112 protein-coding genes and 1 riboswitch (2 of these 113 only partly in view) are annotated in these 111122 nt (G+C 63.8%); of the genes, 50 read left to right on the forward strand and 62 right to left on the reverse strand.

Annotated features, from left to right (window positions below):
• Positions 1-153, reverse strand: partial view of a PLP-dependent aminotransferase family protein gene (locus ACN9MW_RS21700; RefSeq protein WP_426162601.1) — the start only. Its footprint begins 1281 nt before the window's first position; 153 of the gene's 1434 nt are visible here — the first part of the coding sequence; its start codon is at positions 151-153; its stop codon lies off the left edge, out of view.
• A gap of 115 nt (positions 154-268) precedes the next feature.
• On the opposite strand from ACN9MW_RS21700, the gene ACN9MW_RS21705 reads away from it, so the two are divergent.
• From ACN9MW_RS21705 to ACN9MW_RS21735, 7 genes are all read left to right on the forward strand, one after another.
• Positions 269-1246, forward strand: coding sequence for a threonine dehydratase (locus tag ACN9MW_RS21705; RefSeq protein ID WP_426162602.1), 978 nt, complete (start codon positions 269-271; stop codon positions 1244-1246).
• Positions 1247-1410: 164 nt separating this feature from the next.
• Complete coding sequence (locus ACN9MW_RS21710; RefSeq protein ID WP_426162603.1) at positions 1411-2268, forward strand: DMT family transporter; 858 nt, start codon at positions 1411-1413, stop codon at positions 2266-2268.
• Positions 2269-2336: 68 nt separating this feature from the next.
• Positions 2337-2795, forward strand: a complete 459-nt coding sequence (locus tag ACN9MW_RS21715) for a RidA family protein (RefSeq protein ID WP_426162604.1) — start codon at positions 2337-2339, stop codon at positions 2793-2795.
• A gap of 19 nt (positions 2796-2814) precedes the next feature.
• A complete protein-coding gene (locus ACN9MW_RS21720) occupies positions 2815-4008 on the forward strand; it encodes a PLP-dependent aminotransferase family protein (protein WP_426162605.1) in 1194 nt (397 codons plus the stop codon).
• A 15-nt stretch (positions 4009-4023) separates the two neighbouring features.
• Complete coding sequence (locus ACN9MW_RS21725; RefSeq protein WP_426162606.1) at positions 4024-5280, forward strand: esterase/lipase family protein; 1257 nt, start codon at positions 4024-4026, stop codon at positions 5278-5280.
• A 118-nt stretch (positions 5281-5398) separates the two neighbouring features.
• A complete protein-coding gene (locus tag ACN9MW_RS21730) occupies positions 5399-6691 on the forward strand; it encodes an esterase/lipase family protein (RefSeq protein ID WP_426162607.1) in 1293 nt (430 codons plus the stop codon).
• A gap of 2 nt (positions 6692-6693) precedes the next feature.
• Entirely contained in the window at positions 6694-7161 is a 468-nt protein-coding gene (locus tag ACN9MW_RS21735) for a hypothetical protein (protein ID WP_426162608.1), read from the forward strand.
• A 33-nt stretch (positions 7162-7194) separates the two neighbouring features.
• Here the strand turns inward: ACN9MW_RS21735 and ACN9MW_RS21740 are convergent, their stop codons facing one another.
• Positions 7195-7998: an SPFH domain-containing protein gene (locus tag ACN9MW_RS21740; RefSeq protein ID WP_426162609.1), complete on the reverse strand. Its 804-nt coding sequence runs from the start codon at positions 7996-7998 to the stop codon at positions 7195-7197.
• A gap of 270 nt (positions 7999-8268) precedes the next feature.
• Between ACN9MW_RS21740 and ACN9MW_RS21745 the strand changes: the two genes are divergently transcribed.
• Positions 8269-9630: a diguanylate cyclase domain-containing protein gene (locus ACN9MW_RS21745; protein WP_426162610.1), complete on the forward strand. Its 1362-nt coding sequence runs from the start codon at positions 8269-8271 to the stop codon at positions 9628-9630.
• Between the two features lie 93 nt (positions 9631-9723).
• Here ACN9MW_RS21745 and ACN9MW_RS21750 read toward each other — a convergent pair whose 3' ends face one another.
• Genes ACN9MW_RS21750 through ACN9MW_RS21760 form a run of 3 tightly spaced genes read right to left on the reverse strand, consistent with a single transcriptional unit; the run spans position 9724 to position 14653 of the window.
• Positions 9724-11286, reverse strand: coding sequence for an FGGY-family carbohydrate kinase (locus ACN9MW_RS21750; RefSeq protein WP_426162611.1), 1563 nt, complete (start codon positions 11284-11286; stop codon positions 9724-9726).
• The gene (locus ACN9MW_RS21755) at positions 11283-13049 is read right to left on the reverse strand and encodes a glycerol-3-phosphate dehydrogenase/oxidase (protein WP_426162612.1); all 1767 of its coding nucleotides are present in this window, start codon (positions 13047-13049) and stop codon (positions 11283-11285) included. Before ACN9MW_RS21755 ends, ACN9MW_RS21750 begins: the two co-directional genes overlap by 4 nt.
• Positions 13046-14653: an FAD-binding oxidoreductase gene (locus ACN9MW_RS21760; RefSeq protein WP_426162613.1), complete on the reverse strand. Its 1608-nt coding sequence runs from the start codon at positions 14651-14653 to the stop codon at positions 13046-13048. The genes ACN9MW_RS21755 and ACN9MW_RS21760 overlap by 4 nt, the downstream gene beginning before the upstream one ends.
• A 68-nt stretch (positions 14654-14721) precedes the next feature.
• Here ACN9MW_RS21760 and ACN9MW_RS21765 point away from each other — a divergent pair, with 68 nt between their 5' ends.
• Complete coding sequence (locus ACN9MW_RS21765; protein WP_426162614.1) at positions 14722-15759, forward strand: AraC family transcriptional regulator; 1038 nt, start codon at positions 14722-14724, stop codon at positions 15757-15759.
• Here the strand turns inward: ACN9MW_RS21765 and ACN9MW_RS21770 are convergent.
• The 3 genes from ACN9MW_RS21770 to ACN9MW_RS21780 are packed head-to-tail and all read right to left on the reverse strand — an operon-like array spanning position 15756 to position 18496.
• Positions 15756-16178 carry a hypothetical protein gene (locus ACN9MW_RS21770; protein WP_426162615.1) on the reverse strand — a complete coding sequence of 141 codons (423 nt, stop codon included), beginning with the start codon at positions 16176-16178 and terminating at the stop codon, positions 15756-15758. The genes ACN9MW_RS21765 and ACN9MW_RS21770 overlap by 4 nt on opposite strands.
• 26 nt (positions 16179-16204) lie before the next feature.
• On the reverse strand, positions 16205-17596 hold the full coding sequence (locus ACN9MW_RS21775; protein ID WP_426162616.1) for a cytochrome P450: 1392 nt from the start codon (positions 17594-17596) through the stop codon (positions 16205-16207).
• A gap of 12 nt (positions 17597-17608) precedes the next feature.
• A complete protein-coding gene (locus tag ACN9MW_RS21780) occupies positions 17609-18496 on the reverse strand; it encodes a LysR substrate-binding domain-containing protein (protein WP_426162617.1) in 888 nt (295 codons plus the stop codon).
• A gap of 96 nt (positions 18497-18592) precedes the next feature.
• Here ACN9MW_RS21780 and ACN9MW_RS21785 point away from each other — a divergent pair, with 96 nt between their 5' ends.
• On the forward strand, positions 18593-19303 hold the full coding sequence (locus ACN9MW_RS21785) for a hydrolase (RefSeq protein ID WP_426162619.1): 711 nt from the start codon (positions 18593-18595) through the stop codon (positions 19301-19303).
• 2 nt (positions 19304-19305) lie between these two features.
• Positions 19306-19629, forward strand: a complete 324-nt coding sequence (locus ACN9MW_RS21790; protein WP_426162621.1) for a c-type cytochrome — start codon at positions 19306-19308, stop codon at positions 19627-19629.
• Here the strand turns inward: ACN9MW_RS21790 and ACN9MW_RS21795 are convergent.
• Together ACN9MW_RS21795 and ACN9MW_RS21800 are read right to left on the reverse strand one after the other, a co-directional pair.
• Positions 19592-20497: a sulfurtransferase gene (locus ACN9MW_RS21795; protein WP_426162622.1), complete on the reverse strand. Its 906-nt coding sequence runs from the start codon at positions 20495-20497 to the stop codon at positions 19592-19594. The genes ACN9MW_RS21790 and ACN9MW_RS21795 overlap by 38 nt on opposite strands.
• A 22-nt stretch (positions 20498-20519) precedes the next feature.
• Positions 20520-23393, reverse strand: coding sequence for a M16 family metallopeptidase (locus ACN9MW_RS21800; RefSeq protein ID WP_426162623.1), 2874 nt, complete (start codon positions 23391-23393; stop codon positions 20520-20522).
• A gap of 48 nt (positions 23394-23441) precedes the next feature.
• On the opposite strand from ACN9MW_RS21800, the gene ACN9MW_RS21805 reads away from it, so the two are divergent.
• The 3 genes from ACN9MW_RS21805 to ACN9MW_RS21815 are packed head-to-tail and all read left to right on the forward strand — an operon-like array spanning position 23442 to position 25835.
• Positions 23442-24209, forward strand: a complete 768-nt coding sequence (locus ACN9MW_RS21805) for an ABC transporter permease (RefSeq protein ID WP_426162624.1) — start codon at positions 23442-23444, stop codon at positions 24207-24209.
• Between the two features lie 4 nt (positions 24210-24213).
• On the forward strand, positions 24214-25179 hold the full coding sequence (locus tag ACN9MW_RS21810; RefSeq protein WP_426162626.1) for an MlaD family protein: 966 nt from the start codon (positions 24214-24216) through the stop codon (positions 25177-25179).
• A gap of 2 nt (positions 25180-25181) precedes the next feature.
• On the forward strand, positions 25182-25835 hold the full coding sequence (locus ACN9MW_RS21815; protein ID WP_426162627.1) for a hypothetical protein: 654 nt from the start codon (positions 25182-25184) through the stop codon (positions 25833-25835).
• A 116-nt stretch (positions 25836-25951) separates the two neighbouring features.
• Here ACN9MW_RS21815 and ACN9MW_RS21820 read toward each other — a convergent pair whose 3' ends face one another.
• Positions 25952-27211, reverse strand: coding sequence for a DEAD/DEAH box helicase (locus ACN9MW_RS21820; protein ID WP_426162629.1), 1260 nt, complete (start codon positions 27209-27211; stop codon positions 25952-25954).
• 95 nt (positions 27212-27306) lie between these two features.
• On the opposite strand from ACN9MW_RS21820, the gene ACN9MW_RS21825 reads away from it, so the two are divergent.
• Positions 27307-28272 (forward strand): dipeptidase, encoded by a 966-nt coding sequence (locus tag ACN9MW_RS21825; RefSeq protein ID WP_426162630.1) that lies wholly within the window; start codon positions 27307-27309, stop codon positions 28270-28272.
• 10 nt (positions 28273-28282) lie between these two features.
• Here the strand turns inward: ACN9MW_RS21825 and ACN9MW_RS21830 are convergent, their stop codons facing one another.
• Both ACN9MW_RS21830 and ACN9MW_RS21835 read right to left on the reverse strand, forming a co-directional pair.
• Positions 28283-28672: a VOC family protein gene (locus tag ACN9MW_RS21830; RefSeq protein ID WP_057259270.1), complete on the reverse strand. Its 390-nt coding sequence runs from the start codon at positions 28670-28672 to the stop codon at positions 28283-28285.
• 47 nt (positions 28673-28719) lie between these two features.
• Entirely contained in the window at positions 28720-29589 is an 870-nt protein-coding gene (locus tag ACN9MW_RS21835) for a LysR family transcriptional regulator (protein ID WP_426162631.1), read from the reverse strand.
• A gap of 2 nt (positions 29590-29591) precedes the next feature.
• Here ACN9MW_RS21835 and ACN9MW_RS21840 point away from each other — a divergent pair, with 2 nt between their 5' ends.
• On the forward strand, positions 29592-30311 hold the full coding sequence (locus tag ACN9MW_RS21840) for an alpha/beta fold hydrolase (RefSeq protein WP_426162633.1): 720 nt from the start codon (positions 29592-29594) through the stop codon (positions 30309-30311).
• Here the strand turns inward: ACN9MW_RS21840 and ACN9MW_RS21845 are convergent.
• Positions 30240-30698, reverse strand: coding sequence for a hypothetical protein (locus ACN9MW_RS21845; protein ID WP_426162634.1), 459 nt, complete (start codon positions 30696-30698; stop codon positions 30240-30242). The genes ACN9MW_RS21840 and ACN9MW_RS21845 overlap by 72 nt on opposite strands.
• 62 nt (positions 30699-30760) lie before the next feature.
• Between ACN9MW_RS21845 and ACN9MW_RS21850 the strand changes: the two genes are divergently transcribed.
• Entirely contained in the window at positions 30761-31138 is a 378-nt protein-coding gene (locus ACN9MW_RS21850) for a MerR family transcriptional regulator (protein WP_426162635.1), read from the forward strand.
• 23 nt (positions 31139-31161) lie between these two features.
• Positions 31162-31908 (forward strand): Mut7-C RNAse domain-containing protein, encoded by a 747-nt coding sequence (locus ACN9MW_RS21855; RefSeq protein ID WP_426162636.1) that lies wholly within the window; start codon positions 31162-31164, stop codon positions 31906-31908.
• Here ACN9MW_RS21855 and ACN9MW_RS21860 read toward each other — a convergent pair.
• Positions 31898-33736 carry a DUF4153 domain-containing protein gene (locus ACN9MW_RS21860; RefSeq protein ID WP_426162638.1) on the reverse strand — a complete coding sequence of 613 codons (1839 nt, stop codon included), beginning with the start codon at positions 33734-33736 and terminating at the stop codon, positions 31898-31900. The genes ACN9MW_RS21855 and ACN9MW_RS21860 overlap by 11 nt on opposite strands.
• An 89-nt stretch (positions 33737-33825) precedes the next feature.
• On the opposite strand from ACN9MW_RS21860, the gene dapC reads away from it, so the two are divergent.
• The 10 genes from dapC to ACN9MW_RS21910 all read left to right on the forward strand — a co-directional run bounded on the left by dapC (position 33826) and on the right by ACN9MW_RS21910 (position 44233).
• A complete protein-coding gene (gene dapC / locus ACN9MW_RS21865; protein ID WP_426162640.1) occupies positions 33826-35043 on the forward strand; it encodes a succinyldiaminopimelate transaminase in 1218 nt (405 codons plus the stop codon).
• Positions 35040-35861, forward strand: coding sequence for a 2,3,4,5-tetrahydropyridine-2,6-dicarboxylate N-succinyltransferase (dapD, locus tag ACN9MW_RS21870; protein ID WP_426162641.1), 822 nt, complete (start codon positions 35040-35042; stop codon positions 35859-35861). Before dapC ends, dapD begins: the two co-directional genes overlap by 4 nt.
• A 24-nt stretch (positions 35862-35885) precedes the next feature.
• The gene (locus ACN9MW_RS21875) at positions 35886-37025 is read left to right on the forward strand and encodes a PilT/PilU family type 4a pilus ATPase (protein WP_426162642.1); all 1140 of its coding nucleotides are present in this window, start codon (positions 35886-35888) and stop codon (positions 37023-37025) included.
• A 196-nt stretch (positions 37026-37221) separates the two neighbouring features.
• Positions 37222-38754: a helicase HerA-like C-terminal domain-containing protein gene (locus tag ACN9MW_RS21880; protein ID WP_426162644.1), complete on the forward strand. Its 1533-nt coding sequence runs from the start codon at positions 37222-37224 to the stop codon at positions 38752-38754.
• 113 nt (positions 38755-38867) lie between these two features.
• The gene (locus ACN9MW_RS21885) at positions 38868-39152 is read left to right on the forward strand and encodes a hypothetical protein (protein ID WP_426162646.1); all 285 of its coding nucleotides are present in this window, start codon (positions 38868-38870) and stop codon (positions 39150-39152) included.
• A complete protein-coding gene (locus ACN9MW_RS21890) occupies positions 39149-39604 on the forward strand; it encodes an acyl-CoA thioesterase (protein ID WP_426162647.1) in 456 nt (151 codons plus the stop codon). Before ACN9MW_RS21885 ends, ACN9MW_RS21890 begins: the two co-directional genes overlap by 4 nt.
• A 143-nt stretch (positions 39605-39747) precedes the next feature.
• Positions 39748-40101 carry an ArsC family reductase gene (locus ACN9MW_RS21895; protein WP_426162648.1) on the forward strand — a complete coding sequence of 118 codons (354 nt, stop codon included), beginning with the start codon at positions 39748-39750 and terminating at the stop codon, positions 40099-40101.
• Positions 40098-41231, forward strand: coding sequence for a succinyl-diaminopimelate desuccinylase (gene dapE / locus ACN9MW_RS21900; RefSeq protein ID WP_426162649.1), 1134 nt, complete (start codon positions 40098-40100; stop codon positions 41229-41231). Before ACN9MW_RS21895 ends, dapE begins: the two co-directional genes overlap by 4 nt.
• 10 nt (positions 41232-41241) lie before the next feature.
• Positions 41242-42132, forward strand: a complete 891-nt coding sequence (prmB, locus tag ACN9MW_RS21905; protein WP_426162650.1) for a 50S ribosomal protein L3 N(5)-glutamine methyltransferase — start codon at positions 41242-41244, stop codon at positions 42130-42132.
• Positions 42133-42277: 145 nt separating this feature from the next.
• Positions 42278-44233 carry an ATP-binding cassette domain-containing protein gene (locus ACN9MW_RS21910; RefSeq protein ID WP_426162651.1) on the forward strand — a complete coding sequence of 652 codons (1956 nt, stop codon included), beginning with the start codon at positions 42278-42280 and terminating at the stop codon, positions 44231-44233.
• Here the strand turns inward: ACN9MW_RS21910 and ACN9MW_RS21915 are convergent.
• Entirely contained in the window at positions 44203-44673 is a 471-nt protein-coding gene (locus ACN9MW_RS21915; RefSeq protein WP_426162653.1) for a chemotaxis protein CheW, read from the reverse strand. The genes ACN9MW_RS21910 and ACN9MW_RS21915 overlap by 31 nt on opposite strands.
• A 127-nt stretch (positions 44674-44800) precedes the next feature.
• Here ACN9MW_RS21915 and ACN9MW_RS21920 point away from each other — a divergent pair, with 127 nt between their 5' ends.
• Positions 44801-45826, forward strand: coding sequence for an HDOD domain-containing protein (locus tag ACN9MW_RS21920; protein ID WP_426162655.1), 1026 nt, complete (start codon positions 44801-44803; stop codon positions 45824-45826).
• Here ACN9MW_RS21920 and ACN9MW_RS21925 read toward each other — a convergent pair.
• The 3 genes from ACN9MW_RS21925 to ACN9MW_RS21935 all read right to left on the reverse strand — a co-directional run bounded on the left by ACN9MW_RS21925 (position 45823) and on the right by ACN9MW_RS21935 (position 50115).
• On the reverse strand, positions 45823-47715 hold the full coding sequence (locus ACN9MW_RS21925; protein WP_426162656.1) for a flagellar assembly protein A: 1893 nt from the start codon (positions 47713-47715) through the stop codon (positions 45823-45825). The two genes, ACN9MW_RS21920 and ACN9MW_RS21925, sit on opposite strands and share 4 nt — an antisense overlap.
• Positions 47716-47733: 18 nt before the next feature.
• Positions 47734-49623, reverse strand: a complete 1890-nt coding sequence (locus ACN9MW_RS21930; RefSeq protein WP_426162657.1) for a flagellar assembly protein A — start codon at positions 49621-49623, stop codon at positions 47734-47736.
• Positions 49624-49761: 138 nt separating this feature from the next.
• On the reverse strand, positions 49762-50115 hold the full coding sequence (locus ACN9MW_RS21935) for a hypothetical protein (protein ID WP_426162658.1): 354 nt from the start codon (positions 50113-50115) through the stop codon (positions 49762-49764).
• Positions 50116-50299: 184 nt separating this feature from the next.
• Here ACN9MW_RS21935 and ompR point away from each other — a divergent pair, with 184 nt between their 5' ends.
• From ompR to ACN9MW_RS21965, 6 genes are all read left to right on the forward strand, one after another.
• A complete protein-coding gene (ompR, locus tag ACN9MW_RS21940; RefSeq protein WP_426162659.1) occupies positions 50300-51064 on the forward strand; it encodes a two-component system response regulator OmpR in 765 nt (254 codons plus the stop codon).
• Between the two features lie 13 nt (positions 51065-51077).
• Positions 51078-52424: an ATP-binding protein gene (locus tag ACN9MW_RS21945; protein ID WP_426162660.1), complete on the forward strand. Its 1347-nt coding sequence runs from the start codon at positions 51078-51080 to the stop codon at positions 52422-52424.
• Between the two features lie 189 nt (positions 52425-52613).
• Entirely contained in the window at positions 52614-53579 is a 966-nt protein-coding gene (locus ACN9MW_RS21950; protein ID WP_426162661.1) for a cysteine synthase A, read from the forward strand.
• An 89-nt stretch (positions 53580-53668) separates the two neighbouring features.
• Positions 53669-54148 (forward strand): VOC family protein, encoded by a 480-nt coding sequence (locus ACN9MW_RS21955; protein ID WP_426162662.1) that lies wholly within the window; start codon positions 53669-53671, stop codon positions 54146-54148.
• 26 nt (positions 54149-54174) lie between these two features.
• Positions 54175-54600 (forward strand): YciI family protein, encoded by a 426-nt coding sequence (locus ACN9MW_RS21960; protein ID WP_130311298.1) that lies wholly within the window; start codon positions 54175-54177, stop codon positions 54598-54600.
• A gap of 11 nt (positions 54601-54611) precedes the next feature.
• Positions 54612-55304: a YciI family protein gene (locus tag ACN9MW_RS21965; protein WP_426162664.1), complete on the forward strand. Its 693-nt coding sequence runs from the start codon at positions 54612-54614 to the stop codon at positions 55302-55304.
• Here ACN9MW_RS21965 and ACN9MW_RS21970 read toward each other — a convergent pair.
• Positions 55301-56293, reverse strand: a complete 993-nt coding sequence (locus tag ACN9MW_RS21970; RefSeq protein WP_426162665.1) for a LacI family DNA-binding transcriptional regulator — start codon at positions 56291-56293, stop codon at positions 55301-55303. The two genes, ACN9MW_RS21965 and ACN9MW_RS21970, sit on opposite strands and share 4 nt — an antisense overlap.
• Before the next feature lie 70 nt (positions 56294-56363).
• On the opposite strand from ACN9MW_RS21970, the gene ACN9MW_RS21975 reads away from it, so the two are divergent.
• The 3 genes from ACN9MW_RS21975 (at position 56364) to ACN9MW_RS21985 (ending at position 58469) form a co-directional block, all read left to right on the forward strand.
• Positions 56364-57623: an RNA polymerase sigma factor gene (locus tag ACN9MW_RS21975; RefSeq protein ID WP_426162666.1), complete on the forward strand. Its 1260-nt coding sequence runs from the start codon at positions 56364-56366 to the stop codon at positions 57621-57623.
• Positions 57624-57638: 15 nt separating this feature from the next.
• Positions 57639-57965, forward strand: coding sequence for an EthD family reductase (locus ACN9MW_RS21980; protein ID WP_426162667.1), 327 nt, complete (start codon positions 57639-57641; stop codon positions 57963-57965).
• Between the two features lie 105 nt (positions 57966-58070).
• Positions 58071-58469, forward strand: a complete 399-nt coding sequence (locus tag ACN9MW_RS21985; RefSeq protein WP_426162668.1) for a VOC family protein — start codon at positions 58071-58073, stop codon at positions 58467-58469.
• A gap of 6 nt (positions 58470-58475) precedes the next feature.
• Here ACN9MW_RS21985 and ACN9MW_RS21990 read toward each other — a convergent pair whose 3' ends face one another.
• From ACN9MW_RS21990 to ACN9MW_RS22000, 3 genes are all read right to left on the reverse strand, one after another.
• A complete protein-coding gene (locus tag ACN9MW_RS21990; RefSeq protein ID WP_426162670.1) occupies positions 58476-58889 on the reverse strand; it encodes a GFA family protein in 414 nt (137 codons plus the stop codon).
• A 10-nt stretch (positions 58890-58899) separates the two neighbouring features.
• Positions 58900-59358 (reverse strand): Imm26 family immunity protein, encoded by a 459-nt coding sequence (locus ACN9MW_RS21995; RefSeq protein ID WP_426162671.1) that lies wholly within the window; start codon positions 59356-59358, stop codon positions 58900-58902.
• A gap of 109 nt (positions 59359-59467) precedes the next feature.
• Positions 59468-59770 (reverse strand): ferritin, encoded by a 303-nt coding sequence (locus ACN9MW_RS22000; protein WP_426162672.1) that lies wholly within the window; start codon positions 59768-59770, stop codon positions 59468-59470.
• A 125-nt stretch (positions 59771-59895) separates the two neighbouring features.
• Between ACN9MW_RS22000 and ACN9MW_RS22005 the strand changes: the two genes are divergently transcribed.
• Complete coding sequence (locus ACN9MW_RS22005) at positions 59896-61059, forward strand: iron-containing alcohol dehydrogenase (protein ID WP_426162673.1); 1164 nt, start codon at positions 59896-59898, stop codon at positions 61057-61059.
• A 7-nt stretch (positions 61060-61066) separates the two neighbouring features.
• Positions 61067-61165, forward strand: a riboswitch (TPP riboswitch).
• Positions 61166-61238: 73 nt separating this feature from the next.
• Positions 61239-63329, forward strand: a complete 2091-nt coding sequence (locus ACN9MW_RS22010; RefSeq protein ID WP_426162674.1) for a TonB-dependent siderophore receptor — start codon at positions 61239-61241, stop codon at positions 63327-63329.
• Positions 63330-63391: 62 nt separating this feature from the next.
• Here ACN9MW_RS22010 and ACN9MW_RS22015 read toward each other — a convergent pair whose 3' ends face one another.
• From ACN9MW_RS22015 to pnuC, 4 genes are read right to left on the reverse strand one after another with little or no spacing between them, the layout of a single operon-like run.
• Positions 63392-63868, reverse strand: coding sequence for a hypothetical protein (locus ACN9MW_RS22015; RefSeq protein WP_426162675.1), 477 nt, complete (start codon positions 63866-63868; stop codon positions 63392-63394).
• A gap of 18 nt (positions 63869-63886) precedes the next feature.
• Positions 63887-64591, reverse strand: a complete 705-nt coding sequence (locus ACN9MW_RS22020) for a hypothetical protein (protein ID WP_426162676.1) — start codon at positions 64589-64591, stop codon at positions 63887-63889.
• Between the two features lie 3 nt (positions 64592-64594).
• Positions 64595-65110 (reverse strand): AAA family ATPase, encoded by a 516-nt coding sequence (locus ACN9MW_RS22025; RefSeq protein WP_426162677.1) that lies wholly within the window; start codon positions 65108-65110, stop codon positions 64595-64597.
• Positions 65107-65724 carry a nicotinamide riboside transporter PnuC gene (pnuC, locus tag ACN9MW_RS22030; RefSeq protein WP_426162678.1) on the reverse strand — a complete coding sequence of 206 codons (618 nt, stop codon included), beginning with the start codon at positions 65722-65724 and terminating at the stop codon, positions 65107-65109. The genes ACN9MW_RS22025 and pnuC overlap by 4 nt, the downstream gene beginning before the upstream one ends.
• Before the next feature lie 222 nt (positions 65725-65946).
• Between pnuC and ACN9MW_RS22035 the strand changes: the two genes are divergently transcribed.
• On the forward strand, positions 65947-66414 hold the full coding sequence (locus tag ACN9MW_RS22035) for a hypothetical protein (RefSeq protein ID WP_426162680.1): 468 nt from the start codon (positions 65947-65949) through the stop codon (positions 66412-66414).
• A gap of 60 nt (positions 66415-66474) precedes the next feature.
• Here ACN9MW_RS22035 and ACN9MW_RS22040 read toward each other — a convergent pair whose 3' ends face one another.
• The 10 genes from ACN9MW_RS22040 to ACN9MW_RS22085 form a co-directional block, all read right to left on the reverse strand.
• On the reverse strand, positions 66475-68556 hold the full coding sequence (locus ACN9MW_RS22040; protein WP_426172266.1) for a S46 family peptidase: 2082 nt from the start codon (positions 68554-68556) through the stop codon (positions 66475-66477).
• Between the two features lie 126 nt (positions 68557-68682).
• Positions 68683-70215, reverse strand: coding sequence for a PAS domain-containing protein (locus ACN9MW_RS22045; RefSeq protein ID WP_426162681.1), 1533 nt, complete (start codon positions 70213-70215; stop codon positions 68683-68685).
• Positions 70212-71126, reverse strand: coding sequence for a PAS domain-containing protein (locus ACN9MW_RS22050; RefSeq protein ID WP_426162682.1), 915 nt, complete (start codon positions 71124-71126; stop codon positions 70212-70214). Before ACN9MW_RS22050 ends, ACN9MW_RS22045 begins: the two co-directional genes overlap by 4 nt.
• Positions 71116-72120, reverse strand: coding sequence for a chemotaxis protein CheB (locus tag ACN9MW_RS22055; RefSeq protein ID WP_426162683.1), 1005 nt, complete (start codon positions 72118-72120; stop codon positions 71116-71118). The genes ACN9MW_RS22050 and ACN9MW_RS22055 overlap by 11 nt, the downstream gene beginning before the upstream one ends.
• Positions 72121-72182: 62 nt before the next feature.
• Positions 72183-73556, reverse strand: a complete 1374-nt coding sequence (locus ACN9MW_RS22060) for an efflux transporter outer membrane subunit (protein WP_426162684.1) — start codon at positions 73554-73556, stop codon at positions 72183-72185.
• Positions 73553-76792, reverse strand: a complete 3240-nt coding sequence (locus tag ACN9MW_RS22065; protein WP_426162686.1) for an efflux RND transporter permease subunit — start codon at positions 76790-76792, stop codon at positions 73553-73555. The genes ACN9MW_RS22060 and ACN9MW_RS22065 overlap by 4 nt, the downstream gene beginning before the upstream one ends.
• Complete coding sequence (locus ACN9MW_RS22070; RefSeq protein WP_426162688.1) at positions 76789-79839, reverse strand: efflux RND transporter permease subunit; 3051 nt, start codon at positions 79837-79839, stop codon at positions 76789-76791. The genes ACN9MW_RS22065 and ACN9MW_RS22070 overlap by 4 nt, the downstream gene beginning before the upstream one ends.
• Positions 79836-81311 (reverse strand): efflux RND transporter periplasmic adaptor subunit, encoded by a 1476-nt coding sequence (locus ACN9MW_RS22075; protein ID WP_426162690.1) that lies wholly within the window; start codon positions 81309-81311, stop codon positions 79836-79838. The genes ACN9MW_RS22070 and ACN9MW_RS22075 overlap by 4 nt, the downstream gene beginning before the upstream one ends.
• 180 nt (positions 81312-81491) lie before the next feature.
• Positions 81492-83369: a signal peptide peptidase SppA gene (sppA, locus tag ACN9MW_RS22080; RefSeq protein WP_426162692.1), complete on the reverse strand. Its 1878-nt coding sequence runs from the start codon at positions 83367-83369 to the stop codon at positions 81492-81494.
• Positions 83370-83395: 26 nt separating this feature from the next.
• The gene (locus ACN9MW_RS22085) at positions 83396-84865 is read right to left on the reverse strand and encodes a sodium:solute symporter (RefSeq protein WP_426162694.1); all 1470 of its coding nucleotides are present in this window, start codon (positions 84863-84865) and stop codon (positions 83396-83398) included.
• A gap of 89 nt (positions 84866-84954) precedes the next feature.
• On the opposite strand from ACN9MW_RS22085, the gene dgt reads away from it, so the two are divergent.
• From dgt to ACN9MW_RS22100, 3 genes are read left to right on the forward strand one after another with little or no spacing between them, the layout of a single operon-like run.
• Positions 84955-86178 carry a dGTP triphosphohydrolase gene (gene dgt, locus ACN9MW_RS22090; protein ID WP_426162696.1) on the forward strand — a complete coding sequence of 408 codons (1224 nt, stop codon included), beginning with the start codon at positions 84955-84957 and terminating at the stop codon, positions 86176-86178.
• A complete protein-coding gene (locus ACN9MW_RS22095) occupies positions 86175-87104 on the forward strand; it encodes an AraC family transcriptional regulator (RefSeq protein ID WP_426162698.1) in 930 nt (309 codons plus the stop codon). Before dgt ends, ACN9MW_RS22095 begins: the two co-directional genes overlap by 4 nt.
• Before the next feature lie 4 nt (positions 87105-87108).
• The gene (locus ACN9MW_RS22100) at positions 87109-87330 is read left to right on the forward strand and encodes a DUF3820 family protein (protein WP_426162700.1); all 222 of its coding nucleotides are present in this window, start codon (positions 87109-87111) and stop codon (positions 87328-87330) included.
• Here ACN9MW_RS22100 and ACN9MW_RS22105 read toward each other — a convergent pair.
• Complete coding sequence (locus tag ACN9MW_RS22105; protein WP_426162701.1) at positions 87327-87863, reverse strand: pilus assembly FimT family protein; 537 nt, start codon at positions 87861-87863, stop codon at positions 87327-87329. The two genes, ACN9MW_RS22100 and ACN9MW_RS22105, sit on opposite strands and share 4 nt — an antisense overlap.
• 99 nt (positions 87864-87962) lie before the next feature.
• Between ACN9MW_RS22105 and ACN9MW_RS22110 the strand changes: the two genes are divergently transcribed.
• Positions 87963-89210: a dipeptidase gene (locus ACN9MW_RS22110; protein WP_426162703.1), complete on the forward strand. Its 1248-nt coding sequence runs from the start codon at positions 87963-87965 to the stop codon at positions 89208-89210.
• Here ACN9MW_RS22110 and ACN9MW_RS22115 read toward each other — a convergent pair.
• The 3 genes from ACN9MW_RS22115 to ACN9MW_RS22125 are packed head-to-tail and all read right to left on the reverse strand — an operon-like array spanning position 89167 to position 90370.
• Positions 89167-89568 carry a PPC domain-containing DNA-binding protein gene (locus tag ACN9MW_RS22115; RefSeq protein WP_426172268.1) on the reverse strand — a complete coding sequence of 134 codons (402 nt, stop codon included), beginning with the start codon at positions 89566-89568 and terminating at the stop codon, positions 89167-89169. The genes ACN9MW_RS22110 and ACN9MW_RS22115 overlap by 44 nt on opposite strands.
• Entirely contained in the window at positions 89568-89948 is a 381-nt protein-coding gene (locus ACN9MW_RS22120) for a glutaredoxin domain-containing protein (protein ID WP_426162705.1), read from the reverse strand. Before ACN9MW_RS22120 ends, ACN9MW_RS22115 begins: the two co-directional genes overlap by 1 nt.
• Positions 89945-90370, reverse strand: a complete 426-nt coding sequence (locus tag ACN9MW_RS22125; RefSeq protein WP_426162707.1) for a DUF1810 domain-containing protein — start codon at positions 90368-90370, stop codon at positions 89945-89947. The genes ACN9MW_RS22120 and ACN9MW_RS22125 overlap by 4 nt, the downstream gene beginning before the upstream one ends.
• A 126-nt stretch (positions 90371-90496) precedes the next feature.
• Here ACN9MW_RS22125 and ACN9MW_RS22130 point away from each other — a divergent pair, with 126 nt between their 5' ends.
• Complete coding sequence (locus ACN9MW_RS22130; RefSeq protein WP_426162709.1) at positions 90497-90838, forward strand: KGG domain-containing protein; 342 nt, start codon at positions 90497-90499, stop codon at positions 90836-90838.
• Here the strand turns inward: ACN9MW_RS22130 and ACN9MW_RS22135 are convergent.
• The 4 genes from ACN9MW_RS22135 to ACN9MW_RS22150 all read right to left on the reverse strand — a co-directional run bounded on the left by ACN9MW_RS22135 (position 90835) and on the right by ACN9MW_RS22150 (position 93516).
• Positions 90835-91746 (reverse strand): DMT family transporter, encoded by a 912-nt coding sequence (locus ACN9MW_RS22135; RefSeq protein ID WP_426162711.1) that lies wholly within the window; start codon positions 91744-91746, stop codon positions 90835-90837. The genes ACN9MW_RS22130 and ACN9MW_RS22135 overlap by 4 nt on opposite strands.
• On the reverse strand, positions 91743-92282 hold the full coding sequence (locus ACN9MW_RS22140) for a glutathione binding-like protein (RefSeq protein ID WP_426162713.1): 540 nt from the start codon (positions 92280-92282) through the stop codon (positions 91743-91745). Before ACN9MW_RS22140 ends, ACN9MW_RS22135 begins: the two co-directional genes overlap by 4 nt.
• Before the next feature lie 76 nt (positions 92283-92358).
• Positions 92359-92532 carry an EAL domain-containing protein gene (locus ACN9MW_RS22145; protein WP_426162715.1) on the reverse strand — a complete coding sequence of 58 codons (174 nt, stop codon included), beginning with the start codon at positions 92530-92532 and terminating at the stop codon, positions 92359-92361.
• 51 nt (positions 92533-92583) lie between these two features.
• On the reverse strand, positions 92584-93516 hold the full coding sequence (locus ACN9MW_RS22150; RefSeq protein ID WP_426162718.1) for a LysR substrate-binding domain-containing protein: 933 nt from the start codon (positions 93514-93516) through the stop codon (positions 92584-92586).
• A gap of 105 nt (positions 93517-93621) precedes the next feature.
• Here ACN9MW_RS22150 and ACN9MW_RS22155 point away from each other — a divergent pair, with 105 nt between their 5' ends.
• From ACN9MW_RS22155 to ACN9MW_RS22170, 4 genes are all read left to right on the forward strand, one after another.
• A complete protein-coding gene (locus ACN9MW_RS22155; RefSeq protein WP_426162720.1) occupies positions 93622-94320 on the forward strand; it encodes a pirin family protein in 699 nt (232 codons plus the stop codon).
• 177 nt (positions 94321-94497) lie between these two features.
• Positions 94498-95151 (forward strand): GTP cyclohydrolase II, encoded by a 654-nt coding sequence (gene ribA / locus ACN9MW_RS22160; protein ID WP_426162722.1) that lies wholly within the window; start codon positions 94498-94500, stop codon positions 95149-95151.
• Positions 95152-95182: 31 nt separating this feature from the next.
• Positions 95183-96499 carry a S1 family peptidase gene (locus ACN9MW_RS22165; RefSeq protein ID WP_426162725.1) on the forward strand — a complete coding sequence of 439 codons (1317 nt, stop codon included), beginning with the start codon at positions 95183-95185 and terminating at the stop codon, positions 96497-96499.
• Positions 96496-97473: an FHA domain-containing protein gene (locus ACN9MW_RS22170; RefSeq protein ID WP_426162728.1), complete on the forward strand. Its 978-nt coding sequence runs from the start codon at positions 96496-96498 to the stop codon at positions 97471-97473. The genes ACN9MW_RS22165 and ACN9MW_RS22170 overlap by 4 nt, the downstream gene beginning before the upstream one ends.
• Here ACN9MW_RS22170 and ACN9MW_RS22175 read toward each other — a convergent pair whose 3' ends face one another.
• The 17 genes from ACN9MW_RS22175 to nuoH form a co-directional block, all read right to left on the reverse strand.
• Entirely contained in the window at positions 97474-97884 is a 411-nt protein-coding gene (locus ACN9MW_RS22175) for a VOC family protein (protein ID WP_426162730.1), read from the reverse strand.
• A 17-nt stretch (positions 97885-97901) separates the two neighbouring features.
• Entirely contained in the window at positions 97902-98762 is an 861-nt protein-coding gene (locus tag ACN9MW_RS22180; protein ID WP_426162732.1) for a hypothetical protein, read from the reverse strand.
• A gap of 10 nt (positions 98763-98772) precedes the next feature.
• Positions 98773-99075, reverse strand: coding sequence for a hypothetical protein (locus tag ACN9MW_RS22185; RefSeq protein ID WP_426162734.1), 303 nt, complete (start codon positions 99073-99075; stop codon positions 98773-98775).
• A 534-nt stretch (positions 99076-99609) separates the two neighbouring features.
• On the reverse strand, positions 99610-100311 hold the full coding sequence (locus ACN9MW_RS22190) for a hypothetical protein (RefSeq protein WP_426162736.1): 702 nt from the start codon (positions 100309-100311) through the stop codon (positions 99610-99612).
• 36 nt (positions 100312-100347) lie between these two features.
• Entirely contained in the window at positions 100348-101268 is a 921-nt protein-coding gene (locus ACN9MW_RS22195) for a cupin-like domain-containing protein (protein WP_426162738.1), read from the reverse strand.
• A gap of 4 nt (positions 101269-101272) precedes the next feature.
• Entirely contained in the window at positions 101273-101770 is a 498-nt protein-coding gene (ispF, locus tag ACN9MW_RS22200) for a 2-C-methyl-D-erythritol 2,4-cyclodiphosphate synthase (RefSeq protein WP_426162740.1), read from the reverse strand.
• Complete coding sequence (gene ispD, locus ACN9MW_RS22205) at positions 101767-102450, reverse strand: 2-C-methyl-D-erythritol 4-phosphate cytidylyltransferase (RefSeq protein WP_426162742.1); 684 nt, start codon at positions 102448-102450, stop codon at positions 101767-101769. The genes ispF and ispD overlap by 4 nt, the downstream gene beginning before the upstream one ends.
• Positions 102447-103154, reverse strand: coding sequence for a hypothetical protein (locus tag ACN9MW_RS22210; RefSeq protein WP_426162744.1), 708 nt, complete (start codon positions 103152-103154; stop codon positions 102447-102449). The genes ispD and ACN9MW_RS22210 overlap by 4 nt, the downstream gene beginning before the upstream one ends.
• Before the next feature lie 4 nt (positions 103155-103158).
• Positions 103159-103716, reverse strand: a complete 558-nt coding sequence (locus tag ACN9MW_RS22215) for an NUDIX domain-containing protein (RefSeq protein WP_426162746.1) — start codon at positions 103714-103716, stop codon at positions 103159-103161.
• 158 nt (positions 103717-103874) lie between these two features.
• Positions 103875-104177, reverse strand: coding sequence for a DUF2818 family protein (locus ACN9MW_RS22220; RefSeq protein WP_426162748.1), 303 nt, complete (start codon positions 104175-104177; stop codon positions 103875-103877).
• A gap of 3 nt (positions 104178-104180) precedes the next feature.
• Positions 104181-105665, reverse strand: a complete 1485-nt coding sequence (gene nuoN, locus ACN9MW_RS22225; protein WP_426162751.1) for an NADH-quinone oxidoreductase subunit NuoN — start codon at positions 105663-105665, stop codon at positions 104181-104183.
• 22 nt (positions 105666-105687) lie between these two features.
• Complete coding sequence (locus tag ACN9MW_RS22230) at positions 105688-107196, reverse strand: NADH-quinone oxidoreductase subunit M (protein WP_426162754.1); 1509 nt, start codon at positions 107194-107196, stop codon at positions 105688-105690.
• 24 nt (positions 107197-107220) lie between these two features.
• Entirely contained in the window at positions 107221-109269 is a 2049-nt protein-coding gene (gene nuoL, locus ACN9MW_RS22235; RefSeq protein WP_426162756.1) for an NADH-quinone oxidoreductase subunit L, read from the reverse strand.
• Positions 109270-109301: 32 nt separating this feature from the next.
• Entirely contained in the window at positions 109302-109610 is a 309-nt protein-coding gene (gene nuoK, locus ACN9MW_RS22240; RefSeq protein WP_028104269.1) for an NADH-quinone oxidoreductase subunit NuoK, read from the reverse strand.
• On the reverse strand, positions 109607-110239 hold the full coding sequence (locus tag ACN9MW_RS22245) for an NADH-quinone oxidoreductase subunit J (protein ID WP_426162758.1): 633 nt from the start codon (positions 110237-110239) through the stop codon (positions 109607-109609). The genes nuoK and ACN9MW_RS22245 overlap by 4 nt, the downstream gene beginning before the upstream one ends.
• A gap of 18 nt (positions 110240-110257) precedes the next feature.
• A complete protein-coding gene (gene nuoI / locus ACN9MW_RS22250) occupies positions 110258-110746 on the reverse strand; it encodes an NADH-quinone oxidoreductase subunit NuoI (protein ID WP_028104271.1) in 489 nt (162 codons plus the stop codon).
• Between the two features lie 15 nt (positions 110747-110761).
• Positions 110762-111122, reverse strand: the final stretch of a protein-coding gene (nuoH, locus tag ACN9MW_RS22255) for an NADH-quinone oxidoreductase subunit NuoH (RefSeq protein WP_426162760.1). The gene runs 722 nt beyond the window's last position; 361 of the gene's 1083 nt are visible here — the last part of the coding sequence; the start codon falls outside the window, past its right edge; it ends in the stop codon at positions 110762-110764.

The following is a 111122-nucleotide window of genomic DNA, read 5'->3' on the forward strand; positions in this document are numbered from 1 at the left end:
CGACACGCCGTGCGAGGTGGCGAACTGGCGGATGGACGGCATGCGCGCGCCGGCGCGCAGCACGCGGTCGTCGATGCGGGCGGCCACGCTGCGCACGATCTGGTCGCTGAGCGACTCGCCGCCCTCGCGGCTTAGCAGGATTGTATTGGTCATATCACCATCACAGTGCGTGAAATTATTCGAACAAGTGTATTGGTACTGTACTGGTTACTTATCCTACGATACACCCATCCCCCGCCAATATCCAGTGATTAAAGGAGCCTGCGCCATGAACCTGCTGCCAACCCGTGCTGAACTCGACGCCGCCGCCACCATCGTCTACGGCGCCATGCCTGCCACGCCGCAGTTTTCCTGGCCGCTGCTGAACGAGGCGCTGGGCACCGAAGCTTGGGTCAAGCATGAAAACCATACACCGACGGGCGCCTTCAAGGTGCGCGGCGGCCTGGTCTACCTGGATGGACTGCTGAAGCGCGAACCTGGCGTGGCAGGCATCGTGTCGGCCACACGCGGCAACCATGGGCAGTCGATTGCCTTTGCCGCGCGCCGCCATGGCGTGAAATCGACCATCGTGGTCCCGAACGGCAACAGCGCCGAAAAGAATGCTGCCATGCGCGGGCTGGGCGCGGACCTGATCGAGTACGGCGACGATTTCCAGGCCAGCCGGGAATATGCGCTGTCGCTGGCGCGCAAGCAGGGCTTGCATATGGTGCCGTCCTGCCATGCCGACCTGGTGGCGGGCGTGGCAAGCTACTGGATGGAGCTTTTCCATGCACAGCCCGGCCTGGACACCGTGTTCGTGCCGATCGGCCAGGGGTCCGGCTTTTGCGCGGCAGTTGCGGCGCGCGAGGCGCTCGGCCTGCGCACCCGCGTGATCGGCGTGGTGTCCAGCCATGCACCGGCTTATATGGAATCGTTCCGTAGCGGCCAGTTCTGCGAGGCGCCAACCACCACGGAACTGGCGGATGGCATGGCCTGCCGCACGCCCGATGCGGGTTCGCTGGAGATCGTGCGGCGCTATGCCGATGACGTGGTTGCCGTCAGCGATGAGGAAGTGGCGCGTGCGATCCGCCTGTATTACCGCGCCACGCACAACCTCGCCGAGGGCGCAGGGGCGGCGGCGCTGGCGGCGGCCTTGCGCCTCAAGCACGATCCGCGCGTGGCGGGGTGCAGGGTGGGTTTGCCGCTGACAGGAGCCAATGTGGATGCGGAGAAGATCATGCGGGTGCTGTCAGAGGTGCTGCCATGACGCCGTATTCACATGATGGGCCTTCGTGGGAAGTTGACTGCCAAACCGGTACCCCGGTGCCTGACCCGCAGAATCAGGCACCGGCAACGCGGCGGCTGCGGGCGGGTGTCAGACCCCGTGGGTCTGACACCGAATTTCCGGTTTCAGGCGCCGAAAGCCGCGGCATGCTGCTGGGCTTCATCGGCGTCGCCATCTTCAGCCTGACCTTGCCCTTCACCCGCCTGGCCGTGGCCGGCCTCGATCCGGTTTTCGTGGCCATGGGCCGCGCCGTGGCGGCCGCTGTACTGGCCCTGTGCTGGCTGCGCTGGAAGCGCGCCCCGCTGCCGGCACGCGCCCAGTTGCCAACCCTGCTGGCAGTGACCATCGGCTGCGTCATCGGCTTCCCGCTGCTGACCTCCATCGCCATGCGCACCCTGCCCGCCTCGCACGGCGCGGTACTGGTCGGCATCCTGCCGCTGGCAACCGCCCTGTTCGCGGCCTTGCGCGGCCACGAACGCCCTTCGGCCGGTTTCTGGTGCATGGCCGCCGCCGGCAGCGCCCTGGTGGTCGGCTTCGCGCTGCGCCAATCGGGCGCAGGCCTGCACGCCGCCGACCTGGCCGTCTTCGCGGCCGTGGCGCTGGCCGCCATGGGCTATGCCGAAGGCGGCCGCCTGTCGCAAACCATGGGGGGCGAACAAGTGATCGGCTGGGCGCTGGTGCTGTCCCTGCCGCTGGCCGCGCCGGCCACCGCGTGGCTGCTGTGGCGCGACTGGAACAGTATTGCTGCCGCACCAGCCAGCGTCTGGCTGGGCTTCAGCTACGTGTCCGTGTTCTCCATGTTCATCGGCTTCTTTTTCTGGTACCGCGGCATGGCGCTGGGCGGCGTGGCGCGGGTCGGCCAGGTGCAATTGGCCCAGCCCGGACTATCGTTGGTGGCCGCCGCCGTGGTCCTGAACGAAACTTTGCATATTGAGCATATTCTGTTCACTTTTGCCGTAATTGCCGTCGTCGGCGCAGGAAAACGCATGAAAGTGGCCCGTTGACCGTGACGAATTCGGCAACGTGCAGAGTACAATAGCACCTTCACGGAACCTTTTTTCTTGGAAATCACATGTCTGTCTACGAAAAACTGAAGTCGCTCGATATCACGCTGGCTGCGCCGGCCACCCCGGCGGCCGCCTACGTCATGTACGTACAAACCGGCAACCTGGTGTTCATCTCCGGCCACATCGCCAAGAAAGACGGCGCGCCATGGGTCGGCCAACTGGGCAAGAATATCGCGACCGAAGAAGGCAAACAGGCAGCGCGTTCCATCGCCATCGACCTGATCGGCACCCTGCAGGCCGCTTGCGGCGGCGACCTGACCCGCGTCAAGCGCATCGTCAAGGTCATGAGCCTGGTGAATTCCACCCCTGACTACACGGAACAGCACCTGGTCACCAACGGCTGCTCCGAGCTGCTGGGCGAAGTGTTCGGCGACGCCGGCAAGCATGCACGCTCCGCCTTTGGCGTGGCGCAGATCCCGCTTGGCGCCTGCGTTGAAATTGAACTGATCGCCGAAATCGCTTAACCCCCGCTAGAGATTGAATATGAAAATCGAGAACCAGAACCCATTGCAATGGAACTTCTCCGAGCGTGCCAAGGGCATGCAGGCATCCTTCATCCGTGAGATCCTGAAGGTCACCCAGCAGCCTGAAATCACCTCCTTCGCCGGCGGCCTGCCTTCGCCTGCCACCTTCCCGGTGGAGATCATGCAAGCGGCCTTCGACAAGGTGCTGTCGACCAACGGCAAAGTCGCCCTGCAATACGGCCCGACCGACGGCTACATGCCGCTGCGCCAATGGATCGCCGATTCGCTGTCCCAGAACGGCGCCAAGATCGCTCCGGAACAGGTGCTGATGGTGTCCGGTTCGCAGCAGGCGCTGGACCTGATCGGCAAGGTGCTGATCGACGAAGGCAGCAAGGTGCTGGTGGAGACCCCGTCCTACCTGGGCGCGCTGCAAGCGTTCTCGGTGTACCGTCCTGACTTCCATTCTGTCGCCACCGACGAACATGGCCTGGTGCCGTCGTCGCTGGACGCGATCGCCGACGGCGCGCGCCTGCTGTACGCGCTGCCTAACTTCCAGAACCCGACCGGCCGCTCGCTGTCCGTTGCGCGCCGCCAGGAGCTGGTGGAGACCTGCGCCCGCCTGAACCTGCCGCTGATCGAAGACGATCCATATGGCGCGCTGTCCTATACCGGCCAGCCTAGCCCGAAAATGGTCGCCATGAATCCGGAAGGCGTGATCTACATGGGTTCCTTCTCCAAGGTGCTGACCCCTGGCATCCGCCTGGGCTACGTCGTGGCTCCGCTGCCGATGGTTCGCCGCCTGGAGCTGGCCAAGCAGGCAGCCGACCTGCACACCGCGCAACTGACCCAGATGGTGGTGCACGAAGTGGTGAAGGATGGTTTCCTGGACAAGCACATCCCGACCATCCGCGAACTGTACGGCAACCAGTGCAAGGCCATGCTGGACGCCATGGACCAGCACTTCCCGAAAGAAGCCACCTGGACCAAGCCGGACGGCGGCATGTTCATCTGGGTCGAGCTGCCAAAGCACATCAACGCGATGGAACTGCTGGACGAAGCAATCAAGAACAAGATCGCCTTCGTGCCGGGCGCACCGTTCTACGCCAACGAGCCAGCCACCAACACCCTGCGCCTGTCCTTCGTGACCGTGCCGCCAGAGCGCATCCGCGCCGGCATTGAAGTGCTGGGCAAGTTGATCAAAGCCCGCATGTAAGCCCTGCTGCGCAGGATGAAGTTCATACCGGGGTTCATCCTCGCAGCATGGCTTGCCGTCGGCGGCGCACACGCCGCCGACGGCAAGCCTCCTGTGGTGCTGGTGCACGGCTTCTTCGGCTTCGACCACGCCACGCTTGGCGGATCGTTCCGCTACTGGGGCGGTTTCAACGATATCGCACAGCACATCAGGGCCGGCAGCGGGCGCGATGTATTCACCGCCGGCGTGGGGCCGGTCAGTTCGAACTGGGACCGCGCCGTCGAACTGTATTACCAGCTCAAGGGCGGTTGCGCCGACTACGGCGCCAGCCACACGGCGCAGCACGCAGCCGCCGGGCATATCCAGAAGCCAGCCGGCAAATGCTGGGCGGCCGATCCGTCCAATAATCCTGAAAAATATCCGCTCGCGCTGTATCCGCAGTGGGATGCCGCGCACCCGATCCACCTGGTCGGGCATAGCCAGGGCGGCCAGACCATCCGCACCCTGATCCAGCTGATGGACCAGGGCACTCTGGGCAACGGCGGCGCGCGCGGCTGGGTAATCAGCGCCACCTCCATCGCCACGCCGCACAACGGCACCACGCTGCGCGATATCGTGATCGACTGGCTGCCGGATGCTTCGACGCTGGCCGGCCTGGCCGTGCAGGCGACCGGCGCTGGCGGCTCCGGCGGCTCCGGCTTCAAGTACCGCCTGGAGCAGTTCAACATGAAGGCCAGCGCGGCCGAATCAATCGACGACTTCTTCGAGCGCACGCGCGGCCACCCGTTCTGGAACCTGAACAACCACGACTCCGCGCAATGGGACCTGGCCCCGGATGGCGCCAGCGAATTGAACAGCTGGGTCAAGACTTCGCCGGATGTCTACTATTTTTCCTTCAGCGCCCAGGCCACTGAATCGCTCAGCCTCTTTGGCAAGGAATTCCAGTACCCGCGCAGCGACATGATCTTCTTCCTGCAGGGCATGGCGGGCGAATGGGTCATGCCGTCGTTCGGCCATCCCGGCATGGGTTCTTTCAGGCAGGCGGCGCCCGGACGCGTGCCGACCGACCAGCGCTGGTTTGCCAACGACGGCGTGGTCAATACCATCAGCATGGCCGGCCCCGAGGGCAGCAAGATCCAGGCGCTGGACGGAACACCGGTCAAAGGCGTGTGGAACCATATCGGCACCATGCAAGGCATGGACCACTTCGATGTCATCGGCTGGGATGCCAAGCCTTCGGCCGCGTTGAAGATGTACGACCAGCTGATGGCCATCCTTTCCAAAGTCGAGTAAGCGGGCCTGCTGGCTCGCCGTGCATTGCGATTGGCTCCGCAGGCACGGTTATGCCGCAACCGTGCGCAATCGCCCCGTGGTGAAATGAATCACACAAAAAACCACGGGAGACAACCGCATGAAAGTGCTACCGAGCCTCACCCTGGCCGCCTGCCTGGCCGCCTCCTCCGCCCATGCAGCCAATAGCGACCCGGTCGTGCTGGTGCATGGCTTCCTCGGCTTCGGGCCGGAGACATTCGCCGCCACGGGCTTCAAGTACTGGGGCGGGTTCAACGACATCGCCGCGCATATCCGGGGCACGCAACGGCCGGTGTTCACTGCCGGCGTGGGGCCGGTCAGCTCGAACTGGGACCGCGCGGTCGAACTGTATTACCAGATCAAGGGCGGCTGCGCCGATTATGGCGCACGCCATGCCGCAGACCATGCCGCCGCCGGCCACATCCAGAAACCGGCCGGAAAATGCTGGGCCGCCGATCCGGCCAACAATCCAAACAACTACCCTGTCGCGCTGTACCCGCAATGGGATGCCCAGCACCCGCTGCATTTCGTGTCGCACAGCCAGGGCGGCCAGACCATCCGCACCCTGATCCAGTTGCTGGAAAACGGCGCGCCGAACGGCGCCGGCACGGAAGGCAGCGGCGCCCTGTACACAGGCGGCAAAGTGGGCTGGGTCAAGAGCGCGACGTCGATCTCCTCGCCGCACAACGGCACCACGCTGCGCGACGTGGTGGTTGAGTTCGTGCCGAAGGTTTCCGAACTGGCGGGCAGCATCGTCGAAGTGGCGGGCCTGGGCGGCTCCGGCGGCAGCGGCTACAAGTTCCGGCTAGAACAATACGGTCTGGCGCAGGGGCCGGCAGAATCGATCGGGGACTTCATCGACCGCACGCGCGGCGCCCCGTTCTGGCAGCTGTCCAATCACGATGCCGCGCAATGGGACCTGGCGCCCGACGGCGCAGCCCAATTGAATGGGTGGGTGAAGACTTCGCCCAACGTCTACTACTTCTCGATCGGCTCGCGCGCCACGGAGCAAGGCCACTGGTGCTGCAACAACACCGACCGCGTGATCGCGCCGTTCCAGAGCAGCGATTACCAGTACGCCCGCAACGACATGATCTTCTTCCTGAAGAACACTGCAGGCGAATGGGTGGTGCCTTCGATCCTGCAGCATGGCATGGGCTCCTACCGCTCGCCCGAGTGGTATCCGAACGATGGCGTGGTGAATACCGTCTCGATGCGCGGACCTTCCAGCCAGCCGCAGCGCAACTTCGACGGCGCACCGGTCAAGGGCAGCTGGAACTATATCGGCTACTACGACCAGTACGACCACTTCGACGTGATCGGGTGGGATTCGCCGACGTGGGCGGTGTACCCGATCTACGACAACCTGCTCAGCATCATTGGTGGCCTGTGAACGTGCGCGCTACGATAGGCATCGCATCGATCGCCCTGGCGGCTGTACTGTGGCGGGCTGGCGCGCCTGCGCCCTCGCCTGCTTCCCTGCCTACGCCGCCAGCGGCCACCGCCACTGGCAGTGCCGCTTCCGCCCCGCTTGCCCAGCCCGCGCCGGCGGCTCCGCGCAGTGCAGCCCCGACAGCCAGCACCACGACTGCCGTTGCAGGCGTCGAATCGGCCGTGCGTGAGGCGCGTCGAACCGGCAAGGGCGAACAGGAAGTCCATCGCCTGCGCAGCGAGCGGCTGCCAGCCGAACAAGTGGAAGCTCTGGCCCGCATGGAAGCAGCCGAAGCAAACTGGCGCCAGCGTCTGGAAGCCCTGCAGGCAGCATGCGCAGCCAACATCGGCTGCGACGACGCGCGCGCCAGCTTCACGCGCGAGGAACTGGCGCGAACGACCGCCTACGCCGCGCCCACCCTGCGACAGTAAACACAGTGCGCCCGCAAGCGCGGGCGCACTGTCTTATTTACTGGTGATATTGACCATGCCCTTGAAGTCGTATGGAATCACCACAGTCTGCACCTTGCCTGCCGCAATGCCTTCCGCGATCTTCATCTGGGCCTGTGCCTGCATGTAGGAGATGGCGCCGGCATTGGCGTTAAGCGCTGCAATACGCTCGGCTTCCTTCTTCGCGATCTGCACCTCGACCTCCTTGGTCTTCTCCTCGTTCTTGGCGCGCACCAGGTTGTCGGCGCTGGCCTTGACCGCATCGCTGGGAACCATGCCGCCCACGCGTACCTGCGAGATCGTGATGCCGTTCAGTTTTTCATCGTTCAGCGTCGCGATCATGGTGGCCTGGATCTCCTCCTCGATCTGCGAGCGGTTGTCGTTCATGTTCAGTGCTTCATACTTTCGCGCGACCTTGTACACTGCGTTGCGCGCAGTCTGGTAAATGTAGGCGTGCATCAGGTAGATGTCGCCGCTGGCATCCTGCGTGTGGAAGGAGCGGCTCTTGTTAACCCACAGGTCCGACACCGCCGACGGCGTGATGTTGTAGATCACGGCCAGGTCGAAATCCTTCATGGTCGAATTGTCCGCAGCCAGCGGCATCAGGTCGCGCACGTCGACGCTGACATCCTTGATCGGGAAGGTCAGGATGGAGCCGACGATCGTCTGGTTGAAGCTGCCCGCCACGCGCTCTTCGGCTTCCACGGTCTTGTCGAAGTTGACGCGCAAGCCCACCTCGCCGGTGTCGATCACCTTGCAGCCGGACAGGGCGGCTGCGGCAAGCAGGACAGGAACCAGCAGGAGTGTATGTTTTTTCATGGCGATCTCGATGAGTTGAAAGAAGCGCCATTCTATTGCTTTCCGGACAGATAAAAACCATGAAAATATCGCCAGGATTACCGTTGCCAAAGAGCTAGCGGAAGTGTTCGGATATACACCAAATGTCACAACTTTCCTTAGCTCGCCGGAAACTTTCACCAACTATCAACAAGCCAACGTCTTTTTTAGGCAAAACCTTCCTTGAATTTCTACAATTCCAATTGGCAACACGGTATCATCAAGCCCATATCCTACTCACCCCTAGTCAGCATGAATCAAGGCGGTACCAGCTTTTCGCCACGGCGTGACGCCGTGATTTTGATTGTTGATGATGCGCCGGACAACCTCTCGGTCTTGCGCAAGTTGATGGTCGAGCAGGGTTACCAAACGTACGTCGCCAACTCCGGCGAGCGCGGGCTGGAAATCGCGCGCCGCGTCCACCCTCACCTGATCCTGCTCGACGTCATCATGCCCGGCATGGACGGCTTCGAGACTTGCCGCCACCTGAAATCGCACCCGGCCACGGAAGACATTCCGGTGCTGTTCATGAGCGCCCGCAACGAACAGGAAGACGTGGTGACCGGCTTCGAACTGGGCGCAGTGGACTACATCGGCAAGCCGCTGCGCATGGCCGAAGTGTGCGCGCGGGTGCGCACGCAGCTGCAGATCCGCTTCGCCACCGAAACGCAGCAGGAACAATCGGAGCGCCTGCGCACGATCGTCAACAACATGGCGGAAGGCTTGCTGATCATCGAAGCCGATGGCCGCATCCAGTTCACCAACCCGGCCTGCGACCAGTACCTGGGGTATATGTCGCATGAACTGGCCGGCAAATCGATTTCGGATTTGCTGAATCCATTGGTAGCAGACGAATACCTCGAATACTTTGCACGCTACGCCGCCAACCCGGAAGCGGCCCACAGCCACGGCACGCGCGAAGTGATCATCCGCCACCGCACCGGCAAGTCGGTATGCATGGACCTGACGCTGACGCCGATGTTCCTGCGCCAGCCCTTGTTCATCGGCCTGCTGCACGACATCACCCACCACAAGCTGTCGGAAGATGCGCTGCAGCGCGCAGCCATGATCGACCCGCTGACGAAAATCGCGAACCGGCGCCATTTCGACTCCTTCCTCGAAAAGGAATGGCAGCGCGCCATGCGCACAGGTTCCCCGCTGTCGCTGGTGGTGCTGGATGTCGACCACTTCAAGCTGTACAACGACACGCTAGGCCACGCCCAGGGCGACGTCTGCTTGCAGCAGGTAGCGCAGGCAATCGGCGCGCACGCACTGCGCGTAACCGACCTGGCAGCGCGCTACGGCGGTGAAGAATTCGTCCTGCTGTTTGCCGAAACCGACGCCGATGCCGCCTTCCAGATGGCCGAATCGATCCGCACCCACGTGGAATCGCTGCACATCCCGCACCCGCGCTCGGTCACCTCGCCGCACATCACCGTCAGCATCGGCGTAGCGACCCTGTGCCCCACGCCGACGGACAATATCGAATCGCTGTTCGTCGCCGCCGACCGCGCCATGTACGCGGCCAAGGAAGACGGACGCAACCAGGTACGCGCCACCCGGCCGCCCACCACCGCCATCGAAGCCGCCCGCGCCGCCCTCGCCAAACGCTAATTTGAAAGTCGGGGTCAGGTCTGGCAATCCGCCATAAAAGGCACGTACGTGCCTTTTATGGCGGATTGCCAGACCTGACCCCGACTTTCTGCTTTAAAGCTTTTCGGGGTAGCCGGTGATTGCGGCGATTTCGGCGTACATCGGCTGCAGGCGTTTGTACATCTTCAGGTAGACCCGGTGGTAGAGCTGGTCGTAGGTCTTGCGGTGCGCGGGATCGGGCTGGAAGACGCGGCCCTTGCGCGTCATGGCGTTGATCGCACTGTGGAAGTCCTGGTGCAGGCCAAGGCCGGCTGCGACGGCGATGGCGGCGCCAAGGCCGCTGGTCTCGTAGACGTGGGCGCGCGCTGCCGGCAGGCCGAAGATGTCGGCCGTGAGCTGCATGGCGGCGTCGCTTTGCGAGCCGCCGCCGGCCACGCGCAGTTCGGTGATCCTGGTGCCGCTGCGCTTCTCGATGCGTTCGCGTCCTTCGCGCAAGGCGTAGGCCAGGCCTTCGAGAATGGCGCGGTACATGTGGGCGCGCGTGTGCACGTCGCCGAAGCCGATCATGGCGCCTTTTGCTTCCGGTCCGGGCACCTTGATGCCTGGGCTCCAGTATGGCTGCAGCATCAGTCCCATCGAGCCTGGCGGTACTTCATTCACCAGCCGGTCGAACAGCGCTTCCGGCGGCATGCCCTGCTCCATCGCTGCCGATTGTTCGAGGTGCCCGAATTGCTCCTTGAACCAGTTGACCATCCAGTAGCCGCGGAAGATCTGCACCTCGGTGCTGTAGGCGCCTGGAATGGCCGCTGGATAAGGCGGTATGAACGGCGTGACTTCGACGTACTTGCTGGTGGTGGTGTTGATGGTGGCTGTGGTGCCGTAGCTGAGGCAGCCGATGTGCGGCTCCAGGCCGCCGGCGCCGATCACTTCGCAGGCTTTGTCGGCGGCGGCCGCCACCAGCGGCACTCCTTCGGGGATGCCGGTGGCGGCGGCGGCGCGGGCGTTGATGGTGCCGATGATTTCACCGGGCTGCAGCAGTTCGGGCAACTGGTCGGGGCGCACGGCCAGCGCCTGCCATTTCCAGTCGCGCGCGCCGGCCCAGGCGTGGCGCTTGTAGTCGAACGGCATGTAGGCTACCTGCGAGCCAACGGAGTCGGCGAAGCGGCCGCTCAGGCAGTGATTCAGGTAGCCCGATAGCAGCAGGAATTTATGCGTACGGTCCCACAGGCCGGGCTGGTGGGCCTTGATCCAGTTGACTTCCGCTTCGCGGCGGAAGTAGTCGATGGTGCCGTCCACGCCGGCCAGCTTGAAGGCGGCCGTCCACAAAGGACCTATCGGCGGCACCTGTTCGGTGCGGCGCTGGTCCAGCCAGGTGATGGCGGCACGCAGTGGCTTGCCTTCGCTGTCGACGGCCACCACGGTGCCGCGCTGGGTAGTGACAGCCACGCCGGCAATCGCACTGCGCGGAATGTCGGTGACGGTCCACAGGCGCTGGCAGGCGGCGCACACGGCGTCCCAGTAGCCTTCTGCCTTGTGCTCTGCCCAGCCGGGCTGCTCGGCGTGGTAGGCCGGCTGCAGGTGTACTTGCGTCTTGGCGACCAGATTGCCCTGCAGGTCGAACAGCAGCGCGCGCACGCTTTGCGTGCCATTGTCGATGGAAAGAAGGTATTTGCTCATGCGCGTGCTTTCGGCAGGCTGTAGTTTGACCGGCATAATGCCAGATATGCCGCTTCTTCGGCAGCCCAGCGCTGGTCGTCCCAGCCTAGTTCCGGCTGGCAGATGGCGCGTATGCGGCCCAGCAGCGCGGCGCCGCCGTTGGCGAGCTGGATGCCAAGGCGGCTGCGGCGCAGCATCAGGTCCTCCAGGTGCTGCACGGATTCGTGGCGCGCCGCCCAGCGCAATTGGGCCCAGAGGGTTTCGGTGCCGGGGATTTCTTCGAGTTCCCCTTCCTGCGCGGCGGCTACCAGTGCCTCGGCCTGCGCGCCGTAGCGTCCTTGCAGGCGCCTTGCCTGGCCCGGCGGAAGCTGCCATGGCCTGGCTGCTCCGGCGGCGGGCCATGGGCTGGCTGGCGACGCAAAAATGGCGTGCGGCCCGAGATCGGCCTGCCAGTGCGGCAGTTGCTGCGCGGCGTGGCGCAGCACGTCGAGCGCGATGGCGCGGAAGGTGGTGAGCTTGCCGCCGGTGACGGTCAGCAGGCCGTCCTGCTGCCACAGCACGTGGTCGCGCGCTTCTTTCGAGGGGTCGGCCTTGCCGGTGTCGATCACGGGGCGCACGCCGGCGTAGGTGGCCAGTACGTCGGCCTCCGTAATGGCCAGCGTTGGGAACTGGTCGTGCAGCGCTGCCATCAGGTAATCGGTTTCTTCCTGTGTGATGGCGGCTTCCTGCTGCAGGTCGCTGCGGTGGTCGACGTCGGTGGTCCCGACGATCGTTACCCCCTCCCATGGGAAGGCGAAGACCGGGCGGCCGTCGTGCGGGTGCATCAGGCTGATCGCCTGCGCCAGCGGAAGGCGCCAGGCCGGCAGCACCAGGTGGCTGCCGCGCAAGGGCCGCAGCCGCGCGGCCGGCTTGTCGTGCAGGCGGGCGGCCCAGGCGCCGGTGGCGTTCACCACCAGCTCGGCGCGCACCTCGTGCATCGCGCCGCTCACTGCGCAGCGCACCAGGGCGCCGCGCACACGCCCGGCCTCATTGCCCGCCACGTGGTCGCTCGCTGCGCCGGCCGCCATGTTCATTTTGGACACCTCGGCGCCGAGCGTGGCGATCGCCGCGCCGACGACCAGCGCCGGGCCGGCAGCGGCCTTCGCCTCCGCGGCGCCATCGCGCAGCAAGGACTGCACCGCGCAGTAGTTGACCGCGACACCGCCGTGCGATTGCGCTTCCTGCAGCACGCGCATGACCAGGCGTGCGTCGTCGGTCCTGGCGTCCTGGTAGCAGATGCCGCCTTGCAGGCCTTCAGTGCGGATATGCGGCGCCATCGCCAGGAATTCCTGTGCGCCGAAATAGTGGCGGGCGCGCTGCCCGGCCATGCGGTCATAGATCGCCAGTCCAAGCAGGAAGGCGCGGCGGCCCGGCTTGCGGCCGGCGTAGTCGCCAAAGGCAAAGCCGAGCGGCTCCACCAGCCCTGGCGCATCGCGCAGCAGCGCATCGCGTTCGTGGACCGATTCGCGGGTCAGTGCAAACTGCCCTTCCTTCAGGTAGCGCAGGCCGCCGTGAACCAGCTTCGACGACCGGCTGGACGTGCCCCAGGCAAAGTCGCGCTGCTCGACCAGCAAGGCCCGCAGGCCGCGCCGCGACGCTTCAAGCAGGATGCCGGCGCCGGTAATGCCGCCGCCAATGACCAGCAGATCCCATTGCTGCGCCAGCAACGCGGCCACCTGCCCCCGGCCGGCCGCCTTCCAGTGCGGCGCGCCGCTCGCCCCGGCGTGGCCTGAGGCCGGCTTCATGCCGCCTGCTCCGCCGGCAGCAGCTTGCCGGGATTCATGATGCCCTGCGGGTCGAAGTGCGAGAACAGTGCCTGCATGGCGGCGATGCCTGCCGTCCCCTTTTCCGCCGCGAGATAAGGGGCGTGGTCGCTGCCCACCCCGTGCTGGTGGCTGATGGTGCCGCCGTTGTCGACAATCGCCATGCTGACCGCATGCTTGAGCGCACGCCAGCGCGCCATGTCTGTTTCGAAATCGCCGCCGAGGCGGTAGACAAAGGTCGTATAGACGCTGGCGCCCTGGGCGTACAGGTGCGACAGGTGGGTATAGGTATGCACCTTTTCGCCCATTGCGCCCAGGGCGCCCGTCGCCGCCGCTTCGACCGCCCGCATCATCAGCGAAACGCGCGGCCAGTCGACCGCCGTCTCCACCGTATCGATCACATAGCCTTGCTTCCAGGCCGCGTTGCGCAGGTAGACGTTGCGAAAGCGCCCTTCTTTCCACTTGTCGCCCATGCGGCGGCCGACGTGCACCCCATTGAAGCCGCGGCAGGCCGCGATGGCGCTGCGCAAGGCGGCGCGGGCTTGCGCGCGCGAGCCGCTGGCGCCGATCATCAGCATGCATTTCCCTTCGCCGCAGCCGCGCAGCTTCAGCCAGCCTTCCAGCAGGCCAATCAGGCGCTTGTGGCCGGCCAGCGCCAGCATGGTCACGGTTTCCAGCGGGTTCGACAGGCGCAGCATCGACAGGCCGCCGCGCGCCTGCGCCAGCGCACGAACGGCTGCTTCGGCGCGTTCCCAGTCGGGGAAGAAGATGGCGTGGAAGGCCTCGTACTCCGGCAGCGCGCTCACGCGCACCGTCGCCTCGGTCAGGATGCCCATGCGGCCTTCGGAGCCGAGCACGATCTCGCGCAAGTCGGTCCCGGCCGCGGAGGCCGGGAAAGTCTGGATGTCCAGCCGCCCCTTCGGCGTCTCGACCACGCCACCGGCGAACAGCTGCTCGATGCGGCCATAACGCAAGGACTGCTGGCCGGATGAACGGGTCACGACCCAGCCGCCCAAGGTCGAATATTCGAACGATTGCGGGAAATGGCCGAGCATATAGCCGTGCGCCCGCAGTTGCGCCTCCAGGTCCGGGCCCAGCACCCCGGCGCCAAAGGTGGCGAGCTGGGACTGCTTGTCCAGGTTGTGCAAGCGCCCCATGCGCGTCATGTTCACCGCCAGTACGGGCCTGCCGCCGGCCGGCGCGGTCAGGTGCCCCGCCACGCTGGTGCCGCCACCCTGGGGGATCAGCGACACGCCATGCAGCTGCGCGTAGCCGATCAATTCGCGCACCTGCTGCGAACTTTCCGGATAAGCCACGCCATCGGGCGCGCTGCCGATGCGGCCATAGCGCAGCTTGAGCCAGTCCGGCAGGCTTTGTCCCAGCGCGTTGCGCAGGCGGGTGGCCGGCGTCGTATCGACCATGGGGTGCGCGGGCAGGCGCGATCCGGCAAGCGAGGCGCATGCCGCGTCAAAGCTGGCGTCCTGCACCGGCTTGCCGGGGCCGATGCGGCTGGCCAGGAATGCCAGCGCCTCATCATGCAGTGGGAATTCGACCGTCTCCTCGCCCCAACCGTTCCATCGTTTCATATGCAATCCCTTGTTATACTTTGCTCAATAAACTTTAATCCATTGCCACCCGCCAGTCTTGCTTTTTCATGCCAGAAGAATTGTTCGATCATGCCAAGCCTGCTCGCGTAGCGGGCTCCTACCTGCAACCCATGCTGGAGGCGGCTGCAGCGCGCGGGGTGACGGCGCAAGCGCTGGAGCAGGCTGCCGGCCTGCCCGCCGGCGCCCTGGAGCCGCTGCCGGAAGCCCTGCCGGCCGACATCTATGTGAAATTGCTGGATATCGCCGCCAGGCTGGCCGATGACCCGCATTTCGGCCTGCACGTGGGCGAGCGCGTCAAACTGGGCACGTACACGGTCTATGGACTGATCCTGCTGAGCTGCCGCGATTTCGGCCAGGCCTTCGAGCAGACGATGCGCTACGAGCAGCTGGCGCACGACCTGGGGCGTTCCACGCTGCAGGTGCACGGCGCGCTGGCCGACTACACCTGGCATTCGAACTACCCTGCGCAGCAGCGTCACCTGGCCGACAGCGTATTCGCCGGCATCCGCGTGTTTGGCAACTGGCTGGCCGGGTCCACGCTGCCGCCGGCCGAACTGTCGCTGATGCACGACGGCGGCGACCCTGCCGGCCACGCCGAATACATGCGCGTGTTCGGCGCCCTGCCCCGCTTCAATGCAATGTCCAACGTGGCGCAATTCGAAGCCGCGCTGCTGTCATGGCCGGTGCCGAACGCGGACGTGAGCCTGTATCCGGTGCTGCAGCAGCACGCGGAACAACTTCTCAAGCAGCGCGCGGCGTCGGCATCGGCCGGCATCGTGGCGCAGGTGCATGAGGCCATCGTGCGCCGGCTGTCGCAAGGCCAGGTGCGGGTTGCCAGCGTGGCGCAAGAGCTGAAGCTGGCGCCGCGCACCCTGCAGCGCAAGCTGGCCGACGCCGGCTCCAGCTTCCAGCAGGTGCTGGACGACGCGCGCTTTGCGCTGGCACGCGATTATCTGCGCCAGCCCGGCCTGTCGCTCGTCGATATCGCCTTCCTGCTTGGCTACCAGGAGCAAAGCGCCTTTACCCATGCCTTCCGCGAGTGGTCGGGCATGAATCCTGGCGCATGGCGCGCGGCGGTGCGTTAAATCTCCGTGCCGCGCACGCGGATGAAGGGTCCGATGCAGCTTCCCATGTCGCGCCGCTGGCACATCAGGAACATATTATTCGAGGGATGGAAGACGATGAAGGACTGGATCACGTGGCCGACCTCGGTGACCTCGCCGGTGCAATCCTTCTTGCCGTTGTCTTTCACGATCTTGTCGTTGGATTGGTAGAAGCCGTCGCCGTCGGGCTGGTCGTCGATCTGGAATTCCGATTCCGCTATCTCGGCAGCACTGGTGATCAGTGCCGAGCCGTCGGCCCTGATGCGGTACATCTCGTGGCAGGAACCATCGGGCAGCTCGAAACGCCAGGTGCCGACAATGGGATGGTCGTTGCGCAAGGGGCCGGCAAGCGTCCCCTGGGCAGCCAGCAGGGCTGCGGCAAGCAACAGGTATAGTTTCATGGCAGCCCCCGGCGGAGTGATTAGACTCAGTATAGCCCTGTTGGACTATTTGCACTTTCCCGTTGCCTTGGCCGCAAAAGTACCGGCAGCGCGCTTGGCGTCATGGTGAAAGTGAACATCTCCTCGACCGGCGGCGCGCCAGGCAGCGCCTCGATGGTGAAGCTGCGCGCCACCATCGACATCAGCGTCCGGATCTCGCTCATGGCGAGATAGCGGCCCGGACAGAAGCGCGGCCCGCCGCCAAAGGGCAGCATCTTGCGCGCAGGGTCGTCGAATTTCTCCTTCATGGCCGGATCGAGCCAGCGTTCGGGCCGGAATTCGGCGCCGTCGGGCAGTGAGACTTCGCGTTCGAAGGCATGGCGCAGCAGCATGAAAATCACCGTGCCCGCCGGTATCTGCACACCGTCCAGCGCCACGTCGCGCACGGCCTCCGCGCCCAGCACCGGCGCCACGGGCTTGAGGCGCATGGCTTCCTGCACGCAGGCGTCGAGGTATGGCGCCTGCCCGGGAGCGCCCAGGGCATCGGCTTCTTCGGCCAGGCGCGCGGCAGCTTGCGGATTGCGCGACAGCAGGTAAAGCATCCAGGCGATGGTGTTGGCCGTGGTGTCCTCGCCGGCAAATACCATGATGATGGCATTGGCGCGCACCGTCTCGTCGCTGATGCCGGAGTCCGGCAAGTCCGCCGCCGCCAGCATCGCTTCGAGCAGGTTGTCCGGCTTGTCGTGAAGCGCCGGATTGGCTGCCATGCGGTCTCGCGCATCGGCAACGAAGCCGGCGACCGCGGCGCGGATGCGCAGGCCGGCCGCCTCGGCGGCACGGTCTGCCGGCAGCTTGATGCTGCGCCACCAGGCAACCGGCGCCACCAGCCGCCGCGCCATCTGTGTGAACACGAATTCGATATCCTGCTGCAGCGGATTCTCTTCGTGCCGCACCATTTCCTGGTCCTGCCCCATGGCCATGCCGATCGCCACGTCGAGCGCGAAAGCCTTGAGGTCGCGCAGCAGCCGTTGCGGCTGGCCCGCCTGGGCAGCCGCCTGCCAGCGCAGGCGCAAACGTTCGGTCATGGCAAGCAGCCTGGGATGGAAACGGTTGATGACTTCCGGCGTCAAGGCATGCATGACCAGCTTGCGCTGGCGGCGCCATTCCTCGCCCTCGGCCGCAAATACGCCGACGGCCGCCGCTTCTTCGAGGACGCTGGCCACCCGCCGCGAACGCCGCCACTGGTCGGGGCGGTCGTGCAGGACCTGCGCGATATCGGCATGCCGGCTGGTGACGACAAAGCGCCGGTCCATCAGGCGCATGCAGTAGATCGGGCCGTACTCGCGCGCCCATTCCTCCAGCTTCTGGTGGAAATGGGCCGTATCGATTCCAACATTACCCAGTAGCGGCACGCCGCTGGGGCCTGGCAGGTGATCCATGGTGCACCTCCTTCAGAAGCCGCACTCCCGCAAATAATCAATGAACAGCCGCAGCCTGGCCGGCGTGAACTGGCGCGATGGCCGCACCGCAAACAGGCCAAAGGGTTCCGGGCTGGAGCCGGGCAGCAATTGCTGCAGGCGGCCGTCGGCCAGGGCCGGGGCCAGCACGAATTCGGGCAGCAGCACGATGCCCATGCCCTGGATTGCGCATTCGGCCAGCGCTTCGGCATTATTGGCCGCCAGCGGCACTTTCAGGTCGAGCTGCTCGCCCGGGTCGCCAATCAAGCGACCCCATTCTTCGCGCACGCTCAGCAAACTGTAATTTAACACCGAGTGGCCGCGCAGCTCCGCCAGGGTATTCGGCTGGCCAGCACGACGCAGGTAGGCGGGCGATGCCGCAAACACGCGGCCGACAGTGCCAATACGGGTGGCCACCAGCGAGGAGTCGCGCAGGAAGCCGATGCGCAGGGCGACGTCGATCGCTTCCGCATGCAGGTCGGTGGTGCGGTCTTCCAGCAGCAACTGCACTTTCAGGCCGGGATGGCGCTGCATGAACGGCGGCAGCACCGGCGCCACTTTCTGGATGCCGAAGCTGAGTGGAGCCGCCACGCGCAAGGTGCCGCTGGCGCTGTCCTGGCCCTGGCGCACGCGATCGTGGGCTTCATCCAGCAGCTGGAACACGGCCTGCGCATCGGCATAGAAGGCGCGCCCGGCATCGGTGATGTCGTTGCGGCGCGTGGTGCGGGTGATCAACTGGCTGCCCAGCGCTGCCTCCAGCGTGGCGATGCGGCGGCTGATGGCGGCGGTGCTGACCGAAAGCTGTTCGGCCGCCCGCACAAAACTGCCGCTCTCCACCACGGTGATGAAAGCGCGCAGGTCGGTCAAGTCATATTGTTCCATTTTGCGTAAATATCATTTGCACAACCACTAGTTTATTACGGCATCCGGATTTATTAAAGTTCACTCCATCGCAACCCCACTACAACGGAGCACACCATGAACTTCAAGACCCTGATCAAAGCAGCACTGCCAGTCATCCTCGCCTTCAGCGCCGGCGCCCACGCCGCACCGCCTGCCGAACAGCTGCTGACGCCAAAGAACCACACCCTGGTGCTGATCGACCACCAGCCGCAGATGGCTTTCGCCACGCGGTCCATCGATATCGCCGAACTGCGCAACAACGTGACCGGCCTGGCCAAGGCGGCCAGGACCTTCAAGGTGCCGACCATCCTCACCAGCGTCGCCGCCAAGTCCTTCAGCGGCCCGATCTTCCCCGAGCTGCAAGCGGTATTCCCTGAACAGGCCCCGATCGACCGCACCACCATGAATACCTGGGAAGACCAGCGCGTGGTCGACGCCGTGCAAAAGAACGGGCACAAGAAAGTCGTGATGGCGGCGCTGTGGACCGAGGTATGCCTGGTGCAGCCGGTACTGTCGGCCATCGACCAGGGCTACGAGGTGTACATCGTGACCGACGCCTCGGGCGGCGTCAGCAAGGAAGCGCATGACATGGCCGTTCAGCGCATGGTGCAGGCCGGCGCCCGCCCCGTGACCTGGCTGCAGTACATGCTGGAACTGCAGCGCGACTGGGCGCGCGGCGAGACCTACGCTCCCGTGATGAAGATCGCTTCTGAACACGGCGGCGGCTATGGCCTGGGCATCGTCTACGCCAAGGAAATGTTCAACGCCAAGGAAGGCAAGAAGTAATCATGCGGCTGGCCACCGCCCTGCTGGCAGCCTGCGGGCTGCTGGCCTGCCTGCCGGCCCTGGCCCAAAGCCAGGGCCGGCTTGGCCGCGAGGTATATGAAACGGTCTGCATCGCCTGCCACGCAAGCGAGAATGTGATGGTCAGTTCGCCCAAGCTTGGCGACCGCAAGGAGTGGCAGGAGCGCATGGCGCGTGCCGGCGGCCTGGATGGCCTGGTGCGCAATGCCATGAGAGGGGTGGGCGCGATGCCGGCCCGCGGCGGCAGACAAGAACTCGATGCCGACCAGCTCAAGGCCGCGATCCGCTACATGATGCAGGCGGATTGACCCGGCTCCACTCGCACCAGCCGCCGTCGTACACGCTGATGCGCTCCCAGTCCATCAACCAGGCATAGAAGAATGCCAGCGAAGCCCGCCAGCCGGTGCCGCAGTAGAAAGCGGTGCGCTGGCCGGGCTCGATCCCCGCCTGGCGCCACAGCGCGCTGATCTCCGCCGGAGGTTTCATGGTCCCGTCAGCGTGCTGGTATTCGCTCATGCTGTGCACGTCGCCATCGTTGCCGGCGCGGCCCCAGCGTGCGCCGGGAATATCGCCGCGCGCATCGATATAGCTGTAGCCGGAGGTGGCGCCGACGTGCTCCTGCCAGGTGCGGATGCTGACCAGTGCTCCGTCCGGCTGCTGCAGCAGTTCGCGCGCCTGGGCAGTGTCAATCAGGAAGTCCGGGCGCGCGGGGAAAGTGGAACCAAAGCTTGCCGCAGCTTGCGGCAAGTGGCCGGCGCCCCGCTCCAGTGCATGGCCCGCGCGCAGCCAGCCATCGAAGCTGCCGTCGAGCAGGCGCACGTCGGTCACGCCGGCATACAGCATCAGGTGGGCAGCACGGGCAGCGGCCAGCGAGTTGCGGCCGTACAGGATGACGGTGGTGTCGTGGCGGATGCCGTTTTCCAGCAGCAGCGCCAGCAAGGCATCGTCGGAAACCTTGTTCCAGTGCGGCTGCCGTTCAAGACGGTTGGTGTCGATATAACCGGCGCCGGGAATATGGCCGGACTGGTAGGCGGCGAGGCTGTCGCAGCCTACTTCAAACAGGCGCCACGCCCCGCCCGGCGCTGCCGGCACGGGCACGCCATCGAGCAGGCGCGCCAGCCAGGCAGGCGATGGGAGCTGGTGCCAGCGCGCCAGGTCGGGACGGAAACCATGCATTTAAAACAACTCAAAATCACAATCAATCCGGCAGTTTACCAGCTTCGGCGGGCGCCTCCGGCTTTGCATCGGGCTTGGCATCAGCTTTGTTCTCCGCTGGGTGCATCACCACCTGCACGTAATTATTGAAGTCGAAATAGCGCCTGGCGGCGGCCTGCACGTCCGCCACGGTCAGGCTGGCGATCATGTCGTTCTGACGCAGCAGCAGCCTGGAATCGGTCCTGTTGACCAGCGACTGCTGGAGGTTGACGAGCCACCAGCCGTTTTCGCGCAAGGCCTTGCGGTAGTTGCTGGTCCAGTTTTCCTTGACCTTGGCCAGGTCGGCCTCCTCCGGTCCCTTCTCCTGCAGCTTGCGCGCTTCGGCAAAGGTGGCTTCGATGGCCTTGTCCGAGTTTTCCGGCGCGGTCGGCAGGCCGATATTGATGGTGTAACTGGGGTAAGGATGGCGCGCCATGCCGCCATGGATGCTTGCGGTATAGACCAGGCCGCGCTGCTCGCGCAAGGCTTCCGTCAGCTTGATCTGCATGATCTCGATGAGGGCGCGCAGGCGCATCTGCTCGACCTCGTTGAAACCGGCTTCGCCCGCAAAGATGATGCTGACCTGGCTCTTTGCTTCGCGGCCGCGGCGCACTTCCTTCTTCACCACGCCGCGCACCGGGCGTACATGGCGGTCCTTGTATTCGACAGGTATTTTCGCAGCCGGCAGGCCGCCCAGGTAGGTCGCCAGCAAGGGCTTGATCTTCGCCACGTCAAAACTGCCGACAAAGAAGAAGGTCATGCCGTAAGCACTGGACATGCGCTCCTTCTGCAGCGCCATCACGCGCTCGAGGCGAATGCCGTCCAGTTCTTCCGGACGCGGCGTCAGGCCCACGCGCGGATGGTTGCCGTACATGGTCGTGCGCATGGTATCGGTCAGCACCGCCTCGGGACGCGCCTGGGCGTTGCGCGCCTGCTCCTGCTGCTTGTCGATGAAGACATCGAACAGCGCCTGGTCGCGGCGCGGCTGCGTCATTTGCAGGTAGGCCAGCTGCAGCATGGTCTCGACGTCGCTGCTGCTGGAACCGCCGGCAAATCCTTCGGTGACGCTGCCCAAGGCAAAGGCCGAGCGCACGCTGTGGCCGGCCAGGATTTTCTGCAGGTCCAGCGGCGCATAGCCGTCGACGCCCATGCTCGCGAGGATGGCGGTGGCATAGCGCGCGTTGACGATATCGGCCTCCTCCGCCAGCGACTGCCCGCCGAAACGGGTCGACGACATCAGCACCTGGTCGTTCTTGAAATCGGTCGGCTTCAACACGGCCTTCACGCCGTTCGACAGCAGCAGCTCGGTGGTGCCCAGCAGCTTGTCCGTGGTTTCCTTGACGATGCGGCCGGCCTTGGGCGGCTGCGCCATCAGGCTGGCAGCAAGGGCCTTTTCCTCATGCGCCGACACGGTGGCCTTTTCGGCCTCCTCCACGGTGGCCAGCATCTGCGTCGCCTGCGGCACCACGGTGCCCGACTTGTCGTTGCCCATGAAGATGACCAGCTTCTTCTGCCCGACCGGAATGGCGCTGCGCACCTGGGCATTGACTTCTTCCAGCGTGATGCCAGGCAGCAGCTCCTTGTAATAGCTGTATTCGTTTTCGATGCCGGGCATCGATTCGCCATCCAGGAAATGGCGGGTGAACTCGCTCACGTAGGCCGCCGATTCCGTCTTGTCGCGTTCGTTGTACAGGTTCTCGATGAAGCGCATCATATTCTTCTTGGCGCGCTCCATTTCAGCCGCGCCAAAGCCAAGCTGGCGCGCACGCTCGCCTTCCTCGACCACGGCGCGGATGGCCGGCAATGCGCCGGCCTTGCCCACCACGGCGCTCGAAACGAAGGCCTGCCGGCCATGTACCGCCTTGGCCATGTTGCTATAGCCTTGCAGGAAAGGCGGGTTCGGTTGCTGCGACAGTTCGGCGATGCGCTGGCTCAGCATCGCTGCCGACAGCAACTCCACCATGCGGTTGCGGTACTCGCCGACAGTCTTCGATTCGGTGCGCTCGATGAAGCGATAGCGGATCGTCACCAGATTTGACGGCGCCTCGCGGTCGGTGACCACGATGGCTTCCGACTCCTTGCGTTCCGGGATCGGGGGGTAGGTGCGCGGGCGCGGGTTGGCGGGATTCACCAGCTTTGAAAAATGGCTGGCCACCAGGCGCTCGGCCTCTTGCGGATCGACGTCGCCCACCACGATCACCGCCATCAGGTCCGGGCGGTACCAGTCCTTGTAGAAGCGGCGGATCGCATCGGGCTTGAAGGACTTCAGGATTTCCGCCTTGCCGATCGGCAGCCGGCTCGCATACAGCGAGCCGTTGAAGATCTTCGGCAGCAGCACCTTGTTCATGCGGTCGGTCGCACCTTTGCCCAGCCGCAGTTCTTCCAGCACGATGCCGCGCTCGCTCTCGATATCGGCATCGTTGAAGGTCACGCCCTGGGCCCAGTCTTCCAGCACCAGCAGGCCCTTGTCCAGGTTTTCCTTCTTGTCGACCGGGATCGGCAGCATGTACACCGTTTCATCGAAGCCGGTGTAGGCATTCAGGTCGGCGCCGAATTTCACGCCCACCGACTGCAGCCACGAAATCAGCTCGTGGCGCTTGAAATGGGTCGAGCCGTTGAAGGCCATGTGCTCGGTGAAGTGGGCCAGGCCAAGCTGGTCCTCGTCTTCCAGTACCGAACCGGCCTTCACCACCAGACGCAGTTCAACGCGCTTTTCCGGGCGGCGGTTCTGCTGGACATAGTAAGTGAGGCCGTTGGCCAGCTTACCGGTCCTGATCTGGGGATCAAGCGGCAGCAGCGTTGCCGAATCGGGGGCGGCGGAAGCCACGAAGGAGCAGCACACCAAGGCTGCTGCCAGAAGCAGTTTTAGTAGTTTCATAACATAGTACGATACACCATAGCTTGTCGTTAATGCTAGTATGCCGGAATGAACGCTTACCGCCCTGCAATCGCGTGGCTGACCAGCTGGTGGCAGTTGCTGCAGTTCGCCGCACTGCTGCTGACGCGCGCCATGGCGCCATCCAGCTACCGGCGCGATAACCGGCGCATGCTGTCCGAACAGATCGTCGTTGCCACCACCGCCAACCTGGCCTGGTTTTCCGTGCTTTGCGCGCTGATCAGCCTTGTCATCATCCGTATTGTCGTGGTCACCTCGGCCAGCTACGGCCTGTCGCGCTATGCGCTGGAAATGGTGGTGCGCGTGCTGGTGCTGGAACTGGTGCCGCTGACGGCGGCGCTGTTCGTGGCCTTGCGCACCACCCTGCCCGCTGGCGTCGAATTCGCGCAGCAAAGGCTAGCCGGCCATGCGCCCGACGCGCGCGCCGCCCTGCGCACCCAGTTCTACCCGCGCGCCGCAGCGGGCGTGTTCGCCGTGTGGATGCTGGCTGCAGTCAGCTGCCTGCTTACCCTGGTGCTGGCCTACCTGGTGATGTACGGCTTCACGCCATGGGCGCTGCCGGGCTACACCCGCGTCGTGGGACAGATCTTCAATCCGGCGGTGTGCCTGATCCTGGTCCTGAAGGTAGTGTTTTTCAGCCTCGCGGTAGCGGTGATCCCGCTGGCTTCCTCCTACTTCACCGGCGCCTCCAGTCCGCTGCGGCGCATCGGCGTAGCACACGGGCTGGCCGACATGGTGCGCATGTTTTCCGTGATCCTGGTGGTGGAAGCCGCATCCCTGATGGGTAATTACTATTGACGATATGAGCGAAACGACTCCCCCCGCTACCGGTGCCGAGCCGGCGCCGATCCATAACGCCGAAGCCAAGGCAGTTGCCCTGCTGGTGCTGCTGGTCGCCCTGGTGCTTGGCGCGATCATGTACCTGATGTACGCACGCGGCGCCTTCGAGCCCACGCAACGGCTGGTGCTGACCGCCGACGACTCCGAAGGCGTGGCGGTCGGCATGGACGTAACCTTCGCCGGCTTCCCGATCGGCCGCGTGCAGCGCATCGAGCTGGCGCCGGACGGCAAGGCCCGCATCCTGGTCGACGTACCGAGCAAGGACGCGCACTGGTTGCGCACCACCAGCATCTTCACGCTGGAAAAGAGCCTGGTGGGCGGCGCCAAGCTGCGCGCCTTCACCGGCATCCCGGCCGACCCGCCCTTGCCGCCCGATGCCGAGCGCGCGCTGCTGGTGGGCGACATGGCCGCCGAAATCCCGCGCCTGCTGCAATCGGCCAAGGACTTGCTGAACAACCTGGCGGCGCTGACGGCCGAAGAATCCGCACTCGGCGCCAGCCTGCGCAATGTGCAAGGCGTGACCGAGAAATTGAATGGCCCCGGCGGCGCGCTCGGCGTGCTGGCAGGCGAAGACCAGAAAGCGCGAGAACTGCTGCGCAATGCCAATTCGCTGGTAGTGAAGGCCGACAGCCTGGTCGGCAACGCCGACAAGCGCGTGTTCGGTGAAAAAGGCCTGGCCAACGATACGCAGGCGGCGGTGCAGCAGTTGAATGCCCTGCTGGCAGACGCGCGCAACTCGCTGAAAAAGCTCGATGCGGTACTGGTGGAAGCGCAAGCTGTCGGCGCCAACACGCGCGCCGCCACCGAAGACCTGGGCGCCTTGCGCGCCGAAGTCGACGCCAACCTTCGCAAGGTAGAACAGATGATCAATGAGCTGAATCGCAAATGGCCATTCAAGCGCAGCGAACCGGAGATCAAACTTCCATGAGAATGACGACACTCACCGCGGCACTGGCCGCCGCGTTGTTGGCCGCCTGCAGCAGCGGCCCACGCGTGCCGGACTGGCAGTTGAACGCCGCCGGCGCCACCGAGCGCGCAACTTCGGCCTACATGGAAGGCAAGACAGCCGTCGCCGAGCGCGAGTTCAGCCTGGCCCGCAACCAGGTCGGCAGCACCGCCCAGCCCGCGCTGGCGATCCGGATCGAGCTGCTGCGCTGCGCGGTACAGGTAGCAGCCCTGGCATATGAAGAATGCGCCGGCTTCACGCCGCTGCAAGCCGACGCTTCCGCCGCCGACCAAGCCTACGCCCGCTACCTGGCTGGACGCGCCACCCCGTCCGATGCCGCCCTGCTGCCCGAGCCGCAACGCGCCGTAGCCGGTGCATCCAGCGACACCGCAGCCGCGATGGCCGCCGCCGCCATCAGCGACCCGCTCTCGCGCATGGTCGCCGCGGGCGCCCTGATGCGCGCCAACCGCGCCACGCCCGAACTGGTGACGACGGCCATCAACACCGCCTCAGCCCAAGGCTGGCGCCGCGCCGTCCTGGCCTGGCTGAACGTGCAATTGCAGCGCGCCGAACAAGCCGGCGACACCGCCGAAGCCGAACGCCTGCGCCGCCGCATCAAGCTCGCCACCACCCCATAACAGCCGAGTCCGTGTCACACCTTGGGGTCACACCCCAGGTGTGACACGGGCTCTAGCATGCCGCGCGGTTGAGGTCGTGTCACACTTAGGGTGTGACCCCATGGTGTGACACGGGCTCAGCCGTTGTTGGTGTTGGCGGCGGCTTCGCGCAGTTTGTCTTTTTTGCTCTTGCGCTTGCCTTTGATGCCGCCGGTGGCGTCGTTGGCGCCGGGGGGCAGCGGCTTGGCTGCCGTGGTGGGTTCGAAGCCGGCCAGGCGTTCGCGCGGGACGCGTACGTTCTGACGCTTTTCGATCAGGCGGAAATGCTGTTCGGCGTCGGGGGGAATGAAGCTGACCGCCAGGCCGGAGGCGCCGGCGCGGCCGGTGCGGCCGATGCGGTGGGTGTAGTCGGCCGGTGAGCGCGGCAAGTCGTAGTTGACCACCACCGGCAATTGCGCGATGTCGATGCCGCGCGCGGCGACGTCGGTGGCGACCAGCACTTTCAGCTTGCCTTCGCGGAAGTCGTTCAGTACCGAGGTGCGGGCGCCCTGGCTGAAGTCGCCGTGGAAGGCTTCCGCTGCCACGCCGCCGCGACGCAGCTTGTCGGCCACGTGCTCGGAGGCGTATTTGGTGGCCACGAACACCAGCACCTGCTTCCAGCCCTCGTCTTTCAGCAGGATGCGCAGCAGCGAGGTGCGCTGCGCCTGGTCCACTTCAATGGCGCGCTGGGTGATGTCGGGTGCGGACGCTGCTTCGTCCAGCGTGGCGACCCGCACCGGTTCGTGCAGCAGCTTGCCGGCCAGCGCCTGCACCGCCGGCGGGAAGGTGGCGGAAAAGAACAGGTTTTGCCTGCGCGCCGGCAGCAGCGCGAGGATGCGGGAGATTTCGTCGGCGAAGCCCATGTCCAGCAGCTTGTCCGCTTCATCCAGCACCAGCACCGAGGTGCCATCCAGCTTGAGCGCATTGTGCTCGACCAGGTCGAGCAGGCGGCCGGGGGTGGCGACCATGATGTCGGTGCCGCCGCGCAGGGCCATCATCTGCGGGTTGATCGAAACGCCGCCAAAGGCGACCGAGACCTTGACCGGCGACGGAAGGTGCGATGCCAGCCCGCGCAACGCTTCTCCAACCTGCGCCGCCAGCTCGCGCGTGGGCGCCAGCACCAGCGCATACAGCTTGCGCGGGCCGGCACCTGGACGGCCCGCCTCGAGCAAGGCATTCAGCAGCGGCAGCGCAAAGGCGGCCGTCTTGCCGGAGCCGGTTTGCGCCTGCCCCAGCACGTCAGAGCCGCGCAGGGCGGGCGGGATGGCGGCGGTCTGGATGGCGGTGGGGGTGCTGTAGCCGGTCTCGGTGATGGCGTTGAGCAGTGCGGGCGCGAGGCCCAGGCTGGAAAATGTCATGGCGTGCTTCGTTGGGATAAGCCGGCAGTATACCTTGTGCCGGGTTTCGTGCGACTATACGTTTGCTATCAATCTACCAACAATCACAACAAGAAATGATCAACTGGGATGCCCACATCTGCCTGCCGCAGCATCCGCAGGCGGATTTCTCTCCGCTCGACCAGCTCCATTCCGCTGGCGTGAACTACGTGTCGATCGCCGTGGGCGCGGACATGAATCCCGTGTCGCAGGTGATGTCGGTCATCGCCGGCTACCGCGCCACCATCGCCGCCAATCCGGGCCGCTATCGCCTAGTGTCCGGCGTGGATGAAGTGATCCAGGCTGCGGCCGACGGCGTATTGGCCATCGGCTTCGACATGGAAGGCGCCATGCCCTTGATGGAGCAGCCGGAAATGGCAGAAGTGTATGCCCGGCTGGGCGTGCGCCAGATGCTGTTCGCCTACAACCGCAACAACAACGTGGCCGATGGTTGCCACGATATGGCGCGCGGCCTGACGCGCCTGGGCCATCGGGTGCTGAAGGCGGTCAACGACGCTGGAATCATCGTCGATTGCTCCCACACTGGCCGCCTGTGCAGCCTTGAAATCATGGAAGCTTCCAGCAAACCGGTGGTGTTCAGCCACGCCAATCCGTTTGCCATGGTGCCGCACGGGCGCAATGTGACCGATGAACAGATTCAGGCCTGCGCGTCGACAGGCGGCGTGGTATGCGTGTCGGGCCTGTCGTGGTTCCTGGGCTGCGAGCAGCCGACAGCGGCGGACGTGGCGCGGCACGTGGCCTATGTCGCCGACCTGGTGGGCGTGGCCCACGCAGGTGTCGGCCTGGATATCTGCTTCAGCGAAAAAGACCTGGACGATACGCCGCCCGGCGGCTTCAATCCCGGCTGGTGGTGGCCGGAGTCGGCCGGCTATCGCGCCGGCCGTTCTCCTTCCTTCGTGCCGATCTATGCCTGGAGGTCGCTGCCGCTGGAATTGCGCAAGCTGGGCATGGCGCCCAGCGAGATCGAGCAAGTCCTTGGCCGCAATATGCTGCGTGTGGCACGGGCGACCTGGCTAAGCTGAGCGACGCAGCTTACATCCCGACGTCGCCGTAAGGCCCTGCCAGCACCACAACGTAACCTTCCGGATCGCGCAGCCACAGTTCGCGGTGCTGCGCGTTGCTGTTTTCCTTCGGCCCCTCCAGCACCGTGGCGCCGGCTGCAGTAGCGCGATCGACCGCATCGTCAAAGTCGTCAGTCCAGAACCACAGCAGCGCACCGTTGCCGTAGGGGCGCTGTTCGGGATTGCCGATGTGAGGATGATGGTGGGCATCCCAGCGGTGCAGCTGCAGCACCATGCGGCCGTCATGCAGCAATTGCTCGTACTCGTTGCCGCCGTGTCCGCTCTTCAGGCCCAGGGTTTTCTGGTACCAGCGGCTGGCCGCCTCGACGTTGCTGACAGCAATCAAAGGTTGCGCTTGCATATCTCCTCCGTTTCCAGGGTTCGCGGAAAAACCTGCTGGACCTAAGCTTACCCCGGTCCGAACCTCTGCACAGCAAAGTCGAGAAAACTTCGCAATTTTGGCATCATTCGCCGGTCGGGCGCATACAGCACGTGCAAAGCGCGAGCCACTGGTTCGTAGCCCGGCAACAGCCGCACCAGGCGGCCGGCGGCGATTTCCTCGGCCAGCAGTTCGTGGGGATGCAGGACTATTCCCTGCCCGGCCACGGCTGCGGCGCGCAGGGCTTCGCTGTTGTCGGTCGAGAACCTGCCGCGGATTGAAACCGACTCGCGTCGTTGCGGCCCGTCGAATTCCCATGCCGTGCGCAGCGTGGTGTGCGAGAACACCAGGCACTCGTGTGCTTGCAGGTCCTGGGGCGTTTTCGGCTTGCCGGCCGTTTTGAGGTAAGCCGGCGCCGCGCACAGGACCATGCGGTACGGTGCCAGCCGCCGTGCCTGCAAGCCGCTATCGGGCAGTTCGCCCGTGCGGAACACGGCATCGTATCCCTCCTCGATGAGGTCTACCGTCCGGTTGCTCAGGCTGAGATCCAGCGTGACTTCTGGGTTCTGTTTCAGGTACTCGGGAATGGCCCCGGCGAGCGCCCGGCTGCCGAAGGTGATCGGTGCGCTGATGCGCAGCCGCCCCCTTGGCACGGCGCGGGTTTCCGCCAGCAGCGCTTCGGCCGCCTCCATCTCGGCCAGAATGCCCTTGGCCCTCTCGTAAAAGATGCGGCCGCCGTCCGTCAGGCTTTGCCGGCGCGTGGTGCGGTTCAGCAGCTTGATGCCAAGGCCCTGCTCCAGCGCCCGCATCTGCTTGCCCGCCAACTGCGACGAGATGTTGAGCTCTTCCGCTGCTGCGGAGAGCGAACCAAGCTCCACCGCTTTCACGAATATCTGCATGCATGTCAGCTGCCGCAACCGGCGGCGCCGCTCCGGCCAAGCCTACCGTGGTCCTGGTCCATGGCGCCTTTGTCGACGGCTCGGTATGGAACAAGGTCATTCCACAGTTGGAGGCAAAAGGCTTGAAAGTAGTGGCGGTCCAGAATCCATTGACTTCGCTGGCCGACGACGTCGCCGCGACCAGGCGCGTGCTGGACATGCAGGCCGGCCCGGTCGTCCTGGTGGGGAATTCCTGGGGTGGCGTCGTCATCACCGAAGCTGGCCGGCATGGGCGCGTCAAATCGCTGGTCTACATCGCGGCTTTCGCTCCCGCCGAAGGACAGTCGATCGTGACCGCGTCCAAGGGCTACCCGACACCTTCGTGCTTCAGCCACTTGGTGGCCGACAAGGAAGGCTTCCTGACCCTCACGCTTGAAGGGGTGCAGAAACACCTCGGGCAATATGTCCCGGCCGCGGAAGCAAAGCTGTTGGCGGCTACCCAGGTTCCGATCCGCGGCCTCAATTTCGAAGAAAAGGTCGGCGTCCCGGCCTGGAAGAGCAAGCCGTCGTGGTACTTCGTGAGCGAGCAGGACAACATGCTGGCGCCGGCCCTGCAAAAAGACATGGCGAAGAATATCTCGGCACAGGTGGTCAGCCTGCCTGCCGACCACTCACCTCACGTTTCGCGCTCCGGCGACGTCGCCAAGCTGATCCTCGCGGCGGCCGCCGCCACGTCGGAATAAGGGCGGAACGGCATACCACTGCGCCACGCCGAAGGCGAATTCGGGGACGATGAACAGCCAGACCAGCGGCATGCCGCCACCGGCCAGTGTCCAGGCAAACCAGGTGCTGAACATGAGGCGTGCCGTGCCGTCGTAGGTGGCGAACTGCGGCTGCGGGTCGCGCAGCCGCAGCCAGGACCACACCAGCACGATGCTGCCGAGCAGGCAGGCGAACAGGATGTGGATGGTGCCGAAGGCTGGCAACGGCGGCCCGCCCAGCGCCTCGTTTAACGCGGAAAGGTGGCCGTGGGCGATGGCGAAGGTCCATGGGGTGGCGAAAGGTGCCGTCACCAGCAGGTCGTAGGTGGCGCTGGCGCGCACCAGTTTGCGGATATTTGAAGTATTCATGCTGCGCAGCTTAAACCTTGGAGTACACTCCATGGTCAAGCACTTTTTTTGGAGACGGCGAAATGCAGATCGGCGAACTGGCAGAAGCGACGGGCCTCAGCCGCGATACCCTGCGCTACTACGAGAAGCGCGGCTTGCTGGTGGCGCGCCGCAGCACAAATGGCTACCGCGACTATCCCACGGAAGCGGTGGACTGGCTGCGCTATATCCGCATCGCGCAGGCGCTGGGCTTCACCCTGCAGGAAATCGAGGCGGATCTGCCGCTGCTGGCGGCGCCTGTCGAACAAAGCGCGGCGGTCCTGCGCACAGCCCTGCAAGCCAAGCTGGCCGAGATCGACCGTCGCATCGACGGCCTGCAGTCGTTGCGCGGCGAGCTGCTGCACCGCCTCAGCGAGCGGATGGAAGATTGCCCGCTGCGCCCTGTTGCGGCTGCGGCTTAGGCGCTGATTAGTTAGACTGGCGTATGGTCAACGCCACCTTCCGCTTCTACGAAGAACTAAACGACTTCCTGCCGCGCGAGCGGCGCAAGGTTGAGTTCACCGTACCGTGCGCACGCGCGGCCACCACCAAGCACATGATCGAGGCGCTTGGCGTGCCGCATACCGAGGTTGAGCTGATCCTGGTCAACGGCGAATCGTCCGGCTTCGAGCGCCTGCTCTGCGATGGGGACCGGGTGGCGGTCTACCCCAAGTTCGAGGCGTTCGATGTGCGGCCGCTGCTGCGCGTGCGCGCCGCGCCGTTGCGTGTGGTGCGCTTCGTGGCCGACGCCCACCTTGGCGGCCTGGCGCGCCTGCTGCGCATGGCGGGCTTCGATACGCTGTACGACAACCGGATCGACGATCCGACCGTGGCATCGCTGTCGGAGGAGGAAGGCCGCGTCGCCCTCACCCGCGACCGCGAATTGCTGAAGCGGCGCGGGATTACGCACGGCTGCTATGTGCGGGCCCTGAAGCCTGCCGAGCAGTTTGCGGAGCTCTTCCAGCGCCTGGACCTGGCGGCCAGCGCGCGGCCGTTCACGTTGTGCCTGGCCTGCAATGCGCCGCTGCGGCCGGTGCCGAAGGCCGAGGTGGCGGAACAGCTTCCGCCTTCGGTGCGCGCATCGCAAGAGGAATTCCTGACCTGCGACGTCTGCCGGGGTGTGTTCTGGCGCGGCTCGCACTGGCGCCGCATGAAGGCGTTGCTGGAGAGCCAGGGCGTGGCTACCGGCTAGCGCTGCCTGCCTGCGCGCAATCGGGTTCGATGGCTTCGACCGGCGTTAGCACGATCCGCTGGCCGCCAGCCTCGAGATCGCGCAAGCGTGGCGCTGCCAGCGAGAATTCGCCGGCCCTCAGGCGCTCCTGCAAGCCGGCGCATCCGGCGAGCGACTTGGGTGGCCGGCCGATGACCTGCCACCGTCCCTCCCGCTCGGCCAGGAGTGCCGCGCCATCGGCACGGTTTTCTCCGACCAGCAATACGTCCTGCCGGCCGTCGCCGTCGGCATCCAGCAAGACCGCGTCGCACCGGCTGCCGGCGCGGCGCAGGCAGCCCGGCGCCCACGCCGGATAGCGGATAGCGGCCCAGTCCTGCGCGAGGAAGCCAGGCGGCATCTGCACGCCTTGCGGCCACACGCTCAGGTTGGCGGCATAATCGGCCGGCCCGGCAGTGCCGGTTTCCCCGCGATCCTCGTAGCGCTGGCTCAATACGCTTGCCGCGCGGCTGCGAACGGCTGCAGCCTGCGGACCGGCGCCGTGGGCGGCGAGCGTCTGCAAGGCTTCCATGCCATAGCGCGCGCCGCGGAAGCGCAGGAACCCATAGTCAAACTTGTCCGTCGCCGTTACGCCACTGGCCAGCCGGGCCACCTGGCTGGCAACCGATATGCGCGCCGGATCGGCAAGCGGCGTGAAGAGCGACAGCGCAACCGCCAGCGAGAGCATGGCAGCCGCAAGGTTCACCTGGCGCAATCCATCCAGCCACGGACCGCCCCGGCGCACGGCCGCGTACACGTAGCCTGCGGCATAGAACACTGCCACCAGCAGGCAGGCGGCGGCGATCACGCGATCCGGCGTCCAGCCGTAATCGGCCACGCGCAGGCCGAGCGCATACACGCCCAGCATGGCCAGCGGCGGCAACAGGAAGCAGGCCAGCCGCGCCGAAAATCGGACGCTGCCCGCCAGCCCTGCGGCCGCGTCGCCCGCCTGGAAAGCGGCATTGACCAGCACCACCAGTACTGCGCTGCTAGCCAGCAGCACGGCGGTGGCGTGGCGCGTCTGCCACAGCACCTCCAGGCCGGTGAACGGCAATGCAGCCAGAAAGCCGCCGACCAGCAGCACCGCGATCGGCAGGATCCAGGCTTTCAGCACCAGTAGCAGGCTGCGGATGCCGCGCACGATCGCGGGGCGCACGTCGGTAGTGTGCATGGCGCTGGAAAAGGCGACGCATACCAGCGGCACCGAGAACCAGGACTTCATCAGCAGCTTCTCGAGGAAATTCAGCTTCAGGAGGCCGAACAACGCGGCGCCCATCCACATCACCAGCCAGATCCCAACCACGAACAGGGCGGAAAACAACAGTTGGATCGCCAGTTTCCAGGCACTTTCGAAGCAAGTGGCGTAATGGGCGACCCAACGCCTGTCGTGCGCCCCTGCCATGACCAGGCTATGGGCGACAAAGAAGAAGCCTAAGCAAAACGGGAACACGAGGAAGCTTGGCCGCAGCAACGGCGCATGGTCGAAGGCATTGCGCCACGCATCATGCATGCCAACCACCGCCAGCACGGCGGCGGCGGCTCCCAGCCACAAAGCCAGCGGACGCCGCTCGAGATGGCCCAGGCTGGAAATCAGCAGGACGGGCAGGACGATGGCGGCCAGCACCAGCGGCAGGTACAGCATCGGCTGGCTGGCCGGCCAGTTGCCGGACTGCTGTGCATGATACAAGAAATACAACACTGTGCCCTGCACCAGGCCGGCAATTAGGCGCAACTGCCCCACCCGCCGCGTGACGGCAGCGTCGCGCACCGGTTCCTGCGGCAGCACATCGGGTTCGGAGGTTGCGGCGTCCATGAAACGATCATATCCCCATGTCAATTTTGCAGCAACGCCACTGTTGCGCAGTGCGGCTATAATCAATGGTTCAACCAGCCGTATGCGCCATGAATCCACATCTCGACAAGCTGCAGTCCTACCCGTTTGAAAAACTGCGCCAGCTCTTTGCCGGCAGCACGCCCAATCCCGCTTTCAAGCCTATCAGCCTGGGCATGGGCGAGCCGAAGCACCCTACCCCGGCCTTCATCCGCCAGGCCCTGGTCGATAACCTGGACGGGCTGGCCAACTATCCGCTGACCGCCGGCAGCGAGGCCCTGCGCAACGCCATCGCGTCCTGGTTGGAGCGCCGCTACGACCTGCCGACGCTGGACCGCGCCACCCAGGTGCTGCCGGTAAACGGCTCGCGCGAGGCCCTGTTCTCGTTTGCGCAGACCGTGATCGCGCCCGATACGGGCGCGCTGGTGATGTGCCCCAACCCGTTCTACCAGATTTATGAAGGCGCGGCATTCCTGGCCGGCGCCGAGCCGTACTTCGTCAATTCCGATCCGGCCCGCAATTTCGCGCCGGACTACGACAGCGTGCCGGAAGAAGTCTGGCAGCGCGTGCGCCTGCTGTTCATCTGCTCGCCGGGCAATCCGACCGGCGCCGTGCTGACCCTGACCGACTGGGAGCACCTGTTCGCACTGTCGGAACGTTATAACTTTATCATCGCCGCCGACGAGTGCTACTCGGAGATCTACCATGGCGACGAGCCGCCGCTGGGCGCCATGCAGGCGGCCAATATCCTGGGCCTGATCCGGGAAGGCGAGCCGTATGCCCGCCTGGTGGTGTTTTCCAGCCTGTCCAAGCGCTCCAACGTGCCGGGCATGCGCTCCGGCTTCGTGGCCGGCGACGCGCAAGTGCTGAAGAAATTCCTGCTGTACCGCACCTACCACGGCAGCGCCATGGGCCCGCATGTGCAGGCCGCCTCTGTCGCCGCCTGGAACGACGAAACCCATGTCGAGGAAAACCGCGCGCAATACCGCGCCAAGTTCGCCGCCATCACGCCCCTTATCCAGGAGGTGCTGGACGTGCAAATGCCGGACGCCAGCTTCTATTTGTGGGCCGATGTGACCCGCACCGGCCTGTCCGACACCGAATTCGCCCGCCGCCTGCACGCCGAGTACAATGTCACCGTGCTGCCGGGTAGCTACCTGGCGCGCGACGCCCACGGCGTCAACCCGGGCCGCAACCGCATCCGCATGGCGCTGGTTGCCGAAACCGAGGAAGGCCTGGAAGCGGCGCGCCGTATCGTTCAATTCTGTAACCAACTAGCTAAATCATGAGCATCCAGCAAATCATTGAAACCGCGTGGGACAACCGCGCCGAGATCAACCCGTCCAACGCCACCGCGGAAGTGCGCGATGCCGTCAACCACGTGCTGGCTGGCCTGGACAACGGCTCGCTGCGCGTAGCCCATAAAGAAAATGGCGCATGGGTGGTCAACCAGTGGATCAAGAAGGCCGTGCTGCTGTCCTTCCGCCTGGAGAACAACGTGGTCATGCCTTCCGACGGCACCATGCAGTTCTACGACAAGGTTCCGACCAAGTTCGCCAACTACTCGGCCGAAGATTTCGCCAAGGGCGGCTTCCGCGTGGTGCCGCCAGCCGTGGCGCGCCGCGGCTCCTTCATCGGCAAGAACGTGGTGCTGATGCCTTCCTATGTGAATATCGGCGCCTACGTTGACGAAGGCGCGATGGTCGACACCTGGGCCACCGTGGGTTCCTGCGCACAGATCGGCAAGAACGTGCACCTGTCGGGCGGCGTGGGCATCGGCGGCGTGCTCGAGCCAATGCAGGCCAATCCGACCATTATCGAGGACAACTGCTTCATCGGCGCGCGTTCCGAGATCGTGGAAGGCGTGATCGTGGAAGAAAACTCGGTGATTTCGATGGGCGTGTACATCGGCCAGTCGACCAAGATTTACGACCGCACCACTGGCGAGGTATTCTACGGCCGTGTGCCGGCCGGCTCCGTCGTGGTTTCGGGCTCGCTGCCATCGGCTGATGGCAAGTACAGCCTGTACTGCGCCGTGATCGTCAAGCGCGTCGACGCACAAACCCGCGCCAAAACAGGCATTAACGAATTGCTGCGCGGCGTATAACCGTAACAAGGAGATACCCAAAAAATGGCTATGGACCGCCTGTTCCAGCTAATGAAGGAAAAAAACGCCTCGGACATGTTTTTTGCCGTAGGCTCGCCGGTGCATCTGAAGATCAACGGCCTTCTGATCCCGATCAACCAGCAAAAGCTCGAACCCGAGAACCTGGAAGCCCTGTTGGCTGAGGTCTGCTCGCCCGAGCAGCTGGAAGAACTGGATACGACCAACGAGCTGAACATGGGTATCTCCGTGCCCAACCTGGGCCGCTTCCGCCTGTCCGCTTTCCGCCAGCGTGGCAGCATTTCCGCTGTCTTCCGTTTCGTCCCGGCCAGCATTCCGCCGCTGGGCGAACTGGGCCTGCCGCCGGTGCTGGCCGACCTGATCATGGAAAAACGCGGCCTGGTGCTGCTGGTCGGCGCGACCGGCTCCGGCAAGTCGACCACCATCGCCTCCATGCTGGACCACCGCAATGAACTGCGCTCGGGCCACATCCTGACGCTGGAAGACCCGATCGAATACCTGTTCCGCAACAAGAAGTCGATCGTCAACCAGCGCGAGATCGGCAGCGATGCCAAGGACTTCTACACCGCCCTGCGCAACTCGATGCGCCAGGCGCCGGACTGCATCCTGATCGGCGAGATCCGCGACCGCGAAACCATGGCATCGGCCATGGCTTACGCGCAGTCGGGCCACCTGGTGCTGGCGACCCTGCACGCCAACAACTCGTACAACGCGCTGAACCGGATCATTTCCTTCTACCCGATCGAGAACCGCCCTGCACTGCTGCAGGACCTGTCCTCGACCGTCAAGGCGATCGTGTCGCAGCGCCTGATCCGTTCGGCCGGCGGCGGCACCCGCACGCCAGCGGTCGAGATCATGGTCAACACCCGCTACATCTCGGACCTGATCGAAAAAGGCGAGATCGGCCAGATCAAGGAAGCGCTGGAAAAATCCCTGTCGCCGGGCTCGCAGTCGTTCGAGCAAGCGCTGTACAGGCTGGTCATGGACGGCTCCATCACCAAGGATGAAGCCTTGGCCAACGCCGACTCGGCCACCAACCTGCTGTGGCTGCTGAACCACGGCATGGAAACGCCGCCAGCCGTCGAGGAAGAAGAACTGAAATCTCCGACCGATGCCTCCTTCACCGAGTTCACCCTGAACTCCTGACCTGGCGCGCGGGGCTGTCAGTGCCAGCGCTTGCCGAGGCAAGCGCTGCGCCGCACATCTGCGGTCCGGTTCTTGCCGATCCTGGTTTGGGCTGAACAAGTTTGCCGATGAAATCACCAGGGCGCGCGGTAAGCTGCAAACGGCATGCGATGAGGTATGATCGGAATTTCATATCAACAAGAAATTCCGCCCCAATATGAGCACCGCCCTGCCGATCGCCAAAACCGACGCCCTTTCCCTCGACTTGCTGTCCAACCTGGTGAACCGCCACGGTTGCATCACCGGCGCTACCGGCACCGGCAAGACGGTCACGCTGCAGCGCATGGCACAATCGTTGTCCGACATCGGCGTGCCGGTCTTCATGGCCGACATCAAGGGCGACCTCTCTGGCATGGCGAAACCCGGCGTGCTGGGCGAAAAAATGGCCAAGCGCCTGGAAGCGCTGAAGCTGGAAACCCCGCAATGGGCCGCCTGCCCGGTTACCTTCTGGGACGTGTTCGGCGAACAGGGCCACCCGGTACGCGCCACCATTTCCGACCTCGGCCCCACCCTGCTGGCGCGCATGCTGAACCTGAACGATACCCAGGAAGGCGTGCTGCAGCTGGTGTTCAAGATCGCCGACGACAACGGCATGCTGCTGCTCGACACCAAGGACTTGCGCGCCATGCTGCAGCACGTGGGCGACAATGCCGCCGACTACAAGACCAGCTACGGCAACGTCAGCGCGGCCAGCATCGGCGCCATCCAGCGCGGCCTGCTGGCGATTGAAGAGCAAGGCGGCGAGCAGTTCTTCGGCGAGCCGATGTTGAACATCGACGACCTGATCCAGACCGATGCGGCAGGCAAAGGCATGGTGAACATCCTCGCTGCCGACAAGCTGATGAACGCGCCGCGCATCTACGCGGTGTTCCTGCTGTGGATGCTGTCCGAGCTGTTCGAGAACCTGCCGGAAGTGGGCGACCTCGATAAGCCGAAACTGGTGTTCTTCTTCGACGAAGCCCACCTGCTGTTTGCCGAAGCGCCGAAGGCCCTGCTGCAAAAGATCGAGCAGGTGGTGCGCCTGATTCGCTCCAAAGGCGTGGGCGTTTTCTTCATCACGCAAAATCCCCTCGATATTCCGGAGACCGTGCTGGGCCAGCTGGGCAACCGCGTGCAGCACGCACTGCGCGCTTACACGCCACGCGACCAGAAGGCCGTCAAGTCGGCCGCTGAAACCTTCCGCCCGAATCCGGCGATCGACGTGGCGCAAGTGATTACCGAGCTTGGAGTGGGCGAGGCGCTCGTATCCTTCCTCGACGAAAAAGGCACGCCGCAGATCGTGCAGCGCGCCTTCGTGCTGCCGCCGGCATCGCAACTGGGCCCGATCAGCGCAGCGGAACGCCAGGCCGCGCGCGCCAGCTCGGTTGTGGCCGGCGTGTACGAGAAAGCCGTCGACCGCGAATCCGCCTACGAAAAGCTGACTGGTCGCGTCGCCGGCGCCGGCACCCCTGCACCCGCACCGGGTGGCCGCGGGCCGATGGGCCGGGGCACCGCGCAAGCGCCAGCCGAAGCGCCTGCCGACAGCGGCGGCTCGATCTTTAGCGACGTACTGGGCGGCCTGTTCGGCGGCAGCAGCAAGCGCGACACCGCAGTGCAGGCGATGGTGAAATCCGCCGCCCGCAGCATCGGCTCGCAAGTTGGCCGCGAGATCATTCGCGGCGTGCTGGGCTCCATCCTGAAGAAGCGTTGATCGTGCGGGCCGGTGTTTTGCTGCTCGCACTCCTTCCCGCTGTGCACGCACAGGCTTGCTCGTCCGTGTCGGCGCACCCCATCGCCTCGCTCAGCGACCTGCCTCAGGAGGTGTTGAACCTTCTGGGCCGCTTTGACAAGCCCCGCGCCGGCATCGCCGATATTGGCGAAAGCTTCAATGCGTCGGACGTGATTTACCCTGACAGCCCGCCCCAGCAGCGCCTGGTGTCCGGCGTGGCGGGCAAAGATTGCGTTGAACTGAAGGTGGAGTTCGGAGGCATCGCTTACCACACGGAGCAGATTGAGTTCCGGGACACGTGGCGAGGCTGGACCAGGACCAGGGGCGGCTACGGCCCGGTCGTTCTCAAGCCGGCCCCGGTGCAGCCGCCACGGCCATGACGACGCCTCAATGGGACCGGCCGGCGCCCTTCATCCTGCCGGTCACGCCGCGAGCGGCTGACATCGACGGCCTCGATCACACCAATAATGCGGTCTACGTGCGCTGGTGCGAAGAGGCTGGCTGGGCGCACTCCAATGCACTCGGCCTGACGCTGGCGGACTACAAGCGGTTGGACCGCGGCATGGCGATCCGCCGCAGCGAGTTCGATTACATCTTCGCCACCAACGAAGGCGAGGATCTGCTGCTAGGCACCTGGCTGCTGCCCGGCGACAGCTCGCTATCGATGCAGCGCTGCTTTCAGTTGGTTCGCCAGCGCGACAACACCACGGTTCTGCGCGCGCGCTGGGACCTGGTCTGCATAGAGCTGTCCAGTGGCCGCCCGAAGCGGTTGCCGCCGGAATTCAGCGAGGTGTACGTGCCGGCATTCAGTCAGGTGTCCGCGTCAAAATAGGCGCGCGCGTGGCGGCGGGTAGCTCCGCCCTCTTGCCATTCTCAGGAAACATTGGCAAAACGATCACGGTTTATCACGCTCGCTGCACGATATAATGTCGTCCTTCGGCCGCAAGGCCGCCCCCGCACAACATTATTTTCCGAATGATTACCCTCTACGGCATTCCCAACTGCGACACTGTCAAGAAAGCCCGCGTATGGCTGGCTGGTCAACAGCATGACTTCACCTTCCACGACTTCAAGAAACAGGGCCTGGACGAAGCCACCGTGCGCACCTGGCTGAAAACCCTGGACTGGGAAGTGCTGGTCAATAAGAAGGGCACCACCTGGCGCGCCCTGCCCGACGAGCGCAAGGCTGCCGTCACCAGCGCCGATGCCGCAGTCGCCCTGATGCTGGAAAACCCGTCCGTGATCAAGCGCCCGGTGCTGGTGGGTGCCGGCGCGAAGGCCCACGTCGGCTTCAACGACGCCATGTACCAGGAAATCTTCGCAGCATGAGCGCCTCCCGTACCCTCGACCTGACCGAGAAGCTGCTGGGCCGCGAGTCTGTCACGCCTGACGACAAGGGCTGCCAGGACCATTTGAAATCGTGGCTGGAGCCGCTCGGCTTCCACTGCGAGACCATCATTTCCGGCGAAGTCACCAACCTGTGGGCGCGCAAGGGCACTGAAAGCCCGGTGCTGGTGTTCGCCGGCCATACCGACGTGGTGCCGACAGGCCCGGTCGAAAAGTGGTCGTCCGAACCGTTCTACCCGACCCACCGCGACGGCAAGCTGTATGGCCGCGGCGCTGCCGACATGAAGACGTCGATTGCCGCGATGGTGGTCGCTTGCGAAGAATTCCTGGCCGCGCACCCGGATCACAAAGGCTCGATCGCCTTCCTGATCACCTCCGACGAGGAAGGCCCGGCTACCGACGGCACCGTCAAAGTGGTGGAAGAGCTGAAGGCGCGAAACGAGACCATCGATTACTGCATCGTCGGCGAGCCGACTTCCGACAAGACCTTGGGCGACATGATCAAGAACGGCCGCCGCGGTTCGCTGTCGGGCAGCCTGACCATCAAGGGCGTGCAAGGCCATATCGCCTACCCGCAGCTGGCAAAGAACCCAATCCACCTGGCCGCACCGGCACTGGCCGACCTGGTGGCCGAAGTCTGGGACCACGGCAACGAGTACTATTTGCCGACCTCCTGGCAAATGTCGAACATCAAGGCCGGCACCGGCGCTAACAACGTGATCCCGGGCGACCTGCACATCGACTTCAATTTCCGCTTCTCGACGGCTTCCACGCACGAGAGCCTGCGCCAGCGCGTGCATGCCATCCTCGACAAGCACGGCCTGGAATACCAGCTGGACTGGACCTTGTCCGGCCTGCCCTTCCTGACCCCGCGCGGCACGCTGTCCGAAGCGCTGTGCCACGCCATCAAGGATGAAACGGGCGTCGACACCGAACTGTCCACCACGGGCGGCACTTCCGACGGGCGCTTCATCGCCCAGATCTGCCCCCAGGTGATAGAATTTGGCCCCCCGAACGCCAGCATCCACAAGATCGACGAGCACATCGAGATCCGCTTCATCGATCCGCTGAAGAACATCTACCGCCGCACCCTGGAAAACCTCCTGCGCTAAGAAGAACACTATGGATACCACCCTGTACACCACCCCGCGCGACCTGATTCGCCACGCAGTCACCCGTTTCAACAAGGCCAAGCTGTTTTTCGGCCACGGCAGCGCCGAGGCTTATGATGAAGCGGCCTACCTGACCCTGCACACGCTGGCGCTGCCGCTGGACCGCCTGGAGCCGTTCATGGATGCGCGCCTGCAGCCGGAGGAAATCGCCGAAGTGCTGGCCGTGATCGAGCGCCGCGCCAACGACCGCGTGCCGGCCGCCTACATCACCAATGAAGCCTGGCTGGGCACCTACAACTTCTACGTCGACGAGCGCACTATCGTGCCACGCTCCTATATCGCGGAACTGATTCCGAATTACTTCGCCCCTTGGGTCAACGATGCGGAGAACGTGTCGAACATCCTGGAATTGTGCACCGGCTCCGGCTGCCTGGCGATCATGATGGCCGACGCCTTCCCTGATGCGGAAGTCGATGCGGTCGATATCTCCGCCGATGCACTGGAAGTGGCGCGCAAGAACGTCGAGACCTACAAGCTGGAAGACCGCGTGAACCTGATCCAGTCGGACCTGTACGCCAACGTCCCGGCCGGCAAGAAGTATGACCTGATCATCACAAATCCGCCTTACGTGAACTCGTCGTCGATGGCCAAGCTGCCGCAGGAATACCTGCACGAGCCGCAGATTGCCCTGGACGGCGGCGCCGATGGCATGGACCTTGTGCGCAAGATCGTTGCCGGCGCGGCCGAGCGCTTGACCAACGACGGCCTGCTGATCGTGGAAATCGGCAATGAGAAAGAGTTTGCGGAAGCGGCGTTTGGGGAGCTGGGGCTGACCTGGCTGACCACTAGCCAGGGCGATGATATGGTGTTCCTGATCACTGCTGACCAATTGAAAATCTAAACCGGCAAGGCGGTGTCCGACCCGCAGGGTCAGACACCGGTACGCCACGGCCGCGGACTGCGGAGTGACTGGCAGTGAGGGACGGGAGCTGGACCTTGGGCCAGTTCCCGCCGCTTTACCGGTTTTAACTAGAACGACCAAGAAAATGATCCGCTTCACCAACGTCAGCCTGATGCGCGGCCTGAAGCCGCTGCTGGAATCCGCCGACCTGACCCTGAACCCAGGCGACAAGATCGGCCTGATCGGCGCCAATGGCGCCGGCAAATCCAGCCTGTTCGCCATGCTGCGCAACGAGCTGCACCCGGACCTGGGCGACATCGACTTCCCGAAAAGCTGGCGCATGGCCTACGTGGCGCAGGAGACCCCTGCCCTGCCGCGTACCGCCATCGACTACGCCATCGACGGCGACGCCCACCTGCGCCAACTGCAGGCCGAACTGGCGCGCCTGGAAGCCCTGCCCGACACGCCGGAGCACGGCATCGAGATCGCCCACGTCCACACCGAACTGGCCGACGCCGACGCCTACACCGTGCAGTCGCGCGCCGAGCAACTGCTGCTTGGCCTGGGCTTTTCGCTGGAGCAGATGCAGCAGCCGGTGGCGAGCTTTTCGGGCGGCTGGCGCATGCGCCTGAACCTGGCGCAGGCGCTGATGTGCCCTTCCGACCTGCTGCTGCTGGACGAACCGACCAACCACCTGGACCTGGACGCGATCATCTGGCTGGAAGACTGGCTGAAGCGCTACCCAGGCACCCTGATCATCATCTCCCACGACCGCGATTTCCTCGACGAGATCGTGAACGTGATCGTCCACATTGACGATCGCAAGCTGAAACGCTACTCGGGCAACTACTCCGGCTTCGAGCGCCAGCGCGCCGCGCAGCTGGTGCTGCAGGCTTCCGCCATCGAGAAGCAGCAGCGCGCCCGCGCCCACCTGCAATCGTTCATCGACCGCTTCAAGGCCAAGGCCACCAAAGCGCGCCAGGCGCAAAGCCGCATGAAGCAGCTGGCGAAGATGGAAGAACTGGCGCCGCTGCGCGCCGCTGCCGAATTCAGCTTCGAATTCCGCGACCCGGTCAGCGCGCCGAACCCGCTGCTGGTCATGGAAGACGTCGACTGCGGCTACCACACCGAGCAAGGCGACAAGACCATCGTGCGCGGCGTGACGTTCTCGCTGGTACAGGGCCAGCGCATTGGCCTGCTGGGCGTGAACGGCGCCGGCAAATCGACCCTGATCAAGACCATTGCCGGCGACATCGACCCGCTGACGGGCACCGCCACCACCGGCAAGGGCCTGGTGATCGGCTACTTCGCCCAGCACCAGGTGGAGATGCTGCGTCACGACGAGTCGCCCCTGTGGCATTTGCAGAAGATGGCGCCGACCGTGCGCGAGCAGGAACTGCGCAACTTCCTGGGCAGCTTCAACTTCCCGGGCGATATGGTGACCAGCAAGATCGCGCCGTTTTCCGGCGGCGAGAAGGCGCGCCTGGCGCTGGCCCTGATCGTATGGCAGCGCCCCAACCTGCTGCTGCTGGACGAACCGACCAACCACCTGGACCTGGAAACCCGCGAAGCGCTGACCGATGCGCTGGCGCAGTTCGAAGGCACGCTGCTGGTCGTTTCCCACGACCGCCACCTGCTGCGCGCCACCACCGAGCAATTCATCATCGTCGAGAACGGCCGCCTGCGCGAATTCGACGGCGACCTCGATGAATACAAGGACTGGCTGCTGCAAACCAAGCTGGCCAAGCCTGCCGCTGCCGCCAGCGCCGCGCCGGCTGCCGGCCAGCCAGCCGCAGCCGAAGCTTCCACGGTCGACCGCAAGGAACAGAAACGCCTGGAAGCCGAGCAGCGCCAGCGCCTGTCGGCCCAGCGCAAGCCGCTGGAGAACCGCCTGAAGAAGGTGGAGGCCGCGATGGCCCAGCGCAGCGAACAGAAAGCCGCGATCGACGCCGCCCTGGCCGATCCCGCCATCTACGAAGCTGAAAACAAGCCCAGACTGAAAACCCTGCTGGCCGACCAGGTCGAATGCAGCAAGGAACTCGAACAGCTCGAAGGCGAGTGGCTCGAGCTTCAGGAGCAGCTGGAAGCGCTGGCCGCCTGACGCGGACGCGCCGCCCCGCGCACCGCCATCAGGCGGTCGATATCGAGCATGATCAGCCGGCGTTCGCCGAGCTGTCCCATCCCCAGCAGGTAATCCACCTCCTCGCCCACATGCGGCAGGGGGTGGACCGCGCTGGCGGGCAACGACACCAGGTCGGTCACGCCATCGGTCACCATTCCCATCACACAAGTCGAAAGCTGCAGGATGATCACGTCCGTGCGCGGATCGTGCACCGGCGGCCGGGGGCCGAACGCCACGCGCATGTCCACAATGGGCATGATGACGCCGCGCGACAACGCCACGCCTTCAACGATTTCTCCGCCCGATGCAATACGCTCGAGCGCACTCAATGGACGCAACTCCTGCACGCGGCGGTAGTCCAGCGCGTATTCAAGGCCGCCCAGGCGGAACGTCAGGTACTGTCGCAGGTCGGCTTCCATATTGCTCCTCTGATTCCGGTGATACGCTGTTCCATCGTACCGTTACGCAACAGCAAGCAGTTTGACCATCCTCAAAGATTGCGGCCTGGGCTACAATGCTTTCATAACAATTGCTGGGAAAGCGTCCATGTTCCAATGGCTGAAGCGACTGCTCGCCAAACCTGAAAGCCGGCCGCCAGCGGCCGCCCCTGCCGCGCCGGCGCAGCCCGCGCCCACACCGGCGCCGGTCCCCGTGCTCTCGCCGGCCCTTGAAGGCGGCCCCGATTTCGAACAGAAGGACCTGGTCAACTCCACCTTCCAGCGCTGGCTGTTTGGCCTGCGCAAGGACGATTCGCTTGATACCACCGCGCCCGAAGGCCGCGTGCTGCACGAATTGATCCTGGCCGCGCAATCGGGCCACAATGCGGCTGACATGCTGCGCCGCATGCCGGGCGTGATCCCGCAACTGCTGCAAAGCCTGCGCAGCGAGAATTTCGCCGGCGCCGATATCGCGCGCAAGATTTCCAACGACCTGGTGCTGGTGGGATCGGTGCTGCGGCTGGCAAATGCCGCCATCCAGAACAGCGGCGAAGCCACCACCATCAACAGCGTCGAACACGCCGTGATCGTGGTTGGCCAGGAAGGCTTGCGCCAGTTGATCACCAGCGTCGCCTTCCGCCCCATCATCGATTTGAATTCCGGGCACTACACCAAGCTGCTGGCGCCGCGCATCTGGGAGCAGTCCGAGAAAAGCGCCGTGGCCTGCCGCATGCTGGCCCCGGAATTCGGCGTCGACCCGTTCGAGGCTTTCCTGGCGGGGCTGGTGATCAATTCCGGCTTGCTGACTGCCTTGCCGGTACTGGACAGCGCCGGAGCCGGGCCGGGCGAGCTGGGATCGGCCACGTTCCGCGCCCGACTTGCCCACGAGGCACTCGCCATTTCGGCCGGGATATCGGAGGCATGGAATTTCCCGCCGTCGATTACCCAGGCGATACGCGAACAGCAGGCCATGCGCAAGGGCGAGCCGCGCACGCCGATGGCGCGCGTGCTGGCGGTGGGCGACTACCTGTCAAAGATCCGCGTGCTGCAGGCCAACCGCGAGATCAACGATACGGAACACAACCTGTTCCACGACCTGCCGCTGGGCGCCATGCCCTGCTACGCGGCGATTTAAGCCGCGCTGCCGCTCCAGTCGAACTGGCCGCCGCTGCCGATGAAGAGCGGCTGCTGCGTGCCCAGCGCGGCCCGCACGCGCAGCTTGACTTCCTTTGGCGGCAGCAGGTAGGCCGGCCCCAGGTCGGGATTGAATACCAGCTTGCGCACCACCATGTCGCCCGCCACTTGCCGCACCGTGCAGCGCGCGCCGCCGACGACCAGCAGCTTCTGCCGGTACACATGCTCGCCCAGCTCCTGCTCCTTCTGCTGGGCGGCCTGGGCTTCCTTCATCGCCACCTGCAAGCGCGCCACCATCTTCAGCGAGGGGCCGACCTTCAGCGCCATCTTCTGGAACAGCACGAGCTGCTCCTGGTTCAGCGTGACTTCCTGCTTGCGCACCTTGCTCGCCAGTTGCAGGTAGTTGCGCACCTCCTGGTCGGCAGTGATGGCGTCCATCTGCTCCTTGCAGCGCTGCGCCTGCTGCTCCTGCCTTTCCGCGCGGGCGGCGCATTCAGCCAGCTTGTCGTCGTACTTGCTGGTGTCCGGCACCATGACGTGCAGCTGCATCTCGGCCTGCTTGCGCGGCCCGGCGCTGTCGATCTCGATGCGGCGCGCGGCAATGGCGCAGCCGGCGGCCAGCTTGATCAGCACTTCATCGGCCATGATCTCGCAGTTGTAAGCCTCGGTGATGATCACGCGCGAACCGGTAATCACACAATTCTGCGCCTTGCCCAGCACCACCTCGCCATTTTTGGACTGCAGCAGCGCGCCGGAAGCGACGCCGGATACGCGGATATTGCCGTCGGCGTTGGTGGCGCTGCCGCCCATCAGGTTCTTTTGCAGCGCAATCGTGCCGCCGCGCGAGACGATATTGCCGAAGACGTCGGCATGCACGGTGATATTGCCCCCTTCCACCGTGCGCTGCTCCTGCACTTCGCCGAACTCCTCGTAATCGCCATCGAGCTTCAGGTTGCCCGTGGTGCGCGCGGACACCCCTTCGCGGCTGATGATCTTGGGGCCGATGGAGATGCGCTTGCTTTTGCTGTCGACGTTGATGAAGCCTTCGCGCGAGGAGACCAGGTAGTCGACGCCATCGTGGTGCTCGACCACCGTCCCTTCCCCGGCCACCGCGGCCAGTTCCAGGTCGCGCGGCGGTGGCGGGTCCAGCACGATGCCGGACAATTCGAAACCGCGCGTGCCGACCTGCGGCGGCTCGCGACGCAGCAGCCGCACCTGGGCCTTTACTTGCGGGAAGCGGTTCTGGAAGCTGTGCAGGTCGAAGCGGCCATTGGCCAGCAGGCGCGGAGCATTGGAGCGGTGGATGCTTTCCGATACTTCCACGATGGCGGCATCGCGCCCCGGCACCGGCGGCAGCTTGCGCGCCACGATCAGGCGCGCCACCTTGCCGCTGGCAATGGCTTCGCGCACCACCGGCGCATCGATGCCGAAGCGGATACCCTTGGACCACATATCGGCCACGAATTCGCCGAAATCGAGGTGGGCCGGCAGCGGCGCCTCGCCTTCGGCTTCCACGAACACGGGTTCGAAATAATATTCAGCCTCGCCGCCGACGATGCGTACCGACTTGTACAGGTCGCGCCGCCCGCCGGGGAATGGCACGATATCGTCGGCAAAGCGCCACAGGGGCTGGCCGGCCATGCCTTCCGGCAGTTCGTGACCGACGCCGTACAGGGCGCGGACGAAGACGCCGTAATCAAGCCCGCGGAAACAGGCGCCGGACAGGAAAACCTGGTTGGCAGCCGCCTGCAGCAAAGCCGCTGGGGCTTCGGCCTTGAAATACACGCCATCGGCGCGCTGGACCAGCGACGATGGCAGATCGCCAGCCGCCGCGGCGGCCGATGCAGCGTCTGCAGGCACCATGTCTCCCGGGTAGTCTTCTTGCGCCATTGTACGGCTATCGGCCCACTACGCTACGCTCGCCTCGGCCTGGGCAGCGCCATGCCAGTTCACGCTGCCGCTGGAGCCGGCGAAAATGGCCTGGCTATCGAGCCGGGGCCCGCGCAGCATGGCCTTGTAATCCTTGGCGGCGGCCATGAAATTGGCCGCCATCGCCCCGCCCAGCGGCAAGGTACGCACCAGCACTTCGCCGTCGACCATGGTGATGCGCACCGAGGAACGGGCGGCGGCATCGCGCTTCAGCGCTTCCAGTTCGTCGCGCCGGGCGCGCGCGCCGCCGATCGACTCTTCGGCCACCTTGATCGACTGCAGCAGCTGGCCGATTTGCTTAATGTGCGGCGCCACCGCGCCCGCCACTTTTTTAAGGTTCGGCACCTGGGCCGGCGTCAGGTGGATCTCGCCCTTGCGCAGCTTTTCTGCCAGCGTCAGGTAGCTGCGCACCTCGGCCATGGCATTCAGGCGGTCATGCTCGGCGCGCCAGGCGGCGATTTCCGCCTCATGCACGGCGACCTGTTTTTGCAGGGTTTCCAGCTCGGCGTCGTGGCCGGCGACGTCTTTCACCACGACGTAGACCAGCATTTCGCTGTTCTTGCGCGGGCCGGCGCTTTCAACCAGCACGCTGCGCCCGGCAACGGCGCAGCCGATGGCCAGTTCAATGGTCACTTCGTCGGCAAGGATTTCGCAATTGGACGCTTCCGCGATCACCACCCTGGGCGCGCTGATGACGCAGCTTTCGGCGCGGCCGGTGATAGTAATCGTGCCGCTGGCTGTCTGGATGGTGGAACCGGAGGCCACGCCTTCAATGCGGATATCGCCCCTGGCGTTGATGGCCCGGCCGCCCACCAGGTTGCGGCCCAGGACGATGGTGCCGCCGCTGGAATTGATATTGCCGAACACGTCGCCGTGCACGGTGATGTCGCTGCCGTTCACGTCGCGCAGTTCCTGCACGTCGCCGAATTCTTCGAATGCGCCCATCAGTTCCAGGTTGCCGGTGGTACGGCCGGACACGCCCTCGCGGCTGATAATCTTGTCGCTCAGCGCCACCTGCCCGCTTTTCGGGTCCACATTCAGGAAGCCTTCGCGTGCCGCCACCAGGAATTCGCCATCGGCTTCGCGCGCGATGACCGTGCCCTCGCCGGCATAGCGGCTGAAGTCCACGTCGTTCGGCGCCAGCGCAGCCAGCGGCTGGCCAGCGATATTGCGGCCCGGCTCGCCCGGTACGCCGGGCAGCTTTTGCAGCAGGCGCATGCCTTGCTTGATCTGGGGGAAACGGTTCTGGAAGCTGGTCAGGTCGACCGTGCCGTCGGCGCGCTGGCGCGGTGCGTCGCTGCGGTGCAGTTCGGACGCCACTTCCACCACGCGCGCATCCTGTGCAGGCGTCGGTTCCAGGTCGAGCGCCGCGGTCACCCGTTCGCCTTTCGGCGCCGCCAGCGCGGCGCGCACGGCTGCCACCTGGATGCCGAAGCGCACGTTCTTCAGCCACATGTCGGCCACGAATTCGTCGAAATCGAGGTGGGCCTGGCGTTCCGGCAGCAGGGTGCCGTCCGACAGCTCCTCGGCCGGCAGGTAGATCGGTTCAAAGAAGTATTCCGCTTCGCCGTCGCGAATCCTGACGTTGCGGTACAGCGGCTTACGCTCGGCCGGGAATGGCGCCAGACGATCGGCCACGCGCACCAGCAGTTCGGGACTGGGCGCCAGCTCCGGCCCCACGCCGTACAGGGCGCGCGCCAGCACCGGATAGTCCAGCCCCTGCAGCACATAACCGCTGCGGTACAGCACATCGACCGCGGCGCTCAGTTCAGGCGCGAGCAGACGCAGGTCCAGGTAGACCCCATCGGGCCGCTGGACCACGCCGTCCGGCAAGCTGCCGGCGCTCTCCTGTTGTGCAATATGGGACAAAGCTCCTCCTCCAGTGCCCTATTGTTGGGCGCGCCGGGGCGCGTTGTCTTGCGGGCAATCAATATTACACGCAAAACATTAAATGCCGGAGGTTTTCGGAGCCGAAAGTTTTCTTAACGTTACGTAAACGTCACAAAATCACCGCCTGCGCGGCAGGGAGTACACTTGCTGGCCCGCTTCATTGATCTGGCGGCGCAGGTCACGGCGCTCGTCGGGGGTCATGCGCCCCCCCATGCGGCGCGAGTCTGCGTTGTCCCGGTCGTCCACCATGCGCGGCGCATCGTCCATGCGCCCCTCATACTGGCGTGGATAGCGCACTTCGCGAGCGTCGTTCATGCGATTGTCGCGGAAGTCGCGCGGCGCTTCGCGGCGTTCTTGCTGGCGGTTGCGCTGGTCGGACTGCGCTTGCGCGCTGGCCATCACGGTGCAGCACAGGCCGGCGCACAGCGCCAAAGCCGCTTTGCCCAATCCTGTTTTCGCACCAAGTTTCATCGCAGTCCTCGTCGTACTTGCCGTATCCATGCCCGCAGTGTATGCGCTCCAACTTCCCATAGTAAGAGCGACCCGGTAAAGTTTGTAAGAAAATGTAATGAGTTTTCACCGGTATGGCACCGGCCATCAATATGACGTTACCATAGCGACATGCATCTGACAATTCAACAAGATCAACATCCTTATGAATACCACCACTAACCCTCCTGCCGCACCAGGCGGCGCGCAAGGCCACCAGGCCAAGATCATGGTGGTGGACGATGACGTCCGCCTGCGCGACCTGCTGCGCCGCTACCTGACCGAGCAGGGCTTCAACGTCGTCACCGCCGAAAACGCTACTGCCATGAACAAGCTGTGGCTGCGCGAGCGCTACGACCTGCTGGTGCTGGACCTGATGCTGCCCGGCGAAGACGGCCTGTCGATCTGCCGCCGCCTGCGCGGCGCCGGCGACCAGACCCCGATCATCATGCTCACTGCCAAGGGCGAAGACGTGGACCGCATCGTGGGCCTGGAAATGGGCGCCGACGATTACCTGCCCAAGCCATTCAACCCGCGCGAGCTGGTGGCCCGCATCGGCGCCGTGCTGCGCCGCAAGCAGCCCGACGAAATCCCGGGCGCGCCTTCCGAGCATCCGCAAACCTTCGAGTTCGGCCAGTTCGTGCTGGACCTGGGCACGCGCACGCTCAAGAAAAATGGCGAAACCGTGCCGCTGACCACCGGCGAGTTCTCGGTGCTGAAAGTGTTTGCGCGCCATGCGCGGCAACCGCTGTCGCGCGAGAAGCTGATGGAGCTGGCGCGCGGCCGCGAGTACGAAGTGTTCGACCGCAGCCTGGACGTGCAGATTTCCCGCCTGCGCAAGCTGATCGAGCCGGACCCGTCCAGCCCTCTGTACATCCAGACGGTGTGGGGCCTGGGCTACGTCTTCATCCCCGAGGGCCAGCCGCGCTGATTTTGGGCTGTCGATGAAATTCCGCCTGCCACGCCCGGCGTCGCTGACCAGCGGCCTGTTCTGGCGCACGTTCCTCTTGCTGAGCGTGTTGACCACGCTCTCCATGTCGGCCTGGTTCGGCATGGTCAACTACGTCCAGCGCGAACCGCTGGCACAGCAGACTGCCGCCCAGGTGGTGTCGGTGGTGACCATCACCCGCGCCGCCCTCACCCACTCCGCCACCGACTTGCGGCGCGAACTGTTGTTCGAACTGGTGTCGAACGAAGGCATCCGCGTATTCACCATGGAGGACGACGACGAGGTGGCGCCGCCGCCAAGTTCGGGGCTGATGGCCGACATCCAGACCCTGGTGCGCGCCAAGCTCGGTGCCGATACCCGTTTTTCCTCCGAAGTGAACGGTGTGCCCGGCTACTGGGTCAGCTTCAAGATCGCCGATGACCGCTACTGGCTGATGCTGGAGCGCGAACGCCTGCAGGGGCCGGTCGAATGGCTGGGCTGGGCCGGCGTGGTGGCGCTGGTGTCGCTGCTTGGCGCAGCGCTGATTTCCAGCCTTATCAACCTGCCGCTGAAACGGCTGACCGCCGCCGCGCGCGAGATTGCCCAGGGCCGCCATCCGGACCCGCTGCCGGAAGTCGGGCCGCAGGAAGTACGCCAGGCCAACCGCAGCTTCAACCAGATGGTGGATGACTTGCAGCAGGTCGAATCCGACCGCGCTGTGATCCTGGCCGGCATTTCACACGACTTGCGCACGCCGCTGGCGCGCATGCAGCTCGAGGTGGAAATGGCCAACCTGTCGCAGGAGGCGCGCGAGGGCATGCAATCGGATATTGCGCAGATGGATGCCATCATTGCCCAGTTCCTCGATTACGCCAAGCCGACCGAGGCGTCCAGCTTTATCAATGTGGACATGGTGGCGCTGCTGAGCGATTGCGCGCATGAGGCTGGACGTCATCCGGATGTGAAGGTTACGGCTGAGCTGCCGGAGCATGCGCATGTGCTGGGCAATGCAACTGACCTGAAGCGGGTGATTGCCAACCTGGTCGAGAATGCCCGGCGCTATGGCAAGACGCTCGATTCGGATGTGACCGAGATTGATATCAAGTGCTCGGTGCGGGGAGTGCATACGGCCAAGCGCGTTGTTGTCGAGGTGCAGGACCACGGCGTGGGTGTGCCGGAGGGGCAGATTGCGCAGTTGCTCAAGCCATTCACGCGGCTGGATACGGCGCGCGGGCAGGCCAACGGGGCCGGGCTGGGGCTGGCGATTGTGGACCGGGTGCTGTCGCGGCATGAGGCGGAGCTGGAGGTGTCCAATCGTGAGGGGGGCGGGTTGAAGTTCACTATTTCTTTGCGGGCGCTTTAAAACCGGTAAACCTAGGTCTGACCCGCAGGGTCAGACCCAGTCTGCTCATCTGCCGCTGGTTTCGGTTGTGCGCACTTGATCTTCGACGAAAGTCAACAGCCTCGAACCCAACAGCAAGACGCAAGACCGTTGGGGGTCTGACCCTACGGGTCTGACCCCGAATTACCGGTTTTGGACTAAATTGAAGTCATGCTCCGCCAAGGCTTCGCCGACGCCATCGGCCACACTCCCCTGATCCGCCTCGCCCGTCTCTCGGCCGAGACCGGCTGCGAAATCCTGGCCAAAGCCGAGTTCATGAACCCCGGCGGCTCCGTCAAAGACCGCGCCGCCCTCGCCATCATCCTCGACGCCGAGCGCTCCGGCCGCCTGAAACCCGGCGGCACCGTCGTCGAAGGCACCGCCGGCAACACCGGCATCGGCCTGGCCCACCTGTGCTCCGCACGCGGCTACAAATGCGTGATCGTCATCCCCGAAACCCAGTCCGAGGAAAAATTCGCCATCCTGCGCACCCTTGGCGCTGAAGTGCGCCCCGTCAAAGCCGTTCCCTACGCCGACGACAACAATTACCAGAAAGTCGCCGGCCGCCTGGCGCAAGAATTGCCCAACGCCGTCTGGGCCCAGCAATTCGACAATCTCGCCAACCGCCAGGCGCATTACGAGCAGACCGGCCCCGAAATCTGGCACGACACCGGCGGCCGCATCGACGCCTTCACCTGCGCCACCGGCACCGGCGGCACGCTGGCGGGCGTCGCCCGCTACCTGAAGGAGCAAAAGCCCGACGTCCAGATCGTGCTGGCCGATCCCTGCGGCAGCGCCCTCTACAACTGGATCAAGCACGGCGAATTGAAGAGCGAAGGCAGTTCGATTTCGGAAGGCATCGGCAACAGCCGCGTCACCGCCAACCTGCAAGGCACGCCGATCGACGACGCTATCCGCGTCGACGACAAGGCTTGCGTTCACATGGTCTACCGCCTGCTGCGCGAGGAAGGCCTGTACGTCGGCGGCTCGAGCGGCATCAACGTGGCCGCCGCGGTTGAGCTGGCTCTACAGATGGGGCCCGGCCACACGATAGTCACCCTGCTGTGCGACCGCGGCGCCACTTACGCGGCCCGCCTGTTCAACCCGGAATGGCTGGCTGAAAAAAATCTTTTGTAATCGTGTCGATCTGGCGCATCGCCGTTCGTCGTGGGAATATGGAGGCCGCAAACGGTGTCCAGTTCCCAAACAACGAATGGAGATTCACCATGACTGTCAAACCAATTCCAGAAGGCATGCGCACTGTTACCCCGCACCTGGTCTGCGAAGGCGCTGCCGATGCCATTGCTTTCTACAAAAAAGCCTTCAACGCGATAGAAAATTCCCGCATGCCCGGCCCTGGCGGCAAGATCATGCACGCCCAGATCAGCATCGGCGATTCGAACATCATGCTGGTCGACGATTTCCCTGACGCCGGCTGCTTCGGCCCGAAACACTACAAGGGCACGCCGGTAACCCTGCATATTTATGTGGAAGACGTGGACGCCGCCTACAAGCGTGCAATCGACGCCGGCGCCACTGCCAAGATGCCCCCTGCCGACATGTTCTGGGGCGACCGCTACGGCGTGCTGGTGGACCCATTCGGCCACTCCTGGTCGATCGCCACCCACAAACGCGACCTGACTCCCGCGCAGATGGAAGAAGGGATGAAGGAAATGATGAAGAACTCGCCTGAGTGCAAGGGCTGATTTTTAAATTCAATCGAGAGGACACCATGCGATTCATGCTCATCGTCAAAGCAACCCCTGATTCCGAAGCCGGCAAGATGCCGAAAACCGAACTGCTCGCAGCCATGGGCAAGTTCAACGAGGAACTGGTGAACGCCGGCGTACTGCTGGCCGGCGAAGGCCTGCACCCCAGTTCGCGCGGCGCCCGCGTGCATTTCTCGGGCAGCAAGCGCACGGTCATCGACGGCCCCTTCTCGGAAACCAAGGAGCTGATTGCCGGCTTCTGGCTGATTCAGGTAAAGTCGCTGGCTGAAGCCATCGAATGGGTCAAGCGCTGCCCCAATCCGATGGAGACCGACTCAGATATCGAAATCCGCCAAGTGTTCGAGGCCGAGGATTTCGGCGCCGAATTCACGCCCGAACTGCGTGAGCAGGAGGCGCGCATCGCCAGCAAGATCGCAGCGCCCGTTTAAAGGAGACTTCAATGCAGTACATGGTAATTCGGAAGGCCGACGCCACCTCGGAATCGGACAACTTCCCATCCGCTGAACTGGTGCAGGCCGTACCGGGTGCCAAATGGCTGCGTTCCAGCGCCGACGGCGGCCTGCGCATGCGCCGCCGCGACGGCCAGTGGCTGTACGAAGAAGGCCCGTTCGAAGATGTGAGCGTGGCCGGCTTCACCTTCATCGAGGCCGAAGACCGCCGCGCCGCCAGCGAACTGGCTGCGCGCTGGCCATCGGCGGACGCGGAAGGCAGCGCCGTGGTCGAAGTGCGCGAAGCCGGTTGCCCCGGCGGCTGCGTAGGCTTCGACACCGGCGCGGCGCCCAAGCATACCGCCTGGGCCATCCTGTTGCGTTCCGATGCCGTGGCGGAGCAGGATTTCGAACCGCCGGCGGCAGTGATCGACATCATGAACCGCGCCAACAATGCCGGCATCGCCGCCGGTGTTGCACTGTCTGGCGAAGGCTTGAAGTCCACCGCACGCGGTGCGCGCGTCAAGTTCAGCGGCGGCAAACCCTTCATCACCGACGGCCCGTTTGCCGAGGTGAAGGAACTGATCGCCGGTTATTGGGCGGTGGATGCGGCTTCGCGCGATGATGTCATCGCCTGGGTCAAGTCCTACCCCTACCCTAACCCGGGCGATATGGAAGTAGAACTGCGCAAGGTTGCGATCTAATCCCGAGTGGCGGTGGAGGCGCGCAGCACGAGTTGCGCGTTGACCACCGTCAGCGGCTCGACTTCCTGGCCTTCGATGGAGGCCAGGAGTTTCTCCATGGCCGCCGCGCCCATCTGTTCGCTGTTCAGGTCCACGCTGGTGAGGGCCGGCGAAGCGAAACTCCCGAACTGGATATTGTCGAAGCCGACCACGGAAACGTCTCCCGGGACGCGGAAGCCCAGCGCCTGGGCGGCTTTCATGAAACCCAGCGCCAGCAGGTCGTTGAAGCAAACCAGCGCGTCGGGCGGCTGCCTGCCCAACATGATCGATGAGCTCAGTTTCTCGCCCGCTGACGACGCTGGAGCTTCGGCTTCGAATACGCTCAGATCCAGTCCTTGCGCCGCCAGCGCCTCGCGCACGCCGGCCATGCGCTCGCGGTCGCGGCGCGAATTGGCGTAACCCATGTAAGCTACCCGCTTGTGGCCTTGCGCCAACAGGTGGCGCGTGACCATGAAGGCGCCAAGCTGGTCGTCGCTGGCCACGGACGGCAGCTTGATGTAGTCCGGCCGGCCGAAAAATACCGATGGACGGTCCAGCGCCAGCAGCCAGTCCAGGTCCTCCTCCGGCGTGCGGGAATAGACGATCATGCCGTCCACGCGCCGGCTCAGGGCTTCCAGCAGTTGACGCTCGCGCTCCGGGGTTTCTTCGGTATCGACCAGCAGCACGGTGTAGCCGTGGGACTGGGCCACGCGGTTGGCGCCTTTTACCACGCTGGCGTAGTGAGGGTTCGTAATATCCAGGATCGACAGGCCGATGGTCCTGGTGCGCCCGGTAATCATCGACTGCGCCATCGGATTGGAGCGGTAGCCCAGTTCCTCAATGACGCTGGCCAGCCGGGCTTCGACCGCCGGCGAAAAGCGCTGCGCGCCGTTGACGAACTTGGAAACCGTGGCCGTGGATACCCCCGCGGCGGCTGCCACATCACGGATTGTCGCTACGCTCTTCTTCATCGGCCGGTACATTATTGGAAAAGTTGCCGAGTTTATCACGCCATCACTGCCGTGATGGTAAAGTAGCTGGATGAACGACAACAGCATCCACCGCGCCATCGACGCTGTCTGGCGCATCGAAGAAGCGAAGATCATCGCGGTCCTGACACGCATGCTGCGCGACGTCGCACTGGCGGAAGAAATGGCGCAGGATGCGCTGGTCAGCGCGCTTGAGACCTGGCCGGAAAACGGCACGCCCGACCGGCCGGCCGCCTGGCTGATGCAGGCGGCGAAGAACAGGGCGCTCGACTACCTTCGCCACCAGAAGCTGGTGCACGAGAAAGAGCCCGAGCTGACCTACGAAATCGAAGGCTTGCTGCAGGACGCCGCGCCGGACCTGGAGCGCGAGCTCGATGACAATATCGGGGACGACCTGCTGCGCCTGATCTTCATTTCCTGCCACCCGGTGCTGACCATGGAAGCGCGCGTGGCGCTGACCTTGCGCCTGCTGGGCGGCCTGACGACCGACGAAATTGCACGCGCCTTCCTGGCGTCCGAATCGACGGTGGCGCAGCGCATCGTGCGTGCCAAGCGCACCCTGGGCGATGCCAAGGTGCCGTTCGAAGTGCCGCGTGGCGCCGAGCTGGAAGAACGCCTGGCCGCGGTACTGCAGGTGATCTACCTGGTCTACAACGAGGGTTATTCCGCCAGCGCGGGCGCCGACTGGATGCGCCCCGCCCTGTGCAACGAGGCGCTGCGCCTGGGGCGCATCCTGGCCGAGCTGGTGCCAGGCGAACCGGAGGTGCACGGGCTGGTGGCGCTGATGGAGATCCAGTCGTCGCGGTCGCGTGCGCGCACAGACGCGCAGGGTAAGCCGGTGCTGTTGCTGGAGCAGGACCGCACGCGTTGGGACCAGATGCTGATCCGGCGCGGGCTGGCGGCGCTGCAGCGCGCGCAAGCGTTGAATCGGGTGCCGGGGCCATACGTGCTGCAGGCCGCCATCGCTTCCTGCCACGCCCGCGCGCGCCGGGCCGAAGACACCGACTGGCAGCAGATCGCCGACCTGTACCTGGCGCTGGCGACACGCGCGCCTTCGCCGGTGGTGGAATTGAACCGCGCGGTGGCGCTGGCCATGGCTTATGGGCCGGAGGTGGGGCTGGAATTGGTGGACCAATTGGTCGACGAACCGGCGCTCAAGCAGTACCACCTGCTGCCAAGCGTGCGGGGCGACTTCCTGTTCAAGCTGAACCGCCTGCCTGAGGCACGTTTCGAATTCGAACGCGCCGCGAAGCTTACGCAAAATGAGCAGGAGCGCCAACTATTGCTGACGCGCGCCGCGGCCTGCGGTTGAACAGGAGAGAACCCGATGATCAAAGTTAGTGTCATGTACCCATATGCCGCAGATGCGCGATTCGATCACGCCTACTACCGCGAGAAGCATATGCCAATGGTGAAACAGCGGCTCGGCGCAGCGTGCCTGTATTACACGGTGGACAAGGGCGTTGCAGGCGGCGCTCCGGGCACAGACCCCGTTTATGTGGCCAAGTGCGATTTCGTCTGCACCTCTGTCGAAGCCTACCAGGCAGCCCGCGCGCCGCACGCGCAGGAGATCTGGAGCGACATCGCGAATTACACGGATATTCGACCCGTGCTTCAGATCAGTGAAGTGGTGGTTGAGCGTTCAGAGGCCTGATTCAAGGAAAAGAGGTTTTTTCATCAGCGTGTCGATTCTGTGCCCCGCCATCCGTCGTCAGGATGCAGCACCGAATTACCGTTCCACATCAATCAAGGAAACGCCATGAAAAAACAAGTCATCCTCAATTTGCCAGTGAAGGACCTGGAAAAGTCCAAGGCCTTCTTTTCCGCGCTCGGCTTTACGTTCAATGCACGATTCAGCGGCGATAACGCGGCATTCATGAACGTCGTCGGCGACACAATCCAGGCCATGCTGACGACCGAACCTTTCTTCAAGTCCCTGATTGGCAAGCCCGTCGCGCAGGCCAAGGAAGCCAATGAAATGGTCATCTGCCTGAGCTGCGAAAGCCGGGAAGAAGTCGACACCCTCATCGCCAAGGCCATTGCCGCCGGGGGCCGCACGCCGCACCCGCCGGAGGACCATGGCTTCATGTACGACCAGGGCTTCGAGGACATTGACGGCCACCTGTGGAACCTGGTGTGGGTGGCGCCGGAAGCCTGACAGCGACTAGGCGCGTTCAAGAGCGCCATCGCGGCGCGTGCGGCGGTAGCGCGGCAGGTCGTCGCAGATCGGCTCCCAGTGCAGGCGGCTATCGGCAAAGGTGTGGTCCTGCGGCGGCAGTGCTTCGGGATCGTCCAGGCTGGCGGTGGTGATGTCCAGTTCGCCGGGCGTGCTGTCATCGGCAAAGGTGAGGTGGGTGCCGCAGACGCCGCAGAATTCGCGCGTCACGCCGGGGCTGGAATGGTAGATGGCGGGCTTGCCGCGCACATAGCGAAACTGTGTGCGCGGTACGCTGAACCAGGCCACGCTTGGCGCGCCGAACAGGCGGCGGCACATCGAACAATGGCACCAGGTGCAATTCAACACCGGCGCGTCTGCCTCATACTGCACTGCGCCGCAAAAACAGCCGCCCGTGTACATAGGGATCTCCCTACTCCAGCAATTTGGTCATGAGCAGTTCCGCCGAGCCGTAGCCAAACAGCGAATCGCTCTCCAACCCCTCCGTGTCGTATGGCACGGACACTTCGCGCTCCGGCTTGGCCGGATCGTCGCCGTACGTTGCCTGCCAGGCGCGCTTCAAGGCATCGGCGCGGCGGATGAACATCGGCACCGGCCAGTCGATGCGCTGGAAACCGATGGTATTGCCGATCACCGGCCAGCGCCCGTTGGCCAACGCGATGTCGCCGGTACGGATCACCTTCAGCGCATCGTTCGCCTTCAGCTGCTGCACGTCCGCCAGGGTCGGCAGCGTCCAGTGGGTCGGCCCGAACAGGTAGGCCAGCATGACCTTTCCTTGCGGTGACAGGCGGGCCACCAGTCCGGTGGCATAGCCGCCATTTCTAAGCGGGATGGCAAACCAGCTGCCCTCCCGGTACGGCTGCAACTTCATCGACTTCCTTTCTCGAAGTCGGGGTCAGGTCTGGCAATCGGACACGGGCTCGACCGTAGGCGTCGCCTACGGTCGAGCCCGTGTCCGATTGCCAGACCTGACCCCGACTTTAATCACCATAGTGGTACTGCGCGGCGATCGGTCCCGCCTTGAACAGCGCTTCCTTCATTTCCTTGTCCATTTTCGGGTCGCGCCGGCGCACCCATTCCAGCAGCATTGCGATCTGCTTGCGCGTGGAATCGCGGTGGCTGGCCATGACCAGCTTCAGCTCGGGGTCGGTGCACGTTTCGATGCGCTGGTTTTGCAAGTCCAGCATCTCGATCTTCTCACTCAACGACGTTAGCGCCCGGTGCATGTCCAGCACCTGGGCATTCAAATAGTCGCGCGGCTCGACCACGTGTTCCTGTGTCATCTCACTCTCCTTAGGCATGCGGGTACACGCATTGTCAGCCTGCGGCGCGGATTTCTCAAGTGTAGCAAGGCGTCCTGCGGGGTGTCGCACGGATGGGCGAGATTTGCGCGATAATGCCCGGCACTATGCAAAACTTTGAATTCCACAATCCAACCCGTGTCATCTTCGGCGTGGGTCAAATTGCCTCCTTGGCAAAACATATTCCTTCCAATGCACGCGTATTGATGCTCTACGGTGGCGGCAGCATCAAGTCGAACGGCACGTACGACGAAGTGCGCGCGGCCCTGGCAGATCACACCGTGCTCGAGTTCTCCGGCATCGAGCCAAATCCGCGCTATGAAACCTTGATGGAAGCAGTCGAGCTGATCCACCGCGAAAACATCGATTTCCTGCTGGCTGTAGGCGGCGGTTCTGTTGTCGACGGCACAAAATTTGTTGCCGCGGCGGCGGCATATGACGGCGATGCCTGGGACATCCTGAAAATCGGCGGCAAAGTGATCAAGGCTGCCCTGCCCTTTGGCGCCGTACTGACCCTGCCGGCTACCGGCTCGGAAATGAATAGCGCCAGCGTGATCAGCCGCGCCGAGACAAAGGAAAAGCGCGCCTTCATGAGCCCGCATGTTTATCCGCGCTTCTCGGTGCTGGACCCGGCCAAGACCCTGACCCTGCCGCTGCGCCAGGTCGGCAACGGTGTGGTCGATGCCTTCGTCCACACCACCGAACAATACCTGACCTACCCGGCCAATGCGCCGGTACAGGACCGCTTTGCCGAAGGCTTGCTGCAAACGCTGCTGGAACTGGGCCCGCAAGTGCTGGCGCGCCCGGACGACGTGGAAGTACGCGCCAACATCATGTGGACCGCCACCATGGCGCTGAATGGCCTGATCGGCGTCGGCGTACCGCAGGACTGGGCGACCCACAGCATCGGCCACGAACTGACCGCGCTGTTTGGCCTCGACCATGCGCAGACGCTGGCGATAGTCCTGCCGGGCATCCTGCAGATTCGGCGCGAAGCCAAGCGCGGCAAGCTGCTGCAGTATGCCGAACGTGTCTGGGGCCTGCATGCCGGCAAGGGCACCGACGATGAGCGCATCGACGCGGCCATCGGCAACACGCGCGCCTTCTTCGAGCAGATGGGCGTGCCGACCCGCTTGTCCGGCTACGGCCTGGGCGCGGAAGCGATCGACGCCACCGTCGCTGCCATGGAAGCTGCCGGCCTGACGGGCCTGGGCGAACGCCGCGATATCACGCCTGCCGACGTGCGCAAGGCGCTGCAACTGAGCCTGTAGTACAATACCGCCTCGCTAGGGGTCCTCGCGCATGTGCGCGGGGTGAGAAATACCCTCCGAACCTGATCTGGATAATGCCAGCGAAGGAAAGCGTAGATGGTTGAAGGCCCGCAGCCCCGGGGCCTGCTCTCACCCTCGTGCTCTCCCGCTGGCGCATAACGTACAGCTTGAGCACAAACATGAATAGCACTCGCCTCACACTGGCCGCACTGGCCATTGCTTCCGCCTTCGCCCCTGCCGCCCATGCGCAGGACCAGAAAATGACCGAAGTGGTCATTACCGCCAACCGCGTGGCCGCCGAACGCGCGTCCGTGGCCGGTTTCAGCGACCAGCCCTTGCTGCTGACGCCTGCTTCCGTCACCGTACTGACTCGCGAACAGATTCAAGACCTGAACATCGGCACTACCACTGACGCCGTCAAGTACGACGCCAGCATCGGTGACGCGTACAACGCCGTTGGCTATGCCGAGCAGTTCTCGATTCGCGGCTTCAAGCTGAATAACGCCAACTCCTACCGCAAGGATGGCCATCCGATTTCCGGCGATACCCAGATCCCGCTGGAGAACAAGGAAAGCATCGAAGTGCTGCGCGGGCTGGCCGGCCTTCAGCAAGGCGTCGCGGCGCCAGGCGGCGTAGTGAACTACGTGACCAAGCGTCCAACCGAGAACAACCTGCGTTCCGTGCAGTTCAAAGTGAGCGAGCGTGGCTCCGTGCTGGGCACGGTGGACCTGGGCGGCCGGTTCGAAGATAGCCGCTTCGGCTACCGTTTCAATGCTGCGGGTGAACGCATGCGCTCCATCATCAAGGGCGCGAACGGCCATCGCAGCTTCGTATCCGGCGCTTTCGATTTCCGCATCAGCCCTCAGGCGTTGCTGCAAATCGATGCCGATTACCAGAAGAAGTCGCAGAAGTCGGCGCCAGGCTTCCAACTGATCGGCGGTACCAATCTGCCGGTGGTCGATGCTGACACGTTCCTGAATGACCAGCCTTGGGCCAAGCCGGTGGAGACTGAATCCAGCAATATCGGCGTCAACTTCCAGTACCAGCTGTCGCCCGAGTGGAAAGCCACCCTGAGCGCCAACCAGCACCGCTTCAAGCGCGACGACTACACGGCCTTCCCATACGGCTGTGAGAACGAGTTGTTGTGGCCAGGCTATTGCACCAATGGCGACTACGATGTTTACGATTACCGCAGCCTTGGTGAAAAGAAGAAGCCGCTGTCTGCCAAGGCGCTGTTGAATGGCCGCTTCGCGACCGGTTCGATTCGCCATGAACTGACTGCCGGCCTGTCCTTCTTCAGCAACCACGAGAGCTGGGGCGATTACGTATACGAGAAAGCAGGCGTCAGCAATATCTATCACCCAGTTGCAGTGCCAATGACCGACAAGCAGGTTGGCCCGGTTTCCGAGCGCCGCAATGATCATGAGCGTTCCGCCTTTGTGCAGGATGTCATCGGCCTGACCGATCAGCTGGCGCTGCATGCCGGCGTGCGTTACGCTTCCCTGCGCCGCAATGAGGTTGACGTGGTCCCGGTTCGCGAGAATTTCTGGCTGCCGAATGTGTCGCTGGTATTCAGCCCGACCGCCAAGCTGTCCTACTATGCGAACTACGCCCAAGGCCTGCAGTACGGTGGCGTAGCCCCACTCGGCACTTCCAACTACCCGCACGCCCTGGCGCCGGGCAAGTCCAAGCAGGTGGAACTGGGCGCGAAGGCTGAAATCAACGGCATCTCCCTGTCGACCGCGCTGTATCAGATCGATCAGGGCCTGGAGTTTACCGACCCGGTTTCCAACGCATTCGTGCGCAGCGGCCAGGAACGTCATCGCGGCCTGGAATTTACTGCGCAAGGCAAGGTGACTCGTGACCTGCTGCTGGGTGCTTCGATGGCGGCCATCCGCGCGAAGCAGGAAGACACCGGCCTGGCCGAACTCGATGGCAAGCGCGTGACCAATGTGCCGAACTTCAAGTCCACTGTGTGGGCTGATTACGCTGTGGCCGAAGTGCCTGGCCTGAAGCTGAATGCGAACTGGAGGTTCTCCGGCCGTAAGGCGTTCGACCAGGAGAACAAGAGCATGGTGCCTTCCTACCACGTGGTCGACCTGGGCGGCTCTTACGCAACACGCGTGAGCGGTTCGACGGTGATCCTGCGCGCGCAGGTGAAGAATGCGTTCGACAAATTCTACTGGCGCGATGTGACGCCGGAGCTGGGCGGCTACCTGTTCCCTGGTTCGCCGCGCACCTTCCAGCTGTCGGCGCAGGTGGACTTCTAAATTTGCAATGCGGAGCTGAGCCCTACGGGGTTCGCTCCGCCAGCAAACTGCCAACTGTTCAATCACACAGTTGGGTCATCGCTCCAAATTTCCCACGCCCTCAGAGCGTCGTCAGAAATGTCTTCCTCGTCGAGTTGCTCAGCGCGAGTGTCAATCACGTAGTACACAAAATCCGCAACTGCCCTTCTTTGCTCGTGCGTGCATGCATTAAATCGGGCATTCGACGGACCGTCATGAATAAGATGCCAAAAGAACTGGGCGGCATAGCAGCTATATCCATAGGGCGTCTCTTCAAATACCAACCTTGCCAGTCCAGGTATGAAATACCGAAAACCTTCTGGAGAAATGAAGCAAATCGGGTCCCAGCCGGGATTGCCGACATCTTCAATCGTAATCGTAGCCGGAGTACGCGACAGAAGAGTTTGATCATGTTCTGCACATTCTTCGCAGTGTTCAAACTTAGTGAAATGTACTGGGCGCTCGCATTCGTTGAACGCCGTACGCACTCTTTCAAGAGCAATGGAATCATCTGTAATCATCGAGGCTCAATGACCAGTTTAGAACAAGTACTGCGCACGCATCGAGAAGGAATTGGCTGCGCGTCCTGAATTTTTGCCAAACAGGTAGGCCGCTTCGTATTTGAGGCGGCCCGCTTCGCCGAAGAATGCCGGGCCGGCGCGGTGCGATTGTTTTTTCGACGGCAGCCAGTTGTTCCACTTTCCTACTTCGCCAAAACCTTGCAGGCCGGGAGAGAACCAGCGCTTCCAGCGTTGTTTCACCTGCCACTGGTAGGCCAGTTCGGTTTCGTTCTGCTTCCCGTTGTCCATCTCACGCTGGAAGAACACGTTGAAGTTCAACTGGGTGCGCCAGATCTGTGTTTGCAGGACTGGCCCGATTTCGACGTAGTAGCCGTTATCGCGCCGCCGGGCACGCTCCACCAGCGTGTGCAGCGCGACGTCGACATCGTACTGGCCCTGGGTCAGCAGGAAGTCGTTTTGCCATTCGACGCCGGTGTTGCGGGTTTGCCGCCCGTTGCGTTGAAACCATTGCGTGGTGAGTTCGGTGTACCAGCGCGACGTTACGCCATAGCCGATGCCGATCTCCGGGCTGGCGGTGTTGCGCGAATTCTTGTAGTGGGCGTTCCAGTATTTGTAGTCGATTGAAGCCTGGCCTTCTACGTCGTAAACGGTGACCATGTAATAACCGGTCTCGCCAAACGCCGCCAAGGGGAACATGGCGGCCAACGCGAGCAGTTTTTTCATGCTTCAATCCCCCAGGAGTTGAGCTACTTGCTTCAGGCGTTCATCGAGGTCGCCCGAGATGCGCGTGTACGGTACGCCGCGCCGGGCCAATTCATCAAGCAGGATCGCATCAATAATACCGCTGACATCCTGCTCCTCATGATGAAGTCCGTCAGGTATCCAGGCAAATTCGGGTTTGCAGACAAGGGTTATGTCGTATTGGCGCGACGATGCGAGACTTGCGAGCTGCTCGTCGATGCCGCCGAAGTAATGGATGCTGTAGACCGCCGTCATCAGCGGCGTGGTGTCGCAAAAGAGGAAGCGGCCGCCCTGTGCAGCCAAGGCATCTTCCCGCGCCACCTGGGTGGTGGCGATGTGGAACTGGTCGTTCGATACGGGAACGCATTGGCGCGCGTCGCAGAATTCGCGCAGGTATTCGGGCACCCAGACGGCGCCGTAGCGCTCTGCCAGCGCTTGCGCCAGGGTGGTCTTGCCGGAGGATGCGGCGCCGATGATGGCGACGCGGTATGGCTGCTTCATTTCCAGACGACTGCTTCTTCCGGTTGGTCGCTGCTGCTGCCCTGCCAGGCCAGCAGGCCGGCAATCGCCATGGCGACGAACATGCCGTACAGGAGGGCCGTCAGCATCAGGCCTTTATGCACGTACAACGCGACGTACAGCACGTCGACAATGATCCAGACGTGCCAGTTTTCGATCTTCTTGCGCGACAGGAGGGCTTGGCCGACCAGGCTGCCGGCGGTCAGGAAGGCATCTGCATTCGGCACGTCGGTGTCGGTAAAGCGGCGCAGGAACCAGGCCAGGATTCCAAAGCCCACCAGCCAGGCCACGCCGCACACTACTCGGCCGCGCGTGTGCAGGGTCGACACCCCCAGCTGATTCCCGTGGTTCCCGTGCAGCCATTGGTACCAGCCCCAGATCGAAACCGTGATGAACACGCCCTGCAGCGCCATGTCGCCATACAGCTTGGCGCCGAAGAACACCGCGCCGTACATGGCGGATGACAGGATGGCAAACAACCAGGCCCAGTGGTTCTGGCGGATGTTCAGCCACACGGTCAGCACGGACAGCACGAACGACACCAGCTCCAGTGGCGTGGTGGTGGCAAGGCCGAACAGGGAAATGGTTTCGTTCATGGGTTTGCGTTTGGGTGACGCGGGATTATGCCATGAGCAGGAGTCCTAGCCAAACCAAGAAGTTGCAATTTTAGAATCACCTTCAGGCAGCAGTAGTATGGGGGTCGCGATTTAGAGGGAAACTCTTATTCGCTCTTATCCACACTTAGAACCTCTTATTTGAACTTTTTTTCTCTTAAATTGGTCAAAGTCTGCATGCTTTTTTGAAAGAAGGAGGATGCCATGACCAAAGTGCTCTTCAGCTTGCCAGCCTCACTTGAGACATACCAAGGCCTCGGAAATTTTATGTACACGCATGGCCTGAAACAGGAAATGTTCGAGATCGTCGACGAGGCGATCAACACCTGGATGGAAGGATTCGTGACGGCGCAGTCCAGGCGCGCCGCATCGACCCTGGATGGTTATCAATGGAAGAACGTATTCCTTCCCGACGGGACAACACTACGAAACGTCTACAAGCGCACAAGCTATCTCGCACATGTCGAAGGACGTGAATTGCTCTTTGAGGGCAAATGCGTTTCGCCAGCTCAGTTTGTCAATCGAGTCGGCGGTGCATTTCGCAACGCGTGGGCAACGATATGGATTCGTTTTCCGAATGAAGGGGAATGGAAACAGGCAATGAGCCTGCGCAAGAAAACGCCTCAATTTAAGAGCAAACAAGGTCGAACAAGAGGAAATAAGAGCGCCTAAGAGCGTTTAAGAGTTTTACTCCAAATCGAAAAGGGGCTCATTACGAGCCCCTTTTTTTGCTTACTTCTGCGGATACTTGATCGTCATTTCATTCAGCAGGTTGTCCGCATGGTCAACCTCCTTCATGACCCACAGCATGTAGCGCACATCCAGGTGGATGGCGCGCGTGATGTCGCGGTCGAAATACCAGTCCTTGGTGATGGACTCGTAAGTGGAGTCGAAGTTCAGGCCAATCAGTTCGCCGCGCTTGTTCATGACGGCAGAACCGGAGTTGCCGCCGGTCGTGTCAGCCGAGGACAGGAAGTCGACCGGTACGGTACCCAGTACCGGGTCCTTGAACTGGCCATAGCGCTTGGCCTTGACCGCATCGATCAGCGCCTGCGGCGCGTCGAACGGCTCCTTGCCGGTGTGCTTCTCAAGGATGCCTTCCACCGTGGTGAACGGCCCCTTGGTAATGCCGTCGCGCCCTGGGTAGGCCGACACGGTGCCATAGGTCACGCGCAAGGTGGAGTTGGCGTCAGGGTAGACTGGCTTGCCCTGCGATTTCTTCCACGCGATCACAGCGGCCATGTACTGCGGGATGATTTTTTCCAGGTTGCCGTCGACTTCCTTGCGGCGCTCTTCCAGCACCATGGCCGCGCCGTGCATGCGCACGGCCAGCTTGATGAAGGGGTCGGCTGACTGCTCGAATTCGGCCGGCGCCTTGTCCATCCAGGCCAGGCGGGTTGCGGTATCGGCCAGGCCGGACTTCTGGTACATGGCAGGCACGTCGGCGATGGCCGGGGTCAGGTTATCCAGCCACTGCGGATGCGCCTTGGGCGGCAGCTTGGCGTAGCGCTGCAGGCCGGCCACGTAGCGGGCCTGGTCGACCGATGCCACCAGCGACTGCTCCAGGCGGCTCAGGCGCGCCTTGATGTTGGCCAGGTCGCGTTCCTGGAAGCCCGATTCGCGGTCGGCGTCCGGCTTCTGCTTTTCCAGCGCCAGGCGATACAGGGTGCGCGCGGATTTCAGCAGGTCGCTGTAGGTCGCCACGCCGTAGGCGAATTCGTCGTCGCTCAGTTCCATGTCTGCGGCGATGGCGGCATCCAGTTCGGCCAGCATGGCCTGCGAAGATTTGGGCTGCTTGCCGTACCAGGCGCGGAATTCGGCGTCCTGCTTGTCCTTGATGGCAGCGATGTCCTTGCGGGCGAAGCCGTCCAGCAGGCCCTGGGTCTTCTTCATGCGATTGTTGATCGACTTGACCACGCTGGCATAGCGCACCACGTCGTTTTCCTTGCCCTTGGTGGCGGCTGCGATGGCGTCCAGGTCGGCCTGGTAGTCGGCCACCATGGCCGGGTAGCTCAGGTCGCGCGCATAGCGGATCTCGACCGGCAGCTTGTAGCGGCTGGTGCGGCCTGGATAGCCGGCCAGCAGGATAGGATCGCCGTTCTTCAGGCCTTCGGCGGACACCACCAGGAAGTCCTTCGATTTGTAAGGCACGTTGTCCGGCGACGGGTCGGCCGGCTTGCCGTCCTTGCCCACGTAAGCGCGCAGGAAGGAGTAATCGCCGGTGTGGCGCGGCCATTCGTAATTGTCGATGTCGCCGCCGTAGTTGCCGATGGATTCAGGCGGCGCGTAGACCAGGCGCACGTCCTTGATCATCATCTGGCGGATGCGGTAGTACTCGGCGCCGCGGTGGAAGGCCGGCACGGAGCAGCGGTAGTTCTTGTCGGTCTCGCACTCGGCGATCAGCGCCTTGATGCGCTTTTTTACTTCGGCGTTGCGATCCTTGCCGGCCAGCTTGTCCAGGCCATCGTTGACGCGCGCGGTCACGTTGTCCACCTTGTCGGTCACGTAGACGCGCGTGGTCGGGCCGCCCGGCAGCTCTTCGGCGCGGGTCTTGGCCAGGAAGCCATTGGCGATATAGTTCTTTTCAGCGGTTGAATTGCGCTGGATGGCGCCGTAAGCGCAGTGGTGGTTGGTGACCACCAGGCCGTCAGGGGATACGAACGACGCGGAGCAGCCGTCCAGCGACACGATGGCGCTCATCGGATGCCTGGACAGGTCGGCCAGGCGTTCGGCCGGGATGGTGATGCCGATGCGTTTCAGTTCCGCCTTCAGTTGTGGCAGTTGGTGCGGCTGCCATTGGCCTTCGTCGGCCATGGCGGGAGCGAATGCTGCTAGCAATGCTGCCGAAAGTGCGAGTTTTTTAGTCAAGTCAGTCCCCTGAACGTATAAAAGCACCGGCAGTATATGCGTTCCCGGCGTGCAGGGCTATTGACTTTTTGCTTACAAAGGGAGGCGAACCGTCACGCAGCATCCCGCGCCGGCTTCGTATTCATTCAGGGTAAAGCTGCCATGCAGGGCGTCGGCGCGCTCCTGCATGCCGATCAGGCCAAAGGACCCGGGCCGCTCGCGGCAGGACGGCGCGATGCCGATGCCATTGTCTTCCACTTCCAGCAGCACCACGCCCTCTTCTACCCAGAGGCGCACGGTGGCCACGCTGGCGCGCGAGTGACGCAGCACGTTGACCAGCGATTCCTGTACGATGCGGAACAGCACCAGGCCGGTTTCGCCGCCAATGGCCGCCAGTTGCGCCTCTCCGGGCAGCTCCAGTTCGTAATGCAGGTTGCTGCGATGGCGAAAATCGTTGACCAGCCATTCGAGCGCCGCCGCCAGCCCTAGGTCCAGCACCGAAGGACGCAACTCATTCATGATGCCGCGCACGCTGCGCAGGGTCGCGTCGACATTGTCCAGCGCCGAGGCGACCCGACGCGCAAAGCGCGTCTGGCGCCCGCCCATGCGTTCATTCAGCTGCGCGATGTCCAGCTTCAGCGCCAGCAGGTTCTGTCCCAATTCATCGTGGATTTCGCGCGCGATGCGCTTGCGTTCTTCTTCCTTGACCGCCGCCATATGGGCCGACAACTGGCGCAACTGGCCGTTGGCATGCAGCAGTTCGGCGGTGCGCTGCACCACCCGGGTTTCCAGGTTGCGGTGCAGGTCCTGCAGCGCCGATTCGGCCTGCTTGCGGCGGCTGATATCGGACAGCACCGCCACCACGCCGGCCACGCCGCCATCCGGCCCGGCCAGGGCGCGCAGCGACAGGGTCGCATGGTAGTCGCCGCCGTCCGGGCGACGCCCCGTCAGTTCACCTTGCCACCGGCGGCCGTCAAAAGCTGTCAGCACGGCGTCGGGGCCGCACAGCGTGGCCAGATCGCGGCCGATCGCGACCTCATCGGTGAGCCCGCTAATCGCGGAAAATGCAGGATTTACGGTCACGATTACGCCATCCGCATCGGCAAGCGCCACCCCCTCGCCGAGATTGTCCAGCACCGCAAAGGCGCGGCGCAGGGCCGCATCGTTCTGTTCGCGCGAACGCGCCAGGCCGATCACCATGCGGATCGCCTCGCCCGCGCCATCGAGGTTGGCCTCGATGCGTACCTGCCCACCGCCAATGCCTTCAAACAGTTGCGCCTCCATGGACGCACTGGCGCCGTCGGCGCGCAAGCCGGCCAGCAGCTGGCGCAAGCCGGGCTGGTAGTGCGGCGCCAGGAAGCGTTCCACCGGCTGTCCAGGCAAGTCCTGCAGCGGCATGGCAAACAGCACTTCGGCCGCGCGGTTGGCGCCGGCGATCATGCCGTCGCGCGCCAGCGCCAGGTAACAGACTGGCGCTTGGTCGAACAAGCCAGCGTAGCGCAGCAGGCCCTGCTCCACCTCGCGTTTCTGACGCTCGAGCTCCGCCAGGGCGGCACTCTGGACTTCCAGTTCCAGCTGGCTGACTTGCAGCTCATGCCATTGGCGCAGGGCGTCGGTGCGGCTCATTTGGTGCTACCTCCTTCAGGCGTTAAACGCGCTTCCAGCAGTTTCAGTTCGGTGACGTTGACGAAGGTTAGCACCAATCCGTCGATCACGTTGTTCACTGTACGGTACGGCATGATGCGCACCATGAACCAGCGTCCGTCGCGGGTCGGGATCTGGCGCTCGCAGAACACCAGGGAGCGCAGCACTTCGGCCGCATCGTCTCCCATGTCAGGGTAGACCAGGTCGTTGGCGATGTCGCTCAGCGGGCGATTCAGGTCGGTGGCGATCAGCTTGTACAGCTGGGTGGCCTGGTTGGTGTAGCGCCGGATATTCATCTGGCTGTCCAGGAAGATCACGGCGATATCGGTACTGTGCAACAGGTTCTTCATGTCGCTGTTGACCAGCGACAGGTCGTCCACCTTGGACTGCAATTCGGCGTTGACGGGGTACAGCTCCTCGTTCAGCGACTGCATTTCTTCCTTCGAGGTGGTGAGTTCCTCGTTGGTCGACTGTAGCTCCTCGTTGGTCGACTGCAGTTCCTCGCGCACGGCCTGCAATTCCAGGCGCGCCATGGTCAGTTGCTGCTCCAGCTCCTGCGGGCGCGGATCGGCGCCGCGGCTGCCGCTCCTGCGGGCCGGCATCGGCGCTGCATTGAAAGTCACCAGCAGGTTGTGGCCGGACTGGCCGTCTTCGCGCACCACTTCGGCCGTCATGTCGACCAGCAGCGAGGACACGCCATCCTTGAACAACAGCTCGCGCACCGATTCCGTGCTTTCGCTGCGGTTGGCGCGTTCGATCAGGTCCGCCAGCTCGTAGCGCAGGCCGTCACGCGCCATGGCGTGGATATTCCAGTTGGCGCGGCCGGAAGCAGGCTCCAGGTAAGTGCCGGTACGGCCGTGGATGTAAAGGATGTCGCCATCGCTATTGATCATGACTGCCGCCGGCGTATGCGTTTTGTGCAGCAGGTGTTCTACTTGTGTCTGGATATTGCCATTCATGGTCATGGTCGTAACTTCGATGGAACTTGGTTGCGCGGTCTTTGCTATCTTGGTGGGAAAGTAATTCGCCACGCGCTGCGTGCTGGCATCGAGCCGGCGGTAAATGCGTCCGCAGCCCGGCACCGGGGTAAACAACTCGTTGTAGCTGCCGGGCGTCAAGCTGGTGCAGCTTCATGCGGCGCTCGATGCGGCGCAGCACGGTGCTCATCTTGTACTCGGTGAAGTTGTTGCCCGTATGCCGCTGCAATAGCGACATCAGCTCGCGCAAGGCCTGGCGCCGCGCACGCGCCGCACCGTGGGCGCCGCCGTGCGGCACCGAGCGCACCTGGCACAGCCACATCGGCATGGCGCCGGGCGGCGCGACAAAGTCGGCCACGCCGGCGGTAATGGCGCTGCGCGGCATCGAGTCGAATTTGGCGGAATTGGGTTCCTGCGCCAGCGTCACCCCGCCGGCTTCCTGGATCGCGCGCAAGCCAGCCGTGCCGTCGGTACCCATGCCGGAGAACACCACGCCGGCGGCAGCCTGCCCTTTTTCGGCAGCCAGTGCACGCAAGAAGGAATCGATCGGGTAGCGCGCGTGGGCTTCGGCCGTTTCCACCGGCATCAGCTTTTCGCTGGAAAAGGCCAGCTCGTGGTTGGGCGGGGCCACATAGACATGGTCTGGCCGGACTTCGATCGATTCGGCGATCTCGCATACTTCCATGCTGGTGATACGGCGCAGCAGCTCCGGCAACAGGCCGCGGCGCGACGGATCCTGGTGCTGCAGGACGATGAACGCCATGCCGGTACGCGTGGGCATGGAGGCAAGGAACTCGGAAATCGCATCCAGTCCGCCGGCAGAAGCGCCCATGCCGACGATCTGCACCGCCTGTCGGTGCCGTAGCGTTTCGCTGGAGTCCGGATCGGATGAAACCAAGGGGTTAGTCATTCCACCATGATGCCAGTGCGGCAAGGAAATGGCAAACCGCCAGTTACACCCGGCAGCGAGGTTTACCGGGCGTGCCAGCCGCCTCCCAGCGCCTGCACCAGGGCCACTGCGGTTGACTGCCGGTCGGCCTGCGCCTGTAACAGGGCGCGCCGTGCATTGAGTGCCGTGACCTGGGCCGTGACCACTTCCGTGTAGCCAACCTGGCCGGCGCGGTAGCGATTCAGCATCTGCTGCTCGACCTGGCTGGCCGCAGCGGAGGACGTCTCGCGCAAGGACTGTTGTTGCGCCAACACACGGCTGGCCGCCAACTGGTCTTCCACGTCGGCCAGCGCGTTCAGGACGGATTGGCGATAAGCCGCCACCGCCACGTCGCGGGCGGCGTTGGCCTGGTCGACGCGGGCGCCGGTGGCGCCGGCATTGAACACCGCCTGCGCCGCCGACAGGCCGAGCGACCACAGGGTGTTGGAGGCGCTGAACAAGCCGCCCAGCTGGCTGCCCGCCACGCCGTAGCTGCCGCCCAGGCTCAGGCTCGGGAAATAGGCGCTGCGGGCGATGCCGATCTGCGCGTTGGCCGCCGCGACCCGGCGTTCGGCGGCGGCGATGTCGGGCCGCCGCTCCAGCAGCGTGGACGGCAGGCCGGCCGGGACCAGCGGTACCTGCAGCGTCCAGGGCGCCGGCGCCAGCGTGAAGTCGGCCGGCGCCTTGCCAAGCAGGATGGCGATCGCGTGTTCGAGCTGGGCGCGCTGGCGCTGTACGGCCAGGCGGTCGGCGCTGGCGTTGGCCAGCTGGGTCTGTGCCTGCAGCAGGTCCGAACTGGGCGCCACGCCGGCGTTGACCCGGTTCTGGGTGATCTGCAGCACGCGCTGGTAGCCCTCCACTGTTTCGCCCAGCAGCGCCAGTTGGGCATCCGCCAGACGCAGGCCGATGTAGTTGACGGCCAGCTCGCCCTGTGCCGCCAGGCGCGCGGCCGCCAGGTCAGCTTCGCTGGCCTGGGCGCTGGCCTGGGCGCCGCTGACGCCGGCGCGCAGCCTGCCCCATACGTCCGGCTCCCAGCTGGCGCCGATGTTGACGCGGTACTGGTTGCCGGTACGCGTGTCCCCGCCGCCGCCATTGCGGTTGGCGCTGGCGTCCAGCGTCACCACCGGGAACAGCGCCGCGCGTTGCTCGGCCACGGCGGCGCGCGCCTGAGCGTAGCGCGCCCCTGCCGCCGCCACGTTCTGGTTGTTCACTTCCACCAGCCCGGCCAGCGCGTTGAGCGCAGCGTCGCCAAACAGCTCCCACCATGGCCCTTTTTCCAGCAAATCCGCCGGCGCGGCCGGCTGCCAGCCCTGTGCTTCCTTGAATTCGGCCGACAGCGGCGCGCTGGGCGTGTGGTAGGCCGGGCCGGTGGCGCAACCGGCCAGTATGAGCGTGCACGCGCCAAGAATTTTTTTCATGATGTGGCCTTCGCGCCACGCAGGCGCATCTTGTCGAGCAAAAGGTAGACCACGGGCGTGGTCAACAAGGTGAGCAACTGGCTGGCGACCAGGCCGCCGATGATGGCAATGCCCAGCGGCTGGCGCAGCTCGGAGCCTTCGCCGAAACCAATTGCCAGCGGCAGCGCGCCCAGCGCCGCTGCCATGGTCGTCATCAGGATCGGGCGGAAGCGCAGCAGGCAGGCTTCCCGCACGGCGCTGCGCGGATCGAGGCCGCGCGTGCGCTCCGCCTCCAGCGCGAAGTCGATGATCAGGATGGCGTTCTTCTTCACGATGCCGATCAGGAGGAAGACGCCGATCAGGGCAATCAGCGAGAACTCCATGCGGAACATCAGCAGCGCCAGCACTGCCCCCACGCCAGCTGACGGCAACGTCGACAGCACCGTGATCGGGTGCACCAGGCTTTCGTACAGCATGCCGAGGACGATATAGATCACCACCAGCGCGGCGGCGATCAATAGCGGCTGCTGCTGGTTGGTTTCCTGCGCCGTGCGCGCCGTGCCCTGGAAGCTGCCGCGCACATTGTTGGGCATGCCGATGGCGTTTTCCGCGTCTTTCACCGCTTGCTGCGCCTCGCCCAGGCTGGCGCCATCGGCCAGGTTGAAGGAGACCGTCGTGGCCAACTCGCCATCCTGGTGGTTGACCGAGGCCGGCGTCGAGCGCTCGGCGAAGGTCGCCAGCGCCGCCAGCGGCACCATTGCTTCCGCCTGCGCGCTCAGGGCCGAGCCGCCGGACGGGTCGCGCATCCCTGCCCCCACCACGCTGCCAGCCGTGCTGGCGCTGGCGCCGGCGGCCGAGCCAGCGCCGCTCGCCGATGCGCCTGCGCCATTCGCCGCACTGCCCAGCTCCTGCGCAGTCGCCGCCGCGCGCCGCGCCACATAGACATCGGCCAGGGCCTCGGGACTGCGCGCGTATTGCGGCGCCACCTCCATCACCACCTTGTACTGGTTCAGCTCATCGTAGATGGTGGCCACCTGGCGCTGGCCGAAGGCGTTATACAGCGCGTTGTCGACATCGCGCATCGTCAGCCCCATGCGCGCCACCATGTCCTTGTCGGCCGCGACGAACGTTTCCACTCCGTTGTCCGCCTGGTCGGTATCGACGTCCACCAGTGCTTTCTGCCGTTTCATCTCGTCCGCCAGCCGCGATGCCCAACGTTTCAAGTCGGCCCGGTTATCGCTCTTCAGCGTGTACTGGTAGGTGGAATTGCTCTGCCGCCCGCCCATGCGCAAGTCCTGCACCGTATTCAGGAACAGCGACACGCCGGTCACGCGCGCCAGCTTGGGCCGCAAGCGCGCAATCACCTGCTGCCCGGTCACGTCGCGCTCGGCCACCGGCTTCAGGCTGACGAACATGAAACCGCCGCCCGCCCGCGAGCCGCCGGTAAAGCCGACCACCGTGGCCACCGCCGGATCGTCGCGGATGATATTCACCAGCTGCCGCAGCTTGCCCTGCATGGCCTGGAACGAGATGCTCTGGTCGGCCCGGATGCCCCCGTTGATCTGTCCCGTATCCTGCTGCGGGAAAAATCCCTTCGGCGCCGACGCATACAGGTACACGTTCAGCCCCACCACGAACACCAGCACCAGCATCACCAGCCAGGCACTGTCCAACGCCCAGTCCAGTGATTTTTCATACGTGCGCAAGATGACGCCGAAACCGCGCTCGAACCAGCGCGACACGCGCCCCGGCGGCTTCTGCCCGGCGCCCGGCCGCAGCAGCCAGGCGCACAGCATCGGCGTAGTGGTCAGTGAAATCACAAGGGAAATCATCACCGCCGCCGACAGGGTGACGGCAAATTCGCGGAACAGCCGCCCCACCTGTCCACCCATGAACAGCAGCGGAATGAATACCGCCACCAGCGACACGCTGATCGACAGCACGGTGAAGCCGACTTCCCTGGCCCCCTGCAGCGCGGCGGCGAAGCGCTCCATGCCCTGCTCCATGTGGCGCGCCGTGTTCTCCAGCACCACGATGGCGTCATCGACCACGAAGCCGGTGGCTACGGTCAGCGCCATCAGGCTAAGGTTGTTCAGGCTGAAGCCCAGCAGGTACATCACGCCGAAGGTGCCCAGCAACGACACCACCGTGGCGATCGCCGGGATCACGGTCGCCCGCGCGCTGCGCAGGAAGGCACTGACCACCAGCACCACCAGCACGATCGAGATCAGCAAGGTGAATTCGATCTCGTGCAGCGACGAACGGATCGAGTTGGTGCTGTCCGAAGCGACCTGCAGTTTCACGTCCTGCGGCAATTGCGCCTGCAGCTGCGGCAGCAGCGCGCGCACCGCATCCACCGTCTCGATCACGTTGGCGCCAGGCTGGCGCGTCACCAGCACGATGACTGCGGGATCGCCGTTGAACAGGCCCAGCGTATTGCGGTTCTCGGCGCCGTCGGTGACCTCGGCCACGTCGTCGAGCCGGATCGCGGCGCCGTCGCGCCAGGCTACCACCAGGTCGCGGTAATCGGCCGCGCTGCGCCCGCCGCTGGCTGTTGAAGCTGCCGAATAGATTTGCAGGCGCCGTCCTTCGACCTCGATCGCGCCTTTGGGCCGGTTGGCGTTCGTGGCCTGGATCGCAGCCCGCACGTCCTCGGACGATACGCCATAGCGGTTCAGCGCAAACGGCAGCAACTCGACGCGTACCGCCGGCAGCGAACCGCCGCCGATCTCCACGTCGCCGACGCCCTTCACCTGCGCCAGCTTCTGCTGCACGATGTTCGACACCGACTCATACACTTGCCCCGGGCTGCGCGTCGCCGATGTCAGCGCCAGGATGATGACCGGCGCATCGGATGGATTGGCCTTGCGGTAAGTCGGATTGCTGCGCAGCGTCGCCGGCAGGTCGGCGCGCGAGGCATTGATGGCGGCCTGCACTTCGCGCGCCGCGGCATCGATCTTGCGGTTCAGCTCAAACTGCAGGTTGACGCGGGTCGAACCGCTGCCGGATGAAGAAGTGACCTCGTTGACGCCCGCGATCACGGCCAGGCGCCGCTCCAGCGGCGTCGCCACGCTGCTTGCCATGGTGTCCGGGCTGGCGCCCGGCAAGCTGGCGCTGACCGAGATCGATGGATAGTCCACCTGCGGCAAAGGCGATACCGGCAGCACGAAGAAGGCCGCAATGCCGGCCAGAGCCAGCCCGATCGTCAGCAGCACCGTGGCAATCGGACGGCGGACAAAGGGCTCGGACAGGTTCATGCTTCTCTACCTTTTCGGCGGCGCTGCGCAAGCCGGTCAAAGGCCAGGTAGATCACCGGCGTGGTGTACAGCGTCAGCAACTGGCTGACAATCAGGCCGCCGAAGATCGACAGGCCGAGCGGCCGGCGCAGCTCCGCGCCTTCGCCCCAGCCCAACATCAGCGGGATGGCCGCAAACAGCGCCGCCATGGTGGTCATCAGGATCGGCCGCAAGCGCAGCAGTGCGGCCTGGTGGATCGCGTCGCGCGGCGCCATGCCCTGCTCGCGTTCCGCCTCGATGGCGAAGTCGATCATCATGATGGCGTTCTTCTTCACAATGCCGATCAGCAGGATGATCCCGATGATGCCGATCACGCCCAGCTCCTGCCCCGTCAGCATCAGCGCCAGCAGCGCGCCGACGCCGGCCGAGGGCAGCGTGGACAGGATGGTCAGCGGGTGGATATAGCTTTCGTACAGCACGCCCAGCACGATGTAGACGCACACCACGGCCGCCAGGATCAGCCAGAGCTGGTTGCTCAGCGAAGCCTGGTAGGCGCCGGCCGCGCCGAGGAAAGTCAGGCTGACCGACTGCGGCAGGACGACTTCTTTCGCCGCATCGCGAATGGCGTCCACCGCCTGCCCCAGCGCGACGCCCGGCGCGGCATCGAAGCCGATGGTGGTGGCCGGGTATTGCGCCACGTGCGTGACCTGCAGCGGCGCCGGGCGCTCCTGCACACTGGCAATGGCCGACAATGGGGTCGGCTTGCCGCTGCCGGTGCGCAGTTGCAGGTTGCCAAGTGCTTCCGGCGTGTCCATGCGGTCCTGGCCGGCCTCCAGGATCACCCGGTACTGGTTGGTCTCGGTGAAGATGGTGGACACGATGCGCTGGCCGAAGGCGCTGTACAAGGCATCATCGACGGCGGCAGCGGTGATCGACAGCCGCGATGCCGTGTCGCGGTCGATGCTGACGTAGGCGCCAGCGCCGGTAGCTCCCACGTCGGACACCACATTGCGCAGGCGCTCCTTGGCTGCCATGCGTTCGGCCAGTCTGGCAGCCCACTCGGACACGGTGGCGTTGTCGGCGCCTTCCAGCGAGACACGATACTGGGTCGGCCCGCTTTCAGCATCGATGGTCAGGTCTTGCGTGGGCTGCAGGTAAAGCTTGACGCCCGCCACCTGCGCCACGCGCTGGCGCAGGCGCTCCATCACGACCTGCAGCTTGTCGCGGTCCGGTTTCAGGTTGACCAGCATGCTGCCGGTATGCAGCATGGTGTTGTTGCCAGCATCGACGCCGACCACCGAACTAAGCGAGGCCACGGCCGGGTCGTCCAGCAGTGCGCGGGCGGCTTGCTGCTGCAGTTGCGCCATGCGTTCATAGGACACGGTCTGCGCGGCCTCGATGCGGGCTTGCAACTGGCCGGTATCCTGGGTCGGGAACAGGCCTTTTGGAATCCACAGGTAGAGCAGCACCGTCAGCAGCAGCGTGCCCAGCGCCACCAGCAGGGTCAGGCCCTGGCGCTCCAGCACCCATTGCAGGCTTCCGTCATAGCGCTTGACCAGGCGGTCGAACAGGGTCTCCTCATGCTCCTTGTGTTCGGCCAGCCATCGGCCCGACATCATCGGCACCAGCGTCAGCGACACCACGGCGGAGATCAGGATGGTGATGGCCAGCGTGACCGCGAACTCGCGGAACAGGCGGCCCACGACGTCGCCCATGAACAGCAGCGGGATCAGCACCGCGATCAGCGACACCGTCAGGGAGATGATGGTGAAGCCGATCTGCTGCGCGCCTTTAAGGGCGGCATTCATCGGGGTCTCGCCTTCTTCGATGTGACGCGCGATGTTCTCGATCATGACGATGGCGTCGTCCACCACGAAGCCGGTGGCGATGGTGAGCGCCATCAGGCTGAGGTTATTCAGGCTGTAGCCGAGCAGGTACATGATGCCAAAGGTGCCGACCAGCGAGATCGGCACCGCCAGGCTGGCAATCACCGTGGCGCGCGGGCTGCGCAGGAAGGCGAAGATCACAAGCACCACCAGCACCACGGCCAGCAGCAGTTCCAGCTCCACGTGCAGCACCGATGCGCGGATGCCGTGGGTGCGGTCGCTCAGCACCGTCACCTCGATGGCGCCGGGCAGGCTGGCCTGCAGTTCCGGCAGGCGCTCCTTGATGGCGTCCACGGTGGCGATGACGTTGGCGCCCGGCTGGCGCTGCACGTCGAGAATGATGGCGGGCGTCAGGCCGGCCCAGGCGCCGAGCTTGACGTTTTCCGCACTATCCACCACGCGGGCCACGTCCTGCAGCCGGACCGGCGCGCCGTTGCGGTAGGAGACAATCAACTGGCGGTAGTCGTCGGCCGCCAGCAACTGGTCGTTGGCATTGATGGTGAAAGCGCGCGTGGGGCCGTCGAAGCTGCCTTTGGCGCTGTTGGCATTGGCCGCCGTGATGGCGGTGCGCAGCGTATCGAGGCCCAGTCCGTAGCTGGCCAGCGCCTGGGTGTCGGCCTGGATGCGCACGGCAGGCCGCTGGCCACCGCTCAGCGTGACCAGGCCGACGCCGTTGACCTGGCTGATTTTCAGCGCCAGCCGCGTGTTGACGATGTTCTGCACTTCCGTCAGCGGCATGGTTTTCGACGTGATGGCCAGGGTCAGCACTGGCGCGTCGGCCGGGTTGACCTTGGCGTACACGGGCGGCGCCGGCAAGTCGGTCGGCAGCAGCGAGCCGCCGGCATTGATGGCGGCCTGCACTTCCTGCTCGGCCACGTCCAGGGTCTGCCCCAGGCTGAACTGCAGCGTGATGATGGAAACGCCGGCGGCGCTGGTGGAACTCATGCGCTGCAGGCCGGACATCTGGCCGAACTGCCGCTCCAGCGGCGCCGTCACCGTGCGGCCCATCACTTCCGGGCTGGCGCCAGGATACAGGGTGCGTACCTGGATGGTCGGGAAGTCGACCTGCGGCAGCGCCGACAGCGGCAGGAAGCGGTAGCCAAGCAGTCCTGCCAGCACGATGGCCAGCATGAACAGCGCCGTCGCCACCGGCCGCTGGATAAATGGCGCCGAGGGACTCATCGCGTCACGCCGTCCGCTGCCCGGCCCTCGCCCCGCGCCCCGCCTGACGCACCGTCACGCGTCCGGCGGCCATCGCCTCCCGCTCCCGGTGCGTCGCCGCCCGCCCCGGCATCCTCGCGATGACGCCGCCACTTGCCGCCGCCCTCGCCCGCCGGCCTGCCTTCGCCGCGCGAGCGGCCCGCGTGCTCGCCGTCGGCGCCTGGTCGCTGCGTTGGCAGCGTCACGCGCGCCCCATCCTTGATGCGGTCCGCGCCTTCGGTAATCACCTGCTCGCCCGCTGCCAGGCCGCTCTCGATCTGCACCTTGTCCACGGTGGCAATCCCGCGCTTGACCGGCCGCAGCGACGCCGTCTGGCCATCCTGCAGCACGTATACGTAATCGCCCGAAGCACCGTGCCGCAATGCCGTCACCGGCACCACGACGGCGTCCTTGATGGTGCGCAGCTCCAGCCGCACGTTCACGAACTGGCTGGGGAACAGCGAGGAACCGGCGTTGGCAAAGCGCGCCTTGGCCATTACCGTACCGGTCTGGGTGTCGACCTGGTTGTCCAGCGCGTAAAACTCGCCTTTCTCCAGCACTGTGCTGCGCGTGCGGTCGTACGCCAGCGCCACCATGCGATCGCCGGCGCGATCGCCGGCGCGCTGCCCCAGCTCGGAGACCCGGTCCTGCGGCACCGCAAACTCCACGTCGATCGGCGCCAATTGCGTAATCACCGCGATGCCCCCGGCATCGCCAGAACCTACCAGGTTGCCGATATCGACCACCCGCAAGCCGACCCGCCCGCTGATCGGCGCAAGCACCTTCGTATAGCCAAGGTTCAGGCGCGCCGTGCCCTCATTCGCGCGGTCGGTGGTGACCGTGCCCTGGAGCTGCTTGACCAGCGCCGCCTGCGTATCGACGTCCTGCCGCGCAATGGAGTCCTGCGACAGCAAGGTGCGGTAGCGTTCAAGGGTCAGGCGGGCGTTTTCCAGCTGCGCTTCGTCGCGTTCGCGCTGGCCGGTCGCCTGCATCAGTTGCAGCTCGAAGGGACGCGCATCGATCTGGGCCAGCACCTGGCCCGCCTTCACCATCTGGCCTTCCTTGAACAAGACCTTTTGCAGGATGCCGGAGACCTGCGGCCGCACCGTCGTCGTAGCGGCTGCGGTGACCGTGCCCAGCGCATCGAGCGTGACCGGCAGGTCGGCCTTTTCGGCAGTCGCCACGCCCACCGTGGCAGCCGGACCGCGGCCGCTGCGTCCGCCCCGGCCGCCGCCAGCGCCGCCCGCACCAGCGCCGCGCCCCCCCTGTCCGGCGGCAGCGGCTGAGGTACCCGGACCACCCGGCCCGGCATCGGCCGGGCCGCGGTGGGTCAGGTACCAGGCCAGGCCGCCCAGGGCCAGCATCCCGGCCAGGGCGGCGACTCCCCGGATCCAGCGCGCCCGCTTGCCGGCGCGAGGTTTCGACGGGGTACTGGATGTTGTTGGAGTCTCCATGGGGCGACCCTTTCTTCTTTTGGTAAGAACGCGAATTGACTCTAGCACAGCGCCCCGGCGCAAATGCGTTAGGCAAGAAACATCGGAAACAATTCAAGCGCCCTGGCGCCCCAAAAGAAAAGCCGCCAGACTGGCTGGCGGCTTGTTTCTTGTAATAACTGCTTACAAAGCTGCTACAAACTAATCGGGCGAACTGCAGAGGCAATGGGTCAGCGCCATGAACGGCTTGCGCTGGGCGGTCATTTCGTTCAACCAGCCCAGGTCCTGCACCACCTCGGTAGCCACGCCAGCCGGCATCCCGGCAGGCAGCAGCGAAGCGCGGGCCTGGTCGCCAAAGGCCTTGGCGGCAGCGGCCTTCGCAGTCGAGGCGCCGAAGAACTCCAGCACCTTGTCGAAGCGCGACACTTCACGCTCGATGTAGACGATACGCGGCTCGCCGCTCATCTTGGCACGGCGTGCAGCCGCCTTCAGCGCATCCTGGTAGCCGCCCAGCGTATCGACCAGGCCGCGCTCCTGCGCCTGCGCGCCGGTCCATACGCGGCCCTGGCCCACGGCATCGATCTTGTCAGCCGTGGTCTTGCGCGCCTTGGCCGCCTTGGCGGTGAATTCCTCGTAGGTGTGGCCAATCACGCCCTGGATCAATTGACCGAAGCGAGGGTCCATCGGACGCAGCGGATTGCCTGCATCGCCCAGCCAGGTGGTGGTCTGTCCGGCGGTGTGGATGCCCAGCTTGTCGATCACCTTGTCCACGGTCGGGAACAGGGCGAACACGCCGATCGAGCCGGTAATGGTGGCCGGGTCGGCAATTACTTCGTCGGAAGCCATCGAAATCCAGTAACCGCCGGACGCGGCCACATTGCCCATCGAGACCACCACCGGCTTGCCTGCCGCGCGGGTCAGCTCCAGCTCGCGGCGGATCAGCTCCGAGCCGAAAGCGCTGCCGCCGGGCGAATCGACGCGCAGCACCACCGCCTTGATCGAACTGTCTTCGCGCGCCATGCGCACCAGGCGTGCCGTCGACGCGCCGCCGATCTGGCCGGCCGGCGCATCGCCGTCGCTGATTTCGCCGACCGCCATGACCACGCCGATCGCGTCGCCGGTCAGTTTAGGGAAGACGCGCGCCAGGTAATCGTGGAAGTTGACCTGGCGGAAGGACTTGGCCGCAGGATCGTCCACGCCGCGCTTGGTCATCATGACGCGCAGTTCATCCTTGGTTTTCAGGCCGTCGACCAGCTTGGCGTCCAGCGCTACCTGCGCCAGGTTGCCTTTTGCTTCAGCCACCAGTGCCGGCAGGTTGTCGATCGCCTTCATCAGCGCGCCTTCCGGCATCTTGCGCGACTGCTCCACCTGGGCGATGTAGCGCGCCCACAGGTCGTTGTACAGGAAAGCATCCGCTTCCGCCGCCGCCGGCGAAGGGCCGTTGGCGATGAACGGCTCGGCGAAGCTCTTGTAGGTGCCGACCTTCATCAGGTTCACAGTCACGCCTACCTTGTCCAGCGCATCGCGGTAGTAATTGCGGTATTTGCCGAAACCGTCGAGGAACACTGCGCCCATCGGGTGCAGGTAGACTTCGTCGGCGTGAATCGCGACCTGGTACTGGCGCTGGTTATAACTGGAGCCCCAGGCCACGACCTTCTTGCCGCTGGCCTTGAAACGGTCCACCGCGGCGCCGATCTCGCGCAGCATGGCCTGGCCGCCGCCCTGCATTTCGTCCAGCACCAGCACGGCGCCGCCGATTTGCGGATCCTTGGCCGCCGCATCGAGCACGTTCAGGACATCGCGCAGTTGCACGGATTTGTGCACTTCGCCGCCGGACAGGCCGGCCATCAGCGCGTCACGGCTGCTGCCGGACGATTGTTCAACCAAAGAGCCCTCCAGGTTCAGGACCAGCATGGTCTTGTCGCCCAAGGGCTTGACGCCGCCGCCGAACATGGCGGCAATCAGCAGCACCACGACCAGCAGGAACAGGAAGTTCATGGAGGCGCGGCGGCTCTTATCCACGGCATTCCAGAACCAGGCAAATCCACCGCGGACATACGAGAAAACAGAGCGGGACATCTTTACTCCTAGTGCAAAAAATGAAACTACTTCACACTATAAGCGACATTCGCCTTGGAGGGTGAAGAAATCAGGTAAAGCCCAGCCATGACCAGCAGGCCGTTGATGACCAGCAGCTCCAGGCCGATGCGGTAGCTGCCGAACAGGCTTTGCTGGTTAAAGTCGATCAGGGCGCACAGCAGCGGCCCGGCCAGCGCCACACACGGCACCAGCCTGTCGCTCACCGCCCGCTTGCTGAGCAGGCCGAAGGCGAACAGGCCAAGCAGCGGGCCGTAGGTGTAGCCGGCCAGCTTCAGGATCATGCCGATCATGCTGGCGCTGTCGATCCACTTGAACACCATCACCAGCAGCAGGAACAGCGCGCAGAAAGCCAGGTGCACCCGGTGGCGAATGCGCAGTTGCGCGCCCTCGCCAAGGTCAGCGCGCCGTTTCAGGCCCAGGATGTCGATGCAGAAGGACGAGGTCAGCGCCGTGATCGCGCCATCCGCACTCGGGAACAGGGCGCTGATCAGGGCAATGATGAACACCAGCTGCAGCAGCGCCGGCATATGGCCCATCACCACGGCCGGGAAGATCTTGTCGCCGCTCGCGGCCACGCCCACCTGCGGCGCATACAGGTACAGCAGGCCGCCGAGGAACAGGAACAGCGCCAGCACGCCGGCCAGGATGGCGTTCAGCGCCAGCATGTTCTTTTGCGAATCGCCCAGGGTCTTGACCGAGATATTCTTCTGCATCATTTCCTGGTCCATGCCGGTCATGGTGATGACGATGAAGATGCCCGCCAGCACCTGTTTCCAGGCGTTGCCAGGGCTATTGATATCGGTCGTGAACACGCGCGCCAGCCCGGCAGAGCGCATGCGCTCCAGGCTTTCCAGCAAGCCCAGGTTCATCTCGTTCAGCAGGAAGGCCGTGCAGGCCACCAGGCCAAGCAGCATGCCGGTGGTCTGTAGCGTGTCGGTCCAGACGATGGTCTTGACCCCGCCCTCGTAGGTATACAGAAGGATCATCGCCAGGATGACCAGGTTGGTCAGCCAGAACGGCACGCCAAGGCTGTCCAGGATCACCGCCTGCAGGATGTTCACCACCAGGTACAGGCGCGCAGTGGCGCCAAGGGTGCGCGACAGGATGAAGAATGCCGCCCCGCTCTGGTAGGAGCGCCGGCCCAGCCGCACGTCGAGGTAATGGTAGATGGACGTCAGTTTCAGGCGGTAGTACAGCGGCAGCAGGATGCAGGCCACGGCGATATAACCGAGTACATAGCCGATCATGATCTGCATGTAGCCAAAGCCGTCGCGCCCCACCGCGCCCGGCACGCTGATGAAAGTCAAGCCGCTCAGCGTGGTGCCGACCATGCCGAAGGCCACCAGCATCCAGTTCGAACTCTTGTTCCCGATGAAGAAGCTGTCGTTGTTGGCGTTGCGGGAAGTGGCCCAGGCCACGCCCAGCAACAGGCCGAAATAGGCCAGAACCACGAGGAACAGCGAAACAGGTGACATTTTATTATCCAGCCGTGAAACAATTTGGGCTGCAATATACACCGGAATGCGGAAGCGACTTAGAATCCCCTGCAAACCAGAGGAAAACAATGTACGACCAACAGACCATCGAATTCGCCCGCGCCCAGGAGGCGCTGGTACTGCCGCTCGAATACCGCGTCCACGCCCAGGCCGACGGCCGCGGCGAGGGCCGCGAGGAGTGCATGCGCGATTATGCGCGCGTGCTGTATTCGTCTTCTTTCCGCCGCCTGCAGGGCAAGATGCAGCTGCTCGGCGTCGACGCCAACCGTTTCAACCGCAACCGCCTGACCCACAGCCTGGAAGTGGCGCAGATCGCCCGTTCCATCGCGGCCGACCTGGGGCTGGAGCGCAGCGTGGTATCGGAAACCTGCTCGCTGGCGCACGACATCGGCAACCCGCCTTTCGGCCATTACGGCGAAAAGATCCTGGACGAGCTGGCGACCGGTTCCGGCGGTTTCGAGGGCAATGCGCAAGCCTTCCGCACCCTGCGCACGCTGGAAAAGAAGCACCACGCCTATGCTGGCCTGAACCTGACCGTGCGCTCCCTGCTCGGCATCACCAAGTACTTCCAGCGCCGCGCCGACAATCCGAAGAAATTCCTGTACGACGATGACTATGCGTTCCTGATCGGACAGCTCAACGCCGCCGGCATCACGGTCCGCAAGAGCATCGACGCCCAGATCATGGACCTGGCCGACGAAATCGCCTATGCCGCCCACGACGTGGAAGATGCGCTGAGCTTCGGCATCATCACCTGGGGCGAGATCGTCCACGAATTCAGGATCAGCAAGGACTTTTCCGCCGCCTACGAGCAATTCGCCAGCATCGCCAACCACGCCCACGAGGAAGCGCTGAAATGCGATATGCAGGAAAGCTCGGAGGAATATTCGATCGTGCTGCGCAAGGAGCTGACCTCGCAGATCGTGCATGAACTGTGCCGCGACATCGCCGTGGTGGAAGGCAAGCACGGCCCCGAATTGGGCTACCGCACCAAGGGCCTGCTGGCGCGCGGTCTGAAAAGCCTGCTGTGGCGCGCCATCCTGCGCAAGAAAGACGTGCAGTTGTACGAAAAGCGCGGGGAGAAGATCATCCGCGGCCTGTTCGAAGTCCTGACCGACAACACCTACAACAAGGGCGGCATCCTGCTGCCGCCGGCCATCCGCAGCCTGAAGGATTCGCGCGAACGGCTGGTGGTGGACTACATTTCCGGCATGATGGATTCCTACGCTGCCAAGGAATACGAAAAGTACTTCGGCCCCGGCAGCCTTGACCGCATCTATCCACTCGCATGAACGATCCGCGCAGCGAATACGAGCGCCGCATGAACCGGGTGCTCGACCATATCGACCGCAACCTGGACGCGCAGCTTGACCTGCCGGCCCTGGCCGACATCGCCAACTTTTCGCGCTACCACTTCCACCGCATCTTCGCCGGCTGGATGGGCGAGACCATCGGCGACTATGTGCGCCGGCGCCGGCTGGAAGTCGCGGCCCACAAGCTGGCTGCCGGCGGTACGGTGCTCGAAGTCGCGCTGTCGACCGGCTTCGGCTCGGGCGAAGCCTTTGCCCGGGCCTTCAAGACCCGCTTCGGCAGCACGCCCACCGAGTGGCGCAACAGCACGCCCGAGCGCACGGCCGCGTTCCTGGCGGCGCAAAATAGCAATCTGGATCAGGCGAACAGCAAGTACGGTCAGGCCGGCGCAGGCGCGAACGGCGAACATGGCGTCTCCAACAACCCATTCGGAGAAATGATCATGGAAGTCAACATCGTCGACCTGCCACCAGCCCGCATCGCCTACCGCCGCCACATCGGCTCCTACGGCCCGGCTGTCGGCCAGTTCTGGGCCCAGGCCGTCTTGCCCTGGATGCTCGGCCACGGCCTGGCTGGCGCCACCTGCTACGGCATCGGCCACGACGACCCGAGCGTCACACCGGCCGACAAGTGCCGCTATGATGCCTGCGTCGAGATCCCGGAAGGCTTCGAGCCCGGCGGGCAATTCAGCGTCGCCCAGCTGCCCGGCGGGCGCTATGCTGTCACCCGCTACACCGGTTCGCCGCGCGACATCGGCCCGGTGTGGAACCGCATGATGAAGGAATGGCTGCCCTCCAGCGGGCTGCAATGCGACGAGCGCCCATGCTTTGAGCGCTACGAGAACCTTGCGACGCAGACCGACGGCAGCTTTACCTGCGAAATCTGCATACCTGTGAAAGCGCTGTAGAAGAATGAACCCGGAATACCTGGCAATGCTGGCGGCGCGCGATATGCCCTACGGGAAGTACAAGGGCCGCAAGCTGGCCGACTTGCCAGGCCATTACCTGGGCTGGATGGCGCGCGAAGGCTTCCCGAAAGGGGAGCTTGGTGCGCTGCTGGCATTGATGTACGAGATCGACCACAACAACCTGCGCGCCCTGCTCGATCCGCTGCGCGCGCCCAGGCGCCCTTAGCAGCCGCTGGTGTTCACTGTGACCACTGGAGTGCCGGCGCCGTTGTAGTTGTATCGGACGGAGCACTGCGTCGGGTTCGGCGCCTCCTCGATTCGCCACCCGGCGTCGCCGCCGGGGATCTGGCTATTGCCGTAGCCGTAGAAAGTATAGTCGCCGGTCTTCACCGCGCTGGATGACAGGTAGCAGCCGCCGGCCGGTATCTTGGTGCCTTGCAGCGCAATGCCGATGCCGTCGCACCAGCGGTCAGGGTAGCCGCTCCAGACGCGCATGCTGGTCGTGTCGTCCAGGTCGACAAACGTGATGTTGGCCTGGGCGCCGGGCGTGCCTTCGCCCCTCAGCGCGGTAAGCGACTTGACCAGGCCGATCGACGTCCTGACCGATCCTGCAAGGGCCTGGATCGATGCGATACGGGCGGAGGAGCCGAAGTTGATCATTTTCGGCAGCGCCACCGCAGCCAGGATGCCGAGGATGACGATGACGACAATCAGTTCGATGAGCGTAAAGCCCCTGGCAGGTGCGCGATGTCGATGCATGAAGAATTCCGGATTCAGGTCTTGCTAAACCGCCAGAGTATACCGGCGTTTGGCGCTGCGGCATACTTGAAAAATAATCGCTATTTCAACGGAGATAATTTGAACCGACTGTACATCACACTGCTGTGCGGAGTCCTGGGCTGTTCGCCCGCCTTCGCCGCAGACGCCGCCCTGCGCCACGCCCAGGCCCTGCTGGACCGCGTGCCCCTGGTCGATGGCCACAATGACCTGCCCTGGACCATCCGCGAAGACGCCGGCCATCCGATGGACGTGGACCACTACGACCTGCGCCAGCGCACCCCGCACGAAACCGACCTGGCGCGCCTGAAGCAAGGCAAGCTGTCCGCCCAGTTCTGGAGCGTCTACGTGCCGGGCGAGCTGAAAAGCGGCTGGGCCGTCGAGCAGCTGGAGCAGATCGACCTGGCGCGCCGCATGATCGCGAAATATCCTGAAAGCCTGGTGCTGGCCACCCGCAGCAGCGACATCGCCAAGGCCAAACGCGAAGGCAAGATCGCCAGCTTCATCGGCATGGAAGGCGGCCACGTGATCGAAAACAGCCTCGGCGCCCTGCGCGCCTACTACGACCTCGGCGCCCGCTACATGACCCTGACCCACAACAGCACGCTGGACTGGGTCGACGCCGCCATGGGTGAACGCAAGCACGGCGGCCTGACGCGCTTCGGCCAGGAAGTTGTGCGCGAAATGAACCGCCTCGGCATGCTGGTGGACCTGAGCCACGTCAGCACGGAAGTGATGCTGCAGGCGCTCGACACCAGCGAGGCGCCGGTGATCTTCTCGCACTCCAGCGCCCGCGCACTGGACGACCATCCGCGCAACGTGCCGGACGAAGTACTGAAACGGCTGCCGGCCAACGGCGGCGTGGTGATGGTAACGTTTGTGCCGGCCTTCGTCTCGCCGCAGGTGGCGGCATGGGGCAAAGGCCTGGGCGACGCCGCGGCAGCAGCCGGCGCCAGGCCGGACAGCCCGGATTTCAAGGCCGTCAGGGAAGCGTATATCGCCAAGGCCGGCCCGCAGCCGAAAGCCACCCTGGCCATGGTGGCCGACCACATCGAGCACGTGGCGCGCGTGGCGGGCAAGGACCACGTCGGCATCGCCGGCGACTATTACGGCTCCATCAACCCGGAAGGGCTGGAAGACGTATCGACCTACCCTGCCCTGTTTGCGGAACTGATACGCCGCGGCTGGAGCGACAAGGACCTTGCCAAGCTGGCCGGCGGCAACCTGGTGCGCGCCTTCGCCGGCGCGGAACAAGTCGCTGCCCGCCTGCAGAAGGAACGCAAGCCTAGCCTGGCGCGCGCCGAATCGCCAGCTCCGCAAAGCCCGTAAGCGGGTCGTGCTCGCGTGAGAACCGGTGCGCCGGCAGCAGCACCAGCAGCAATTCGGCCGTGGTGCGTACGACGCAGCCGCGGCCGACGTGCCCGCCGAACACCCTGCCGCGCGCATCGGACAGCATTATGTGCAGGTGGGCTCCGTCCGGCGCCACCGAGCCGGCTACCGTCAGGATTTCCAGGTCACCCAGCAACTCGGTCGGCTGCGCCAGCCCGGCATAGCGCAGCTGGGCCACCGACAGGCTGCCGATGCCCTGCACCAGGTAGCCGGCCGCAGCTCCCGCATCGCGCAGCGCCTGTTCGATGGCGCCGCGCAGGTCGTCGCCGGGATTCAGGCGCAAAGGCAGCGCGTCCATCATCCCTGCAGTCGCGGTGCGACCAGCGAAGTGAATTCGCCCTTCTCGATCAGGCGCTCCAGGTCGCTGAAGCCGCCAATCAGGACGCCGTCGATAAAGATCATCGGGAAGGTCGGCCAGCCAGTCCACATCTTCAGCGCCGTGCGGCGGCGCCACATGCTGAAGTAGCTGCCGTATTCGAGGTAGGCATACTTGGTGCCTTGCGCGTCCAGCAGGCGGCAGGTCTTTTTCGGGAACGGGTTCTGGCGCATGCCGACGACCACCACGCGGTTGGCCGCAATGGCCGCCTGCACTTCCGCCACGATGTCGGCATGGTTCTTCGCCACGCGTTCGCGGATGGCCGGGTGCAGGTGGGCGTCGTCGAGGATGGTACGGGTCATTGTTTTTCCTTGTGCAGTAAGTCCAGCGTGGCCGGGTCGGGCACGCGGCCAAAATATTTGTCGAGGCAAGCGCGGAACAGCGCTTCGTCGGGCGCGGCTTGCGCGAACAGCGTCATCGACGAATGAAATTTCATATTGTCCGGCGACCCGAAGATACCATGGACCGTGGCTCCCTGGACAGCCAGCACCAGCGCGCTGCACTCGCGCAGCCGCGCGCCCAGCACGGGATGCGCCAGGTAGGCCTGCGCTTCGGCCAGCCCGCTGATCGCGTAATGCTGCGCCATGGCGCTGGCGCCGAGGCCGGCGATCTGCGGAAAGATGAACCACATCCAGTGGCTGCGCTTGCGTCCAGCCGACAGTTCGCTGACCACCTGTTGGTAGAGGCCTTCCTGCGCAGCGGTAAAGCGATCCAGTAGGTACATGGCCTGCCTCGAAAAGTTACTTTTCAATGAGCCATTGTCCTACAAACTCTGGTAGCGTGTTCTGATTAATTGGCGCCCCTGCCACGCCTACCATGACGACTCCTTGAACCGAATTGGGAGATGATCATGGCATCCAGTAATCAAGACAACCGCGGCGGGAACAAACAGTCGGGCGATACCAGCAACCGTGGCTTCGCATCGATGGACCCCGAAAAGCAGCGTGAAATCGCCAGCGAAGGCGGCAAGGCAGCCCACGCCTCCGGCAATGCGCACGAGTTCACCTCGGAAGAAGCGCGCAAGGCCGGCAGCATGAGCCACAAGAATGACGGCAACCGCCAGTCCGGCTCGTCCGAATCGGGCAGCCGCCAGAGCGGCAGCGGCGGCAGCGGTGGCGGCACCCGTGGCGGCACCCCTGAGCAGCACGCCGAAGCCGGCCGCCAAAGCCACAAAAACGATGACAAGCGCTAAGCGCGCCTAGTCAGGAACGGAACCGTCCAGCGCGACGGTTCAACAAGCCCGGTGGTCAGCGCGCAACCCGCGAGGATCACCAGGCAGCTCAATCCCATCTGCAACGAGAACGTCTCCCCCAGGAACAGGCAGCCCCACAGCACGCCAAAGGCCGGGATCAGGAACAGCGCACTCATCGCCTTGCTCGCGCCCAGCCGCGCAATTAATCCAAAGAACAGCACGTATGCGAACGTCGTGCACAGTGCAGCCAGCGCCAGCACCGCGCCCCAGGCCTTGGCCGAAGGCGGCTCGGCAGGCCACAGCGCCAGCGCCGGGCCAATCAAGAGCACGGCAGCCACCATCTGGCTGCCCGTCGCCACCGCCAGCGGCGGCGCTTCGGCCAGGTAGCGCTTGCTGAAATTGCCCGAAATCCCATACAGCAGCGTCGCCGCCAGGCAGGCCAGCGAGGCCAGCACCGTGCGCAGCATGTCGTGTTGCGGCAGGAAGTGCAGCTTGCCCGCCACCAGCAGCACCACGCCGCCAAAGCCCAGCGACAAGCCGGCCATGCGCGTGAGGGTCAAGCGTTCGCCGAGCCAGATGGCGCCGATCAGGGCCGCGAACAAGGGCGTGGTCGCGCTCAGGATGGAGGACAGGCCTGCCGGAATCGTCAGCGCGGCGAAATTGAACAACAGGAAAGGCAGGGCCGCATTGGTCACGCCAACAAAGCCGATGCCGCGCCAATGCTTGCGCAGTGCGCCGAGCTGGCCACGCCACAACAGCAGCGGCAACAACAGTCCTGCCGCTGCGACAGCGCGCACCCCGCCCATTGCCGCCGCGCCAAACTCCGGCGCGCCGACGCGGATGAACAGATAGGAGGCGCCCCAGATCGCCGCCACCGACAACATGCTGCCCGCATCGGTCCGCTTCATGGCAATACTCCCGCCAGCGCTTCGCTTTCGGCCGGCGGCGCCACGCTGTCCGGAGCGCCGTAGGCGCGCTGCGTTGCCGGCCGCTGGCTGACGGCATGGAACCAGCGCGCCAGCTTGGGATAAGCGGCCAGCCGTGCACCGCGCGCGCTCACCCAGGGGAAGCAGGCGATGTCAGCCACGGAGTATTGCTCCCCGCACAGGTAAGCCTGCCCTCCCAGTTCCTTGTCGAGCGCACTGTACAGCCCACCCGTTTCATTGCTGCGGCATTCGAATGACTTCTGCCAGAACAGCCACTGCCTCGTCGCTGCCCGTGCGCGCATTCCGGCCGGCATGCCGAAACCGGCTTTTTCGGCCAGGTAAAGCAGCATGGCGCCCGACTCCTGCAGCGGCAACGGTTCGCCGGCATCCATCGGCCAGTGGTCGACAATCGCCAGCGACCTGGCGTGGGGAATGCGGCGAAATGGCAATCCGGTCTCTTCCAGGAACATCAGCAATTGCTGACCTTGGGGTGTCGCGACGTAATAGAAGTCCAGCATGGCAATCCCTTTCGATGTTGGCAGGGACAGTTTGCACCGCAACATGGCCCTAAGAAAGGTCCAGTAATGGGTGATTTCATGGAGCCAGCGTCGCCTGGCGCCCGGTGACCGCCAAGCGCTTGCCTTCGCGCAGCATGCGTTCGAGGCCTGCCGCGCCGACCGGCTGGCTGAACAGGTAACCCTGGAGCTGGTCGCAGCCCAGGTCGCGCAGGAAGCTCATCTGTTCGATGGTTTCCACGCCCTCGGCCACGATTCCCGCCGCAATTGCTTGGCCATGGTGACGATGGCGCGTGCAACACGCTTATTGACCAAGCGCAACTTTCGGCAGGTGCGAGCATAGGCGATCGAACAAGCCCGGTTCGGCCATGCGTTGCCGCCACCAGCGCAGGGCTGCGCCGGACTCGCCGCTGCGCCACGCGAGGTAGAAAGTTTCATCGGGCTTGGGCTCTTCCACCTCCTTTTCCACCAGCAGGCCGGCAGCAATCGCCTCGCGCGCGCAGCGTTCGGGCAGGAAGCCGAAGCCCAGCCCAGCGCACTGGTAGTCGAATTTGGCCTGCATGGTCGGCACCGTCAGCGTGTCCTGCCCCAGCACCAGGCCGACCGTGCGCGGCGCCAGCAGCCGTGCGGAATCGGCCGTGGCAATCGCACGGTGCAGCTGCAACGCGTTGCGCCCCAGGCGGCCGGGCAACTGCGCCAGCGCATGCTGCGGCGCGACCGCGAACACCCATTTCAACTGTCCGATGGGCTGCGACACATAACCCCCGCCGGCCGGGCCGTCGCCCGGCGCGCCGACCACGAGATCCACGCGCCGGTCCAGCAAGGCCTCCCAGCTGCCGCCGAGCGTTTCCTGCACCAGGCGCAGGCGGGTTTGCTGGGTGACCTCATAGAAAGCGCGCACGTCCTGTGCCAGCACGGCGGCGCCGAACATGGAGTCAAGGCCGACTGCGAGCTCCGTTTCCCAGCCGGAGGCAACGCGCCGCACGCGCTGCTCCAGGTCGCCCGCCGCCTTGAGCAGGTAGCGTCCCTCCTTCAGCAGTTCGTGCCCGGCAGCTGTCAGTTCAACGCGCGGGCCGAAGCGCTCGAACACTTGCACCCCAAGCTCCTCTTCCAGCTTGCCGACTGTATAGGAAATGGTCGAAGGGACGCGGTACAACTCCCGCGCGGCGGCGGCAAAGGAACCGCCACGGTCGATGGCGTCCACGATTTGCAGGGCTTCCAGGCTGAGTCTGAGCATTCGATTTTTTCGATCATAGACAGGCAAATTATTCGCTTTTTAACACGATTGCCCGCACTTATACTGTGAAACATCTGATCGAAATTATCGCACAAGGAGCTAATCATGTTGCAAGTACGTAAATCTGAAGACCGCGGTGTTGGCAATTTTGGCTGGCTGGATTCGAAACACAGCTTCTCTTTCGGCCACTACTATGACCCGAACCATGTCGGTTTCGGCCCCCTGCTGGTGATCAACGAGGACAAGGTGTCGCCGGGCCAGGGTTTTGGCACCCATGGCCACCGCGACATGGAGATCATCTCCTATGTGCTGAGCGGTGCGCTGGAACACAAGGACAGCATGGGCAATGGCTCGGTCCTGCACTACGGCGACGTGCAGCGCATGACGGCTGGCACCGGCGTGCGGCACTCCGAGTACAACCACTCGAACAAGGAAGGCGTGCATTTCCTGCAGATCTGGATCCAGCCTTCGCAGGGCGGCATCGAGCCTGGCTACGAGGAAAAGCACTTTACGCCGGAGAGCAAAACCGGCGCCTTGCGACTGATCGCATCGCCGGATGGGCGTGAGGGGTCGGTGCTGGTGCACCAGGACGCGTTGATCTACGCCTCCATCCTGAATGGCGGCGCAGGGGCCGTGCATGCGCTGGGCGCGGGGCGGCAGGCTTATGTCCACGTGATCCGCGGCACGCTGACCGTCAACGGCACCGAGCTGAAAGGTGGCGATGCTGCCAAGATTACCGGCGAGGAGTCGGTGACGCTGTCAGGTGGCGATAATGTCGAAGTTCTGCTGTTTGACCTGCCTTAAACCGGTAAACCTGGGTCTGACCCGCAGGGTCAGACCCAGTCTGCGGCGCGGCCAACGGTTCTGGTTCGAGACCGTTGGGGGTCAGACGGGACGGCCATCCGGCTTGGGGCTGACCCCTAATATCCGGGTTTTTGTTATGATTGCAGGGTTACACAACACAAAGATTGAAAGAGCATCATGCAGCCCGTAGCAGAACAACCGGTAAAAGAAGACCTGGACTACGTCACCTCGTGCGCCTTGCCGACGCCGTGGGCCCAGTTCACGCTGCATGCCTTCGTCGAACACGCGACCGGCAAGGAGCACCTGGCCATGGTGCTGGGCGATATCGGCAATGGCGAGCCTGTGCTGGCGCGCGTCCATTCCGAATGCCTGACCGGCGACGTGCTGTTCTCCCAGCGCTGCGACTGCGGCGCCCAACTCGAAGGCGCCCTGAAACGCATCGCCGAGGAAGGCCGCGGCGTGCTGCTCTACCTGCGCCAGGAAGGCCGCGGCATTGGCTTGATCAACAAGATGCGCGCCTACCGCCTGCAAGAGCAAGGTGCGGACACCGTGCAAGCCAACGAACAACTAGGCTTCAAGCCAGACCAGCGCAACTACGCCCTGGTTGAACCGATGCTCAAGCAGTTTGGGGTGAAGAGCCTGAAGCTGATGACCAACAACCCGCGCAAGATCGCGGCCATGGGCAGCCTTGGCGTCGAAGTCGCCGAACGGGTGCCGCTGCTGGTCAACCGCAATGCCTTCAACCAGCACTACCTGAATACCAAGGCGCTCAAGCTGGGGCACATGATGACCCCAGTCACCCCGCCAGCCGCCGAAGACGGCGAACTGTAATCCCCGCCTCACTCCCAGGTCTAAGGATTAGATGAAATTCACTAAACTTGCATTACTACTGACTTTGACCTGGGGCTGCGCAGCAGCCAACGCCCAGCAGGCTCCGGCCCAAGCCCCCGATGCAGTCGCCCTGCCGACACCATCGAGCACCGCGCAAAAACTCTATTCCGCCGCCAAGGCCGACCTGCTGCAGGTACGCTCGCTGCTGAAAACCGGCCGCACCCAATCCTCGGTCGGCTCCGGCTTCCTGGTCGGCACCTCCAACCTGGTGCTGACGAACTACCACGTCGTCTCGCAGTTCGCACTTGATCCGGATACCTACACCGGCGAATGGGTCGATACCGCCGGCCAGCGCGGCAATATCGAATTGCTGGCAGTCGATGTGCTGCACGACCTGGCCGTGGTGCGCGTCAACCGCTACGGCACCGGCTACTTCAAGCTGGGCGACAAGCCGGTCACCCTGACGCAAGGCCAGTACCTGTACTCGCTGGGCAATCCGCTCGACCTGGGCTTTGCCATCTCCGAAGGTTCGTTCAACGGCGTGATCGCGCGCAGCTTCTACGAGCAGCTGATGTTCACGGGCCCGATCAACGCCGGCATGAGCGGCGGCCCGAGCGTGACCGTGGATGGCGCGGTGGCCGGCATCAACGTCTCCAAGCGCCTCGATGGCGAACTGGTGTCCTTCCTGGTCCCTGCCCGCTACGCGCAAGAGCTGCTGAAGAAAGTCGATCCGGAGGCCAAGCCGCCGAAGGACTTCACCGCCATCGTCGCGCAGCAGCTTCTGGTGCACCAGAAGGCCATGATCGACCAGTTGCTGGAAAAACCGCTGTCCGCCAAGGCCATGGGACCGTACTCGGTGCCGGTGCGCGAATCGGAACAGATGCGCTGCTGGGGGCGGTCCAACGACCGCGATTCCTTCCAGGTGGAAGTCACCAATTGCCAGATGGAGTCGTCGCTGTTCGTCTCCGGCTCGCTGCAGACCGGCCAGGTGCAGATCCAGCATCAATACATGAAGAGCACGGGACTGGATGAAGTGCGCTTCGCTGTCCTGTCCAGCAACTCTTTCAAGAACGAGAGCTTCGGCAGCCACAAGGACAAGCGCCTGACCGGCCCGATGTGCACCGAACAATTCGTCAAGAACAGCAACCTGCCGATGCGCGCCGTGATGTGCGTGCGCGCCTACCGCAAGTTCGACGGCCTGTACGACTTCGCCCTGCTGACCTCCAGCACCGACGAAGGCAAGATGAACCTGCAAAGCCGCCTTGATGCGCGCGGCGTGTCCTATGAAAACGGCCTGCGTGCCTCGCGTGCCTTCCTCGAATCGCTGGCGCGCGGGGGCAGGAAATGAACGGCCCGTTCTTCATCGAGACCCTGGCGCGCAACGGCGACGTGCTGCATCGCCACCGCGTCGACAAGCTGCCGATCACCATCGGCCGCGGATACAACAACGACTTCATCCTGGACGACGCGCATACCGCGCCTACCCACGCCGTAGTAGAGCTGGCGGAAGACGGTGCGCTCGTGATGCGCGACCTGGGCAGCCAGAACGGCATCGTGGTGCACGGCAAGCGCCAGGCTTCGGTCCCGATCAACGGCACCACCGTGGTGCGCCTCGGCCACACCCGCCTGCGCGTACGCGACGCGGCATTCCCGGTTGAAGCCGAAGTCACCGATACCACCATGCATGCCTGGGAAGGCGGCGTGCCCGCGCTGGCAGGCATGGCGCTGATTGCCCTGTTCGTCGGCGTGACCGAAGCGCTGTCCGATACGGGCGCCTTCCAGGCCATCCGTTACCTGCTGGTGATTGTCACCGGCATCGGCGCCGGCATGGTGTGGAGTGGCGTCTGGGCCCTGGCCAATCGCATTTTCGGCGGTCATGCACGCCTTGGACGCCATCTGTTCATCCTTGGCAGCGGACTGGTAGCAATCGGCGCGTGGAAGGCTTTGAGCAGCGTGCTGGCGTATGCCTGGTCGGCGGAAATGTTCACGCGCTACGGCAACCATGTGGTGATGCTGATCCTGGTGGCGATGATCTACAACCACTTGCGCACCGTGAAGCCGCACAAGCCGCGCGCCTTCATCTCATCCTGCGCCGTGTTCCTCGCCCTGGGCTCTGGCCTGATCCTGATGCGGAATTACGAGGGCGCCGGACGGCTGCGCGATGAGCTCTACATGTCGGTGATCCTGCCGCCCGAAGTCCGCCAGAGCAAAGACCACAGCGTGGATGAATTCATGAGCGATGCGGCCAAGCTGAAAGCTGCCGCCGATGAAGCGCGCAAGTCCTCGAAGCTCAAGAAGGACGACGAGGACGACGACGAGTAATCAGCTCGCGTAAGGCGCACCGCGCAGTTCGACGGTGTTGCCTTCGGGGTCGTTGACATAGATCGACGGCCCTTCGCCTTCCGCACCATAGCGTGATTCGGACGGGCCATTCGCCACGTCGTGCGCGCTCAGGTGGGCGCGGATCGCCGCCTCGTCAAACGGCTCGACGCGGAAGCAGAAATGGTCGACATTGCGCCCTTCCTTGCCCGGCGCAGCACCGCCCATCCTGCCCAGCTTTTTATCAACCGGCACCAGGTCCACCAGCGAGCTGCCAGCGCGCAGCTGGATCAGGCCGATCTCGTCCTGGCGGCGCTCGATGGTGCAGCCCAGCACTTCGGTGTAGAAGCGGATCATGCGGTCGGCGTCGACAACGCGCAGTACGATGTGGTCAATTTCGCGAATCTTGATCAACGTTTGTCTCCTTTGATTTAAGCGTCCGGAACGGGATTGCTGCCGGAGACGGGCACATAGCGCCCGCCGCGGAGTTCGAACTTCATCGCCTGGTCGACGCGCTGCGCAGGAGCATTGCCATCCTTGCCTGCCTTGCTCACCGCGCCAGTGAAACGCAGCGTCAGCGCGCTTGCACCGGCAAGCTCCCAGCGGCCTTCGATGTCATAGCATTGGCCCGGCGGCACCTTCTCGTCGGCGTAGGCTGGATCGGCAGGATGCAAGCCTTGCACGATGCCGCCCAGGCGGTCGACGCAATCGGGGCGTGAGTAGACGTTGCTGCCCTTGATCTTTTGCAGCAGGAGCGGCTGTGCTTTCACGCCGTCGGCGCCGATTGCATACAGCGCGATGACATCCACGCAATGCCCTTGCCAGCAGCTTCCCCAGGTAGCTTGCAACGCCTGCGACTTTGCAGACAATGGAGCCGTCGCCAACTGCACCCGTCCTTCAAAGCCCTGCAGGGCGAACGGCTCCTGGCGCCTGGCGATCTTCCAACCGTCCTTGCCGGGCTTGAAGGTATAGGCTGCAAGGCCGGCCGGCGTGCCGTGTGCAACTTGCGGCTCGCCGCCATCGCCTGCCGGCATCATGGTCGCCAGCAGCACGATGCGACCCGGGGAGACGCGCACCACCTGGCGCGGCAGCACGATGACGTTGCGCTTCCTGCCTTGTTTCGCATTCCAGCCGCGCGTAGCGGCGCTGGTCGGGATCGACTGCAAACGCCCGCCCTCCTCGTCGACCCACTTCGGGAATGCGATTTGCAATAGTTCGTCAGGCTGAGGGTCGGCCGCTTGTGCGATCGCCAATGCCGGCACCGCCAGCAACGCAACAAAAACAAGCTTCATCAATATTCTCCTAGATCCGCAAGCGGCGGCGGTCATTGAGGAAAGTCTCGAGCTGCGCAGGCGTCAGCACCTTGACCGGGTCGCCATGGAAGACGTACAGGTAAGGCTCCCCCCCGAGACGGTCGGTCATCTTCGCCAGCACAAGGAAACAGGTACCCAGCGGATAAACGGCCGTATCGCGCAACTGCCGCGAACACTGAACCCGCATCTCCGGGCTGAACGCCTGCCCATTCACCGGCCGCAGCACCACCTGGCCGTATTCCTCGACCGATTCCACCGCTACATCGCGGTAATCAAAAGTATCCCTAGTCATCCCGCGATCTTACCTGATCCACCTCAACACATGTGCCGTCGAAGCGCTTGAGCATCAACTTACCGCCCGGCTGCTTGACCTCCTTTTTCAAAGGCCTGGACTGACCATGTCAATCTTCTGGGACGAACTAAAGCGAATAGTCGGATTCGTGGAAGGGCGAATTGCCAAGTTGACCTACTGCTATGAAAGCGAGACCCTCAGTGTCATTTCCTTTCGAAAAGCCACCAGGCCAGAAGCCCTTCAATATCACATCATCCTGCGTGAGCGAGACGGATTGGGACGCAATTGACGCGATGAAAGACGATGACATTGTCCCGACTGAGGAATGTTCCGAGATGCAATCGCACGATTTCGAACGAGGCAGGCTGCTTTTCAATGGACGCACGCCAACACAAGAAGAAATTGAAGAAGGACGGCGCATCATCCTTCAGTACCACAACCGCTCACAAGGTGCAAAGAGTGGCAGGTGAGCATCAGGCAAGACATGCCTGGGCCGAACCGGACAAGTCCGGTCCATGGCAGTCCAACGCCGCCTTAAGATTCGACCTTCAACTCCCTAATTGCCGCTACAGCCCTATTCCAGGCCTGGCGGACCTGAATATGTTCGTGTTGAGCGCAACGCTCCGCTAACCGCATCAAGTAAGGGGCCGGTCTCTTTTCAATTTCCCTCGCCACGGCTTCTCCGTAAAAGAAATTCGAATCAGAAGCGAGCCGGCTCAATAACCTTTCGTCTCGTAGATCCATGGAGGGAATAATCGCGAGCACAGCGGCCTCGATCTCGGGATCGCTATTGTCGAGCAGATCGGTAATCAGTTGGCTCAGAGCAACTTGATCCTCAACAATAGTGGATCTTGAGGGATGGAGATCACTGAACCATAGGCCTTCCCGTTTTGCCTTCCCGACGAAATCCATGAACTCCGCAAGCGATGCAAACACGACTCTCGAATCGCCATCATGCGACAAGAAAAGAACACTTCCCTTCAAAGCGGGATGATTCAAATAGATATGATGGTCACTCGTATTCGGATCATCCAGAACAATTCCGTTGAGTACACGGACAACTGGATGCGATGCGATGGCGCACGTGCATTTTTCAGCATGAACACGATCGAGAAGATTGATTCCAATGTCCCAACGCTCCGAGTAGTCGCCATTTAGGACAGGAAAGTATCGATCTAGCTCAGGTGGCAATTTCGTCGGCTGCGCGCCCCATTCTGGCGTGACAAGTGCCCGCAATTTTGTTCACTTTGGAAACGGCCACATACCTGTCTTTCAAGCCAAGGCAAAAGGTTTGCCGCGCGCCCAGCGGTTTGACGACAGCGAGAAAGTCAGTGCGCGCACCTGGTGGTACCAGCCGGCCGGAACGAAGAGCATATCGCCAGGCTGGACGATCACTTCGATCATCGTGGCCTGGCGCGCCAGCGGGTAGCGTTCGAAATCTGGCGCTTCGGGATCGAACGGGCTGCCGAACAAGACCGGATTGGCCTCGCGGGTGTAAAGGAACTCGTCGTGGTGCGGCGGCGCGAGGAAAATCCGCTTGCTGCCCCAGACCTGCGCGAAAATGTTGTCGTCAAAGTCGCTGTGCAGCGGCGTGACAGTTCCGGCGGGGCCGATCCAGAAGCGCGGCGGCCCCATCTTTTCGAAATACGCCGGCCAGTGGCACAGGCTATTCAACTCGCGCAGTTCGAGGTTGCCGAGGTATGGCGGCAAGCCTTCAGTCGCATCGGCGAGATCGAGATACTCGCGCATGGTCATGTCCTGCATCGCGCGGTCGGGCGCGAAGGCAGTGCCGATGTAGTCGCCCACGCGTGCGCGCACGTGTACATCACCAAAGCGCTCTCGCAGCACTTCCGGATCGAGCGCGCAGATCGGCCAGCGTGCAACTGCGCCGGGAATCAGGAATGGCAGCCCTTCACGCGCCCGTGTGCGGAACGCCGTTGCGCTCATCGGGCGTACGCGCGGTACGGCATCGATGGCCGGCAAAGCGCGGGCTGCCGCGCGGATGGCTTCACGCATCTCCTGCATCGAAGACACGCCGCGCACCGCAGCGTCGCGGCGCTCGCGTGCTTCGGCTTTGGCGGCTTGCGCCGCCTCCCCGTCCGGCACGTTGCGCGAAGCTTCGAGCGGCGGCAGGCGCGACGCAGCAAGCGCTGCGCCGGGCGCTGGTTCGCGCGGCGGCTGGCGTGACGTCATGGCCTTACGCCCCCTGGCGCAGTACCAGCAGCGCTACAGCTTCGGCATTGATACCTTCTTCTCGGCCAAGATAGCCGAGCTTCTCGTTGGTCTTGGCCTTCACGTTCACATGGCCGTCCGGCACGCCGAGGTCAGCGGCAATATTGGCCGCCATGGTTGCAATGTGCGGCGCCATCTTCGGGCGCTGGGCGATGATGGTGCAGTCCACATTGCCGATATCGTAGCCTGTTGCGCGCACGCGCTTGGCGGCCTCGCGCAGCAGCACGCGCGAATCGGCGCCGCGGAATTCTTCGGCCGTATCCGGGAAGTGCTTGCCGATATCGCCCAGTGCCGCCGCACCGAGGATGGCGTCGGTGATCGCATGCAGCAGCGCGTCTGCGTCCGAGTGCCCAAGCAGGCCGCGTTCGTGCGGGATATCGACCCCGCCAAGAATCAGCTTGCGGCCTTCAACCAGGCGGTGCGAGTCATAGCCCTGGCCGATGCGGAATGGGAGTTGCGTCATTTTGAATCCTGTCCTAAATACATTTCTGCGATCGCGATATCGGTCGGCAGCGTGACCTTCAAATTGCGGGGGTGGCCTTCCACCAGTTTCGGCGAGAAGCCTAGCATCTCGACGGCACTGGCGTCATCGGTGATGGCGTTCGGGTCCGGCGCCAGCGCCAGGGCGCGCAGCAGCAGCGAGTACGAGAACATCTGCGGTGTCTGCGCCAGCCACAGGCCGTCGCGCGGCGTGGTCTGCAAAGTGCCCGTTCGCGTGGACTTTACCGTGTCCACCACCGGCAGGGCAAGCAGCCCCCCGCCCTCGTGGTCGCCGACAGCGGCAATCAGCTTTGCGATCAGGGCCGGCGTCAGGCCGGGACGTGCAGCGTCGTGCACCAGCACCATGTCGTCATCGCCCACGTTGGCGCGAATGGCGCGCAAGCCGTTCAGGATCGAATCCATGCGCGTAGCGCCGCCGCAGCGCAGGACCGTCACGCCAAGTTCGGGCGTGATGGAATCGATATAGCCGTCGCCCGCGCTCACCACCACATAGGTATGCGCAATCAGTTCGCTGCGGCGAAACGCTTCAAGCGTGTGCTGCAGCATCGGCACGCCGTTGATGGGCAAGTACTGTTTGGGGCTGGCGGCCGCCATGCGCGCGCCAACGCCGGCGGCGGGAATCAATGCGAAGTATCGCTTCATTTTCTGCTACGTGACTTCCTTAAAATGGTTTGTATCTCGCCGTTGCACGCCTTGCTCAGGCGGGCGTATTCTGCCGGCGAATCGATCAGCGCCTGCTGCACCTCTACCTTGGCCATTTCGGCCTTGATGTACGGCAGCCAGCCGCTGTCGATCTCGTGGGCCAGGGCCGAGCGCGCGGTGCCGGCCGGGGCATAGAGCGGCTTGGCCTCGAAGCGCCGCGCCAATGCGGACCGCACGATTTCCTCGACCTTGACCAGGTGGTCCATGTAGGCGTTCATGTGGCGCAGTTCGTGCGTCAGGATCTCCGCGTAACCGCAAGTCCCCGGCGGGAATTCATTGCCAACATAAATGCGCACTGGCGCGTACGTCAACTGCACCTTGATCCGCGGCGCCACGCACTCGTAGCCGCTGGCCGGGTCGGTGAGCATCGGACCATCGAGGGCGATCTGCACGCGCGACTCGGTGCGGGTCAGGCCCAACACATAGCCGGTGGCCGGCATTTTTTCGGTGCGCATGGCCGAGAGCTGCTTGTACGACAGCTGTGTGTTGACGGTGTAGCCGTTCTGGCGCGCCGACAGCACCGAGACTGTCTTGCTGATCGTATCTTCGCAGCGGATCTGGAACGGCGTGCGCTGCACCGGCGCTGCCTGCGCCTGGTTTGCCGCGAGGGCTCCAACCAGTAGCAGGCAGCGCATGCCGTTCATGGCCTCAGTCCAGTTTCCAGGCGCCGGCGCGCAGCTTGTCGAGCCAGAAGGCGCCGATCACGGTCTTGACGTCGGTGATCTTGCCGCTGCGGACCCAGTCCAGCATTTCATCCACGCTGGCGGTGATGGTTTCGATGAATTCACCGTCGTCCAGCTTGACTTCGCCGGCGGTCAGGCCGCGCGCCAGGTAGATGTCCAGGTGCTCGTCCGAGTAGGCGATGGCGTTGTGGATGGTGCTCACGAATTGCCAGTCGGCGGCGGTGTAGCCGGTTTCCTCTTCCAGCTCACGCATGGCGCAGGCCAGAGGGTCTTCGCCAGGGTCGATCTTGCCGGCGGGGAGTTCGATGAAGACGCGGTCGTTGGGGTAGCGGTATTGGCGCTCCAGCAGGACCTTGCCGTTGTCGAGCACGGGGATGATGACTACCGCGCCGGGATGGCGGATGTATTCGCGCTTGGTGTGCTTGCCGTCGGGCAGGCTGACCGTGTCGCGGTGGACTTTGAGGAAGCCGCCGTCGTAGGCGATGCTGCCGTCAATCTTGGTTTCTTTTAGGTGTTTGTCCATGGTTTGCTTTTTAAACCGGTAAACCTGGGTCAGACCCGCAGGGTCCGACCCTCAACGGTCTCCAGACCATGGGGTTGGTTCCAGGCTTTTGACTTATTGAGAAGATCAAAGGCGCACAACCCAATCACAGGCTTTGAGACCCAGGTTTACCGGTTCTATTAGTGGTGTTTACGCAGGTAGCGTACCACGAAGCCAGGAAATGCAAACACCAGGAAGGCGAAAGCCGCGACCCAGTAGAACTCCCAGTTCTGCGGAAACGCGGTGCCGATGCGGGATTCGAGCGCAATGCCGATGCCGCCAACGACAACATACAGCACTGCCAGTTCCGCCAGCCGCACCAGGAATGGCTTGCGTGCGGCTTTCAGCGGAACCAGGGCAAATACCTTCTCGTTCAGGAAAGGCAGGTTGGCGGCCACCACTGCAAGCAGGATGACCAGCCAGGATGAAGCATTGACGTCCATCTATCAGGAAGCCAGGGTCTTCTGCATCGCCGCCATGCAGGCGTTCAGCAGAGGGCCTGGGATCATGCCCAGCACCACGACGGCCAGGCCGTTCAGTGCCAGCACGACACCCTTGTCGGTGGTGACGGACAGAGGAGTGGTGTCAGCCGGCTCGTCGAACCACATCACTTTCACGATGCGGATGTAGTAGAACGCGCCCACCAGCGAGAACATCACTGCAAACACGGTCAGCCACACAGCGCCTGTCGCCAGCACCGATTGCAGCACCGCAAACTTGGCGGCAAAGCCCATCATCGGCGGCACGCCGGCCAGCGAGAACATCAGCACGGACATCAGCACTGCGTAGCCCGGGCTGCGCTTGGACAGGCCTTTGAAGTCGTTGATTTCTTCGGCTTCAAAGCCCTGGCGCGCCAGCACCATGATCAGGCCAAACGAGCCGACGGTGGTCAGCACGTAGGTGATCGCGTAGTACATGGCGGACGAGTAGGCGGCGGCGCCATTGGCCGTCTCGTGGCCCACAACGCCGGCCATCAGGCCCAGCAGCACGAAGCCCATTTGCGCGATGGTGGAGTAAGCCAGCATGCGTTTCAGGTTGGTCTGTGCGATCGCGGTCAGGTTACCGATCGCCAGCGACAGCACGGCCAGGATCATCAGCATCTGCTGCCAGTCGCCAGCCGCAGGGCGCATGCCTTCCACCAGCAGGCGCACGCAGATGGCGAAGGTCGCCAGCTTCGGAGCGCCGCCCAGCAGCAGGGTCACGCCGGTTGGAGCACCTTGGTAGACGTCCGGTACCCACATATGGAACGGCACGGCGCCCAGTTTGAACGCCAGGCCAGCCACCACGAACACCAGGCCGAAGGTCAGAATGGTCGGGTTGACGGTGCCGGAGCCGATCTTGTCAGCCACGCGGGAGATATCCAGCGAGCCGGTCGCGCCGTACAGCATCGACATGCCATACAGCAGGAAGCCGGAAGCCAGCGCGCCCAGGATGAAGTACTTCATCGCAGCTTCGGTAGCGCGGGCGTCGTCGCGGCGCAGGGCCACCAGGGCGTACAGCGACAGGGACATCAGTTCCAGGCCCAGGTAGATGGTCAGGAAGTTGTTGGCCGAGATCATCACCATCTGGCCCAGCAGGGAGAACAGCGCCAGGACGTAGAACTCGCCGCCCAGGTTACCGCCCAACATGCCGCGGTCGGTGGAATACTGGCGTGCATACACCAGCGTCATCGCCATGGTCAGGTAGGAGAACAGTTTCAGCAGGTTGCCCATCGGATCGCTGATGAACATGTTCGAGAACGCGTACACCGTGCTGCCGGATGTGTAGTCGGCAAAGCTGAAGAAGGCCGCGCCCACCAGGGTCGCCAGCGTCAGCATGTAAGTGATCGCACGTTTGCCCTCTGCCAGGAACATGTCGATCAGCAGGATCGCCGAAGCGGCGATCAGCAGAAAGACTTCTGCGTGGAGCGGGATCAGGTTAGTGGTATTCATGAAAACTTGGTCCTATTTGCAATCAAGGGGCCACGGCTGGCAGCTTGCTTTGAGCCGCATGCGCCAGCAGGTCGGCCACGGAAACCTGCATCACGTCGGTGAATGGCGCTGGGTACAGGCCCATCACCAGCACAGCGATCGCCAGGATGCCCAGCATCAGGAACTCGCGGTTGTTAACGTCGGTCAGCTCTTCCACGTGCTTGTTGGTGATGGCGCCGAAGATCACGCGCTTGGCCATCCACAGGGAGTAAGCGGCGCCGAAGATCAGGGCGGTAGCCGCCAGGATGCCGGTCACGAAGTTGAACTGCACGGCGCCCAGGATCACCATGAACTCGCCCACGAAGCCGGAGGTGGCTGGCAGGCCGCAGTTAGCCATGGAGAACAGGATGAACAGTGCTGCGAACTTGGGCATCTTGTTCACGACGCCACCGTAGTCGGCGATCTGGCGCGAGTGCATGCGGTCATACAGCACGCCGATGCACAGGAACATCGCGCCGGAGATGAAGCCGTGCGACACCATCTGCACGATACCGCCCTGCACTGCCATCTCGTTGAACATGAAGAAGCCCAGGGTCACGAAGCCCATGTGCGCGATGGACGAATACGCCACCAGTTTCTTCATGTCCTTCTGCACCAAAGCCACCAGGCCGATGTAGATCACGGCGATCAGGGACAGCACGATCACCATTGGCGCCAGCTTGTGCGAAGCGTCAGGCACGATCGGCAGCGAGAAACGCAGGAAGCCGTAAGCACCCAGCTTCAGCATGATCGCGGCCAGCACGGCGGAACCGCCGGTCGGCGCTTCCACGTGCACGTCCGGCAGCCAGGTGTGGACCGGGAACATCGGCACCTTCACGGCGAAGGCCATGAAGAAGGCGAAGAAGATCGCAACCTGCTCGCCCATGGTCAGCGGCAGCTTGTGCCAGGCCAGGATATCGAAGCTACCGGACTTGTTGTACAGGTAGATGATGGCAACCAGCGTCAGCAGCGAACCGAAGAAGGTGTACAGGAAGAACTTGAACGCTGCGTAGATGCGGTTGGCACCACCCCACACGCCGATGATGATGTACATCGGGATCAGGGTCGCTTCGAAGAAGAAGTAGAACAGCAGGCCGTCCATGGCGGCGAACACGCCGATCATCAGGCCCGACAGGATCAGGAACGCGCCCATGTACTGCGCCACGCGTTCGGTGATCACTTCCCATGCCGAGATCACCACGATCACGGTGATGAAGGCGGTCAGCGGAATGAACCACATCGACAGGCCGTCAATGCCCAGCGAGTAGAAGATGTTGAAGCGCTCGATCCAGGCGGCCTTCTCGACGAACTGCATGCCGTGGGCCGCCTTGTCGAACTGCGTCATCAGCGGGATGGTCGGCACCAGGGATACCAGGGCGCCCACCAGCGACAGCACGCGCACCATGCCGGCCCGCGTATCGCGGCCGATGGCCAGTACGATCAGGCCGAAGACGATCGGTACCCAGATCGACAGGCTGAGGTAAGGAGGTAGAGTATTAATCGTTGACTGCATTTGTTATCTCTTTTGCGTCAGCTGTTAAGCGTGCCAAAACGGCAGGAAGTACACCAGGAAGCCCAGGATACCGATGATCATCACGAAGGCGTAGTGATAGATGTAGCCGGTCTGGAACACTTTGGTGACACTGGAGAACCAGCCCACCACTTTCGCCGAACCGTTCACCATCAGACCATCGATGATGGCGCGGTCGCCAGCAGCCCACAGGCCTTCGCCCAGCAGGCGCGCGCCGCGGGCAAAGACAGCCTCGTTGAACTTGTCCATGTAGTACTTGTTGTCCAGCAGGGTGTGCAGGAACTTGAACTTCTCATAGAACCAGGCAGGAACCTTCGGATTGACCATGTAGCAGTAGTAAGCCGAAGCCACGCCCGCAATCGCCAGCCACAGGGGCAGCGTGGTCAGGGAGTGGATTGCCATGGCAACCGGGCCATGGAATTCTTCCGCCAGTTCGTGCATCGCGTGGTGGTTTTCACCGACGAAGATCACGTCCTTGAAGAAGCTGCCAAACAGCATAGGTTCGATCGCGATCGCGCCGATGATGACCGACGGGATAGCCAGCAGGATCAGCGGCAGGGTCACTACCAGGCCCGGCGAATGCGGCTTCTCGCCCGGAGCCAGGCCGTGGTGGCCGTGGTCGTCTTCTTCGCTTTCGTCAGCGTGGTGCGAATCGTGCGCGTGGTGGTGTTCCTTGCCGAAGTTCTCAGGGCCGTGGAACACGACGAAGTACATGCGGAAGGAGTAGAACGCGGTCACGAACACGCCCGCCAGCACGGCAAAGTTGGCAAAGCCAGCGCCCGGCAGGTGGGTTGCGTGCACGGCTTCGATGATCATGTCCTTCGAGTAGAAGCCGGAGAAGAACGGGGTACCGATCAGCGCCAGGGAGCCCAGCAGCGAGGTAATCCAGATGATCTTCAGGTACTTCTTCAGGCCGCCCATATTGCGGATGTCCTGGTCGTGGTGCATCGCCATGATGACAGCGCCGGCGCCCAGGAACAGCAGCGCCTTGAAGAAGGCGTGGGTCATCAGGTGGAACACGGCCACCGAGTAAGCGGAGGCGCCCAGCGCCACGGTCATGTAGCCCAGCTGCGACAGGGTCGAGTAAGCCACCACGCGCTTGATGTCGTTCTGGATGATGCCCATGAAGCCCATGAACAGCGCGGTAATCGAGCCGATCACCAGGATGAACGACAGCGCTGCGTCCGACATTTCGAACAGCGGCGACATGCGGGTCACCATGAAGATACCGGCGGTAACCATGGTTGCCGCGTGAATCAGTGCGGAGATCGGGGTCGGGCCTTCCATCGAGTCAGGCAGCCAGACGTGCAGCGGGAACTGCGCCGACTTGCCCATGGCGCCGATGAACAGGCAGATGCAGGCCACCGAGATCAGCGCCCAGCCGAAGCCCGGCAGGGTGCCGTTGACCAGCACGTCCTTCTTGGCAAACACTTCCTGGTAGTCCATGGAACCGGTGTAGGCCAGGATGATGCCGATGCCCAGGATGAAGCCGAAGTCGCCCACGCGGTTGACCAGGAAGGCCTTCATGTTGGCGAAGATGGCGGTCGGACGGGTGTACCAGAAACCGATCAGCAGGTAGGACACCAGGCCCACAGCTTCCCAGCCGAAGAACAGCTGCAGGAAGTTGTTCGACATCACCAGCATCAGCATGGAGAAGGTGAACAGCGAGATGTAGGAGAAGAAGCGGTTGTAGCCTTCGTCTTCAGCCATGTAGCCGATGGTGTAGATGTGAACCATCAGCGACACGAAGGTCACCACGTTCATCATCATCGCGGTCAGCGCGTCGATCTGGAAGCCGACGGCCAGCTTGACGCTGCCCACGGTCATCCAGCGGTACACGTCACCGTTGAAGGTGGCGCCATCCATCACCTGCAGCAGGGTCTGGAACGAGATCAGGAAAGCGATCAGCACGCCCAGGATGGTCGCGGTATGCGACACCTTACGGCCGACGACATTGCCGAAGAACTTGGTGCCCAGCAGGCCCGCGATTGCGGAACCTGCCAGCGGCGCCAGCGGAACGGCCAGAAGGAGGGTTGGGTTAAGTTGCCCCGTCATGATTTACCTTATCTATTTTTCGAGGTTTTAACTTAGCCTTTGAGGCTGTCCAGGTCTTCCACGTTGATGGTGTCCAGGTTACGGAACATCACCACCAGGATCGCGAGGCCGATTGCCGATTCGGCAGCCGCCACGGTCAGGATGAAGAAGACGAAGATCTGCCCGGCCGCGTCGCCCAGGTAGTGCGAGAACGCGATGAAGTTCATGTTCACTGCCAGAAGCATCAGTTCGATGGCCATCAGCAGGACGATGACGTTCTTGCGGTTCAGGAAAATACCGACGATCGAGATCGCGAACAGGATCGCGCCAAGGACCAGGTAATGAGCCAGGGATAAAGTCATGGTGCCTCCTTCGTTTCCGCTGCTGCGACCGGAGCGTGGACGGTGGCGTCCATCTTCACGATCTTCAGGCGGTCATTGCGCTTGACGCGGACGGCAACGCCCGGGTCGATAGCCTTGGTGTCTTTGCGCTTGCGCAGGGTCAGGGCCACGGCGGCAACGATAGCCACCAGCAGGACCACGGCTGCGATTTCAAATGCGTAGACGTACTCGGTGTAGATCTTCAGGCCCAGCGCCTTGGTCTGGCCGATGCTGTTGGCCGCCTCAGGCACCGCGGTGCCGGTGGACGGGAACGAGCGCCAGATCACGGCAGCCATTTCCAGCACGATCACACCGCCGATGATGGAAGCAACCGGCAGGTAATTCCAGAAGCCCGCGCGCAGCTTGTCGAGGTCGATGTCGATCATCATCACGACGAACAGGAACAGGACCATGACGGCGCCGACGTACACCAGCACCAGCACGATGGACAGGAATTCGGCTTTCAGCAGCATCCAGATGCCGGCCGCCTGGAAGAAGGCCAGCACCAGGTACAGCGCCGCATGCACCGGATTGCGTGCAGTAATAACGCGCAGCGATGCCAGCACCAGGATGGCAGCGAACACGTAGAACAAAATAGAAGTGAAGTTCATTTTTATTAGCCTCGGCGATCAGCGGTACTTGGCATCGGCCGCGCGGTTAGCCGCGATTTCCGCTTCGTAGCGGTCGCCTACGGCCAGCAGCATCTCTTTGGTGTAGTACAGGTCACCGCGTTTTTCGCCGTGGTATTCCAGTACGTGCGTCTCGACAATCGAGTCCACCGGGCAGGATTCTTCGCAGAAGCCGCAGAAGATGCACTTGGTCAGGTCGATGTCGTAGCGGGTGGTACGGCGGCTGCCGTCGTCACGCTGCTCCGACTCGATGGTGATCGCCATCGCCGGGCAAACTGCTTCGCACAGCTTGCAGGCGATGCAGCGCTCTTCGCCGTTCGGATAACGGCGCAGGGCGTGCAGGCCGCGGAAACGCGGCGAGATCGGGGTTTTCTCTTCAGGGAACTGGACGGTGATCTTCTTGGCAAACATGTATTTGCCGGTCAGCGCCATCCCCTTGAACAGTTCGGTCAGCAAGAAGCTGCCGAAGAAATCTTTCAATCGGTCCATTCTGTATTCGCTCTCTTACTTCCAAATATTCCAGGAGGTCTGCATCCAGGTCGCCACGAACACCAGGTACACCAGGGTCAGTGGGATGAACACTTTCCAGCCCAAACGCATGATCTGGTCGTAGCGATAACGTGGGAACGTTCCGCGGGTCCAGATGAACAGCGACACGATGAAGAAGGTCTTGATGAACAGCCAGAAGAAGCCGCCGAACACGCCGCCGATTTCCAGCGCTGCGATCGGTGCGGACCAGCCGCCCAGGAACATGATCGAAGCCAGCAGGCCGATCAGGATCATGTTGGCGTATTCCGCCAGGAAGAACATCGCGTAAGCCATGCCGCCGTATTCGACCATGTGGCCGCCGACGATCTCGGATTCG

Source organism: Pseudoduganella sp. R-34 (assembly GCF_049904655.1).
Classification (GTDB): Bacteria; Pseudomonadota; Gammaproteobacteria; order Burkholderiales; family Burkholderiaceae_D; genus Rugamonas.

Excerpts from the sequence above, each read along its gene's own strand:
- ACN9MW_RS21705 (WP_426162602.1), top strand. The coding sequence starts at position 269 with ATGAACCTGCTGCCAACCCGTGCTGAACTCGACGCCGCCGCCACCATC.
- ACN9MW_RS21710 (WP_426162603.1), top strand. The coding sequence starts at position 1,411 with ATGCTGCTGGGCTTCATCGGCGTCGCCATCTTCAGCCTGACCTTGCCC.
- ACN9MW_RS21715 (WP_426162604.1), top strand. The coding sequence starts at position 2,337 with ATGTCTGTCTACGAAAAACTGAAGTCGCTCGATATCACGCTGGCTGCG.
- ACN9MW_RS21720 (WP_426162605.1), top strand. The coding sequence starts at position 2,815 with ATGAAAATCGAGAACCAGAACCCATTGCAATGGAACTTCTCCGAGCGT.
- ACN9MW_RS21725 (WP_426162606.1), top strand. The coding sequence starts at position 4,024 with ATGAAGTTCATACCGGGGTTCATCCTCGCAGCATGGCTTGCCGTCGGC.
- ACN9MW_RS21730 (WP_426162607.1), top strand. The coding sequence starts at position 5,399 with ATGAAAGTGCTACCGAGCCTCACCCTGGCCGCCTGCCTGGCCGCCTCC.
- ACN9MW_RS21740 (WP_426162609.1), bottom strand. The coding sequence starts at position 7,998 with ATGAAAAAACATACACTCCTGCTGGTTCCTGTCCTGCTTGCCGCAGCC.
- ACN9MW_RS21745 (WP_426162610.1), top strand. The coding sequence starts at position 8,269 with ATGAATCAAGGCGGTACCAGCTTTTCGCCACGGCGTGACGCCGTGATT.
- ACN9MW_RS21750 (WP_426162611.1), bottom strand. The coding sequence starts at position 11,286 with ATGAGCAAATACCTTCTTTCCATCGACAATGGCACGCAAAGCGTGCGC.
- ACN9MW_RS21755 (WP_426162612.1), bottom strand. The coding sequence starts at position 13,049 with ATGAAGCCGGCCTCAGGCCACGCCGGGGCGAGCGGCGCGCCGCACTGG.
- ACN9MW_RS21760 (WP_426162613.1), bottom strand. The coding sequence starts at position 14,653 with ATGAAACGATGGAACGGTTGGGGCGAGGAGACGGTCGAATTCCCACTG.
- ACN9MW_RS21765 (WP_426162614.1), top strand. The coding sequence starts at position 14,722 with ATGCCAGAAGAATTGTTCGATCATGCCAAGCCTGCTCGCGTAGCGGGC.
- ACN9MW_RS21770 (WP_426162615.1), bottom strand. The coding sequence starts at position 16,178 with ATGAAACTATACCTGTTGCTTGCCGCAGCCCTGCTGGCTGCCCAGGGG.
- ACN9MW_RS21775 (WP_426162616.1), bottom strand. The coding sequence starts at position 17,596 with ATGGATCACCTGCCAGGCCCCAGCGGCGTGCCGCTACTGGGTAATGTT.
- ACN9MW_RS21780 (WP_426162617.1), bottom strand. The coding sequence starts at position 18,496 with ATGGAACAATATGACTTGACCGACCTGCGCGCTTTCATCACCGTGGTG.
- ACN9MW_RS21785 (WP_426162619.1), top strand. The coding sequence starts at position 18,593 with ATGAACTTCAAGACCCTGATCAAAGCAGCACTGCCAGTCATCCTCGCC.
- ACN9MW_RS21790 (WP_426162621.1), top strand. The coding sequence starts at position 19,306 with ATGCGGCTGGCCACCGCCCTGCTGGCAGCCTGCGGGCTGCTGGCCTGC.
- ACN9MW_RS21795 (WP_426162622.1), bottom strand. The coding sequence starts at position 20,497 with ATGCATGGTTTCCGTCCCGACCTGGCGCGCTGGCACCAGCTCCCATCG.
- ACN9MW_RS21800 (WP_426162623.1), bottom strand. The coding sequence starts at position 23,393 with ATGAAACTACTAAAACTGCTTCTGGCAGCAGCCTTGGTGTGCTGCTCC.
- ACN9MW_RS21805 (WP_426162624.1), top strand. The coding sequence starts at position 23,442 with ATGAACGCTTACCGCCCTGCAATCGCGTGGCTGACCAGCTGGTGGCAG.
- ACN9MW_RS21810 (WP_426162626.1), top strand. The coding sequence starts at position 24,214 with ATGAGCGAAACGACTCCCCCCGCTACCGGTGCCGAGCCGGCGCCGATC.
- ACN9MW_RS21815 (WP_426162627.1), top strand. The coding sequence starts at position 25,182 with ATGACGACACTCACCGCGGCACTGGCCGCCGCGTTGTTGGCCGCCTGC.
- ACN9MW_RS21820 (WP_426162629.1), bottom strand. The coding sequence starts at position 27,211 with ATGACATTTTCCAGCCTGGGCCTCGCGCCCGCACTGCTCAACGCCATC.
- ACN9MW_RS21825 (WP_426162630.1), top strand. The coding sequence starts at position 27,307 with ATGATCAACTGGGATGCCCACATCTGCCTGCCGCAGCATCCGCAGGCG.
- ACN9MW_RS21830 (WP_057259270.1), bottom strand. The coding sequence starts at position 28,672 with ATGCAAGCGCAACCTTTGATTGCTGTCAGCAACGTCGAGGCGGCCAGC.
- ACN9MW_RS21835 (WP_426162631.1), bottom strand. The coding sequence starts at position 29,589 with ATGCAGATATTCGTGAAAGCGGTGGAGCTTGGTTCGCTCTCCGCAGCA.
- ACN9MW_RS21840 (WP_426162633.1), top strand. The coding sequence starts at position 29,592 with ATGTCAGCTGCCGCAACCGGCGGCGCCGCTCCGGCCAAGCCTACCGTG.
- ACN9MW_RS21845 (WP_426162634.1), bottom strand. The coding sequence starts at position 30,698 with ATGAATACTTCAAATATCCGCAAACTGGTGCGCGCCAGCGCCACCTAC.
- ACN9MW_RS21850 (WP_426162635.1), top strand. The coding sequence starts at position 30,761 with ATGCAGATCGGCGAACTGGCAGAAGCGACGGGCCTCAGCCGCGATACC.
- ACN9MW_RS21855 (WP_426162636.1), top strand. The coding sequence starts at position 31,162 with ATGGTCAACGCCACCTTCCGCTTCTACGAAGAACTAAACGACTTCCTG.
- ACN9MW_RS21860 (WP_426162638.1), bottom strand. The coding sequence starts at position 33,736 with ATGGACGCCGCAACCTCCGAACCCGATGTGCTGCCGCAGGAACCGGTG.
- dapC (WP_426162640.1), top strand. The coding sequence starts at position 33,826 with ATGAATCCACATCTCGACAAGCTGCAGTCCTACCCGTTTGAAAAACTG.
- dapD (WP_426162641.1), top strand. The coding sequence starts at position 35,040 with ATGAGCATCCAGCAAATCATTGAAACCGCGTGGGACAACCGCGCCGAG.
- ACN9MW_RS21875 (WP_426162642.1), top strand. The coding sequence starts at position 35,886 with ATGGCTATGGACCGCCTGTTCCAGCTAATGAAGGAAAAAAACGCCTCG.
- ACN9MW_RS21880 (WP_426162644.1), top strand. The coding sequence starts at position 37,222 with ATGAGCACCGCCCTGCCGATCGCCAAAACCGACGCCCTTTCCCTCGAC.
- ACN9MW_RS21890 (WP_426162647.1), top strand. The coding sequence starts at position 39,149 with ATGACGACGCCTCAATGGGACCGGCCGGCGCCCTTCATCCTGCCGGTC.
- ACN9MW_RS21895 (WP_426162648.1), top strand. The coding sequence starts at position 39,748 with ATGATTACCCTCTACGGCATTCCCAACTGCGACACTGTCAAGAAAGCC.
- dapE (WP_426162649.1), top strand. The coding sequence starts at position 40,098 with ATGAGCGCCTCCCGTACCCTCGACCTGACCGAGAAGCTGCTGGGCCGC.
- prmB (WP_426162650.1), top strand. The coding sequence starts at position 41,242 with ATGGATACCACCCTGTACACCACCCCGCGCGACCTGATTCGCCACGCA.
- ACN9MW_RS21910 (WP_426162651.1), top strand. The coding sequence starts at position 42,278 with ATGATCCGCTTCACCAACGTCAGCCTGATGCGCGGCCTGAAGCCGCTG.
- ACN9MW_RS21915 (WP_426162653.1), bottom strand. The coding sequence starts at position 44,673 with ATGGAAGCCGACCTGCGACAGTACCTGACGTTCCGCCTGGGCGGCCTT.
- ACN9MW_RS21920 (WP_426162655.1), top strand. The coding sequence starts at position 44,801 with ATGTTCCAATGGCTGAAGCGACTGCTCGCCAAACCTGAAAGCCGGCCG.
- ACN9MW_RS21925 (WP_426162656.1), bottom strand. The coding sequence starts at position 47,715 with ATGGCGCAAGAAGACTACCCGGGAGACATGGTGCCTGCAGACGCTGCA.
- ACN9MW_RS21935 (WP_426162658.1), bottom strand. The coding sequence starts at position 50,115 with ATGAAACTTGGTGCGAAAACAGGATTGGGCAAAGCGGCTTTGGCGCTG.
- ompR (WP_426162659.1), top strand. The coding sequence starts at position 50,300 with ATGAATACCACCACTAACCCTCCTGCCGCACCAGGCGGCGCGCAAGGC.
- ACN9MW_RS21945 (WP_426162660.1), top strand. The coding sequence starts at position 51,078 with ATGAAATTCCGCCTGCCACGCCCGGCGTCGCTGACCAGCGGCCTGTTC.
- ACN9MW_RS21950 (WP_426162661.1), top strand. The coding sequence starts at position 52,614 with ATGCTCCGCCAAGGCTTCGCCGACGCCATCGGCCACACTCCCCTGATC.
- ACN9MW_RS21955 (WP_426162662.1), top strand. The coding sequence starts at position 53,669 with ATGACTGTCAAACCAATTCCAGAAGGCATGCGCACTGTTACCCCGCAC.
- ACN9MW_RS21960 (WP_130311298.1), top strand. The coding sequence starts at position 54,175 with ATGCGATTCATGCTCATCGTCAAAGCAACCCCTGATTCCGAAGCCGGC.
- ACN9MW_RS21965 (WP_426162664.1), top strand. The coding sequence starts at position 54,612 with ATGCAGTACATGGTAATTCGGAAGGCCGACGCCACCTCGGAATCGGAC.
- ACN9MW_RS21970 (WP_426162665.1), bottom strand. The coding sequence starts at position 56,293 with ATGAAGAAGAGCGTAGCGACAATCCGTGATGTGGCAGCCGCCGCGGGG.
- ACN9MW_RS21975 (WP_426162666.1), top strand. The coding sequence starts at position 56,364 with ATGAACGACAACAGCATCCACCGCGCCATCGACGCTGTCTGGCGCATC.
- ACN9MW_RS21980 (WP_426162667.1), top strand. The coding sequence starts at position 57,639 with ATGATCAAAGTTAGTGTCATGTACCCATATGCCGCAGATGCGCGATTC.
- ACN9MW_RS21985 (WP_426162668.1), top strand. The coding sequence starts at position 58,071 with ATGAAAAAACAAGTCATCCTCAATTTGCCAGTGAAGGACCTGGAAAAG.
- ACN9MW_RS21990 (WP_426162670.1), bottom strand. The coding sequence starts at position 58,889 with ATGTACACGGGCGGCTGTTTTTGCGGCGCAGTGCAGTATGAGGCAGAC.
- ACN9MW_RS21995 (WP_426162671.1), bottom strand. The coding sequence starts at position 59,358 with ATGAAGTTGCAGCCGTACCGGGAGGGCAGCTGGTTTGCCATCCCGCTT.
- ACN9MW_RS22000 (WP_426162672.1), bottom strand. The coding sequence starts at position 59,770 with ATGACACAGGAACACGTGGTCGAGCCGCGCGACTATTTGAATGCCCAG.
- ACN9MW_RS22005 (WP_426162673.1), top strand. The coding sequence starts at position 59,896 with ATGCAAAACTTTGAATTCCACAATCCAACCCGTGTCATCTTCGGCGTG.
- ACN9MW_RS22010 (WP_426162674.1), top strand. The coding sequence starts at position 61,239 with ATGAATAGCACTCGCCTCACACTGGCCGCACTGGCCATTGCTTCCGCC.
- ACN9MW_RS22015 (WP_426162675.1), bottom strand. The coding sequence starts at position 63,868 with ATGATTACAGATGATTCCATTGCTCTTGAAAGAGTGCGTACGGCGTTC.
- ACN9MW_RS22020 (WP_426162676.1), bottom strand. The coding sequence starts at position 64,591 with ATGAAAAAACTGCTCGCGTTGGCCGCCATGTTCCCCTTGGCGGCGTTT.
- ACN9MW_RS22025 (WP_426162677.1), bottom strand. The coding sequence starts at position 65,110 with ATGAAGCAGCCATACCGCGTCGCCATCATCGGCGCCGCATCCTCCGGC.
- pnuC (WP_426162678.1), bottom strand. The coding sequence starts at position 65,724 with ATGAACGAAACCATTTCCCTGTTCGGCCTTGCCACCACCACGCCACTG.
- ACN9MW_RS22035 (WP_426162680.1), top strand. The coding sequence starts at position 65,947 with ATGACCAAAGTGCTCTTCAGCTTGCCAGCCTCACTTGAGACATACCAA.
- ACN9MW_RS22040 (WP_426172266.1), bottom strand. The coding sequence starts at position 68,556 with ATGGCCGACGAAGGCCAATGGCAGCCGCACCAACTGCCACAACTGAAG.
- ACN9MW_RS22045 (WP_426162681.1), bottom strand. The coding sequence starts at position 70,215 with ATGAGCCGCACCGACGCCCTGCGCCAATGGCATGAGCTGCAAGTCAGC.
- ACN9MW_RS22050 (WP_426162682.1), bottom strand. The coding sequence starts at position 71,126 with ATGATCAATAGCGATGGCGACATCCTTTACATCCACGGCCGTACCGGC.
- ACN9MW_RS22055 (WP_426162683.1), bottom strand. The coding sequence starts at position 72,120 with ATGACTAACCCCTTGGTTTCATCCGATCCGGACTCCAGCGAAACGCTA.
- ACN9MW_RS22060 (WP_426162684.1), bottom strand. The coding sequence starts at position 73,556 with ATGAAAAAAATTCTTGGCGCGTGCACGCTCATACTGGCCGGTTGCGCC.
- ACN9MW_RS22065 (WP_426162686.1), bottom strand. The coding sequence starts at position 76,792 with ATGAACCTGTCCGAGCCCTTTGTCCGCCGTCCGATTGCCACGGTGCTG.
- ACN9MW_RS22070 (WP_426162688.1), bottom strand. The coding sequence starts at position 79,839 with ATGAGTCCCTCGGCGCCATTTATCCAGCGGCCGGTGGCGACGGCGCTG.
- ACN9MW_RS22075 (WP_426162690.1), bottom strand. The coding sequence starts at position 81,311 with ATGGAGACTCCAACAACATCCAGTACCCCGTCGAAACCTCGCGCCGGC.
- sppA (WP_426162692.1), bottom strand. The coding sequence starts at position 83,369 with ATGTCCCGCTCTGTTTTCTCGTATGTCCGCGGTGGATTTGCCTGGTTC.
- ACN9MW_RS22085 (WP_426162694.1), bottom strand. The coding sequence starts at position 84,865 with ATGTCACCTGTTTCGCTGTTCCTCGTGGTTCTGGCCTATTTCGGCCTG.
- dgt (WP_426162696.1), top strand. The coding sequence starts at position 84,955 with ATGTACGACCAACAGACCATCGAATTCGCCCGCGCCCAGGAGGCGCTG.
- ACN9MW_RS22095 (WP_426162698.1), top strand. The coding sequence starts at position 86,175 with ATGAACGATCCGCGCAGCGAATACGAGCGCCGCATGAACCGGGTGCTC.
- ACN9MW_RS22100 (WP_426162700.1), top strand. The coding sequence starts at position 87,109 with ATGAACCCGGAATACCTGGCAATGCTGGCGGCGCGCGATATGCCCTAC.
- ACN9MW_RS22105 (WP_426162701.1), bottom strand. The coding sequence starts at position 87,863 with ATGCATCGACATCGCGCACCTGCCAGGGGCTTTACGCTCATCGAACTG.
- ACN9MW_RS22115 (WP_426172268.1), bottom strand. The coding sequence starts at position 89,568 with ATGGACGCGCTGCCTTTGCGCCTGAATCCCGGCGACGACCTGCGCGGC.
- ACN9MW_RS22120 (WP_426162705.1), bottom strand. The coding sequence starts at position 89,948 with ATGACCCGTACCATCCTCGACGACGCCCACCTGCACCCGGCCATCCGC.
- ACN9MW_RS22125 (WP_426162707.1), bottom strand. The coding sequence starts at position 90,370 with ATGTACCTACTGGATCGCTTTACCGCTGCGCAGGAAGGCCTCTACCAA.
- ACN9MW_RS22130 (WP_426162709.1), top strand. The coding sequence starts at position 90,497 with ATGGCATCCAGTAATCAAGACAACCGCGGCGGGAACAAACAGTCGGGC.
- ACN9MW_RS22135 (WP_426162711.1), bottom strand. The coding sequence starts at position 91,746 with ATGAAGCGGACCGATGCGGGCAGCATGTTGTCGGTGGCGGCGATCTGG.
- ACN9MW_RS22140 (WP_426162713.1), bottom strand. The coding sequence starts at position 92,282 with ATGCTGGACTTCTATTACGTCGCGACACCCCAAGGTCAGCAATTGCTG.
- ACN9MW_RS22150 (WP_426162718.1), bottom strand. The coding sequence starts at position 93,516 with ATGCTCAGACTCAGCCTGGAAGCCCTGCAAATCGTGGACGCCATCGAC.
- ACN9MW_RS22155 (WP_426162720.1), top strand. The coding sequence starts at position 93,622 with ATGTTGCAAGTACGTAAATCTGAAGACCGCGGTGTTGGCAATTTTGGC.
- ribA (WP_426162722.1), top strand. The coding sequence starts at position 94,498 with ATGCAGCCCGTAGCAGAACAACCGGTAAAAGAAGACCTGGACTACGTC.
- ACN9MW_RS22165 (WP_426162725.1), top strand. The coding sequence starts at position 95,183 with ATGAAATTCACTAAACTTGCATTACTACTGACTTTGACCTGGGGCTGC.
- ACN9MW_RS22170 (WP_426162728.1), top strand. The coding sequence starts at position 96,496 with ATGAACGGCCCGTTCTTCATCGAGACCCTGGCGCGCAACGGCGACGTG.
- ACN9MW_RS22180 (WP_426162732.1), bottom strand. The coding sequence starts at position 98,762 with ATGAAGCTTGTTTTTGTTGCGTTGCTGGCGGTGCCGGCATTGGCGATC.
- ACN9MW_RS22185 (WP_426162734.1), bottom strand. The coding sequence starts at position 99,075 with ATGACTAGGGATACTTTTGATTACCGCGATGTAGCGGTGGAATCGGTC.
- ACN9MW_RS22195 (WP_426162738.1), bottom strand. The coding sequence starts at position 101,268 with ATGACGTCACGCCAGCCGCCGCGCGAACCAGCGCCCGGCGCAGCGCTT.
- ispF (WP_426162740.1), bottom strand. The coding sequence starts at position 101,770 with ATGACGCAACTCCCATTCCGCATCGGCCAGGGCTATGACTCGCACCGC.
- ispD (WP_426162742.1), bottom strand. The coding sequence starts at position 102,450 with ATGAAGCGATACTTCGCATTGATTCCCGCCGCCGGCGTTGGCGCGCGC.
- ACN9MW_RS22210 (WP_426162744.1), bottom strand. The coding sequence starts at position 103,154 with ATGAACGGCATGCGCTGCCTGCTACTGGTTGGAGCCCTCGCGGCAAAC.
- ACN9MW_RS22215 (WP_426162746.1), bottom strand. The coding sequence starts at position 103,716 with ATGGACAAACACCTAAAAGAAACCAAGATTGACGGCAGCATCGCCTAC.
- ACN9MW_RS22220 (WP_426162748.1), bottom strand. The coding sequence starts at position 104,177 with ATGGACGTCAATGCTTCATCCTGGCTGGTCATCCTGCTTGCAGTGGTG.
- nuoN (WP_426162751.1), bottom strand. The coding sequence starts at position 105,665 with ATGAATACCACTAACCTGATCCCGCTCCACGCAGAAGTCTTTCTGCTG.
- ACN9MW_RS22230 (WP_426162754.1), bottom strand. The coding sequence starts at position 107,196 with ATGCAGTCAACGATTAATACTCTACCTCCTTACCTCAGCCTGTCGATC.
- nuoL (WP_426162756.1), bottom strand. The coding sequence starts at position 109,269 with ATGACGGGGCAACTTAACCCAACCCTCCTTCTGGCCGTTCCGCTGGCG.
- nuoK (WP_028104269.1), bottom strand. The coding sequence starts at position 109,610 with ATGACTTTATCCCTGGCTCATTACCTGGTCCTTGGCGCGATCCTGTTC.
- ACN9MW_RS22245 (WP_426162758.1), bottom strand. The coding sequence starts at position 110,239 with ATGAACTTCACTTCTATTTTGTTCTACGTGTTCGCTGCCATCCTGGTG.
- nuoI (WP_028104271.1), bottom strand. The coding sequence starts at position 110,746 with ATGGACCGATTGAAAGATTTCTTCGGCAGCTTCTTGCTGACCGAACTG.